The organism is Pontibacter mangrovi, from assembly GCF_006385705.1.
GTDB classification, from domain to species: domain Bacteria; phylum Bacteroidota; class Bacteroidia; order Cytophagales; family Hymenobacteraceae; genus Pontibacter; species Pontibacter mangrovi.
Genome location: NZ_VFRQ01000001.1, coordinates 230686 through 346028, shown reverse-complemented (window position 1 = coordinate 346028; position 115343 = coordinate 230686). Strand labels below are relative to the sequence as shown.

Here is a 115343-nt window from a genome sequence, read left to right as displayed (position 1 = left end):
AAAGTGCGATCTTCTTGCGCACATCTGTTGGGATAGGGTACTCGGAGCGGCAAACAAGTATGTCTGGCTGCACGCCGGCCTCCGACAGGTCGCGCACGGAGTGTTGTGTTGGTTTGGTCTTCAGCTCACCGGCCGCCTTAAGGTATGGCACCAGTGTCAGGTGGATCACGCAGGTCTCGTGTACGCCCAGGTCCCAGCGCAGCTGGCGCACCGCCTCAATAAAGGGCAGCGACTCGATATCGCCCACACAGCCGCCGATTTCAGTAATCACAATATCAAACTCTCCGCTCTGGCCCAGAAGTAGCATGCGGCGCTTAATCTCGTCGGTGATGTGAGGTACCACCTGCACGGTTTTGCCCAGGTAGGCGCCTTCGCGCTCTTGGGTGATGACGTGGTGGTAAATGCGGCCGGTGGTTACGTTATTAGCCTGCGAAGTAGGTACGTTCAGGAAGCGCTCGTAGTGTCCCAGGTCCAGGTCCGTCTCGGCGCCGTCTTCCGTTACATAGCACTCACCGTGCTCGTACGGGTTCAACGTGCCCGGATCGATGTTGATGTAAGGGTCAAATTTCTGGATGGTTACAGAGTAGCCCCTTGCCTGCAGCAGTTTGGCAAGAGAAGCAGAGATGATTCCTTTTCCTAAAGAAGACGTTACGCCACCTGTAACGAAGATATATTTCGTAGCCATAAGTTAGGTTAAACTTTATGGGCTACAAAGGTACTGGATTTATTTGATTAACCTGACAATTCCGGCATTGTTATAGCGCCTCCATAGGGATATATTTCTTAATATTCAAGTATGAATTATAGCAAATCCGGGGCGCAGCGCATGCTTTTGAACTATGCCTGTGGCGGCTCCGTACCTTCTACCACAAGCAAACAAAGCCTAAAGAATGAGCGAAAGGCAAAGCAACTATTTACCTATTGAAGACCACGGTGTGATCGGAGACCTGAACACGGTGGCGCTGGTGGGGCTTAACGGCACCATCGATTTTATGTGTTTCCCCAACTTTGATTCTCCTACCATTTTTGCGTCCATGCTGGATGCGGAAAAAGGCGGGTGCTTTACCATAGCTCCCACGCATAATGGCATTAAACACAGGCAGCTTTACCTGCCCGACACCAATGTGCTCCTAACAAGGTTTCTGTCGGATAAAGGCATTGGCGAGGTAACAGACTTTATGCCTGTAGAGGAGCATAACCAGGGCAGCATGCTGATTCGCCGGGTTTCGTGCGTGCATGGTGACATGGAGTTTGAGATGCGGTGCAGCCCCCGCTTTAACTATGCCCTTAACGGCAATGCAGTAGCACAGTCACATGAGAAAGAGATCGTGTTTTCGGATGAGCAGAAAGGAGGGCTGACGCTACGCCTTAAAAGTACGCAGCCCCTGAAGGCAGCGGGGCAGGACGCGACAGCCAAGTTTAGCCTCAGAACAGGAGAGGTGGTGGACTTTATACTTGAGAACGCCTCCTGCGAGTCGCCGGAGGCGGTGGACATGGAGAAGTACATCACGCGGAGCCTGTACGACACCATCAATTACTGGAAGGACTGGATTGCCAAGTGCAGTTACCGTGGCCGCTGGCTGGAAGTGGTGAACCGCGCCGCCCTGGTGCTAAAACTGATGACCTCTTATAAGTATGGCTCGATGGTAGCGTCTCCTACCTTTGGGCTGCCAGAGGAGATAGGCGGCGTCCGTAACTGGGATTACCGCTATACCTGGATCCGGGACGCCTCGTTTACCGTCTACGGCCTGCTGCGGCTGGGGTACAAGCAGGAGGCGCGCAATTTTGTCTCGTGGGTAAACCGCCAGTGCGATGACGTGGCCAGCGCCGGCCACCTGCGGCTGATGTACACGCTAAGCGGAAAACTGGAGTTGGAGGAGGTAAGCCTGGATCACCTGCAGGGCTACAAAGGCTCCCGGCCGGTGCGCATCGGCAATGGCGCCTACAACCAAGTGCAGCTCGATATCTACGGCGAGTTGCTAGACTCCATTTACCTATATGATAAGTATGTGTCGCCGATCTCGTGGGAGTTTTGGAACGACCTGCGGCAGCAGGTGGAGTGGGTGTGCGATAACTGGCAGCGCAAGGACGAGGGGATATGGGAAGTGCGCGGAGGACGCAAGCATTTTTTATACTCCCGGTTGATGTGCTGGGTGGCGATTGACCGCGCCATGAAGATAGCCACGAACCACTCGTACCCCATGCCGCACCGGTGGCAGGAGGAGCGGGACAAAATCTTCTTTTCCATCCACAACGAGTTCTGGAATGAGGAGCTGCAGAGCTTCGTGCAGTATAAAGGCGCTGAAACCGTAGACGCCGCTACCTTGCTGATGCCTTTGATCCGCTTTATCAGCCCCAAAGACCCGCGCTGGCTTTCTACGCTGAAGCTCATCGAGAAGCGGCTGGTATCGGATGCCCTGGTGTTTCGATACCGTTCCAACGAGGCTTTTGACGGACTGGAAGGCGGTGAGGGAACATTCTCCATGTGCACGTTCTGGTACGTGGAGTGCCTGGCAAGGTCGGGGCAGGTAGACAAGGCACGGCTCTTTTTCGAAAAAATGCTGGGCTATGCCAACCACCTGGGGCTTTATGCCGAAATGCTGGGCCTGAAGGGCGATCACCTGGGCAACTTCCCGCAGGCGTTTACGCATTTGGGCCTCATCAGCGCAGCCCTAAGCATAAATGACATGCTGGAAGGGCAGGAGAACAAACGCAGGCTATAAGTGTAAAGGCGCTGCTGAGTTTTCATCCTCGCAATTTTAATCTGGCACAGTCCGCCATTCTGGCACAAAGTATACTTTGGCTTTTGGTTTGCTCTTGCAGTGGCGAAAACAGCGGCAGATAAAGTATAAGTATAACTCTTTACGCCTGCCCATGTTCCATAACCATAAACGTATAAATTTTTCTGATGACAAAAATAAGATCAACCACAGTATGCGGCATCTATCATAACGGCGAGGTAGCGCTTGGAGCCGACGGGCAGGCCACGATGGACAAGCACATCGCCAAAAGCAACGTGAAGAAAATCCGTAAACTGCTGGATGGCAAGATCGTAACGGGCTTTGCCGGTTCTACCGCTGATGCCTTTACACTACTAGAGCGCTTCGAGGAAAAGCTGAATGCCTACCAGCACAACATGAAACGCGCTGCCATTGAACTAGCTAAAGACTGGCGCAAAGATCAGTACCTACGCAAGCTGGAGGCTATGATGGTGGTGGCCAATAAAGACGAGCTGCTGATTATTTCCGGCACCGGCGATGTGCTGGAGCCGGACAACCAGATCGCTGCCATCGGCTCGGGAAGTATGTATGCGCATGCTGCCGCTTTGGCACTTAAAAAGCACGCACCGCACCTTTCGGCAGAGGAGATGGTGCGCGAGGCATTAAACATCGCCGCCGATATCTGCATCTACACCAACCACAATATTATCATTGAGAAGCCTGCCAAGTAAAGGGTATGCGTTAAACGTTGCTCGTTAGCGGTAATAAGTCAGGATAAAGGCAACAGTGCTTGCTTTCAGGCGCATACTTAACCTTACAGTTGCTAAAAACGAATAACGATAAACAAATAACGAATTTATCTTAACTTGCCACCGCTTGGCAGCCCTGGGTTTGCCTGGCCTTACAAGACAAACTATGAACGTATCTGAATTTCTAAAGAAACACTACAAACACTTTAACGCGGCCTCTGTGATAGACGCTGCCGAAGCTTACAAGGCGCACCTCGATAACGGAGGTAAAATGCTGATCACCCTGGCTGGAGCCATGTCTACCGCCGAAATGGGTATTATCCTGGCCGAGATGATCCGCCAGGATAAGGTGCACGCCATTTCCTGCACCGGCGCAAACCTGGAGGAGGACATCTTTAACCTGGTGGCCCACGACTTTTACGAGCGCGTGCCGCACTACCGCGAGCTTTCTGCCGCCGACGAGGAGGCCCTGCTGAGCCGCCACCTGAACCGCGTAACCGATACGTGTATTCCGGAGGAGGAGGCGATGCGCCGCCTGGAGCATGTGGTGCTGAAATACTGGGAGAAGGCCGACAAAGCGGGTGAGGCATACTTTCCGCATGAGTTTTTCTACCAGATCCTGCTAAGCGGGGAGTTGGAGCAGTACTACCAGATCGACCCGAAAAACAGCTGGATGCTGGAGGCCGCTAAAAAGAACCTGCCCATCATCTGCCCGGGCTGGGAAGACTCCACGCTGGGTAATATCTATGCGGGCCACGTTATCAGCGGCGACATTCAGAACGTGCATACCATGAAAACCGGTATTCAGTACATGATTGAGCTGGCGGAGTGGTACACGCAAACGGCCAAAGAGGAGTCTACGATCGGCTTCTTCCAAATTGGCGGGGGCATTGCCGGCGACTTCCCGATCTGCGTGGTGCCGATGCTGCACCAGGACCTGCAGCGCGACGGTGTTCCGCTTTGGGGCTATTTCGCTCAGATCTCAGACTCTACTACCAGCTACGGCTCATACTCGGGAGCTGTGCCAAACGAGAAAATCACCTGGGGCAAACTGGGTAAAAACACGCCTAAGTTCGTGATCGAGTCGGATGCCACCATTGTGGCGCCACTGATCTTCGCGATGGTGCTGGATATGTAAGAATTAAATTGACAAGTATAAAAAAAGCGGGTGAAGGAATGCTTCACCCGCTTTTTTTATACTCTTTAGTAGATGATTTCGTAGGCAAAGCCGCAGTTCTAATAGATCAGCTCCCGCCTCCCAAACCGAAACTCTTCTTCTTTTAAAAAGTAATCGCCGCACTTTTGCAGGATGGTGAGGTTGTCCAGCGTGATCTCCCAGTTAAAGTTGTACTGGCACAGGAACGAAAGCACCGGGCCCAGCATTTGTGGGGTTGTGTCGCCGTGGGCCAGCGTGATGTGCGGCAGCCACAGGTTAGAACTGTAATATACGCCCATCTCCGTGCTCATCTCCGAAACATCGCGGTGCAGGCGGCCCTGGAACTGGTTTAAAGCCGGGGTCCGGAGCACAGGGATGTATATAACGGGGTTTTCACCTGGAAAAACACCGAGGCCGGTGGTGCGAATGGTAAACTGCTGCGCCTCCATGCACGTCTGCTCCAGGTACTGCTTCATCTCCTCCATATCCGGGATTTCTGCAGTGAGGAGCGTAAGATGCGGGTAAGGCGTGATTTTAACGCCACTCAAGCCGAATTTTGTTTCCAGGCGATGCGTCAGTTCTGACACACGCTCAGATGTTTTCTTATCTAAAAGCGAAGCAATCGCAATCATATAGTTAAGCTTTCAGTACCTGTAATTGCCGTGGCTACTGAGGCCCAGCATGCGCGTAAATTATCTAAACGAGGCTCGGGTATTAATGTTTGTCTTTGGCCGAATTCCACGCCTCGCCCGGGAAAACCCGCAATGCTGTGCCGTAATAAGCAAATGTAGGGGATGTTATGTTAGTTTTCAATTGCCAGCCCCTGTTTTTTTGCCCGCCAGTTACGATTTAGGCATATTGGAGCTAAATCAGCTTGTACGCACTATTTGTGCTTTGGCAATGTTTTCATCTCACATATAAAATTGAGTACCTTTGCCTTTTAAAGAATCCCGGATCGCATGATTTCCATTAACAACCTGAACTTTCACTTTGGCAGCCGCATCATGTATGAGGACGCCAGCCTGCACATAAAACCAAAAGACAAGATCGGCCTGATCGGTCTCAACGGCACGGGTAAATCTACGTTGCTGCGCCTGATTGTGGGCGAGTACACCCCGGACAGCGGCACCATCCAGATGAGCAAGGACACCACTATCGGTTTCCTGAACCAGGATTTGCTGAGCTACGAGACGCATGAAAGTATACTTTCGGTGGCGATGCAGGCGTTTGGCGAGGCGCTGCACCTGCAGGCGGAGATCGATAAGGTGCTGGTGGAGTTTGAGAACAACTTCCATGATGACCTGGTAGACAAACTGGCGACGCTGCAGGAGCGATTCGAGGCGCTGGGTGGCTATACAATGCAGGCTGAGGCCGAGGCCATACTGGAGGGCCTGGGTTTTACCACCGAGGAGTTGCAGCAGCCGCTGGCCTCATTTTCGGGTGGCTGGCGCATGCGCGTGATGCTGGCCAAGATCCTGTTGCAGAAGCCGTCGCTGCTCTTGCTCGACGAGCCTACCAACCACCTGGACTTGCCTTCCATCAAGTGGCTGGAGACTTACCTGGAGCGCTACGAGGGAGCCGTGGTGATCGTGTCGCACGACCGCGAGTTTCTGGACCGCACCACCAACACCACGGTGGAGGTATCAGGCGGAAAGCTGAATGTGTATGCGGGCAACTACAGCTTTTATGTTGAGGAGAAGGCGCTGCGCAACGAGATACAGAAAGGCGCCTACGAGAACCAGCAGGCACAGATACGGCAGGCGGAGAGGTTCATTGAGCGTTTTAAAGCCAAGGCCACCAAGGCCAAGCAGGCACAGAGCCGCCAAAAGATGCTGGACCGCATGGACCGCATTGACGATGTGGCACCGGAGGCAGCCAAAGTAAACTTCAGCTTTAAGTTTAATACCCAGCCCGGCCGCCATATCCTGCGCCTGGAGCACATGAGCAAGGCCTATGGCGATAAAGTGATTTTCCGGGACACCAACGTGCACATTGAGCGCGGCGACAAAATTGCCCTGATCGGTGCGAACGGAAAGGGTAAGTCTACGCTGCTGCGCATTATAGCCGGCACAGAGCCTATCAATGGTAAGCGGGAGCTGGGCCACAACGTTATACTTTCGTTTTACGCGCAGCACCAGCTAGAGTCGCTGCACGTGGAGAACGACATGCTGACGGAGCTGCAGCAGGCCGGCTCGGGTAAATCCGAAGTAGAGTTGCGCTCCCTGCTCGGGTCTTTCCTGTTCACCGGCGACGAGGTTTTTAAGAAGATCAAAGTACTGTCGGGAGGGGAGAAGAGCCGCGTGGCGCTGGCTAAAACGCTGATCTCGGAGGCTAACTTCCTGATGCTCGACGAGCCTACGAACCACCTGGATATGCAGTCGGTGAACATCCTGATCCAGGCGCTGGAGCAGTACGAGGGTACGTTTGTGGTGATCTCGCACGACCGTTACTTTGTAGAGAACGTGGCAACTAAAATCTGGTACATTGAGGACTATCAGCTGAAGGAGTACCCAGGCACTTACCACGAGTATGAGGCCTGGCAGGAGAAGCGGGAGAAGGAGGCCAAAAAAGAGGCTGCGTCCAATGCACCGGCAGCTCCGGCAAAAACCGAAAAACCTGTACGCGAGAAAAGCGATTTCTCGCAGCTGACAAACCAACTCAAGCAGGTGAACAAGCAGGTGAGCGAGGTGGAGAAGGAAGTGCATCAGCTGGAGCAGAAGCTTTCGGCACAGGAAAAACACCTGGCTGACCCACAGGTATACGGGGATGTAGAAAAGCTACAAAAAGCCACGCTGGACTTTGAGTCTCTCAAAGCCAAGCTGGATAAAAAGCAGGAGGAGTGGGAGAAGCTAATGCTGGAAGCGGAGGAGTTGGAATCGAAGATTGCAGATTAACCTTACTTACAAATTAATGGCTGACATGGCTTCAGGGGGTATTCTCTCTGGAGCCATTGTTTTTCGTTGCTAAAATTGTAACATTTTTTGGTGCAATTGCAACCTTTATGTTTAATCCTTATATAAGCATACTAGTATGTGTTTAACCAAGGATTATATGAAAGAAACTTTACCCACTACACCTGTTCTAAAAGGCGACTTTCTCTTCAAAAATAAAACAGGGGTTCTGCATCTAAAATTTAACGGCAAAAAATACCTCTCCTGGCTTTATAGGGCAGCTGCGCTGCTGGTGCTTTTAAATATCGTAGCCATCGTAAGCAAGCACTTTACCAGTCATCCCAACGCGTGGGGTTTAATCCCGCAGTTCGAGCTTGACCGGGAAAGGAACATCCCCACCTACTTTTCATCCTTTATTTTACTGCTCTCCTCCCTTTTGCTTTTTATCGTATCAGTGCTTAAAAAGAGGCGCCAAGGCAAGTATACCTGGCACTGGCGTTTGCTCGCCTTCATATTTTTATACATGTCTGTGGATGAATCAGCGGGTGTGCATGAGATGTTCATTTACCCGCTCCGGGACACCTTTGCCCTAGGCGGCGTGCTGTACTTCTCGTGGGTGATAGTGGGGGGCATGCTGGTCTTGGGGCTAGGGTTATACTACCTGCGCTTCTTATTTTCGCTGGCGCCGAAGTTAAGGCTTAAATTGATGTTAGCAGGCGTTGTATATGTAAGTGGCGCTTTAGGTGTGGAGCTGTTAGGCGGTTATTATGCAGATACTTATGGGTTGGATAATTTTACCTATGCCTTCATCACAACCATTGAGGAAACCCTTGAAATAACGGGCATTATGATCTTTATTACGGCACTTTATATCTATCTGGAACAGGAGCTTTCTTCACTTCGCTTTAACATCGGTAGTGGAGAAGCCGGTGCAGGAACAGGAGGTTCTTCCTACTTAAAAGTTGTGCGGCAGTGGAGGGGCTAGCTTCGCCCACATTTTTAATTACCTACAGGAACCATTAATATAAGGTATTTAATTTTGCTTCTTCCGCTTCTCAGAAATTAAATGTAAATGCACCGGCAGCATGAGTTACCGGTGCATTTATACGTTATCAGCTTTCTGCCAAAGCAGGCGCCACTTGTACTATACTGTTAAGCATTAACTGCAAGTATGGACAGTTATTCTAGCTGAACCAGAATGCCCTCATCGCCATACATACGTATGTTCCCCTGTACTTCCGTGCCTTCCAGCTCCGGCGTCGTGGCCAGTACAATTGTGCCTTTCATACTTTGTTCCGGTTTAAAGATACAGGGCTTGTGGCTCAGGTTCAGCACAATCAAAAAGCGCTTGCTTTTCCCTTCTCTGATATAAGCCAGTATGGGGCCTTGGGCTAGCACAGGAACGTAGTCTCCCACGTTTAGGGCGTCCTCCAGCTTTCGTATTTCTAAAAGTTGTTTGTAAAGCGACAACATGGAGCGGTTGTCTTTCTCCTGAGCCTCTGTGTTTAAGCGCTTGTAGTCCTCGGCTATCGGTAGCCAGGGAGTGCCTTTTGTAAAACCAGCATTCTTACTGGCGTTCCACTGCATAGGCGTGCGGGCCGGGTCGCGGCTTAGGTCTTTGTCTGGCATGTTCAGCCCCTGAGGGTCTTTGATCTGCTCTGGGGGAATGGGTACATCGCGCATGCCCAGCTCGTCGCCATAATAGAGGGTGGGAGTGCCGCGTAGGGTAAGCAGGAGCATGGCCGCCACCCGCGCCTGCGATTTGCCCACCCTGCTCGTGATGCGGGGCTGATCATGGTTGCCGATTACCCAGTTTGGCCATCCTCCTTCCGGCAAAGCTCCTTCGTACTCACTGATATGGGAGCTGATGATGCGCGCTTCCCAAGGCAGGGTGATGAGCTGGAAATTAAAAGGCAGGTGGGCGCCGTTGTTGTCAGGGCCATAGTAGGTGACAAGGCGATGCACAGGCAGGTAGATTTCACCGATCAGCACGCGGTTTTCATACTTATCTGTTAACTCTCGCATCATCCGCACAATGTCGTGCACCTCTGGCTGGTCAGTGGAATAGGCAGGGATAAGCTGGTTATAGGTTGACTCGTGCTGCTGGTAATCCGGGTTGGGCGGGTTGTCGCGCAGCTGCTTGTCTTTGATCATGTGCCACATTACATCCACCCTAAAGCCGTCCACGCCCTTATTCAGCCAGAAGCGCATGACGTCAAGCATCGCCTGCTGCACCTCGGGGTTGCGCCAGTTCAGGTCGGGCTGCTCTTTGAGGAAGGCGTGGTAGTAGTACTGCTGCGATTTTTCGTCCCATTCCCAGCCACTGCCGCCGAATACGCTGAGCCAGTTATTCGGGGGGCCGCCGCCCTCCGCCGGGTCTTCCCAAATGTACCAGTCGCGTTTTGGATTGTCGCGGGAGGACCGGGACTCCAGAAACCAGGGGTGCTCGTTGGAAGTATGGTTGGGCACAAGATCCAGGATCAGCTTCATGTCGCGTCTGTGCACCTCCTGCAGCAGTTGGTCAAAATCGTCCATGGTGCCGAAGAGCGGGTGAATGCCGCAGTAGTCGGAGATATCGTACCCGAAATCAGCCATAGGAGAGGGATAGATCGGGGAGACCCATACGGCGGCTATCCCTAGCCATTTCAGGTAATCCAGCCTGCTGATGATGCCGCGCAGATCTCCCACACCGTCACCATCAGAGTCCTGAAAAGAGCGGGGGTATACTTGATAAATGACGCCTGACTGCCACCATAATGCTTCTTGTCCTTCCTTCATAGTACTGTTCCTGAGATTTTCTACAAGTCTACGATGCTAGCGAATTAGGGATATGCTAAAGAGGAATATGCTAAAGCCTTCGGCACTAGGATATGGGTCAGCGTAGAAAATGTTGCATCTCCTGACCCGCAGTTGGAACAGCTTGAAGCATTTTGAATACTATCGGGTGAGGTTTAGGTTTTTATTTGAATCTTTTATGTATAAAATTTTTATAGTACAAAAATAAGCTGATTAAGCACTTATTAGCTGCATTTCAGAGACATTTTGCACTTTGGATTATATTGATTCAAAATTAGCATTTATATATTTTAATATAATGTTATTTATCTATATTTGTACGATATATGCCACGCAGGAATCAATTTTGCACCTGTAAAAATTTTACTTACAGCGCTTATAGCTTATTAAACACACAAATAAACAACCGCATGAAAACACTTTTACCAAAGCTGCTCCTTTTTGTATTTGTCCTCGCTGTCTTTGCCTCTTGCCAGCGCCAGACTTCATGCCCTGCTTATGCTAGCAGAAATGAGAAACCGTTGCACAAGCAAACGTTCTTAAAGGACAACACGCGCCGCTAAGTTAAGCCGGTGGAGTTGCGACAGGTTCTAACGCTTTTAGCCATGCCTTTGGGTGTGGCTATTTTTTTTATGGTTAGCGCTGGCATTGGCGCGTATGATAGTATAGGGGAGAAAGGCAAGTATAAAAAGGAACGGGCTGAAGGTATAAACCAACAGCCCGTTTCGAGAAGTAGCGGGGAGCAGAATCGAACTGCCGACCTCAGGGTTATGAATCCTGCGCTCTAACCATCTGAGCTACCCCGCCGAATTGTGCTGCAAATATAGCGGATTGAATCTTTAATAAGCAAGCATCTTTCCTGAAAAAAAATATTTTGTTTTTAAGATATACATCTTTGAAGAATTAATACTATACTTACTCAGACACTTACATTACCCTTATGACGAAAGAGACGAAGCTGAAGTTTGTACGCGAGTACCCGATCAATGCCTCCGCAAAGCTGCTATACCCATACTTGAGCACTCCCAGTGGCTTGTCTCAATGGTTTTGCGATGACGCCAGGGTGGATGAGGATAACATTTTTAACTTTATATGGGACGGGCGCAACCACTATGCCGAGATGACCAGCCACCGCACCAACCGGTCTGTGCGGTTCCTGTTCCTCAGCGAGACGAAAAAGCACCGGGCGGATGCGCCCTATATTGATTTCCTGATCGAGAGCAGCGAACTGACCCAGGAGCAGTTCCTGAAGGTGGTAGACTACTCCGGCGAGGAGGACGAGGAGGAGTTGGAGGAGCTGTGGGATAATTTGCTGCAAAATCTGCGCGAAATAGTAGGAGGGTAGCAGGTTTGCACGAGTAAAGCTTATCTTTGCATGGTAATTGCTGGTTGTTGCCGGTAAATAGCGTTAGCGCAGCCCGCTTCGCAACCATTGTTTTTGCGCATGAAGAAACTTGATAAGCTTATACTCCGGGCTTTTTTCGGCCCTTTTCTGTTGACCTTTGCTGTGGTAGAGTTTATACTCCTCACGCAGTATATGCTAAAGTACCTGGATGAGCTGGTAGGCAAGGACCTTGGTGCCAGTGTTTTCGGGGAGCTGCTCTTTTACTTTAGCGTTAACATGGCGCCGGTGGCCCTGCCGTTGGCCGTGCTGCTGTCCTCCCTCATGACATTTGGCTCGCTGGGGGAGCATCATGAGCTGACGGCCATTAAAACGTCCGGCATTGCTCTCACGCGCATTCTGCGGCCGGTTCTGATCGTGGTGGGCTTGATCACCGTGGGCGCCTTTTTCTTTAACAACAACATCGTTCCGAAGGCAAACCTCAAAGCCTATAGCCTGCTGTGGGACATCCGCCAGAAAAAGCCGGCCATGAACTTTAAGGAAGGGGCCTTTTACAACGGCATCCCCGGGTACAGCATCAAGGTAAACGAGAAGCTGAACGACGGCAAAACGCTGCGCGATGTGATGATCTACGACCACACCAAGGGCGGCACGAACACTACGGTTATACTTGCCGATTCAGGTGAGATGTACATGGACTACGACGATGCGTACCTGGTGCTGGAGCTTTTCAGGGGGAACACCTATGTAGACCAGAGCAACCCTTCCTTCCGCAACTCCAACGAGCAGTTTGTCCGGCAGCAGTTCGACAAGAGTAAACTCATGCTAAGCATGGCCTCCTTCAACTTCGACAGGACCAAGGAAGAGTATTTCTCTGATAACAAGATGATGAAAAACATCCAGGAGCTGAATGTGGTGACAGACTCACTGCGCCGCCATAGCGATCGGGAAAAGGTTTTGTATGCTCCTAACGTCGATCCGTTTTACAATTACTTTAAAGCCGACACGGCTAAGGTGAAGAGCGGCATAAAGCTGGTTGGCAAGAAACTGGAGCGCGAGCTGCCGGAGCCTAGTGCGGATGTGCTGGTGCTGGCCACCAACAAGGCCCGCAATATCAAGAGCTTTACGGATAGTTACGAAGAGCGGGTGCGCACAACGCTGCGGGAGGCCAATAATTACGAGGTGGAGATCTGGCGTAAGTATACGCAGTCGGCCTCCATCATTATCATGTTCCTGATCGGGGCCCCGCTCGGTGCTATCATCAAAAAAGGTGGCTTGGGTGTGCCGGTGGTTATCTCTATCGTCTTCTTTATCATTATGTATGTGATGACCATACTTGGTGAGAAGTGGGGGAGAGAGGGGCTTGTGCCGGTAGGAACGGGTATGTGGGCCGCTAATTTCATCCTGCTTCCTGTGGGGCTTTTCTTTCTGTATCAGGCCCGAAGCGACTCAAGCCTGCTGGAGCTGGACTTCTGGCGTAAGCTGATGGCCCGCCTGCGGCGCAATAAACTTTAAAAACACTATATAAAGATTCGGTAAAAGTTTTTTTTGTAAAAGTAAATTCTATACCTTTGTGGCTTGTATAGCAAGCTTTGCACGATAAAAACAGATTGATATTTTACGATGAGATTAACCACTGAAGCGAAACAAGAGATTTTCGAAAAGCACGGTTTCAACAAGTCAAAATCTGATACAGGTTCTCCTGAGGCTCAGATAGCGCTGTTCACGACACGTATCGCGGACCTGACCGAGCACCTGAAAACCCACAAGAAGGACTTTAGCACTCGCCTGGGTCTTTTGAAACTAGTAGGTAAAAGAAGAAGACTTCTGAACTACCTGCAGAAGAATGATATTGAAAGATACAGAGCTATTATTAGCGAGCTGGGTATCCGTAAATAAGCTTATTGTGTTAGGGAATTCATACAAGGATTCCCTAAACTTTTTATAAGCAATCCCCCTTCCTTCCTCTGAATTGCCAGTACCGACAGTGTCGCAAAGGGTGGCGCTGTCTTTTTTGATGATAACGATAATTGAAGATGTCCTACAACGCGATTAGTAAAACTATTCTTCTTCCGGATGGCCGGGAGATAACAATTGAAACTGGTAAGCTGGCCAAGCAGGCTGATGGCTCTGTGGTAGTGAAAATGGGTAACACCATGTTGCTGGCAGCCGTTGTTTCAAACAAAGAAGCCCGTGAAGGGGTTGACTTCCTGCCACTCTCTGTGGACTACCAGGAGAAATTTGCCTCTTCTGGCAAGATACCTGGAGGCTTCCTGAGAAGAGAAGCCAGACTTTCTGACTATGAAGTATTGGTTTCGCGCCTGGTTGACCGCGTGCTGCGTCCGCTGTTTCCTGGTGATTACCACGCCGAAACACAAATGACTATACACCTGATCTCTGCCGACACGGAGATCATGCCGGATGCCCTGGCCGCCCTGGCTGCCTCCGCTGCCCTGGCTGTGTCTGATATTCCTTTCAACGGCCCTATCTCTGAGGTGCGCGTAGCCCGCATTGACGGTCAGCTAGTAATTAACCCAAGCGTAAGCGACCTGACACGCGCTGACATCGACCTGATGGTAGGTGCTTCTATCGACAGCGTAGTGATGGTGGAAGGTGAGATGAATGAGGTTTCTGAGGCAGAGATGCTGGAGGCCATTCAATTTGCCCATGACGCTATCAAGACGCACTGCCAGGCACAGATAGAACTTGCCGAAATGGTAGGCAAAACGATGAAGCGCGAGTACGTGCACGAAACGCACGACGAGGACCTTCGCAAGAAAGTATGGGATGCCACTTATGAGAAAGCTTATGCGGTTGCCAAGCGCGGCAGCGCCAACAAGCAGGAGCGTTCCGAAGGCTTCAAGGCTGTTCGTGATGAGTTTATCGCCTCTCTTGGCGAGGAGCACGGATACGATGAGAACCTGATCAAAGTATACTACCACGACGTAGAGAAAGAGGCGGTTCGCAACATGATTCTGGATGAGCGCGTGCGCCTGGACGGACGTCAGCTGGATGAGATCCGCCCGATCTGGTCAGAAGTGAACTATCTGCCGGCTACGCACGGTTCGGCGATCTTTACCCGCGGCGAGACCCAGTCTCTTACCACTGTAACACTTGGTACCAAACTGGACGAGCAGATGATCGACAGCGCCATGGTGTCGGGAACAAATAAATTCCTGCTCCACTACAACTTCCCGGCTTTCTCTACCGGTGAGGTACGACCAAACAGAGGTCCTGGCCGTCGTGAGATCGGTCATGGTAACCTGGCCCTGCGTGCCCTGAAGAAGGTGCTTCCGGCAGAAGCTGAGAACCCATATACCATCCGTATCGTTTCCGATATCCTGGAGTCTAACGGTTCTTCGTCCATGGCAACGGTTTGTGCCGGTAGCCTGGCCTTAATGGATGCCGGTGTGCCTGTAAAAGGAGGCGTTTCCGGTATCGCGATGGGTCTGATCACAGACAAGGAAACCGGTAAGTTCGCCGTGCTGTCTGACATCCTGGGTGATGAAGACCACCTGGGTGACATGGACTTTAAAGTGGCCGGTACGAAAAACGGTATCACGGCCTGCCAGATGGACATTAAGATCCAGGGCTTGTCTCACGAGGTGATGACACAGGCGCTGCAGCAGGCTAACGCCGGACGTCTGCACATCCTGAACGAAATGTCTAAGACGCTTTCTGCCCCTAACCCAGATTATAAGCCGCACACGCCGCGTTCATTCAACATGGTGATCGATAAAGAATTTATCGGTGCCGTGATCGGACCAGGTGGTAAGGTAATCCAGCAGATCCAGAAAGACACTGGCGCAACTATCATCATTGAGGAGAAAAATGAAAAAGGGCATGTAAATATCTTCGCCAGCAATCAGGATGCTATGAATTCTGCTATTGCGAAGATTCGTGCCATTGCAGCCCAGCCGGAAATTGGCGAAGAATACATCGGTAAAGTGAAGTCTATCCAACCTTACGGAGCCTTTGTAGAGTTTATGCCAGGTAAAGACGGTTTGCTGCACATTTCTGAGATCAAGCACGAACGCCTGGAGAACATGGAAGGTGTGCTGGAGATCGGTGAAGAGGTGAAAGTGAAGCTGATTGATGTCGACAAGAAAACAGGTAAGTTTAAGCTGTCGCGCAAGGCTATATTGCCAAAGCCCGGCGCAGAGAATAACAATTAATACCTGATACAGTATAACTCCTGGTGCCTGTTGGCTGAACAGTCGCAGTGCCAGGAGTTATATTTTTCTTGCTGCAGGGTGGTGGCTTGATTTTATTCTGAAGATGTCAGAACTTTGCACGATTTTCTGATGTTAAGTCACCGAGCCCAAACCTTAGTTTTCACAATTTTTTCGAATAACATATACTCTGATGAGACAACTCAAGATAAGCAAACAGATTACGAACCGCGAGAGCCAGTCGCTTGATAAATACCTGCAAGAGATTGGTAAAGTTGACTTGCTTACCCCCGATGAGGAGGTATCGTTGGCTCAGAGGATTAAAGAGGGAGATCAGTTTGCGCTTGAGAAATTAACAAAAGCTAACCTTCGATTTGTGGTATCGGTGGCCAAGCAGTATCAGAACCAGGGCCTATCTTTAGGAGACCTGATAAACGAGGGCAACCTCGGCCTGATCAAAGCTGCCAAGCGATTTGACGAAACAAGAGGCTTTAAGTTCATCTCTTACGCTGTATGGTGGATTCGTCAGTCTATCCTTCAAGCGCTGGCAGAGCAGTCGCGCATTGTGCGCCTGCCGCTGAACCGCGTTGGCTCTCTCAATAAAATCTCTAAGTCATTCTCTGAGCTTGAGCAGAAGTTCGAGCGTGAGCCATCTCCGGAAGAAATCGCCGAAGTGCTGGAACTGACAACAGCCGAAGTAGTAGATACCCTGAAGATTTCCGGACGCCACGTATCTGTGGATGCACCTTTTGTACAGGGGGAGGAAAACCGATTGCTGGATGTGCTGGAGAATGAAGACGAAGAGTCGCCGGATATGGGGCTGATGAACGATTCACTCCGCAAAGAAGTACAGCGTGCGCTCTCTACACTTACCAAGCGGGAAGCCGACGTGATTACGTTATACTTTGGCTTGAACGGCGAGCACTCCTTAACACTTGAGGAAATAGGGGAGAAATTTAATCTGACCCGTGAGCGTGTGCGCCAGATCAAAGAGAAAGCCATCCGCAGGCTGCGACACACTTCCAGAAGCAAAGCGCTAAAACCGTATTTAGGATAATACCTGCCTATAAAGCAAAAGCCCTGGCCCTAAAGCCAGGGCTTTTGCTTTATAGGCAGGTGGGTTTTTACAGCTCAAATGAAGGCATCCGCCAATAATTTTGTATACTTGCACCAATTTCTTTTAGACCAAACACAGCAATGGAAATAGAAAAAGTAAAATGTTTGATTATCGGTTCGGGACCTGCAGGATATACTGCTGCAATCTATGCCTCAAGGGCCGGGCTTAATCCTGTACTTTATCAAGGCTTACAACCAGGTGGGCAGCTTACCATCACCAATGACGTAGAGAACTACCCGGGTTACCCACAGGGAGTTATGGGCCCCGAGATGATGGAAGACTTTAAAAAGCAGGCAGAGCGATTTGGCACCGACGTGCGCTACGGAATCGCTACGGCCGTTGACTTTTCTTCGCAGCCGCACAAAGTAGTTATCGACGATCAGAAAACAATCGAAGCGGATTCTGTAATTATCTCCACTGGAGCCTCTGCCAAATGGCTCGGTATGGAATCCGAGTCCCGCTTGAACGGCAACGGCGTTTCGGCATGCGCAGTGTGCGATGGCTTCTTTTACCGTGGACAGGATGTAGCCATTGTGGGAGCAGGTGATACCGCAGCAGAAGAGGCCACTTATCTGGCTAACCTGTGCAGCAAAGTATACATGCTTGTGCGCCGTGATGAAATGCGCGCGTCTACGATTATGCAGGAGCGGGTAAAGAACACTAAAAACATTGAAGTGCTCTGGAATACCGTGACCGATGAAATCCTGGGAAAAGATACAGTAGAAGCAGTAAGAGTGAAAAACGCTGTGACAGGTGAACTGCGCGAGATTCCGGTGAAAGGCTTCTTTGTGGCCATCGGACACCAGCCAAACTCTGAGATTTTCAAGGATTACCTCAACCTGGATGAGAACGGCTATATCCGCACCATACCAGGCACATCTAAAACGAACATCGACGGTGTTTTTGCATGTGGTGATGTGCAGGACTTTACCTATCGCCAGGCTGTGACGGCAGCAGGCACTGGATGTATGGCGGCACTAGACGCAGAGCGGTACCTGGCTGCCAAGGGTTTGCACTAATTTATACATTACGCAGGGTTGCCGCAGAAAATTCTAGTTAAAAAGAGCCTGCGGTTGCCCTACAATAAAATGGCCAAGCTGCAGTTTATTTTAGCGAAAACCAGTTATTGCATAGCAGTCAGCCTACTTCACGATGCAAATGCCTAATTTAAAATCTTCTGTATACTTTGTTCTGACAGCTCTTTGTCTGCTGTGGGGCACAGATACAGCCTTTGCTCAAGGTAAAGTAAAGGACTTTTTTAAGGTAAAGACGCCAAAGATCGACTATGTGCGTCCAGATACAACTATCCTCATCAAGTATGAGGACTTTCCGGATGAAGACTCTGAGGCTGAGCAGTCCATTTACTTTAACCCCAAAAAGGAGCTGTCGATCGTGAGTGAGGACACCTCTGAGCTGGACCTGGGAGAGCAGCACATAGTAGAGATGTCCGAGGAAGTATTAATAGACTCTACCTGGATAAAAATAGCCGGATACTATGCCATCTGGGATACGCGTAACATCAACCCTTACCGGATGGACTCCCGACAGTTGAAAGACACTGTTGATATCAAACTGTATGACCCGGCCAATAACCGCGAGTATAAAATGCCTCTGGAGAAAACGCCAATAACGAGCCATTTCGGGGCGCGTGGCGGGCGTTGGCACTATGGCACTGACATTGACCTGGTAACCGGGGATTCAGTTTATGCGGCGTTTGATGGGGTAGTGCGTATAAATAAATGGGACGGCGGTGGCTACGGAAACTACATCGTGGTACGCCACTACAATGGGTTAGAAACGCTCTACGGCCACATGAGCAAAGCCATTTCAAAGCCTGGTGATTACGTGAAGGCGGGCGAGGTGATCGGCATAGGGGGCAACACCGGAAGAAGTTCCGGCTCGCACCTGCACTATGAAGTTCGTTACCAGGGCAATCCCATGGACCCTGAGAACCTGTACGACTTTCCGGACTATCTCCTAAAAGGTGACAGTTATCAGATTACGGCAGCCGTATTTAACTACGCAAACAGATCTGGGGGCAGCAGCAGCGGAGGGCGCAGAACCGCTTATCATAAGATAAGAAGCGGAGACACCCTTTCCGGCATCGCGAAGCGCTACGGCGTGTCTGTTAGCCAGCTAACCCGACTGAACGGAATAAGCACCCGGACCACGTTGCGCGTAGGAAAATCTTTACGGATAAGATAAAAATCAGAATAATGAAATTAGATATACTTGCTTTTGCCTCTCACCCGGATGATATTGAGCTAGGTTGTGCAGGCACTTTAATTGCACATGTTGCTGCCGGTAAAAAGGTGGGCATCATAGACCTGACGCAAGGCGAACTAGGAACCCGCGGCACGCCGGAAACAAGGCTGCAGGAGGGCAAAGACGCTGGCAAGGTAATGGGAGTGGAAGTTAGGGAAAACCTGGGTTTTGCGGATGGCTTTTTTCAAAACGACCGGGAGCACCAGCTAAAGATTGTGGAAGTGCTGCGCAGGTATAAACCAGAGATCGTGATTGCCAATGCCGTGCACGATCGCCATCCGGACCATGGCAGGGGAGGTGAACTGGTATCGGAGGCATGCTTTAAAGCTGGCCTGAAGATGATCAAAACCCAGGATCAGGATTGGCGGGAGCAGGAAGCATGGAGGCCTAAGGCTGTGTATCATTATATACAGGACCGTTTGATTACGCCTGACTTTATAGTGGACGTTACGCCACATTGGGAGAAAAAAATGGAAGCAGTTAGAGCATTTAAGTCGCAGTTCTATAACCCCGATGACAGCTCGCCGAACACGTACATATCCTCGCCCGAGTTTTTAGATTTTATAGAGGCCAGAGCGAAAGAACTAGGACATGCCATTGGCGTGAAGTATGGCGAAGGCTTTACAAAGGAGCGCCACATCGGCATTCAAAACCTGTTTGATCTTATCTAGCATAGATTGCTTATACTTCTTAAAAAGGTTGTTGCGGGTTAACTCGAACAGCCTTTTTTATTTGTGGTCAGCATACCTGAAAGGCATATGGCTAAAAAAGCCCCTGATGTAGAGCAAAAGCATAGCGGCAAATAGCGAGCTAAGGGAATATCTAAACAAAATGGCGCCGGTGCCGGTTGTGGAGTATTAATAATGAATCAAGCACACAATCAGCATGGATAATAAAACTATACTTTTGGCAAGCCGACCTACGGGCACGCCAACGCTGGATAATTTTAAATTTGAGAACCGTGAGCTTCCTGCTTTGCAGGAGGGGGAAGTGCTGCTTAAAGCCCTTTATGTATCCGTCGACCCATACATGCGTGGGCGGATGAGCGACGCGGAGTCCTATGTGGCACCCTATGCTGTCGGAGAACCTATTTCGGGAGGCGTAGTGGCAGAAGTAGTGGACTCCAAAAGCGAAAGTCTTCCGACAGGTGCCATTGTGCTGGGGCGGCTCCCCTGGCAGCAGTACATCGTGCATAATGGCAACGGTCTCAGTAAAATAGATCCGGGCATTGCACCGCTCAGCTACCATCTTGGCATCCTGGGAATGCCGGGGCTTACCGCCTACTTTGGGCTACTGCACATTGGCAACCCCAAGGAAGGTGAAACAGTGGTTGTTTCTGGCGCAGCTGGGGCAGTGGGGACTGTGGTTGGCCAGATCGCGAAGCTGAAAGGCTGCCGGGTGGTTGGCGTGGCCGGCACTGATGACAAGGTAGCTTATCTGAAAAACGATCTCGGCTTTGACGAGGCCATTAACTACAAAACTGCGGGTAGTATGAAAGAGGCCATAGCTGAAGCGTGTCCAGATGGTGTGGACGTCTACTTTGACAACGTGGGTGGAGAGATCTCAGATGCCGTATACTTAAGGCTGAACAAGTTCGCACGTATAGCGGTGTGCGGCCAGATAGCCTATTATAACAGCACCTCAGCACCAGTAGGCATGCGAGTAGAGCCTATTTTGCTAAAAAAGAGTGCCCTGATGAAAGGCTTCATCGTAGGAGACTATGCCGATGAGTTTTCTGTTGCTGCAAAAGAACTGGCCACTTGGGTGCAGAGCAGCAAGCTGCAATACCAGGAAACGATCACAGAGGGCTTTGAAAACATCCCGCAGGCTTTTCTGGGGCTCTTCAAAGGCACTAATACAGGCAAGCAACTGGTAAAAGTGGCCGACCCTGAAGTATAAAAAGAGTATACCTAACCAAAACATTAAAAAGAATAAGCATAGTATGAATAATTTCACATTTTATAATCCGGTTAAGATCTTGTTCGGGAAAGGACAAATCAGTGCTATTGCGCAGGAGATTCCTGCAGGAAGCCGGGTAATGATGACCTATGGCGGGGGAAGCATCAAAAAGAACGGCGTTTATGAGCAGGTGATGGAAGCCTTAAAGGGCTTTGAGGTGCTGGAGTTTAGTGGCATAGAGCCGAACCCACACTACGAAACGTTAATGCAGGCAGTAGACATAGCCAAGCGGCAAAACATCGATTTCTTTCTGGCCGTAGGAGGCGGCTCTGTGATTGACGGCACTAAATTTATAGTAGCTGCCATGGAGTATGAAGGGGAGGAGCCGTGGGATATACTAGCAAAGCACGAGCGGATAACCAAGGCGGCTCCTTTTGGGGCGGTGCTTACACTTCCGGCTACCGGATCAGAAATGAATTCTGGCGCTGTAATCAACCGCGTTGCTACTAAAGAGAAGTTTTCCTTCGGTAGCCCGGTTACTTTTCCAAAGTTCTCGGTACTTGACCCAGAAACTACCTTCACCTTACCAGTAAGGCAGATCAGCAACGGCGTGGTAGACGCGTTCTCGCATGTGCTGGAGCAGTACCTGACCTATCCGGTAAACGCCCCGCTGCAGGATCGCATGGCCGAGGCAGTGCTCCTGACGCTTAAGGAGGAGGGCCCTAAAGCCGTGAAAAATCCAGATGACTATGACACGATGGCAAACTTTATGTGGGCGGCTACCATGGCCTTGAACGGCGTTATCCGGGTGGGAGTGCCTACTGACTGGGCGACGCATTACATCGGGCATGAACTGACAGCCCTGCACGGTATCGACCACGCCCGTACCCTGGCTATTGTGTTCCCATCGCTGATGCGCTACAAGATCGGTGCAAAGAAAGAGAAACTGCTACAGTATGGCGAGCGTGTTTGGGGCGTTGACAGCGGCACAGAAGATGAGCGCCTGGAGGCAACCATTCAGGCTACTATTGCCTTCTTCGAGTCATTAGGCGTAAAGACAAAGCTTTCAGATTACGAGGTAGGGGAGGACACCATCGAAACTATTGTGCAGCGCTTTGAGGAACGAGGCGTAAAAGATCTTGGCGAGCGCTCGGATATACAGATACAGGATGTGGAGCAGATTTTGAAGCTAAGCCTGTAAGTATGGACTGCTAATGGAAGAGGTGCCGCAGAGTTAACTGCAGCACCTCTTTTGTTTTATGCCAGTTATACTAATTCTTCTCTTTAAGAATCCCGTTGAATATGATCTTCACCAAGCCATCGAACACTGCGCCGGGGGCGCGGGGAAGGTCCTGCATCAGGTTGTGAGGCACCTGCTCCGTAAAGTCAGGGTTCAGGATGGTTTCCAGGGCACTGGCGTAAAGCAGAACCGCTAAGGTGCGGTGGGCATCATCCCGAATGTATCCTTTGCGATAGCCTTCGTCCAGCAACGTGTTGAACCGAAGGAAGGCCGCCTCCGTTTTATGGCGCTGCAAAAGCTGCCAAGCAGCTGGTGCGTTCTTTTTGATATCTAGCACAAAGGCCGGATTAACATCATGCAGCTTGGTGCCCACGTAGCTGAAGATTTGCCTAGACTTGTCCGGGAAGTCCAACTGCTTGTCTGACATCAGCTGCTCTACTGTGCGCTGTATGTCCGAACCGTACTGCCTAATCACCACGCTTAGTAACTCCTCCTTGCCTGAGAAGTACTGGTAGATAGTTTTTTTGCTCATCCCCAGCCGTTTTGCCAGGTCAGACATCAGTACATTGCTATAGCCACGGGTGAAGAACATATTCTTCGCCTCGGCGATTATTCTGTCTCTGGGGTTATCTTGTGGCTCCATAGGTACGGGGGATGAGTTAACATATCTTCTTGCCGGCAACAGCTAAAGCAGGCGCTCCTACAAATATATAGATAAACTTATAACCTACAGGAGAATCTTAAAATACGATATACATGAAGTGGCCGCTTTTTTTAATAAACATACTAGCCAGTTGTGGAGGGCGATTACAACAGTGCGTACCGAAGATCGTATTGTTTTGCGGCCCCAGAAAGAAACTTTCTTGTAGCATATTGCATTAATAGGCTATGCCTGAGGGTTCGTTTTTGCACAGAAATTGTAAGAGAATTTAAAACTAAGTTGTTGCTATATAGTTACCTTTATATATTTGAAAGGGTAATTGTGCGTTAAAATTTATTTCCGCTATACTTGTATTTTTAAAAGTAGTATTCTAAATTGCATCAAGCAGTTCCGGTAAAGGCAAACCGGAAAATACAATAACAAAGACGACAGTTAGTAAAGAAATTTAAAGGAATGCTGAAAGAAGGAGTAAAAGTTATACTACCCTCAGCATGACAAGAAACCTAACTTTTAGCCAATGCTAGACATCATCAACTTAATTGCTTTTTCTGGTATTTTTAATGTCCTGTTCTTTTGGTATGCTTCAACCAAAATGAGTTCCAAGCCAGATCCCGTTAAAACGCTGATTGTTTCCTTTGTTTTCTCTATTCCTCTAAGCTTCCTGCTGATTGGCGTGTATACAACCATGCTGATCTATGCTGCTAAAAGTGGCGCCACCGAAGATGCTATGTGGGAGTACATGGAGCAGGAGGAACTGCAATAATTGAAATCTGTTTTTATTTAGTAATTCTGAAACAGGAAAAGCCACTCAATTGAGTGGCTTTTCCTGTTTCAGAGGTTTTTCGAAGTATTTTAATGACTGCCGGCACTGCTGCCTGTGTCGGTTCCGCCGTCTTGTATGTCGGCGCTGCCGCGGCTGCCACTTTTCTGCGATGGCGCACCACCAAACTTACCCTTCATTGCCTCTTCATTGTCTACTTTCTTGCTTTGCCCGGTAGGGTTAATATTAGGCACTTTATTTCCTTTGTTTAGCGTCTTGTTCAGGTCCTCGTTTTTAAGCCTGTCTTTGTTCTTATCGTTTGTGTTCATCTTGCTTCTTTTTAAGTTTATTAATATACTTTATCTGTTTCGGTTACCACTGTCGTAGCGGTTGCGCTGGTTAAGCCTGCTTTCCGGATGCCGGCTGGTATAGTGGCCGTGGTAGCTTTCTCGCTCGCCGCTGAGCGGGTCATAATGGCGGTTCCAGTCGGGATCATAGTTCGAAGTACCGTCGTAGCCGTAACTTAACGACCCCGCCTCATTTCCGTAGTTCTCGCCGCCGCCTTGGCCATAAGGGTCAGGCCCGTAATTCGCGTTGAAGTTGCCTAAGCCGTACGGATCGTCCTGCTGGATACGGTCGTGTACGCTGCGGTGGGGATGAGCATGATGGTGCTGATGCTGATGCCACTGTTGCTCACGCTCCCGATCATTCCAGTTCGCAGCGTTACCAGAGCGGTAATGTTTATCGTGCCCGTGCTCACGGTAGCGGCTATCCATGTTATAGTTGTCATGGTCGTAGCCATGGTAGCGGCTGTCTTCGTTATAGTTGCGGTTATAGTCCTTGTTGTAGTTTCTGTTATAATCGCGGTTATAGTCCGGGTGCCGCTGGCCATGCCTATGCTCGGTGCTTCCGTACCCGTCCCAGGTAGTTTCGTTTCTATGATCGCTGGAGGTGTCAATTCTATAGGCACCTCTGTACTGGTCCTGGTCAATTCGTTGGTCATGAGGCCTTTCGGGCCCTTTGCTGCTGAAGTTATCTCTATTCCAATTATCTCTTTCCATAGTTATCAGGTTTGTTTTTGTACTCTTTTTAACGGATAGCATTCCACGAGGTTTACCCATACCCTAACCTAAGCGGCCTCGGGCACCGTAGAACAGAAAGAATAAATTGATCATTTTAACAAAACCAACAAGCTATGAGAGACGAAAGAAGATATGACACATCGGATAGAAACAGGTACCGTGAGGAGGATGACGCCAGATGGCTGCACGGGCACCATCATGGGCAGAACTCAGACCGCGGCAACTATACGGTAGACTCGCAGTTTAACCGCGGCTATGGCAACAATGCGGATAGTCAGTATGGCGACACCCGCAGCTTCAACAGCAATGCAGACCAGCAGCAGATGTCACCGCAGGGCCGCTTTGAGGCAGGTGGTGCCCACTACGCCGGTCCTGACTATACGCAGGGGCGCAGTGGCAGCGGCAACCCATACGGCATGACCTACGTGCCGCAGGAGGAGCACAACTCCGGCCGCCATTATGATGCCCGTGCCGATTATGCTGACAGAGATTATGATGAACTGCGCCAGCGCGGCCGCTCCGATTATCGTTATGGTATGGCCGATGAGCGCTATGGGCATGATGTAAGGCGAGGGGATAACAGCGGAAACTGGTCACGCAGCGCACGCGGCGACGCAGAGTCTTTCCGACGTAGCGAGTACCGCAACCCTAACTATGACAACGACTATAGCACCGGCTTTGCCGGCCGCAACTATGCGCGCGGGGAGAAGCACTACGGTGAGGGACAGCATTACAGCGAAATGGATAACTGGAACCAACGCGAGAACAGGCGCCATGATGACTATATGCGCGACCGAGATCGGCGATAAGGCAATAAATTGTAAAACCAAGGCAGCCCTGCATGTGTAGCGGCTGCCCATACTTTTATACTATGAGAAACGAAAGAGACAGGCACTACGGCGATTTTAGCCGCAGCTATAGACAGGAAGGCCATGACAACCATCGGCACTGGCCGCACCATGGGCGGGAGCACGCGCATTTAGGCGACACCCGCCATGAACCGGATGAGTATTATCGCCTACAGCAAAGCCGTGAATATGGTCGAGCTGGGGGCAGGGCAGGAACACGAGAGGATCGCTACATGGAGATGTATGACACCTCCAACTACACAGACCAGCCCCGCTCTGCAGACTACGGATTGCCACGCAGCGCTGAAAACGATCTGTATGATGTAGAGCGCTTTCCGTATGCAGAAGGGCCCTACGCCCGCCGCGGGCACCACTACCGTTACCAAACAGGGTACAACCCTAACTATGATAACCCAGAAGAAGGAGACATGTACAGGAACTTCGATAGCCGCGGCAACCACGGGTACAGGCATGACATGTCCTACGGTAGCGGTGACCAGTTCCGGGATTTCGGGAACGACCATTACGGCCGCCGCGAGGAAACCCGCGGAAACTACTATGGCCACTTTGGCGGCTATAACAGGTAACGCAAATACTTTTTTGCAACCATTGCGTATAAAGCGCTGTACATTGTATTAAATTTCCATCTGAGAAAAGGCCGCGGCGTAAGCTGCGGCTTTTTTTATGCTCAAGTCAAATGAATTTATACTTCAGGCTTCGCTCACTCTAGGTATACTTGTAAGCTGTTTCTCTGCCGGCTCCAGTGCTGCTTTGGATGATGCGACGGGAGAAAAAACGGCTTTCCCCAAGTATGAATAATTTTACCAGCAAGCTGACGCTTACGCGCAGCTATAAAAATGCTGTTATCATAATTTGTGCCTTCTGCTCAGAATTCCTTCAGACTTCTTCCGTAATTTACCGTTTCAGAACGAGCCTATGAAAGTACTTGTAGTTGAAGACGAGGAAGCACTGAAAGAGTCTATTGTGGCTTACCTGAGGCAGGAGGGCTATGCATGCGAGGCGGCCATCGATTACAGGAGCGCGATGCTCAAGACTGCCTCCTATACCTACGCCTGCCTTGTGGTAGACCTGACACTGCCCGGCGGTAACGGCCTGGATATTGTGCGGTCGGTAAAAGAGAACCAGCCGGATACAGGCATTATCATAATTTCCGCTAAAAATGCGCTGGATGACAAAATAATGGGCTTAGAGGTTGGGGCCGATGATTACATGACCAAGCCTTTCCACCTGTCGGAACTGAATGCCAGACTAAAGTCGGTGCTGCGGCGGCGTAACTTTAACGGCCAGAAAGTGCTGCGCGTCGGAGAGGTAGAGGTGCACCCGGAAGCCGCAGAGGCCTCGGTGGCGGGCAAAAAGCTGGCACTCACGCGTAAGGAGTATGAGCTGCTGCTGTACTTTGCATCTAACCGCAACCGCGTTCTCACAAAAGAATCCATAGCCGAGCACTTGTGGGGAGACCATATCGAAATGCTGGACTCCCTTGACTTCGTGTACACGCACATCAAAAACCTGCGCCGCAAGATTATGGAAACCGGCGTTGAGGATTATATCCAAACAGTGTATGGGCTGGGCTATAAATTTATGAGCCCATGAGAGTACTGACCAAAACCAGTTTATATTACCTGTTGGTGTCGCTGGTGGTGTTTGCGGTGGGGGGTACCGTGTTTTACCTGTCGTTGCGCGAGGAAATCTACGACGAGGTGGACGACCAGCTGTTTACGGATAAGGAGAATATTATTGCCTACATACAGCAGCACGACCGCTTGCCCAACGTTACCTCGGGCATTTCGGAGGCCATACTTGTCAGGGATGCTGACCCAGCCGACCTGGTGATGGAGCACCTGAAGGACACGCTTATCTACAGCAACTACGACGAAGAGTACATCCCGTTCCGGCAGCTTACCTTTACTGCCTACCGCCAGGGCAAACCCTATGAGTATACCATCCTGAAGTCTCTGATGGACTTTGATGACCTGACCGAAAGCACGGTGCTGGCCATGGTCTGGATTTTTATGCTGCTGCTGGTGGGGCTGGTATTCGTAAACTACTACACCAACAAGTATACCTGGCGCCATTTTTACGACACCCTCAGCCGCTTAAAGCGTTACAGGCTGAGCCAGCATCAGCCGCTGGCCCTGAAACCAAGCAGCACCACCGAGTTTGAAGAGCTGAACCAGGTGCTGCAAAGTATGACGGAAAAGATACATGGTGACTTTCTGAACCTGAAGGAGTTTACTGAAAACGTGTCGCATGAGATTCAGACGCCGTTGGCGATCGTGAGCAGTAAAGTGGAGCTGTTCATGCAGTCGGAAAACCTGAACGAGGAGCAGGCGCTGCTGCTCTCGGACATGTATGGGGCCTTAAACAGGCTGGCGCGCCTGAACAAGTCGCTTATCCTGCTCACCCGCATCGAGAACCGGGAATTTGCCGCCGAAGGGCAGGTGCCGCTGCATCAACTGCTGCAGGAGCAGCTGGCGCACTTACAGGAGGTGATCAGCATGCGCAGCCTGAATGTGCAAACAGTAGAGATGCAGGAAGTATACGTGCAGATGAACAGCGGCCTGGCCGATGTACTGCTTCAAAACCTGCTCAGCAACGCCATCAAGCACAACCATCCAGGCGGAAGTATAAAAGTGCTGCTAAGCCCTCAAAAGCTATGCATCAGCAATACGGGCGCCGCGCCGCAGGACCAGCCAGAGCTACTGTTCAGCCGCTTCCGGACCGGCCACGAGTCGGTGGGCTCTTTGGGCATAGGGCTGGCGCTTGTCAAAAAGATCTGCAACCTGTATGGCCTCCTTCCAAAGTATAACTACAACAATGGCGAGCACAGCCTTTGCATTTATTTTACCGGTTAAAGGTATCACACTGCCAATCTTCAGATTCTCTTCAAATTCAGACAGTATACTTGTGCATAGACCTGAATTTAAACATGAAAAATATGAAGATGAACAAATTAGCCAGCGTTTTGCTGGGAGGATCGATACTTTTTGGCGCCGCGTCCTGTGGCGAGATGGCGGATGAGCTGAGCGGTATATGGCAGCAGGTAGAGTTGCCGGAGGCCGTCGAAACGCAGTTTGCCTCACTTTACCCGGATGTTAAAAACCCTGAGTGGGACGAAGAAGCAGATGGGTTCGAGGCAGAGTTTGAGATGGGTGGGCGAGAAAGAAGCGTGCTGTTCAGCAAGGCCGGCCAGTTGCTGCAGGTAGAGGAGGAGATGGAGGCAAACAACCTCCCGCCACAGGTACTGGACTATGTGCAAGAGCACTTCAGCCGGTATGATCTGGCAGAGTCTACTTTTCTGAAAAAGGGGGAGCAGACTTTTTATGTGGTGGAGTTGGAGAACCGAAATGAGGAAGCAGAGCTTATATTTAACCAGTCCGGCGAGTTGGTGCAGCAGAAAGGCGATGCGGGAAGCGGCGCAGCCACGGTACAGCAGGCTTCGCTGGCTGGCCCATTGGTCTTAGGAAATGCTAAAGTCAATGCCTTTGCACGCCCAGAGGCCTCCTGGGTGCTTCCGGCGGAATTGCGCGAGGTATCGGGCATAGCCTTGCTGGATGACGAGCGCATGGCCTGTGTGCAGGATGAAAAGGGCAGCATCTTTATTTATAATCTCAAAGACCAAGAACTTGAAAAAGAATACCCATTTGGAGCAGCCGGCGACTACGAGGGTTTGGCAGTGGATGGCAGCACCGCCTATGTGCTGCGCAGCGACGGCACGGTTTTCCAGGTGAAGGAATTTGAGAGCAGTAAGCCGCAGGTAAAGAAGTACAAATCGGCCCTGGCTGCAAGTCAAAATACAGAGGGCCTGGCACTGGATAAGGCAGACAACCGCCTGCTGATTGCCTGCAAAGGCCATGACAAAACGCTAGGCAAAAACAAAGGCATCTATGAACTGAGCCTGGAATCGGGCAAGATGCGACCGGAGCCCGTCATAACTATTCCGCTGGAGCAGGAGCTTCTGCAAGCTACTACCGACAAGAAGAAAAAAGACCTTTACGACGTGCTACAGCCTTCGTCGCTGGAAATACACCCGCTAACCGGTGAGCATTACCTACTGGATGCCGTTAATGGGCGCATCATGCTGGTGAGTGAGGATGGCAAACTCAGCAGTGTGACTACACTGGACAAAAAGATGCTCCGCCAGGCGGAAGGCCTAAGCTTTGGCAGCAATGGCGAAGTATACATCGCCAGCGAAGGAAGCAAAAAAGGAAGGGGAGTGATTCATAAGTATAAATCCGGGCTGTAAGTATACATTATAAATTGGAATGTGAAGGGGCAGCAGGTATAACTTGTTGCCCCTTCACATTTATTTGGCTACAGGCTGTTGCTCCTGATCTTCATTCATTACAAACAGGGTTCTGGTTGGGTAGGCAAACTCAATTCCTTTCCGCTGAAACTCGTGGAAAATGCGCATGTTGATCGATTGTTGGATATCCATGTACTTGTTGTAATCCGGCGAAAGGACATAGTATACTATCTCAAAGTCTAAGCTGGAGTCTCCGTAAGACTGGAAATGGGCACGGTCGAAACGGGTTTCCGGCTGCTCTTCCACAATGCGGCGCAGTATGCCCGGTATGGCCTGCAACTGTTCGTAAGAAACCTGGTATACGACGCCAACCTTAAATACCACCCGCCGTTCCCGCAGCTGTTTGTAATTGTGTATCCGGGAGTTAGTCAGGTCGGAGTTGGCAAATACCAACTGCTCGCCCGAAAGGCTTTTCAAACGGGTTGTTTTCACGCCGATTTTGTCTACGGTGCCGGATTTTTGGTCAATTACCAGAAAGTCCCCAATTTCGAAGGGTCTGTCAAAAAAGATCACGAAGTAGTTGAAAAGGTCGCCCAGGATGTTTTGAGCCGCCAACGCAACTGCTATACCGCCAATGCCCAGGCCGGCAATTACGGTGGTAACGTCGTAGCCTAAATTGTCCAACAGCGTAAGCAGGCCCAGCCCCCAGATCAGGAGATTGATCACCAGGATGACGCCGGCCATCTGCTTTACTTTCTCGGTGCCGTGCTCCTGCTTGCTGATATATGAGCGCAGCAGAAGTATGATAGTAGTGGAAATGAGCCTGATGGCCAGTATAGTAAGCGCCACGGTGGTGGCTAGCTCTATGATTCTGTTTGCCCTGACAGGTAGCGCCAGGTAATCCAGGCCGGCAAACAGCACAAGCAAGTATAAAGCAGGTATGCCAAAGCGGTCAATGCTTTCTACCAGGTGGTTGTCGAAATTAGTGCTGGTTTTTTGGGTGAGCTTAGCTATTCGTGTAAGCACAGATCTTTTAAAGAACCTGATCAGCAGGAAGCCAAGTAGCACAAAGCCCAGCGTGATGAGGTAAGTCTGTACCGTGTTATGGTAGTAAACGTTATCAAGAAGATCGTCCATGAAAAAGAAGTGGGGTTTGTTAAGAAATCGCAGCTTTAAAGCAGAATTAAGTATAGCATACGCTTCTATAGCTCAAAAGATAGGGAAAAGAAAATGCTCCGGCTTTTGACCGGAGCATGTAAGATTTTGCGGCAGGCGCTGCCATACCTTATACCTGTTACTGCAGTTCCAGAACAAGCGGGGCTTTGGGAGGCAAGGCCAGGGCTTTCTTATCTAATTGATAAGTCTTGCCTGTTATGGCATCCACGCCTTTCGTTTTACCGTTCAGTTGCGCAGCAAATTTATCCAGCGCTAAGTCGTAGGGCTTCTCATTCTTGTTCAGGATTACCATTACTTTCTGATCTCCCTGCACCCGGAAATAAGCATAAACGCCTTTGTAGGGAGCATAGTGGGTAAGTTTGCCGGTTTGTACCGCCTCGGTATTTTTGCGCCAGTTCAGCAGCTTTTTGGTGAATTCCTGCATCTGCCGCTGTTCCTCCGTCAGCCTTTGGCCGGTAAATGCGTTTATCTTATCACCTTCCCAGCCGCCCGGAAAATCCGTGCGAATAATTCCGTGGTCTCCGGGTGCATCGTTGTGCATCAGGATCTCCGTGCCATAGTATAGTTGCGGAATACCGCGCGTTGTCAGGATGTAGGTAAGGGCCAGCTTGGTCAGTGCGGCATCCTGGTTGAGTTGCGTATAGATGCGGTCCATGTCATGGTTATCGGGGAATACCACCAGGTTTCCGGGATCGGCATATTGAAAGTCGTTGGCCAGCATGGCGTACAAGTGCAGCCATCCGGTGTCCCACCCTGTTTCATCATCACGCAACGCGGCCACCAAAGCATTCTGAACCGGAAAATCCATCAGGCTCGGCAGGTAGGAAGTATAGCCGTTCGGGTTTTTCTTTCCGCGCTGCCAGTATGCCACAATAGCCGGGTTCAGCGACCACTCTTCGCCCACAATATTAAAATTGGGGTACTCCTCCATAATGCGGCGGGTCCACTCGGTCATGAAAGGGGGGTAGGAGTAGGAGTATGTGTCTACCCGGATGCCGCCCAGATTCGCATACTCTATCCACCAGATGGCGTTCTGGATCAGGTACTGCGCCAGCAGCTCGTTCTCCTGGTTCAGGTCCGGCATCGACTCAACAAACCAGCCCTGCGTGTGCAGGTTGCGGTCGTAGGCAGCTGCGTGCGGATCTTGTATAGCCTCCCGCCGATGGTTCGTCTGCTTGTAGTTGTCCTGGTAGTTCAGCCAGTCTTCTGTCGGCAAATCGTCCATCCACCAGTGCTCCGATCCGATGTGGTTCGGGATCATGTCCATGATCAGCTTGATGCCACGCTCGTCAGCTTTTTCGGAAAGCGCCACATACTGTGCGTTGTCGCCAAAGCGGGGATCAACTTTATAGTAGTCGGTGGTAGAGTAACCGTGGTAGGAGGTATTTTGCTGATTATTCTCCAGCACCGGGTTAACCCATAGCGCGGTAAACCCCATGTCCTTTAGGTAGTCCAGGTGCTGAATGATGCCTTCCAGGTCGCCCCCGTGGCGTCCGCTTTTGTCGGAGCGGTTCGCTTTCTCGGCCATACTTTTCACATTGTCGTTCTTTGGGTTGCCGTTCGCAAAGCGGTCCGGCGTAATCAAGTAAATCACATCCGAATTATCGAAGCCCTGGCGTTGGCTGGAGCCAGCCTTTCGCTCCTTCAACTCATAGGTATACTTATGCACAACCCTGTTGCCGTCTTTCAGTTGCAGCCGGAACTTGCCGGCACTCGCTTTAGAGATATCTATATTGAGGAACAGGTAGTTAGGGTTTGATACTTTTATAACATCTTTAACAACTATGCCCTCGTGCTGCAGCTCCGGTTTTAAGTTGCCGATGTCCGGGCCGTGCAGCATCAGCTGGAGGTCTGGCGACGCCATTCCGGCCCACCAGAAAGCCGGTTCTACACGTAGCGCCTCCGGCTTAGCCATAGCCACCAGCTGCAACGTGAAAAGTAAAAGTATGAGTGCGAATAATTTCTTCAGGTGCATACGCAATGGTTTATACTTGTTTGTGGTGTTTAACTTTAACAACTAGAAAGCATGTATTATAGAGTAGCCGGAAAAGACAGAAATTATCCCTTCAAGAGAAATGATTTTGAATACCAGAAGGCAAGCGGCATCAGAAGATGTAGCGCTGGGGGCTGTAGCGGGCGATTTAACGAAGGTTCAGGTTTACCACACGGGCGCGGTCGATGGTAATGCGGAGGCGGCCTGACAGGAGTTGGGCATAGGCCACCGGCAGCGTTGCCTGAAAGTTGTCGAGCATTAAATCGAAGGTGGAGGTGAAAAACAGGACGTCTTTTTCGGAAGTAAAGCCGACAGGTATGACCGTTTCGTTTAGAACGCCCTGCAGGTTAACCGCTACTGTACGCGGCATGGTGATCGGCGCGAAGCCTCCGGCGTTTATCAGTTGCTCCGGGGCCTTCATGGTGAGGAGGAGCTGCGGGTATTTTGCTCCGTAAAGCACCTCGTAGGCCATAGAAGCAGGAATGGTGTCCTGGAGCGGCACAAGGGTGGACACTGGCAGCAGGCACTCAAGCTGCTGCGTCTGCTTGTTGTACCGCACCAGCATTTGCTCCGAACTAAACTGGTAAAGCCCCGTTTCGCCCTCCAGCGTTACCAGTACCCGGTTGTTGCCGGTGTAGGGCGTCTTGTTTTGCTGGGCAAAGCCGGGTGTGGAGGCAGAAAGGGTTGTCAGCAATAACATCAGACAAAGCACGTGGAGCGGCATTTTCATGGGGCAGCGGTTTAATTCTTACATTATCCCTATTAACGCAAACCAGAACGTTATGGTGGCCCTTGTTACGGCACTTTGCAGGGGATAGTTTGTGCAACAAAAAGTTTCGGGGACTGTTTATAGAAAGGAGCCGGTTATGGCGCAAATTAACCGCCTGTTTGTAAAACTATAACATCGTTGCAAAAGTATAAATTACTACAAAACAGGGTGCGGTGCGTTTATTCACAGAAATAGCCGCGCAGCGCAGGACAACGGAGCAGAGGATGAACCAGGATAAGAAGAATCAAGTAAACCCCAAGCAGAGATCGGCATTTAAGCGGATAGAGAAGATGCACCCTATCCGAATGCTGCTGTACCTGAGCATGGTAGGCATCGGGGTGCTGTTCTTTATACTTGTGATAGCCTTTGTACGCACAGGCGGTTTTCCGGAGGGCCTTTCGGAATTGCCCAAATTCTTCAGCGTCAGCACGGTTTTGCTCCTTTTCAGCAGCTACACCATTTCCAGGGTGCCACGCCTGTACAAGAAAGAGAAGCTCCGTAAAATGGCCCGCTATTTATCCGCTACTTTGTTTCTAGGGCTTCTGTTTATCGGGGCGCAGCTGCTGGGCTGGAACGAACTGGCCCGAACAGGCATCTATTTTACCGGTAAAACATCCGGCACCTACCTGTACCTGATCTCCGCGCTGCACATCCTGCACTTAACGGGTGGCATCATTTTCCTTTCCTTTATGGTATTCAAAACCATCTACGTCAACAGCGACAGCGTCCGCAGCCTGGTTTTTATACGCGACCCTTTCAGGCGGCTGCAGCTTTCCATGCTGAACAGCTATTGGCATTTCATGGATTTCCTGTGGCTGGGTTTATATTTTGTGCTGATGTTTAGTGTTTGATAATTAGCTTGGTACTGTTCTGTAGTGCCATCAAAACTTAAACACTAGGTTTGAAGTTTTACACATCTTTTCCTGTACTCTTTATCGCACCAATGTCACGCTGCCTTTGTAGGTGGTCGTGTTAAAATCGATCATGTAGAAGTATACGCCGTCGTTCAGGTTGGCACCGTCCCACTTAAAGGCGCTGTCTGTGCTCCGGTATACTTCACGGCCCCAGCGGTTGTAAATACGGATGTTTTGGAAGGTGGCCGAGCAGAACTCCTGTGGCAGGCCGGGTATTTCAAAGAAGTCGTTCTTGCCATCGCCGTTAGGCGTAAAGATGTTGGGCGGCACATAACTGCCCACCTTAGGCACCTCCACCCGAAACTCTACGGTCAGCTGTTGCGGCTTAGGGGCACAGTTTTCTTCCTGAAGTATGAAATTGACGCGCAGTACCTCGTCTTCCGTTTTAGGACAGGCTGGCAGCCAGGTAAACTTTCCGTTGGCAGCTCCGGCCGTACCTGATCCTGTAAACTGCATTCCGTACTCCTCCAGGTTAAATCCCTCTCCGGCAGCCTCCATCCGCAGGTTGTCCTGGTCTATATCGAGGCCTGACAAGTTCAGTTCAAAGGCTTCATTAAGCTTAAGAGTGTAGGTCAGCGCGGGATTATCCGCAGAAAGTATAGGGGCCTGGTTGTCTGAGACAGGTACAACCTCAATGGTTTCTTTCCGGACGGTTTCCTGGCCGCAGACGGTGGTGCGCAGCATAAAATCAACAGTATACAGCTGCTGTTTCATTGTCTCGCAGGTGATGTCCCATACAAATGGTGAGCTGGTTTCGCCTGCGCCGTTTCCGCTCTCAAAGCGTATGTTCTGGCTGCTCATGTCAAAGTCCCTGCCGGTTGCCGATAAGTATACCATGTCATCATCGGGATCCAGCCCAAGCACCTCAAAGTTGATCTGATCGCCTTGCCTTACTTCAAATCTACGGGTGGTGGTGGAGAGTGAAAGGGTAGGAGGTGAGTCGGGAGGTGGGGCGATGGAAAAGCTGAGCCGCACGGTGTCCTGTTTTGGGAGGCTGCAGCCATCGTCCTTCACGATCAAGTCCAGTTGGTAGACCTTTCCTTTCGTATCGAAGCACTCTTCAAAGCAAAGGGTTGCCCGGAGGGTATCTGTGGCTGCGCCTTGGTTGATTATTCCACTGGATGGACCCGAGACCGTGAAACCAGCCTCTGAAAAGTTAACCGGCTTCGCCCGTAACTCCACGTACTCACTCAGGTTAGGGTCCGTAAAAAGTATCTCCATGCACCTAGTGGCTTCTCTGGAGTTGATGCGCAAAACCTGTCCCTCTTGGTAAAGCGCTTTAGAATCGGGCTCTCTTAGCATGACCTGCGGGGCTTGGTTATTCGGGCACTCCAGCACCAGCACCTGAAATTCGCGGCGCACCTCACCCAGCTTCGTGCCGTCGCGGTACTCTTCTATCTTGACGCCGAATACAAAAAGCCCTTTCTGTGCCGGGCGCATTGTGAGCAAGCCAGTTTTGGCATCAATATTTATTGCCGGCGAGCCGTGGATCTGGTCAACTGTGCTGTAGCCGGGGCGCCAGGGCACTGTGGGGTATGGCGCTGGCTGCGGCGTTACATAATACACCGGCGGAAAAGTATTCAAATCATAGTAGGCGGGCAGATCTGCAGAGGTATAGCCATTCAGCGGCGTGACCATGCTGTACACCAGGGAGTCGCCATCCGGGTCGGTGCCGTTAAACTCGTAATAAAACAGCTGATCCACGCAGGCATAGTCGCTAAGCGGTGGGAAAAGGATGGGAGAGGAGTTCTGGAAAAACTGCCCCTTCTTTACAACTGGTGGAAACTCCATATAGAAAACCTGTGCCGCGGCATCAGGGTCTATAATATTGTTAATGGTATGGTTGCGGCAGCACCGCTCCCAGGTAATGTAATAGCCTTCGGGCAGGTTGTAGAGGTTTGGGTCGAGGTAAATGTTAGAAGTATAAACCCTTTTATCGGTCACCAGCTCTCCCACCGTGCAGTCTATATTGGTATAAGGCACCCTTGTTACACTGCTTAGGCTGAGGTTGAACCGACCTACAAAGGCATTGGAGGCTTTGCTGAATACATTGATGGACACATAGCTGTCTTTGGCGCCCGAGCTGCCGTGCACAGCGTCAAAGTATAGGTTCAGGCTGAGTTTGTAGTTATAACCGCTCAGGTGCTGCATCTCAAACTCGCCACCGACAATATGCGTGGCCCTTGCCGTAACGGTAACGCTTAAAAAGAAGAGGAAGAGCAGGAGTATACGTTTCGGCATAGGATTACCTTTCGATTAAAGGAGTTGACTGCCTTAAATATACTTTTTATTGGAAATATTTACATGTTAAAAAGGGAATAATTTAGGCGTTGCTATGCGGCTGTTAGGGTATTTACCTCAGCACATGCTCCAGCAATTCCTCAAAAGGGAGTGGCCTGGAAAAAAAGGCATCCTGGTAGCTGTTAGCCGCCAACCGGATATAGCCGGGCTTTTTATTTACCTCCACATAATCTAGCAGCACGTTGCCGTACAGCTGGTTGCAGAGGCTGCTGCCGGGCACATCGGAGGCCGGAGGGGTAAGCACCACTTTCCATATTTGCTCCAGGTAGCGTTCGTGGCGCACTTTTAAGGTATTGGAAGTATGGACGGTATATCCAAGGGCTTTTACCCGCTCTTTCAAAAAATCAAACAAGAAACTGAACTCAGAGGCTTTGATGCGCGGGTCGTAGAATAAAAGAGTCCCCCTTAGGTTTTCCCCCTCCACCAACTGCACCCGGAACGCTGCCGGCATACCAGCCTTTTTGTAATGGTAAGCTTTAAAAAATCCTTTGGCATAGGGCAGGTATTTTTGGCCGTTCACCCACGCCTGATAATCACTCAGATAGCTGGGCGCACGCTTTATGGCCTTGCACGTTGGTAAAGAATCTTTTAGGCCGAACAATCGGGAGAAAAAATCGTTAAATGGCATCTGATAATTTACCTTGTAACACACATTCGCCGAAATAGTTTATTCCAGATGAAAAAGCCGGCAAGGTATACGCCGGTTATGATTAGCTTACGCTGTATCTTTAATTATTCATTTACTAGCTGCTTGCAATAGTTGCCGGATCTCTCCTGCAGTTGTGGCAAAAGCCGCTGCCAACGCAGATCAAAATGGAAGTACTGACACAAGAATTAGAAACCAAAAAGCGCCTGCTGCAAGAGTGCATCAAGCTGCTGAACGAGCAGATCAAAGCTGCCAAAGACGCCATGAACGAGGCTCAGGAAAGTGCTAACGACCATGACGGGGCCATGGAGGACAAGTTTGAGTCTTTCCGGGAGAACTGCCAGATACAGCGCGACCTGTACGCCCGGCAGTTAGACGAGCTAATGACCACACAAAGTGTGCTGCGCCGCATTAACGCCACCAAGTTAAACCATGATGTGTCACTGGGGGCCGTGGTGCACACCGACCTGCAAAAGTACTTTATTGGGGTAAGTCTGGGAGAGATCAAAATAGACGGCGAGTCATACTTTGCCATTTCGGGCATGTCGCCGCTGTTTAAAGCCATGATGGGTAAAACAGCCGGAGAAACCTTTGTATTTAGAGACAAAAGCTATAAGGTTTTGCAGGTTTTCTAGAAAATGACGCTGCTGCTCCTATATATAAAACCCCAAGCCGCTGTTTGTAGTTAATAGGCTTGTAAAGGGTTAATAAAAAAGGGGATAGCTGCCTGGCTACCCCCTTTTCCTTTTCTATAGCACGAGCTTTAGTCTACCCGCGTCCAGGTTTGTGCCCGGCCTATCAGCGAGATGCCGATATAGCCTTTCACTTCCATTTTATCTTTGCCCAGCATCTTCATGTAACAAGAGTAAGTTTTGCCACTCTCCGGGTCATAGATTGTGCCGTCGTCCCACTTGTTGCCTTCGTCATACTCAAAGCCTTCCATAAAGCGCAGGCCAATAAGCGGTCTGTAACGCATCTTCTTATCAGGATTGTTATCGTCCACTTTAGGCTTGCCGTTTCGCATTGGCTCTTTCAGCGATACAATCTTGCCACACAGCTTATCCCCGCATTTATAGATCTCAAATCGCGCTTTGCCTTCTTCGTTTGTCCAGGTGCCCAACGGAGAAAGTTTCTGGGCCCATGCCCCGGAGGCCATTAGCATGAGCACAACAAGTGTTAAAAGGTGCTTTTTCATTATAGGTTGATTAGTTGATTTGATCAATTGAATATAAGGTATAAATAGATAACAACCGCTTTGAATTCCAAAATTCCAAAAAAGATTATTTTCAAAGATTATAAATTTTGCCTGATGCTCCCCGTCTTTAAAGCTGAGGCACAGGTGCTTGTGGTGCAGCCGGTGCAGGCGGTTAGAAAGTGACCTGTACAAAGACGAAAACATTGTGAACTTTTACCCGTTTTTTTATCTTTATACACAAGTGAGTGGCGAGTGCCACGGCCTTTATACTTCAGGCTTTTAAATGAAAGCTGCAAAGTATAAGGTTTATGTCGGACTAAAGAGAAAGGAGGTGCTATGTCTAATCCATCGGTCGTCTTAGTAAGCCAAGGTAATAATGTTCACGTAAAAGGTGAGCTGGCTTAGTAAGCAGTACTGGCTACTGCTTACGCAGATAGCGATTTACCTTTGGTCTTCTTGAAAAGATGGTAAACTGAAAAACAGGGCGCCGCTTACTAAGAAATTGAAGGATTTTTTTGGAACACCTGGTGTACTTTGACGGGCTACACCAGGTGTTTCTTTTTTATCTACATTCCAAGGCTGAGGTTTATACCTCACGGGCTATAGGTCGTCTTTATAGATGCTGTTGTTGCGGGTTCTCCTTTCCTGCACAAAAGTGCCCACATAAAACGCAACGGCGACAAAGCAGCTCAGCGCCATGAGTAGAAGTACAGTATGGCGAAAGCTCATCGACACTATTTCTGAGCCGGCTTGCCAGGCTATGACGAGCCCCAGCAATAAAGTAAGCGCCGTAACGGTATGGAACACGAACCTGTTGTGCTTGCGCAGGTGGTAGGTGCAGGCAAGCAACAGCACCGCTACAGAAGGCGCCACCAGTGCCTCTGGAGGCCTGGCCGGATTTTCAAAATAAAGTATAAGCCCGGCCACAAGTAGCACCAGTGCATTAACCGTATTTACGACATAGGGATGTACCATAGCGCAGATAATTAGCTGTCTATAGCCGTTTTGCGGCTATGGTTGTATGTACGAAAAATATGAGAAGGGTTATACTTACAGCACGCGGCGTGCCTCCAGAAAGCGTATTTCGTAGCGGGTTCCTTCTACCTGGCTTACCTTAACGCCACCGTTAGAGGAAGCATGCACAAAGGAAACGGTGTCTTCTTCAGGCGCTGTGATCACAATGCCCACGTGGCCCGGCTCTCTTACATCCGGGTTTGTACCCGTAAAGATCAGCAGGTCGCCAGGACGGGCCTCTTCTAAGGGCACGTTAATGCCTTCTTCTGCCTGCATACGCGAAGAGTGCGGTAGCGCCACATCATACTTTCCGTACACATGCGTGATGAAGCCAGAGCAGTCAAAACCGTCGGGAGTCTCGCCGGCCCAGACATAGGGCGTGCCGCGCAACGACATGGCGTAGTCAATCAATGAGGCATACACTTCCGTGTTCGCTTCTGGCAACGTGGCCACATCTTTCAAGGGTTTTACTTTAGGTGCAAAGGCGGCCTCTGAGGTAGTATGTGCGGTAGAGGAGGCAAAATGCTGCGGCACAAATACAAACAACAGTACTAGCAGCAAAACTGGGGAAACGATTAATAACAAAGTCTTTTTCATAGCGTGTGGTTTTTATACTTAAATAAGAAAAGACCATGCCATTTTATAGTTGCACGCAATTTCTTACAGAAGCATCTGGCTTATAACATAGATTATCGCCTCTAAAGTTCTACCCCCGCCTTGGCCTTATTGAACCTGTAAAAACATACATTCACAAAGATGCACGGCTAGATTATAATTTATACAGTATATTTGTAAATAAAGCTATAAATTATATTGCATTTATAATAATGCTGAAGGAGATCCTTTATGGAAGTGTTTAAGGCAGCCTCTTTGGAAGTACGCGCTGAAAACGAGAACAGTCGCTTGAGGCTGCGTTGCTTTAACAAACATAACCCAGACGAGTTTAAGACCGGGCTAATGGAAGCACTGGCTTATGCCGAAAAGCATCGCATCAAGCATTGGCTCCTGGACCTGCGGGAGATAGGGGAGTTGGAGGATGAGGAAGAGGCCTGGCTGCAGCGGTACCTGTTCCCGTGCATGATCCAGAAGATGAAAGACGGCAACTACATTGCCATGGTCTTGTCTAAACTGTGCTATTACCGGCTTCTGGAACGGGCGGGTAAGTTAGGGCTTGAAAGCTATAACGAGATGATTGTATTAAAGGTGTTTTTTGAGCTGCACAAAGCGCAAAAATGGTTAAACAGCAAATCAGAAACTGTGTAGCCAAGCAAATAACAACGGTTGCACGGCTTAATCGATTTTGAAAAGCTCGTTAATTGTTGTAACATAGCCAGCGCTAAAACTAACATTCCTTTAAACACACATGTACAATCCTAAACAATTTAAACTCTCACTCTTACTCGTTCTTTTCCTTTGCCTTGGCCGCAGTGCCTCGGCCCTTGCCGCCGAGCTGCGCTATACATTGTCCATGCCTGAGCCGCATACCCATTATTTTGAGGTGGAGGCCGAGCTTAGCGGTGCAAAGAAAAAATATGTTGACTTTACCATGCCTGTCTGGGCGCCCGGCTCATATCTGGTGCGGGAGTTTGCCAAGAACGTGGAAGGCTTTGAGGCCACTGACGGCAACGGCAAGGCGCTGCGCAGCGAGAAGATCGACAAGAACACCTGGCGGGTATACAGCAACAGGGCAAGCGTAGTTCGCGCCTCTTATGATGTGTATGCCTATGAAATGAGCGTGCGGACCAGCTTCCTGGACGCCTCGCACGGCTATGTGAACGGCACCAGCATGTTTATGTATCCAGAAGGCTACGAAAAGCAACAGGGCACGCTGGAGGTAAAACCCTACAAGGGCTGGGATAAAGTATCCACCGGCTTAAAGAGCACCGGTACGTTTACCTATACCTTCCCTAATTACGACATCCTGGCCGATTCCCCGTTGGAAATCGGAACGCACAAAGTATACGAGTTTACGGCGGCGGGCGTGCCCCACGAAGTAGCCATGTATGGCGAGGGCAACTTTGACCCCGAGCAGCTGATGGCCGACATGAAGAAAATAGTGGAGGAAGCCATTAACGTGATCGGAGAACTGCCTGTAGACCGCTATGTGTTTATCGTGCACAACCTGGAGCGCGGCGGCGGCGGCCTGGAGCACCTTAACTCCACCACCCTACAGACATCCCGCTGGAACTATGGCTCCGAAAATGGTTACAAGGGCTTCCTGGGCCTTGTGGCGCACGAGTATTTCCACCTCTGGAACGTGAAGCGCCTTCGTCCGGTTGCTTTGGGGCCGTTTAACTATAACGAGGAAAACTATACCCGTATGCTGTGGGTGTCGGAGGGCATTACCAGCTATTATGATGACCTGATCGTGCGCCGTGCCGGGTTCTATACCCCGGAGCGTTACCTCGACATTGTGGCGGGCAGCATCAATTCTGTTGAGAACACGCCAGGCAACAAGATACAACCGGTAGCAGAAGCCAGCTTTGACGCCTGGATTAAATACTACCGCCGCACCGAGAACTCAAACAATGCGGAGGTTTCCTACTACACCAAAGGCGGCGTGCTGGGCCACTTGCTCAACATGGAGATCATGGAGGCCACCAAAGGCGAGAAAAGCCTGGACGATGTGCTGCGTTATATGTATGAGCGCTACTATAAAAAGATGGGCCGGGGCTATACAGATGATGAGTTTAAAGCAGCCGTAGAGAAAGTAGCCGGCAAGAATATGGATGCCTTCTTCCGCAACTATGTGAATGGCACCGCATCGCCGGACTATAATGAGTACTTTGACGCAGCCGGCCTGCAGCTGGTAAACACCAACGAAGGCAGCGAAGAGGTAAATTGGGGAGCTTCTACGTATTCTTCCGGTAATAACGTGATCGTACGCAGCGTAAGCCGGGGAAGCAGCGCCTGGGATGGTGGCATTAACGTAAACGATGAGATCATTGCCGTAAACGGGTACCGTGCCGGGGATAATGTTGCAGAGCGCATCGAATCTATGAAAGTAGGGGATACGGTTGAGGTGCTTGTAGCCCGTGACGGTAAGCTTGTAACGCTCAACGTTAAGCTGCAGAAAGACGAAAGCGTGCGCTATCAGCTTATACCGGTAGAAGACCCTTCTGCCACGCAGAAAAAGGTCTTCAACACCTGGTTGAAAACCAGCAACAGTTAAGAAGATATACCACTTAAAAACAGGAAAGGCCGAGGTTTATACTTCGGCCTTTTTTATTGCTCAGTCCAGACGGAAGGAGGCGCTGACTACGGCGGTGATCTCTTTGTCTATGGAAGTGGCATCGTTTATACCATAGTCGGAGATCATGTTCGAGTTTACCGGCGTGATCTGTATTACCCCCATTCGGGCGTTTGTGATGGGGCCAAGATCGCGACCGGTGGCTTCGGTTATCTTCTGGGCCCGTTGCAGCGCGTCTTTGGCCGCATCCGCCTGCACCTCTACCTTCAGTTCGGCCAGCTTAGTATAGTAGTACTCCGGCGGCATCACCATGATGTCTATACCCTGTTCCACCAGCGAGGTCATGTCCAGCGACACCGCTTTTATTTTCTGCACGTCCGGCGATGTTACCTGCACCACCTGGCTGGCGTTATACTGCACAATGCGGCTGGTGCTGTAGCCCTGCGGGGTCACTTCGTATACCGGATTCAGGTTAATGGTGTTCAGCTCGATGGCTTCTTCCGGAAAGCCTTTTTGGCGGAGATACTCCAGCACAGAGGGGCGCTGCTGCAAAAGGCTCGCATAAGCCTGCTTGGCAGTAGGGGAGGAAGCCTGAATCGTGCTGCGCAAAATTCCCATATCTGACACGATCTCGCGCTTGGCGGAGCCGGTAACGTTAATGGTTTGGTTAGCCTGATCTCTTGATCTCAGGAACAACGTTAGCAGGAGTGCGCAAAGCACCAGGCTAACACCAAGTATGAGCGATGGGACCACAAGGCTGTTCCTGTTCATGTAGTAGGCTTTTAAGGTTAGTTTAGTAATAAATCATGCCATACGCTACTTAAACGCATATTCCCCCATAAAAGGTGTGTAAACACCTGATACTCTTGCAAAGTATGAATTTGTAAATTCGTTAGAAGCTACGTAATTTAGGATTTGAATATGCATATATAATGCTCATATGATGATATTCGACTCGCCTTACGTTCACATCTCTTTCCGGGAGGAGAGGGGCCTGTTACTCATCCAGTGGCTCCGGAAGCCAGACCACGCAAAACTGGTGGAAGCATACCTCTGCGCACTGGATTTTGTAAGCAGCTCGCTGAGCACCCTGTTCTTCTACACCGATCTCACTTCCATTGGTCCCTTAAGCCGGGAGCAGGAAAACTGGCTTACGCAGGAATTTTACCCTAAAGTATACCAGTGCTTGCAAACAGATATTTTCGCTGCTGTCGTTTTTTCTGAAGATCATTTTAAGGCGATCGTGACGAATTACCAGCTACCTTCTGCAGCCCTGCAGCATCACTTTATTCAATTTAACTACTTCACGAGCCAGGAAGAAGCGCTGCAGTGGCTTTTGGACGTAAAAAAGGGCCAGGATGTGGCAAATTTGCCTCGCATCAGCTGACCCTCTATACTTAGGTATACCTTTCGGCAGGGGCATCACGGGAAGATACCTAGCAGCTCGTAACTTACCCCTATCTTTTCTATGGCTGTCAGGAAGGCGGCCGTGCGCAGTCCCGGCGTTTTTTTCTCCATCATCACATCCCGTATCTCATGGTAGGCATGGATCATAGTGTCCTCCAGTCCTGAGCGTACAAGGCTGATCTCATCGGCTCCCTGCGTCAGAAAGGCGCGTTCGTTTGCTGTCATGGTTTTGCCGGAAGTACTTTCTATGGCGTTCACCAGGCGGCGGTAACTGGCCTCTTCTGCCCGTTTTCCCATCCGCCCAAAACGCACATTCGATAGGTTTTTCAACCACTCAAAGTATGATACGGTTACGCCCCCTGCATTCAGGAAGAGATCCGGAAGTATAAGGATATTGTTCTGCAGCAGGATGTCTTCTGCCTCGCGCGTGACAGGTCCGTTGGCGCCCTCAGCCACAATCTTTGCTTTTATTCTGCCTGCATTGCCGCTATGGATTACGTTTTCCAGGGCTGCCGGTAGCAGAATGTCACATGCTAGCTCCAGCATCTCCTCCGAGTTCTCGTAGTTTTTGCAGTCCTTAAAGTTTAAGATAGAGCCGTTTTCGCTGCGGTGCTTAAAGGCCTCCTTCACGTCAATGCCGTTCTCGTTGTAGATGCCGCCCTCGCGCTCAGCTATACCGGTAATAATGGCTCCGTCCTGTTGGCAGAAATAGGCGGCATGGTAGCCCACGTTCCCCAGCCCCTGCACAATTATCCGCTTACCTTCCATGGTGCCGCCGTCCAGGCCTCTGCCTTTCAGCATCTCTGTATCAGCCAGCAGCTCACGCAGGCCAAAGTATATGCCCAGGCCGGTAGCCTCTGCACGTCCTCTAATGCCTCCCTGCCCCACGGGTTTTCCCGTCACACAGCCCAGCGCATTGGTCTCGCCATACTTCAGGGCCTGATACGTATCGGCAATCCAGGCCATTTCGCGGCTGCCTGTTCCGTAGTCTGGTGCCGGAACGTCCATGCCTGGCCCAATCAGGTTCTTTTTGATGAGCTCAGCTGCGTACCTGCGGGTCACTTTTTCCAGCGTTTTAACAGAGCTCGTGCGCGGGTTAATCTTCACACCTCCCTTTGCCCCTCCAAAGGGCACATCCACTACCGCACACTTAAAGGTCATCAGCGTAGCCAGTGCCTTCACCTCGTCTTCGTCTACCTGCATACTAAAGCGGATACCGCCTTTCGAGGGCAGCTTGTGGTGGCTGTGCTGCACGCGTATGCCTTCAAACACCTCCACTTTCCCGTCTATCTCTACCGGGAAAGATACTTTATACACGCTGTTGGTGGTCTTAATCTGAGCCAGTATACCCGGTGATAGTCTGGAAAAACTGGCCGCATGATCGAAGTACTGATGAACACTATCTAAGAATTTTTTTCCTTCGTTAGGTGTGTGTGCCATACATTTGTTCTTTTTAGGATGGATGGTATGATGCCTTATGAACGGCTATACGCTTTAATTGTTCTGTTCCGATATTATATGGTATGGCTTTAAACACAGTGTAGATAGTAGAACTAGGTTTAAACGAAGGGATTACATATTTTTATACTTGTACTATTGGATTAAATTATAAAACATATTGTTTATATGGATTAATAATGTGATCTTTACAATAAATATAATGCAGTTAGTGCCAACTTAGTGCAGATTGGCGCAAATAGGCCTTTATAAAATTTACCCATATTTTATTGTGCTATGACTGAGAATAAACTAGTTGCCACAGATGTCTCTGCAGAAGGCCAAACCGTTGAGCTGCATCAATCCGGCTTTTTCTCTTTGAGCTATAGTGAGGAGGATGAAACGCTGATTGTGCGGTGGCGTGGCGAAGTGAGTTCTGAGGAATTACGCAACGGGTATGTGCTGGTGATGGACCATGTGCGTCAGCTTAGGGTGCGTAAATGGCAACTGGATCTGCAGAACCGAGACACCATTAGGGGAGAAGACCAGCGGTGGATTTTCGAGCACGTATTTCAGGAGGCGCTGCGGGTGCTGAACTGCGATATTTTTGTTGCCGTGGTCTTGCCCGTGTTTTTGTTAGACGGCCTGGTGAGTGAACTGAGCGGCGATGAATTGATGCACGACGGAAATTTTCTTATCATGCAGCATTTTATGTACCGCGAAGAAGCGCAACGCTGGCTAAACGAAATGCACCAGCCCAAACCAAGCAACCTTAGCCCATCCGGATATTAAATCTTAAGTATAAAAAAAGCCCGGCTAGCTAGACCGGGCTCCTAAAGTATAGTATGTGCTGCAGCTTATTTTACCTGCAGCAGCTCTACGTCAAACACAAGCGTAGCATTTGGCCCGATCACATCGCCGGCGCCCTGCGCTCCGTAAGCAAGCTCTGAAGGTATAAACAGTCTCCACTTAGCGCCTTCCTTCATTTGCTGCAGCGCCTCTGTCCAGCCGGCAATAACACCGTTAACCGGGAAGGTAGCAGGCTGTCCACGCTCGTAAGACGAGTCAAATGTAGTTCCGTCGATCAAGGTGCCGTGGTAGTGCGTTGTAACTGTGTCTGAGGCAGACGGCGACTTACCAGTTCCTTCTTTCAGCACCATGTACTGCAGGCCGCTCGGCAAAGTATGAACGCCTTCTTTATTTTTATTCTCAGCCAAAAAAGCCTCACCTTCCTGCTTGTTAGCAGACCCTGCCGCATTCTGCTTCTGCGCCATTTCCTGCTGTAAAGCCATCATTGCTTCCTGCACCTCCTGCTGCGAAAGGGAAGAAGGCGTGCCAGCCTGTATATCTTTCAGTCCTTGCATAAACGCCTCAGACTCCACCTCAATGCCTTGCTTTTTCAGGTTGGTGGCCATGTCGCGGCCAATAATGTAGCTGATCTTTTCTTTTAAATTCATAGTGTAAGGCACCCTTCGATGCGGTTTAGTTTATAGTGTATTATACTGATAGTATACTCACAAAGCTACCAATATTTTAGCCCGCACCCAAGTTTGGGCCTGATTCACCTCCACAGCTGGCGTTACAAGCCCTGGCAAGCATCGTTTGCTGATACGGCAGAGCCTGGCTTCCCGCCGCCTTACATACACGATAGAGCAAAAATTTGCAGCTTTTGGATTTATGTTACCATTTGATTTGTTAATTAATTAATCGATTGATTAACTTTGCAGCCTCAAAATTTAAAATGGTTACTAAAAAAGAAGATAAGAAAGAGCATATTATTGACACTGCCGAGCGCGTGTTTGGCGAGTTTGGCTACGAAGGCGCCTCCACGCGCCTCCTGGCCAGCGAGGCGGGCGTCAATATGGCGATGCTGAACTATTACTTTGGCTCTAAAGATGGGCTCTTGCGCGCCGTGCTGGAACGAAGGATATCGAGTATGCGCGCCGTGCTGGAGGACATTTACCAGCAGCCGATCACGAACTGGCAGAAGCTGGAGCGGATGATCGAAGCGTACCTCAACCGTGTGCTCACCAACAACTGCTTTCACCGCCTGGTGCAGCGCGAACTCTCGCTGGCGCAGCGCCACGACACGGCAGACCTGATCTCAGAACACGTCTTCCTTAACCTCAAGGTTATGCGGCAGGTGATAGTAGACGGCATGGCAGACGGTACTTTCAGAGAAGTGGACGCTGAAATGACCATCGCCTCAGTGATTGGAACCAAATATTACCTCCTCAACTCAACCGATATACTTTCGCGGCTCCTGAATGCCGATATGCAGGACAAAGTGCAGCTGGAGGAGGTGATTAAGCCCCGTGTTAAGAAACATTTACTATCCCTATTAAAATCATACTTACTAAAACAGAATGAAGAAAAATAGTATCTACTCGCGCTGGCTGCCACAGCATTTCTTTTCGGTAGCCAAAAAGCGTGCACTCATACCTCTTTTGGTCCTGGGGCTATCGGGGGCGGCAGCGGCACAGGAGGTAAGACCGCTTTCGCTGCAGGAGGCCATCACAATGGGAATTGAAAACAGCAAGCAGCTGCAGCTGTCGCAGGCCAAAGTGGAGGAAGCGATTGCCCGGTATAACCAAACCAAAGACAAAGCCTTACCCACCGGAAATGTAAGCTATACTTATAACCACGCCGAGATACCTACCACCACGTTCAGGATGTCGGAGCAGGGGGAGCCTTTTTATTTGCCGCGCCGCGCCGATGCCTTTATTGGAACGGCCTCGCTGCAGGAAGTGCTTTTTAGCGGCAACCGCCTGAAGTATGCGCAGGAGACGACGGGCCTGCTTACCCAAATTGCCCGCCTGGATGTAGAAAAAGATGAAGAGGAGGTAGCCTACCATATCACCGAAGCTTACCTGAGCCTGTATAAACTGCAGCAGAGCCAAAAGGTGGTGAACCAGAACCTGGAGGACGTAGACCGTCAGATAAACCGCGCCCAGCGTTTTTTTGAGCAGGGTTTGGTTACTAAAAACGATGTGCTGAGGTTTCAGCTGCAGCGAAGCAACATAGAGCTTTCTCAGGTTGATCTGGAAACCAACCGTAAGATTGTGGTTTATAACCTGGCTTTGCTCCTGGGCTTGCCAGAGGATGCTGACTTTGTGGCACAGGAAGTGGCGTCGCCGGAGCAGTTGGCGGCTAACCTGAGCACCTACCTGGACTCAGCGATGGTAAACCGACAGGAACTGCGAAGCCTGGGGCTGCAGCAGCGGGTGGCCGAAAACAACCTCAAATCAGTTCGGGCTGAGAAGCTGCCATCGGTTATACTTGGTGCTGATGCTTATTTTATCAACCCCAGCGGGGCTTTTGTTCCATCCAAAAACAGCTTTATCGCACCATTTACTGCCGGCGCTACCGTGGCCTGGAACTTTGATGAGCTGTGGCTGAACAAGAACAAGGCGCAGGAAGCTATCGTGAAGCGAACAGAGGCAGACTTAGGGCGACTGACAGCCATCGACATGGTGAAGACGGAAGTGAACAAAAGCTACCAGCAGTACCAGCAGGCCAAAGAGCGCGTGCATATCCTGGAGGCAGCGATAGCGCAGGCGCGTGAAAACGACCGAATCCTGGAATCGCAGTACCAGAACAAGGTTGCCACCGCCACCGACCGCATCGATGCCGAAACGCAGCTTTTTCAGCAGTTGGTGAATCTGGAACTGGCCAAGGCCGATGCCGCCCTCGCGTATTATACTTTATTAAAATCAACAGGAAACATCATCCAATAACACTTTTACCTTTCATGGAAACCGAAAAGAAGAAAACGAATAAGGTCTTTATTTTTATACTTGCCGCCATTCTGCTTATTGGCGGGGGCTATGGCATTAAAGAGTACCTGTACCTGAGCAAGCACGAAGACACGGACGATGCCCAGATAGACGCTGACATCAGCCCGGTAGTGGCGCGCGTGAGCGGCTACGTGGACACCATCCTGTTTGAGGAGAACCAGCATGTGCAGCAGGGTAAACTACTGGTGAAGCTTGACGACCGTGACTATAAAATTAAAGTGGAGCAGGCTATGGCCGCGCAGCAGGGCGCCTCGGCTAGCACAAACGTGACACAGGCCCAGGTAAGCACCACGCAGGCAAACGCCTCTACTGCAAAAGCCAACGTAGAGGCAGCTAAAGTAAAAGTATGGCAGACAGAGCAGGACTTTAAGCGCTATGAGAACCTGGTAAAAGACGGCTCTATAACCCAGCAGCAGTTCGACCAGGCAAAGGCGCAGCGCGATGCGGCCCGTGCCGCTTACCAGGCGGCGCAGGACCAGTACAGAGCCGCTGTAGAGCAGATCAACACAACTAAATCGCAGTTAGTAGTTAACAATATCGGTGTGGACCAGCGCCAGGCAGATGTTGACTTTGCTAACCTGCAGCTGTCTTACACCAGCATCGAGGCACCAGCTTCGGGCATCGTGTCGAAGAAAAACATACAGAAAGGGCAGCTGGTGCAGGCAGGACAGACGCTGTTTTCAATTGTTAACGACAACAGCCTATACGTAACGGCTAACTTTAAGGAGACGCAGTTGGAGAACCTGCACCAAGGGCAGCATGTGGACATCAAGGTAGATGCTTTCCCGGAAGAGAAAATCGAGGGCGAGATCTATAATTTCTCTCCGGCCACGGGCGCCAAGTTCTCGCTGCTGCCTCCGGACAATGCAACCGGTAACTTTGTGAAAGTGGTACAGCGCGTGCCTGTTAAAATTAAGCTCCATGCCAGCCAGGAGGTGCTGCAAAAACTGCGTGCCGGAATGAGCGTGCATGTGTCGGTGCTGACGAAGGAGGGATAATCGAATGCCTGAAACCGGATTAAAAAAGTGGCTCATCACGCTGACGGTGATCACTGCTTCGCTGCTGGAGCTGATCGACACCACGATCGTGAACGTGGCCATGCCCCAGATACAAGGTAACCTGGGAGCAACGCTGGAGGATATTGCGTGGGTGGTGACAGGCTATGCGGTTGCCAACGTGATCATTCTCCCGATGTCGGGCTGGCTGGGAGGCCGCTTTGGCAGGAAGAATTACTTTATGGCGTCCATCATCATCTTTACGGTTACTTCTTTTTTGTGCGGTAACGCATCGAACTTCGATGAACTGGTGATCTTCAGGATCATACAGGGCCTTGCCGGGGGCGGCCTGCTTTCTACGGCGCAGTCCATTCTGCTGGAAACATGGCCGCGCGAGCAGGTGGGCACGGCCACGGCACTGTTTGGATTGGGAGCAGTAGTGGGGCCAACGCTTGGCCCTACTATCGGCGGGTACATCACCGACAACTACTCCTGGCCCTGGATATTTTACGTGAACATTCCTGTGGGTATACTGGCGGCCTTTGCTACCTATACCTTTGTCAAGGCCACGCCAAAAGAATCCAAAGGCTCCCCGATTGACTGGTGGGGAATCGGATTACTGGCCTTGGCGGTGGGTAGCCTGCAGACGCTGCTCGAAAAGGGTGAGAGCGAGGACTGGTTTGAGACAGGATACATTATTGTGTTGGCTGTGTTGGCTGTCCTTGGTGCGATCCTGTTTATCTGGCGCGAGCTCAGCACCGATCATCCTATCGTAAACCTCAAGATTTTAAGGCACAGGAGTTTTGCCATTGGTATGTTTACCTCGTTTGTGCTTGGTTTTGGCCTGTATGGGTCGATGTTCGTGTTTCCGATCTTCTGCCAGAACCTGCTGGGCTTTACTGCGCAGCAAACAGGGCAGCTGCTTTTGCCGGGCGGCTTGTGCACCATAATTATGATGCCGTTTGTCGGTAAGATGCTGCAGCGCGGCGTGCCGGCGCAGTTTATGGCTACTGTCGGGATGCTGCTGTTCTTCGTCTTTTCCTGGATGCTGAGCAATTCATCGCTAGCCTCTGGCACCGGCGATTTCTTCTGGCCACTGGTGATTCGCGGTGTAGGCATGTCGCTGCTGTTTGTGCCGCTGACAACCCTGGCCGTGCAAGACCTGCACGGGAAGGAGATAGGGCAGGGCACAGGCCTGAACAACATGAGCCGGCAGTTAGGGGGCTCCTTTGGTATTGCCGCCCTCACCACGCTTATACACGTGCGGCAGGGGGTGCACCGCAACAACCTGCTGGTAAACATCAACGAGTATAACACGGCCTTTGTGCAGCGTTTTAATGGGCTGGTGCAAAGTTTCGTATCGAAAGGCTATACTTTTTTAGATGCCAAAACGGCGGCTTACAAAGCGCTGGAAGGCATGGTGACAAAGCAGACATACCTGCTAACCTATACAGATGCGTACTGGGTGGCGGGCCTGATCATGCTCTTCTCTATTCCGCTGCTTTATCTGCAGAAGTTTAAAAAGAACGCCAACGTGCCTACTGATGTGCACTAGGCTTGCCACAGAAACAGAAAGGGGCCGCTCTAAACAAGAGCGGCCCCTTTCTGTTTTATAGTTACAGGTATAAATAATACTCTTCTTCGGAGAGGTCTATTTCGATTTTGCCTGGTGAAAGGTATTTATTGATGAAGACACTCACGCTGGCGCCAAGCAGCAGCACGGATGATACAGCAGCGATTCTTTTCATAATTATCGGAAAGTAAAGGGTTAGTTGAGGGTGTTAACGCTTTCGCTACGCAAAGGTTTTCATACCTATGCCCTAGTTCATGCTATATTGTGGCAAGCTTAATGCGCCTAGGCTGTGGCGTATAAAATCTGTGCAGATATAGCTGGCTTTTATCAAAAAGATTCGCATAACTTTGCGTCAGAAGAACAGTTCATGCAACCGCGGCAATCACATAGCAACCCTGCGTTTGCCAGTATACTTTATACTGGTATGGTCGCGGCGTCGCATCATGTGTCGCTGTGCGATGCCTTGAACGGTTACTGCCTTCCCTTTTATACTACACCCAAAGACTTTAGCTGATCTGCCCAGGGTTGCCGGCTGTTACTGTTGGTTTGGCTACTCTGGAGAACTTACCCCCGCGATTTCTAAAGTATAAACGTCAGCATTTCAAATTTTTGGTTTTATGGCAACTACTGTGAGCGTCAGGCGCGTGCTTTCATACGCCTTTGCAAGTGCTTATCTTGTTACGCTTTTCTTATCTATTTTCGACAGGCAGGCGCTCTGGCTCTTCCTGCTGCTCGTGCCCCTGCACCTCGTGTACCAGCACAACGTCCGGCAGGCAAAGCACACGCTGCTGCGCAACTTCCCGCTGGTAGGCTACCTGCGCTATTTTTTTGAAAGTATCCGTCCGGAGTTTCGGCAGTATTTCTTTGAGTCTGACACCGATGGCAAGCCTTTTAGCCGCCGGCAGCGCTCCATTGTATACCAGCGCGCGAAGAACGTGCGCCAGACGGTGCCGTTTGGTATGCACAGCAACAGCCTGGAGATTGGCTATGAGTGGATAGCCCACACCATGTTTCCGGTGCACGTGAAAGAGGAAAATCTGCGCGTACTGGTGGGCAGCAGCCAATGTAAGCAGCCCTACAGCGCCAGCATCTATAATATTTCGGCCATGAGCTATGGCTCGCTGAGCAAGACCGCCGTTACGGCCCTGAGCGCGGGTGCCAAATTAGGCGGCTTTGCCCACAACACAGGCGAGGGCGGGGTGAGCCCCTTCCACATACAAGGCGGCGGAGATTTGATCTGGCAGATCGGTACGGGCTATTTCGGCTGCCGCGACAAGAACGGAAGCTTCTCTGAGGTGCTGTTCCGGGAGCAAGTGGCGCACCCGCACATCAAAATGGTGGAGATAAAGCTCTCGCAGGGAGCAAAGCCGGGGCATGGCGGTATACTGCCGGCGGCCAAGAACACGCCTGAGATCGCAGCGATACGGAAAGTAGAGCCTTATACGACCGTGGCATCGCCTCCGGCGCACGCAGCTTTCAAAGATCCGTTCACGATGCTGCTGTTTGTGGAGAAGCTGCGCGTTTTGTCGGAGGGCAAGCCGATAGGTATAAAGCTTTGTATCGGTAGCAAGCAGGAGTTTGAGCGATTGTGCCAGGAGATGATGCACAACCGCATTTACCCGGACTTCATTACGATTGACGGGGCGGAGGGCGGCACAGGTGCGGCACCGCTGGAGTTTACTGACAGCCTGGGTATGCCGCTGTACGATGCGCTGGCCTTTGCCCAAAGCACGCTGCGGAAGTATGGCTTGCGCGATGAAATAAAAATTATTGCTGCCGGAAAGATCATTACCGGCGTGGATATCATCAAGGCAGCCTCTTTGGGGGCTGATATTTGCTACAGTGCGAGGGGCATGATGTTCGCGTTGGGCTGCATTCAGGCGCTGCAGTGCGACTCCGGCCGCTGCCCTGTAGGCATTGCTACCCAGGACAAGAACCTTTACCAGGGGCTGGATGTGGCCGATAAGCGGGTGCGCGTGGCAAACTTCCATGGCAACACCATCAAATCCACTGTAGAGGTGATGGAGGCCTGCGGCTTCGACAGTTTAGAGAGTATAAAGCCGGACAAGATTTTCAGGCGCGTGGAGCAGGGTCGCAACATGAGCTTCAAGGAGTTATACTTCCCGAAGAGCCAAACGCCCAGCACTATCAACAGGAACTATGTATTAAATTGATATGGACAACAACGTGATTTATTTAACCGAGCAAGACTACAAGCGTCTTGTAGACCTGATTCAGGTGCAGCGGCAGGGCAACGGAACCGCCGCTAACATTGGCCAGTTAGGCGAGGAATTGAAACGCGCCAAGCTTGTAGCTTCTGACGAGATTCCCGCGAATGTCATTACTATGAACTCCAAGGTATTGCTGCGAGATCTGCAGAAAGGCACAGAGATGGAAATCACACTGGTTTATCCGAAAGATGCAGATATCAGTTCCCGTAAAATATCGATACTTGCGCCAGTGGGCACGGCCATCATAGGCTGCAAAGAAGGGGATGTGGTGGAGTGGCCGGTGCCGTCCGGCACGATCAACTATAAAATAGATAAAATACTTTTTCAGCCGGAGGCGACCGGAAACTATACTTTATAGCCTTGGCTATAAGCAAAAGAGCCCGCTGCACACCAAGTGCAGCGGGCTCTTTTTATGTTTAGGCCGTTCTACAAATAATCTTCCTCGTGCTCATCATAAGTGTCAAACACAAAATCTTTTTCCTGGAACCTACAGGCATAAAGAATGTAGGTAGCTGCCCCAAGCATTATAGCTGTGCCTAGCAGAAGCAGTAACTGGGATTTATCCTGTTTGTTCATACGTTATATCTTGTACCTCAGGCTTATACTTACGTGCACGGACTGTTTCAGGTATAAAGTTGCTGTAATTTATTACAGCCTTATACTTAAAAAGAAAAGCCGGACCACTTGGCCCGGCATTATACTTAAGCTATACCATAAAACATAGCGATTACATGTTCCGGCGATACTGTCCGCCAACCTCAAATAAAGCATTGGTGATCTGGCCCAGTGAGCAGAACTTCACGGTCTCCATCATCTCGGCAAAGATGTTGCCATTGGCAATGGCTACCTGCTGCAGTCGCTTCAGCATTTCCTCTGATTTGTCGGCATTGCGCTCCTGCAGGGCGCGCACCATGTTGATCTGGTACTTTTTCTCTTCTTCCGTGGCACGAATAACCTCTGTCGGGATGACCGTTGGAGAGCCTTTGGAAGAAAGGAACGTGTTCACGCCGATGATCGGGTACTCACCGGTATGCTTCAGGGTCTCATAGTATAAACTCTCCTCCTGGATCTTACCGCGCTGGTACATCGTCTCCATAGCGCCCAATACGCCGCCACGCTCCGTGATGCGGTCGAACTCGGTCAATACCGCCTCTTCCACCAGGTCCGTCAGTTCTTCGATGATGAAGGAGCCCTGCAGCGGGTTCTCGTTCTTCGCCAGACCCAGCTCCCGGTTGATGATCAATTGAATGGCCATGGCACGACGTACCGATGCCTCGGTTGGTGTGGTAATGGCCTCGTCGTAAGCGTTCGTGTGCAGTGAGTTACAGTTGTCGTAAATCGCGTACAGCGCCTGCAGGGTGGTGCGGATATCGTTGAAGTCGATTTCCTGCGCGTGCAGCGAGCGGCCGGATGTCTGGATGTGGTACTTCAGCATCTGCGAGCGGGCATCGGCGCCATACTTGTGCTTCATCGCCTTGGCCCATATTCTGCGTGCCACACGGCCAATTACCGCATACTCCGGATCAATGCCGTTGGAGAAGAAGAAGCTCAGGTTCGGCGCAAACTTGTTGATGTCCATGCCACGGCTCACGTAGTACTCCACAAACGTAAAGCCGTTAGCCAGCGTAAAGGCCAACTGGGAGATCGGGTTGGCGCCGGCCTCAGCAATGTGGTAACCTGAGATGGACACCGAATAGAAGTTTCGCACGTTCTTGTCGATGAAGTACTGTTGCACGTCGCCCATCAAACGCAGCGAGAACTCGGTGGAGAAGATGCAAGTGTTCTGCGCCTGGTCTTCTTTTAGAATATCGGCCTGTACCGTACCACGCACCGCTGCCAGCGTATGCGCTTTGATCGGCTCGTATACTTCGGCAGGCAATACCTGGTCACCTGTTACGCCCAAGAGCATCAGGCCCAAGCCATCATTACCTTCCGGCAGATTGCCCTGGTAGCGCGGACGCTCAGCGCCTTTCTCTTTATACATAGCCTCGATCTTCTGCTCAACCTCTTCCTCCAAGCCATTCTCCTTAATGTAAAGCTCGCATTGCTGATCGATGGCGGCATTCATAAAGAAACCGGTCAGGATAGCGGCAGGACCATTGATGGTCATGGATACGGAAGTCTTCGGATCGGCCAGGTTAAAGCCGGAGTATAGTTTCTTGGCATCATCGAGGCAGCAGATGCTTACGCCGGAGTTACCGATCTTACCATAGATATCCGGTCTATAATCCGGGTCCTCGCCGTAAAGCGTTACCGAGTCAAAAGCTGTAGACAAACGCTTGGCTGGCATGCCTAAGCTCACATAGTGGAAGCGGCGATTCGTACGCTCCGGGCCGCCTTCGCCGGCAAACATTCGAGTCGGATCTTCGCCTTCGCGCTTGAACGGGAACACGCCTGCGGTGTATGGGAACTCACCCGGCACGTTCTCCTGCAGGTTCCACTTCAACAAATCACCCCAAGCCTCATACTTTGGCGTAGCCACTTTCGGTATCTGTAAATGAGATAGAGACTCTGTGTGCGTCTTTATCTTGATCTCTTTGTCGCGCACTTTGAAGACGTAGAACTCATTCTTGTAAGCCTGTACTTTCTCTTTCCAGTTCTCCAGAATCTTCTTGTTCTGGCCGTCCAGGTTTAGCTCTACTTCGGCATAGGCTGCTTCGAGCTGCTTCACCAGGCGGTCTTTGTCTTCCACCTCTATACTTTGCACCGCCTCAATAGACTTCTTGATGCCGTATAGTTTCTGCGCCACCTCGGCTTGGTCAATTGTCCACTTGTCGTAGTTGCGAATGGTTTCGGAGATCTCCGAAAGGTAGCGGGTGCGGCTAGGAGGAATGATGAATACCTTCTCCGACATCTCCTTGGAAGTATGCAGGTTCGAGTTAAATTCCACACCTGTCTTCTTAGAAATAGTCGCCATGATGGCGCGGTAGAGCTGGTTCATGCCCGGGTCGTTGAACTGCGAAGCAATGGTGCCGAATACCGGAATCTCTTCGTCCTTCACGTCCCACAGCTGGTGGTTGCGCTTGTATTGCTTCTTCACATCACGCAGTGCGTCCAGGGCACCGCGCTTGTCGAACTTGTTCAGCGCGATCACATCGGCAAAGTCGAGCATGTCGATCTTCTCGAGCTGTGTGGCGGCACCATACTCCGGCGTCATCACATACAGGCTCATGTCCGAGTGCTCGATGATCTCGGTGTCAGACTGACCTATACCCGATGTCTCAAGAATAATTAAGTCGAAGTCGGCGGCTTTCACAATGTCCACGGCGTCCTGCACATACTTGCTCAGGGCCAGGTTGCTTTGGCGGGTGGCCAGCGAGCGCATGTATACTCTTTCGTTGGAGATGGAGTTCATGCGGATTCTATCGCCTAGAAGGGCACCGCCGGTTTTGCGCTTGGAAGGGTCTACCGAAATGATGGCAATACGCTTCTCCGGGAAATCCATCAGGAAACGGCGCACCAGTTCATCCACTAAAGATGATTTACCGGCACCACCTGTACCGGTTATACCTAACACAGGCGTTTTAATTTCTTTGGCCTGCTCTTTTACTTCGTTAAGTATACCACGGGCTTCCTCCGGAAAGTTCTCGGCAGCTGAAATAAGTCTAGCAATAGCCTTCGGATCTTTGTCGCGCAGGTGCCTGGCCTCGCCGTTCAGGTCTTTTCCTGTCGGGAAGTCGCATTTTTCGAGCATATCGTTGATCATGCCCTGCAGGCCCATGGCACGTCCGTCGTCAGGGGAGTAGATGCGGGCGATGCCATACGCATGCAGTTCCTCTATCTCGGTTGGAAGTATAACACCCCCGCCGCCGCCGAAGATGCGGATGTGGCCGCTGCCACGCTCCTGCAGGAGGTCATACATATACTTAAAGTACTCCAGGTGCCCGCCCTGGTAAGAGGTAATGGCAATGGCCTGCGCATCTTCCTGTATCGCGCAGTCCACGATCTCCTGTACCGAACGGTTATGGCCCAGGTGGATTACCTCGGCGCCAGAGGCCTGGATGATGCGGCGCATAATGTTGATCGAGGCGTCGTGGCCGTCGAACAAAGAAGCTGCCGTAACGATACGGATATGATGGATGGGTTTATAAGGCTCTACTTTAGTAGTTTGCATGCTTATTTTCAGTTTTTTCCAGATTTGTTGCGAATATAGTCATTTTATAGCACATAGTCTTTCCGACAGCTGCCGCCAGACTAAGAGCGGCGCGTAAGAATAATGCTTCTACTGGGTGTTTTTTGGCTTCAGGGCAGCATAAAGCACCGGGCTGAAGTACATCAGGTTTTCCATGATACAGGCCATACTATAAAACTTCTCCAGGTCAACCTCAGGCGTTTCGGCCATGGCAAGCAGAAGCTCGTCCAGGGTATCGTTGAACGCGCTGTTAAACTCTTCTTGTGTCATACTTTTAATTGGGTGCTTCTTTTTAATATAACCATTTCAGCAGCGAATTAATTAAACCGGAGCCTTATTTATCATCCGCAGGAGTATACATTTTACTAAAATCAGCCCTAGCGGAACCTTAACCGCATTTATTTGTTTGCCAAGGTCCTTAAAATCTTCTGACATGAGTATAAGTTTTCTTAACTTTGCTTTTCGTATAGATATTTATGAAGAACATTCGCAATTTCTGCATCATCGCCCACATCGACCATGGCAAGAGTACCCTGGCTGACCGTTTGCTGGAGTTTACCTCTACCGTGGCGGAGCGTGAGATGCAAAACCAGCTGCTTGATAACATGGACCTGGAGCGTGAGCGCGGCATCACCATCAAGAGCCACGCCATCCAGATGAACTACCATTACAAGGGAGAGGAGTACGTGCTGAACCTGATCGACACCCCAGGCCACGTAGACTTTTCCTATGAGGTTTCCCGTTCCATCGCCGCCTGCGAGGGCGCGCTCCTGATCGTGGACTCCTCCCAGGGGATCGAGGCGCAGACCATTTCCAACTTATACCTGGCGATCGGAAACGACCTGGAGATCATACCGGTGCTGAACAAGATCGACCTACCGCACTCCATGCCGGAAGAGGTGTCTGATCAAATCATCGACCTGATTGGTTGCGACAGAGAAGATATCATTCATGCGTCCGGAAAGGCGGGCATCGGTGTCGAAGAGATTCTGAACGCCATCTGTGACCGTATCCCGGCCCCGAAAGGCGATCCGAAGGCACCGCTGCAGGCGCTTATCTTCGACTCGGTGTTCAACTCCTATAGAGGCATCGAAGTATATTTCCGCATTTTCAACGGCACCCTGAAGAAAGGGGAGAAGGTGAAGTTCATCAACACGGGCAAAACTTACGAAGCTGACGAAATCGGTGTGCTGAAGCTGAACCAGGAGTCGCGCCAGGAGATGTCGGCCGGTAATGTGGGCTACCTGATCTCAGGTATCAAAAACGCCAAGGAGGTAAAAGTAGGGGACACTATCACGCATGTGGACCGTCCGGCGAAGGGTATACAGGGGTTTGAGGATGTGAAGCCGATGGTGTTTGCCGGCATTTACCCGGTGGAGACGAGCGAGTACGAGGAACTGCGCACCTCCATGGAGAAGCTGCAGCTGAACGACGCCTCGCTGGTGTGGGAGCCGGAGACCTCTGCCGCCCTTGGTTTCGGTTTCCGTTGCGGTTTCCTGGGGATGCTGCACATGGAGATTGTGCAGGAGCGCCTGGAACGGGAGTTCGACATGACGGTGATCACTACCGTGCCGTCAGTGCAGTTCCATGCCTATACTACAAAAGAGAAGATGGTGAAGGTAAATGCTCCGTCGGAGATGCCGGACCCGAACTATATTGACCACATTGAGGAGCCGTTCATCAAGGCGCAAATCATTTCCAAGTCTGACTTTGTAGGGCCGATCATTACGCTGTGTATGGACAAGCGCGGTATCCTGAAGAACCAGACGTACCTGACCAGCGACCGCGTGGAGATGACGTTTGAGATGCCGCTGGCCGAGATTGTGTTCGACTTCTTTGATAAACTAAAGACCATTTCGCGCGGCTATGCCTCCCTGGACTATGAGCTGATCGGCTTCCGCCCATCCAACATGGTGAAGCTGGACATTATGCTGAACGGCGAGAAGGTGGACGCCCTGAGCGCCATTGTGCACCGCGACAAGGCCTACGACTGGGGCAAGCGCCTTTGCGAAAAACTGCGTGAGCTGCTGCCGCGCCAGATGTTCGAGATCGCAATTCAGGCGGCTATCGGCCAAAAAATCATCGCCCGCGAAACCGTGAAAGCCATGCGCAAGAACGTGTTAGCCAAATGCTACGGCGGTGACATTTCGCGTAAGCGTAAGCTTCTCGAGAAACAGAAGAAAGGTAAGAAACGCATGCGCCAGGTAGGCAACGTGGAGATCCCGCAAGAAGCCTTCTTAGCGGTGCTTAAACTCGACTAACCTCTAAACAAGCCCCGACGTGCCCCTGCGCGCCGGGGCTTGTCGCTTTAAGAATTCCATGTACGCCGATATCACCATTAAAGCTCATTGTCACGATCCTGCCGCAGTACAGACAATCCTGCTGGAGCAACAAGCTGCCTACAAAGGAATGGATGTACAGACTGATACTTTTTATCAGGTAGCCGATGGAATGCTCAAGCTGCGGGAGGGGAACCTGGAGCATGTGCTGATTCACTATAAGAGGGAGCACATGCATGAGGTAAAGCGTACAGAAGTGCTGCTCTATCTTAAGAATCCATCTCCGGAAACGGTGCAGCTCCTTTATGGTGAAGTGCAGGTGTTAGGGCAGGTTAAAAAGCGCAGGAAGATCTTCTTTATCGACAACGTTAAATTTCACCTGGACCAGGTAGATGGTCTAGGTACTTTTGTAGAGATAGAAGCCATAGACCTGAACGGTTCCATCGGGGTGGAGCGGCTGCTGGAGCAGTGTTCGTTTTACCGGGAATTACTTCAGCTAGAGGAGGAAGACCTGGTGGACGATTCTTATTTTAATATGAAGTCCCATATATAATCAAATCACATCATTCATAATCAACTTAACATGACCCTGCTCGACGGTAAAAAAACTTCCGAAGCCATCCAGAATGAAATAGCTGCTGAGGTAGCTGAAATCAGAGCTAACGGTGGCAAGGTGCCGCACCTGGCTGCCATACTTGTTGGCAATGATGGCGGCTCTGTGACTTACGTGAACAACAAAGTACTGGCCTGCGAGCGTATCGGCTTCGGCTCCTCGCTTATCCGCTACGAGGACACCGTGACCGAAGAAGAGCTGCTGAACAAGATAAAAGAGTTGAATGAGGATGAGGAGATAGACGGTTTTATCGTGCAGCTGCCCCTGCCCAAGCACATTGATACCGAAAAGGTAATTGAGGCGGTAGACCCAAGAAAAGATGTGGACGGCTTCCACCCAACGAATGTGGGCCGCATGGTGGCCGGTTTGCCAGCCTACCTGCCAGCCACGCCAGCCGGCATTCTGCAGTTGCTGCAGCGCTACGAGATCGAGACTAAAGGCAAGCACTGCGTGGTGATTGGTCGCAGCAACATCGTGGGCACTCCTATGAGCATTCTCATGTCTAAGGCCGGTTACCCGGGCGATGCCACCGTAACGCTTTGCCACCGTAATACAGTTAACCTGCCATACTTCACCCAGCAGGCGGACATCATCATCGTAGCTGTGGGCAAGCCAGGGCTTATCACGGCAGACATGGTGAAAGAAGGCGCTGTCGTGATTGACGTAGGAACCACCCGCGTTCCGGATGCAAGCCGCAAATCCGGTTTCAGGCTGCGTGGCGACGTGGACTTTGAGAGTGTGGCCGAAAAGTGCAGCTACATCACGCCGGTTCCGGGTGGCGTTGGCCCGCTCACTATCGCCATGCTGATGATGAACACGCTGAAAGCCGCCAAGAAAGAAGTATACGAGTAATCCCAACAAAGCCCTCTCCTAATCAAAGGTGAGGGCTTTGTTTGAACCAGGATTTACCAGATTTAAAAGGATGGCCACGTTGAAAGTCGCACAGCATCTTCATATTTATAAAGAGAAAATCCTGTGAATCTTTTAATCCTGTAAATCCTGATCCTTTTTCGTAACTTTGTGAGTTCTGCAGGAAGTATACTTTATACTTCCTGAAAAGCGGAAACATAAGTATAAATGGCTGTGCTACAAGTACAAAGCACGGCCTGAGGAGAGAAAGCATTGGAAGAAGTTAAAGCAATCAAGACGGCCTCCATACACCAGGTGCCGAAAGACGGCAGTCAATTACCACTAATGGAGGCTTTTTATACTATACAGGGTGAGGGAGGCAACACCGGCACGGCTGCCTATTTTATCCGGCTGGGCGGCTGCGACGTGGGCTGCCACTGGTGCGATGTAAAAGAGAGTTGGGATGCCGAGGCGCACCCACTAACGCCTATTGAAGACATCGTAGAGACAGCCGCGGCCTATCTGGGTAAGGCGGTGGTGATTACAGGAGGGGAGCCGTTGCTCTACAACCTCGGCCCTCTGACGGAACAGCTGCAGGCGCGTGGCATTAAAACCTACATCGAAACCTCCGGTGCCTACCCCGTGAGCGGCAGCTGGGACTGGATCTGTTTATCGCCTAAAAAGTTTAAACAGCCTGATCCTTCGGTGTACCCTTTTGCGCATGAGCTAAAAGTCGTTATATTTAACAAGAGTGACTTTAAGTGGGCAGAGGAGCATGCCGCCAAAGTAGGGGAGCACTGCAGGTTATACCTGCAGCCGGAGTGGGGCAAGGCCAATGAAATGACGCCGCTTATCGTTGAGTACGTGAAAAACAACCCGAAATGGCGTGTGTCGCTGCAGACGCACAAGTACATGGACATCCCATAACACCCTATGAAGTATAAACAGCTGCTAATCGCCTCCCTGATGGTGCTGGGCTCTGCCTCCACCACGCTGGCGCAAAACCATAAACTGAGCACCACCTCGGCCAAGGCAGAGCGTTTATACGAAAAAGCGGATAGCTACGTCCGGGCACGAGATTTTGACCGCGCCCTGCACGCCCTGGACCAGGCCATAGAGAAAGATCCCCAGTTTGCTGATGCCTATCTCCGTGCGGCCAATCTGCACAAAATGATGGGTAACAAAGCTGCTGCCTTTGACTACATGGAAAAAGGCCTGAAACTGTTGCCGTTTACCAAAGGGCAAGCCAATAATTATTTCGAACTGGCCGAGCTATACTTTGACAAGGGCGATTACAAGTCGGCCACCGAATGGTACGAGACTTTCCTGAAGACTGGCTCCAACAATACCAAACTGGTGGAGTGGGCAAAGCGGCAGCTCAAAACCGCTGCCTTTGCGCATGAGGCCATGCAAAAGCCTGTGCAGTTTAACCCGGAGCAGCTGCCCAGCACCCTTAACCGCTTTGGCCTGCAGTACTTCCCATACACCACCGCCGACCAGCGCTATTTTATCTATACTGCCCGCGAGAGCGGCCGCCCGGACCACGACGAGAATATTTATGTAAGCCAGTACAAGGACGGGCAGTGGTTGGCGCCGGTTTCTGTCTCAGAAAATATCAACTCACCGGCCAATGAGGGGGCAGCTACTATCTCCGGCGACGGCAAAACGCTGGTGTTCACCTCCTGTAACCGCCCGGATTCGCAGGGCGACTGTGATCTGTACATCTCCTTTAGAACGGGCAGCGAGTGGAGCAAGCCGCAGAACATGGGCAGCACTGTCAATTCCAAAGCCTGGGACTCGCAGCCGAGCCTTTCCGCCGATGGGCGTACTTTATACTTTACCTCCACGCGTGGGGGCGGCGTAGGCAAGGAGGATATATGGATGACAACCCGCAACGACGATGGCAGCTGGGTAAAGCCCGCTAATTTGGGTAAAGAGATCAACTCCACCGGCCGCGATATGGCACCATCCATACACATGAGCGGTAGCACCTTATACTTTGTGAGCGATGGCCACATTGGCATGGGTGGGCTGGATGTATTTAAGTCAGACAAGAATGAAAATGGGAAGTGGGCGGAGCCGCAGAACCTGGGCTACCCACTGAATACTTTTGCTGATGAGGGCTCGCTCTTCATCACACCCGACAGCGAAATTGGCTATTATTCCCGACAGGTAAACAATGAGGCAGGGATGCCTGGAATCCAACTTTATAGGTTTGATGTTCCCGCCGAATGGCGTAGCCGCGTCACCAGCACCTATGCGCAGGGCCGTGTGTTCGATGCCGCTTCCAAGAAGCCGCTGGCGGCGCAGGTGCAGCTCTACGACCTGGAGGCCGACTCGCTGGTGCAACAGGTAAGCTCAGACAAAGTTTCCGGCGAGTATACGGTGGTGCTGACGCAGGGTAAGCAGTATGCGTTGTACGTTTCTGCGCCAAAATACATGATGAACAGCCGCAGCTTTGACTATACTTCTTCCAAGGCACTGTCGCCGGTGGCGCTGGATGTGTACCTGGACCCAGTAAAATCTGGGGCGGCCATGGTGCTGAACAACCTGTTTTTTGACACGGGCAAGTATAACCTGGAGGCAAAATCAAAAACGGAGCTGGATAAACTGATTTTCTTTATGCAGCAGAATCCGCAGGTAAAGATCGAGATCTCAGGACATACCGATGATGTGGGATCGGACAAAGCCAACCAGCTGCTTTCAGAGCGCCGCGCCAAATCAGTAGTGGACTACCTGGCCAGCCATGGCATCAGCAAAGACCGCATCCGTTACAAAGGCTACGGCGAAACCAAGCCCGTGCAGCCCAACACCTCTGAGAAAAACCGCCAGTTAAACCGCCGCATAGAGATGCGCGTGCTGTAAAGTATAAAGGGAGGCAACGTATAAACGTCGCCTCCCTTTTGCAATTCCTAAATTTTTCTGACTATACGCCCCAGGTCTGCGGCGATTGGCGCCACTCGGCCAACGTGTCCATAGCAGTTTCCTGAATGTAGCCCTGCTTGGCGGCTGCCTCTACCAGCGCGTTATAGTTGCTCAGGCAATAAAGCGGGATGCCTGCCTTTAGGAAATTCTCATCTGCAGTGGCAAAGCCATAGGTAAAAATGGCCGCCATTCCTACCACCTCAGCACCGGCTGCCTTCACAGCCTCAGCGGCTTTCAGCGAGCTTCCGCCCGTCGAGATCAGGTCTTCGATCATCACCACTTTCTGGCCCTCCAGCAGGCGGCCTTCAATCTGATTACCCATGCCGTGCTTCTTTGGCTCTGGGCGTACGTATAAGAAAGGCATCTCCAGCAGGTCGGCTACCAGGGCGCCTTGGGCTATACCTGCCGTGGCTACGCCCGCAATGGCTTCTGCCTCGGGGTACTGCTGCTTTACCAGCTCAGCCAGCTGCTGCTTAATATAACTGCGGATGTGCGGGAAGGAAAGCGTTAAGCGGTTATCGCAGTAGATGGGAGAGTTCCAGCCGCTGCTCCACTTAAATGGCTGCTCCGGTCTTAACTTCACGGCCTCTGTCTCGAGCAGGAACGAGGCCACCTGATGTGCTGTTGTCATAGAATCCATGACCCGAATTTACAGAAATAATCTTCCTTTTTAAGGCTGCGTATTTTGATTGCGACGATTTATTTTTTGTTTTGTATAAATTACGCTTCCACTGGAGCACAAAAACCGCATGAACGTTTTTATCAACGACATTCCGCTTATCCTGAAAAAAGCCACCGACCGTGTTTATAAACATGAGTATGACCTCCTTCTGAAAGCTTCAGATCACTTCACTTCGAAAGACTTGGTGGGCGATGTGCTGATAAAAGAGGCGGATCCGCAGCTGATCGACCGCCTGGTGCGCCTGATGGAGGTGAAAAAGCTAAAAAAGCTGAACTCGCTGACGCTGGTAGCCGACAAGAAAAAGAAGCTGATCGAGCACCTGAAGGATCAGTTCAAAATTGTGAAGGCTGCCGGAGGCTTGGTGCTAAAAGATGGCAAGATCCTGATGATTTACCGCCTTGGCGTGTGGGACCTGCCGAAAGGAAAGCTGGAGAAGAAGGAGAAAGTGCGCGAAGGCGCCGTGCGTGAGGTAGAGGAGGAGTGCAACATCAAAGTAGAGGTGGCGGAGAAGCTGCCGAAGACCTGGCACTCGTATGCGTTTAAAGGCAAGAAGATCCTGAAGAAGACCAGCTGGTACCTGATGGACTGCAGCGATGACAGCCTGATGAAGCCGCAGGCAGAAGAGTTTATCGAGGAGGTGCGCTGGATGACGCCAGAGGAGGTGCAGGAGGTGCTACCTAAGGCTTATACCTCCATCGCCTTCATTATCCGACACTATCTGCAATCTCAGAAAACCGGAAAGGTATAAACTCATCCACGTCGCCGCCAAACCGGTGAATCTCCCGGATAATAGAGGAACTGATGGCGGCCAGGTGCGGTGACGTGATCAGGAACACGCTCTCCAGGTCGTGGTTAACGTGCCGGTTGGCCTGGGCAATGGTGTTCTCGTACTCGAAGTCGGTGGTGTTGCGCAGGCCGCGCAGCAGAAACTGGGCGCCGACCTCGCGCGCAAACTCGGCTGTTAGGCCGGTAAAAACCTGCACCTTTATGTTCGGCTGGTCTTTAAAGAGCTGCGTCATCACCTCAAACATTCTTTTAACCGGAATGTAGCGCTGCTTGCTGCTATTATTGCCAATCCCGACAATCACCTCGTCAAACAACTTTGCCCCGCGCATCACCACATCGTAATGGCCGTTGGTAAAAGGGTCAAAAGATCCGGGGAAAAGGGCGATGCGTTTCATGAGTTTGATTGTTGGATAGCTTAAAGGCTAAAATGTTGATGTTTGCTTTTGGCCGCTCTGATTATTTAGAGAAGGTTAATTGGATTCATTAAAGTATAAACTTGGTAAAATTAGCATGTATAGGTACAACTGCTATTCAACAATTTAACAATCCAACAACAGGCAATTAAATCATTCACACAGGTGCAAGCTGTAAAGCTCGAAGTAGCGGTGCTCGAAAAGATCATGGAACTTGTAACTGTATTCCGCGTCCGAAGGTTTTTTGCCAAGCTTGATATGCCGGATATACTTCTGCAAGATGTGGAATAGGGCAGAGTCGTGGGTGATGTCGCCCCATACGGTGAGCGTTTCCTGCTCGGGGTTCATCTTCTGCTCTTGCATAATAAAGATGATGTAGTAAATAAAGTCTTCCGGGCTGACATATTGGAAGATGTTGCAGAACTCCAGCCCCGTTGGGCCTACAACCAGCAGGGTAACAAAATTGCGCTCTACAAAGGCAAACATGCTGCGCAGCGGCATGCGCGGCGATTGGTGCAGCACGCTCCGGATGAAGGAACTGGTGAGGTGCACCACCTGCAAGTTATCTTCTGTAAAGACCTCGCGCAACGCTTCGTGCAATCCATTATCCAGGGCAAAAATGTTTATAGCCTCCAGTCCGCCGTGGCGGAAGCACATCACATCGTCGAGCTGCGGGTTAAGGTCGGAGTGCAGCCGCAGGTAGTCCAGCTGGTGGGCGGGATCGTAGAGGGTTTCGGGCACCAGCGTAAAGTGCGGGTTGCTAACAGACACGCGGACGTTTTTCCAGTTCTGCTGGTCAAATAGCGGGTTCTCTTGCGCTATCAGCCGAAGCTGCTCGCCCACTTGTAGGGGTGAGAAGACTGTGATCAGCTCATAATCCTCCAGCACTACAAACTTGTTTCGCTCCAGGTTAACGACAGCCAACCGTATGGCCTTTTGGCTGAGGGCGATGTATAAATTGCACTGGCTCGCCTGCGTCAGGGAGAAAGCCTCGTCCTCGATTCGGTGCGAAAGCCTGTAGTGTGTGTGGATGGTGTTCAAAGTATAAAGCGACTGTATATGCTTAGTGGCCGGAAAGCCTTCCTGCAAGTATAAAAAAATTATGGCAAAAGGCAGCGGGCGCTGCTCTATGGGATAAAATAATCCGATAGCCCGTAAAGGTCGTCCAGCGAGAAAAGCAACTGCAGGGAGCGGTGCTTGTCGGCAAACGGGATCTGCTGTATCTGTTTCACCGTCAGCCACTCCAGGTGTTCGATCAATTGCCTGTCTGGGCCGGCCTCGGGGTCTGTGCCGGTCCTCAAGCTTCCTCCTACAGCGTTCACCTCAAAAAAGAATTCAACGGCGTGGAGCGGCTCCTGCAGAAACTCATTGGCAAACAGAAAACGCTTTACTTCTACCTGGAGGCCTGTTTCCTCTTCAAATTCCCGCTTCAGGCACTCTTTTATACTTTCGCCGTACGCTAAGCCACCGCCAGGAGGCGCCCAAAAAGCATTGTTGCCAATGGTGCTGCCGTGGCGCACCAGCAGCAGTTTATGGTCTTGCACACAGATGCCGCAAACACGCACCCGAAGTTTTTCGGCGTAGGCAGCGGCGGCAGGGTTTAAGTCAGGCATGGTTGGTTTAAGGCTGAAATGGTCGTAAATTTACAGAATGATCAAAACGTATAATCCAGATTTTGAGTCTGACATACGCGTAAAGCTGGAGCGACAGGAGTTCATGAAACTCATTGGCTTTACGGTTACAAAGATAGAAGAAGGCAGGATAGAAGGAGAAATAAAACTGGAGCAAAAGCACAGGCAGCACAAAGGGTTTGCCCACGGCGGCGTTATTGCCACGCTGGCCGACATAGTGGCTGGTTTTGCAGCTGTCAGCCTTGTCCCGAAAGACCACCACGTAGTTACCGCCGAGATCAAGGTGTCCTACTTTCACCCGGGGGTGGGCGATAAGCTGATTGCCAAGGGCTATGTGCTGAAGCAGGGTCGCCGGATAAGTTTTTGCGAAGCGGAAGTATATGCCGCAGAAGGAGAGCACCCGCCACAGCTTATTGCCAAAGCCAGCGCCAGCATGGCCACCATCAAGCCGGAAAGCATTACTAAACAAATAGGCGATATTTCTAAAGTATAAGTTGACGGCAGAATTCATACTTATCCTGATCTTTTTGCGCCCTTTTACTGTTCTTGTCTGAGAAGATTTTACCACTTTACTTTTTCACCTTCCTAACTCTTTAACTTACACCATGCGCCCGGTAGAAGCCTTACGAAACAGTTTCCCCTTTGAACCGACAGAGGACCAGGCGAAGCTCTTTGCCAGCCTGGATGAGTTTATACTTAATAAGACCGATGAGCGGCAGGTATTCCTGCTGAAAGGATATGCCGGTACGGGTAAAACCACGGTCGTCACATCTTTGGTGAAGATCCTGAACAAGTTTGGCTATAAGTATGTGCTGCTGGCCCCAACCGGTCGGGCAGCGAAGGTAATGAGCAGTTACAGTGGCCGGCCCGCCTTTACTATTCATAAAAAAATCTACCGCCAAACCGCTAACCCCTTCTCAGAGGGACTAGCTTTTACGCGCATGCCCAACAAAACCGATAATACGGTGTACATTGTGGATGAAGCCTCGATGATCTCAGACGAGAGCGGCTTTGGGGAGAATGGCCTGCTGCAGGACCTTTTGCAGTACGTGTTTGCCAAAAAGAATAACAAGCTGCTGCTGATCGGCGACACGGCCCAGCTGCCGCCGGTAGGGCAGGCCCTCAGCCCCTCGTTGGATGCGGAGTACATGCAGCAGAACTTTGGCTGCAAGGTGCAGCAGCTGGAGCTGCGCCAGGTGATGCGACAGGCAGAGGCCTCGGGCATCCTGATGAACGCCACCCAGCTGCGCGACCGCATGAAACAGAAGAAGCTGGACATCAAGCTGTTTACGAAAGGCTGGCGCGATATTTACCGTATGACCGGCGAGAAGCTGGAGGACGGCCTGCGCTACGCCTATGACAAGTTTGGCGTTGAAAACACCATTGTTATCTGCCGCTCCAACAAAAACGCCAACCTGTATAACCAGCACATCCGGCGGCGCATATTTTTTGCCGAGGATGAGCTGGGCGTGGGCGATTACCTGATGATCGTGCGCAACAACTATTTCTGGCTGCCCAAAGACTCCGACATCGGCTTTATGGCCAACGGCGATTTTGTGGAGGTCACCAAGATCATCCGCTACGAGGACATGTATGGTTTTCGCTTTGCCGATATCAGAATCCGATTTGTGGACTACCCCGATGCGCAGGAAGAGGAAGTAAAGATCATGCTGGACACGCTATACACAGACGCCCCGGCGCTGCCCTCGGACCAGAACAAGAAGCTGTACGAGGAGGTTCTGCAGGATTACATGGACATTGGCAACAAGAGAGAGCGCTACAAAGAGCTGAAAAAGAACCCCTACCTGAATGCGCTGCAAGTGAAATTTGCCTACGCGCTAACCTGCCACAAGGCGCAGGGTGGCCAGTGGCAGGCCGTATTCGTGGACCAGGGCTTTCTGAAGGAGGACATGGTGAACGAGGAATTTGCCCGCTGGCTATACACAGCCCTTACCCGCTCTTCAGAAGAGCTTTACCTGCTGAACTTTAACGAGCAACTTTTAGTTAACTGACAAAAGAAATCCTTAATTTGTATCGTTTTACATACTAGGGCAGTATATTATATTTTCGTATAAAATAACCCTCTACAAACAAATCTCAATATGAAAAAATTAGTCCTTTCTTTTGCTTTTGCCGCGCTTGTTGCCGGTGGCGCTATGGCGCAAGAAAAACCAAAAGCTACTGCCCCGCAGGAGCAGGCAGTTAACGGCCCATCGCTTACCTTCGAAGAAAAGGAGTTTAACTTTGGCGATATCGCACAAGGCGATGTGGTAGAGCATACGTTTAAATTCACGAACACAGGCACGCAGCCCCTGGTAATTGAGCGCGTTGACGTAACCTGCGGCTGCACAACCCCAGCCTGGTCTAAAGAGCCGGTGATGCCCGGTAAAACCGGTTTTGTGACGGCTAAGTTTAACAGCGCGGGCAAAATGGGCCAACAAAAGAAAGCCATTACTGTACACTCTAACGCCGCTGACGGCGCCAAGTATGTGTACATCGTTACGAACATCAAAGACAAAGCAGCTGCCAGCGCATCAAAGCAATAAAGTACGCAGCTCACCAAAAGCAAGAGGCCAATCCTGTTTAAGGGATTGGCCTCTTGCTTTATAAAATCATAACTATAACTTATTACCCATTTCTACATTCCCGCTGTAGGATTTCAGTATCAACAGGGGGAGGGTAATTGAGGGGACTCTATGGGCTACAAAGCTTTCAGTATCGCGTAGAAAAGTGCTCCCCAGCCAACTATAAAGAAGGTGCCGCCAATAGGGGTAATGGCGCCAAGCCAGGTAATGCCGGTGGCGCAAAGTATGTAAAGGGAGCCCGAGAAAACCAGTATCCCCAAAAAGAAGCACCAGGCCGCTACCTGTAGCGCCGGCTGCTGCACCTGAAAAAGTAACAAGCCTACTGCCAATAAGGCCAGGGTATGGTACATCTGGTACTTTACAGCGGTCTCAAAAGTGTCTACCCGGCCGGAGGCCTGCAGCATGGGAGCCAGGGCATGGGCACCAAAGGCGCCGATGGCTACAGAGAGCGCACCAAGGGCACTGGCAATTAAAAGAATGGCTTTCTGGGTCACGATAAGGGATTTAGTTGCGGCTATTCGTTTGATGCTTCAAAGGTATGGCAACAGGACGAAAAAAGCACGTAATGCACTTTTTTACTCTGCCTCCAGCGCCTCGATCAGCTGGTCCTCAAACTCTTGCTGGCTCTCGTACTGCGTAAAGTCAAGGTTCTTGTTATCTGCCTTTAACTGTGTAACAACATCCAGGGCTACTACCAGCGGCTCCGCTTCTTTCCCTACCAGGTCCGGGCTCCAGTTGGTGCCAACCAAAAGCTCATCGCCATACATGCCCACACACCAGTTCTCCAGAAACTCCACCAGGCTGATAGACTCCGGCGTATAACTTGCCCACTCGTCTTCGGCACAGGCAGCAGCTCCCGCCTGACTATCCCAGAACAGGATCACTTCGGTGTCTTCATACTCAGAGGAGCTGGAGGTGGCCCAGGTTTCATCTTTCGTCAGGCCCCAGACTTTCTCCGATTGCACAACATGCTTGATAAAGTCGTGGTACTTGTGCTCGATGGTGTTGGCCTGCTGTGTCATAAAATGTGCTTTTTTGGTTTATCAGACAAATTACAAAAAATCTCTTTACTACAAATAGCCAGGGCTACGCTACCTACAAACTAGGGTATAAATTGGGGTAGTCTGAAATAAGGCCATCTACCCCCAAGCTCTTTAAACGCCGCATCTCTTTTAACCGATTCACCGTCCAGGGGATAACTTTAATACCCTGTGCATGTGCGGCCTCTACAAGTGCCGGCGTTACCACTTTATAGTAGGGGCTGTAGATGGTAGGCGTAAAGCCAAGCTCCGTAAGATTTCTTTTTAAGCCTTTCAGGTTCTCTACCAGTAAGGATGTTTTCACGTCCGGATATTTTTGATGGAGCACCTGCAGCGTACGCACGTCAAAAGACTGAATGATCACATAAGGCCGAATCTGCTTCGTATCAATCACAGCCATCAGCTTATCTACAAAGGCTTCGGGTGCAGGGTGGTACTTGCCGTCGCCTTCAGGGGTAGACTTAGTTTCGATGTTATAGAAAACCTGCGGCACGGCATGTTCCCGTATATAAGCTTGCACGGTATCGATCACCTCCGAGAGAAGCGGTTTAGAGGCTTTCATGCGCTGCTGCTCCGGAAACTTCTTGTAAAACTTAGAGCCCACATCAAAGGTGCGAATCTGGCTGTAAGGCATCTGGTAGAGCACGTACTTGCCTGCATCAGATTTTTTTAGCTCAGCGCCTTCGGGCAAAAGCTCGTGCGCGGGGTTGATATAGGGGTCGTGGGAGAGGAGCACCTGCCCGTCCTGGCTAATGTGTGCATCCATTTCCAGGGTGGTAACGCCCAGTTCCAGCGCCAGCAGCATCGCTGGCACTGTATTCTCCGGCATCAGTCCGCGCGCTCCCCGGTGCCCCTCCAAATCAAAGTCCGGGAGAGGTGCAGTTTGTCTGTTTGGCATCAGGCTAACGGCAAAGCATGCGATAACAAGTATAAAACGGATGGTTAGCAATGTTCATCAATGATGCATCCTATTAAAGTACAGCTTTCAGATAAGCTACTTTTTACTATAATCCCGGGCACCGAAAATACCGCTGCCCACCCGGATCATCGTACTTCCTTCCTCTACGGCAATTTTCCAGTCAGAGGTCATACCCATGGATATTTCCCTGAAGTCATCATTCCCAACAAAGAATTTCTCTTTCAGGTACATAAAGCAGGAGCGCAGCTGGCGGAACTCCTGGCGCAGCTTTCCTTCATGGGGTGTATTGGTGGCAATTCCCATCACACCGGTTATGCGCACATACTCCATGCTACGGTACTCCACCGACTGCAGGAGGGCGTCAGCCTCTTCGCAACTCATGCCATACTTTGTCTCCTCATCAGCTATGGAAATTTGGAGCATGCAGTTGATGGGCAGGGTGCGGCCATACATTTCGGCCCGCTTATTTATCTCCACGAGCAGCTTCAGGCTATCCACCGACTCAATGGTATCTATAAATTCGGCGATATACTTTACTTTGTTTGTTTGCAGGTGCCCGATCAGGTGCCAGGCGATGTCGTGCGGCAGCAGGGCATACTTCTCCACTAGCTCCTGCACTTTGTTCTCTCCAAACAGGCGGTGCCCGGCATCGTACGCTTCTTTTATTACCTCTACAGGGTGTGTTTTAGAAACGGCCACCAACCGGCAGGGGGACTGCCGTAGCTGCTCATCAAAGTATAAAATGTTGTCCTTAATGCTCATAGTTTATAGTAAAAATCCGAAAGTGCGATTGAGTCTATCACCCTCAACCTTCTAATTATCTAATATTTTAACGCTCTAACCTTTCTTAGTCTTCCAAAACGTTGGAGATGAACGTGTTTTTCAAAAGCATCCATACCACCAGAGCGAGCAGCGCCCACTTCAGGTACACCTGGTAATAATCCTTGGTATCGCGGAAGCGCTTCTCTTTTACCTCTGTCTTTTCTAAGCGGTTGATATCCTGGAACACCTGCTGCAGCGCGTCTTTGCTGCCTGCCCTGTAAAACTGCCCTTCCCCAGTCTGGGCGATCTGGCGCAGGCTTGTCTCGTCCATTTGCGTCTCTATATACAGCACCCTACCAGCGGCGTCTACATCATAAGGCACTCTACCGTCTTTACCAATGCCGATCGTATAAAGTTTTATTCCGTAGCCAAAGGCCAGTTGGGCCGCCAGTTTAGGGTCGAGGCTTCCGGCAGTGTTCTCTCCGTCACTGATCAGGATGATGACTTTGCTTTTGGCGTTGGAGTCGCGCATGCGGTTAATGGCTACGGCCAGGGCACTGCCAATAGCCGTTCCGTCGTTTGGGATCATCTTAAAAGCCATGGAGTTTATACTTTCGCGGAGCAGGTCATAGTCAGTGGTGAGCGGCGCCAACGAATACGCGTCGCCGGCAAAAACCACCAGCCCAATCCGGTCCTGCACACGGCCATCTATAAAATCTATCGCCACGTCTTTGGCAGCCTCCAGGCGACTCGGCTCAAAATCCCTGAGCTCCATCGATCCTGACACATCCATGACCAGCACGATGTCGATGCCTTCTGAGGTTAGCTCTACCTGCTCATTAATAAGCTGCGGCCTTGCCAGCGCAACCACTACCAGCATGGTAAACAGCATGAACACCAGCCGTGGTATAAATCTCAGCAGGCTGCTCCATTGCCAACCCGTTGCGCCCTGAAAGGTAGCCATATCAATTTTTACACGGGTGTTGCGCCGAAGGACGGACTTCAGAATAAAAAGTATGGGCACAAGGGGCAGCGCGTACAGCACCAGCGGATACATCCAGTCAAAAGACCGGAACGTATCAAAACTAAACCACTCCAGGCTTAGCCAACCCCATAGATCGCCGCTAATTTCTTGCATTTCTGATTTGTTCGCGGTGTGTCTGGTAGCGTTCCTTCGAAAAACGGCGCAGCATGCTCAACGCCAGGTTTGTCTCACCTTCCGCCTCCGATTGCAGGTGTCCGTAAATGGCTTTGTCGCAGATGCGCAAGGCTGTGTTCACTTCTTCGTCGTTGTTATAGAACTCCACGATCTCTTTGGTGGTAAAGGAGTTGATAGCGCTGCGCTCCAGCTTGGTCAGGTAATTTTTCCAAAGCGAAACGGCCTTTTCGAGACTGGCCGGAACACCGGATTTCTGGAAACGGTCTTTGTGCGAGTTAAAGCGGGAGGCAAAGTTTACATGGTCCTTCCGGAGCCGGTAGAGCTTGTACCGTCGTTTGATAGACTGCCCGAAAACAAGCCACACCAAGGCGATAAAAGCAACGATGGTAACGACCCACAGCAGCATAAGAGGCCAGTTAAAGCGTTCCGCCACGGGGGCTAACTTTGTGTCTTTTTTCACCTGCAGCGGTTCTTCCACCTGCTCTACCATCTGCTGCAAGTATAAAGTCTTTGCTTCTGTAAATACCTGCAGCGTGTCCTTTGCGCTCAACACAAACACCGGCAAAGCCAGTTGCTGCAGCGAGTCAGTCTCAAACGTGCGCAAAGTATAAACGGCGCTGTCGGTGCTGATACCGGCTTTGGTACGTGTCGGGAAGTAATTATACTGCACCAGCTCGAACGGGCTGAAATCGTAGCTCTCTGCAGGCATCACCACCTCCAGCGAGTCAGCATGCCGGTGCACCAGGGTATACTTTACCAGTTCGCCCAGCCGAAGCGTATCCCGGCCAAACGAGCCCTGGGGTTGCAGGTATTCTTGCGCGTTCGCCGTCATCAGCCCCAGGGGCAGCAGCAATAGAAGTATCCAGTTACGCACTTTTCTTGGTGATCTTGTTTCGGAGCCTGAACAGGTTGACCAGCTGCGGCACATAGTCTTCGTTGGTGTTGATGGCCAAGTAATTTGCCTGAAACTTATGGCAAAGGCGCACCAGCTGCTCCTGGTTCTGCCGGTACTGCTGCAGGTATAGCTCCTGAAACTCTTTACCGGATGTGTTCAGCCAGCGTGTGCGGCCAGTTTCTTTGTCTTGTATAGGCACAATGCCCATTGCCGGCAGCGTTTGCTCACGCACATCCTGCAGGTGCAGCACAATCAGGTCGTGGCGGCGGGCCAGCATGCTCAGCTCTTTCTCATAGTTTACATCCACAAAATCAGACAGCAGTAGTATGATGCTGCGGCGCTTGATGATGTCGAGGGTAAGGCGGATGCCGGCAGCCAGATCTGTTTTTGAGGATTTCGGCTCGAGCTCACTCAGCGCTTTAATGATCGTGTAAGCCTGCTCAATGCCTTTGGCAGGCTTCAGGTACTTCTCTTTTCTGTCGGAGAGGCAGATGACGCCGATCTGGCTTTGCTGCCGGGCGGCAGAGAGGGCCAGCACCCCGCAGATCTCTTTGCCAATGTCCAGCTTCTGCAGCGGGCCCGTGCCGATGCGCTGCGAGGCACTCACATCCAGCATCAAGAAAACCGACTGCTCTTTCTCTTCCCGGTAGGTTTTGACGAAGGTGCCGTGCCCTTTGGCAGATACGTTCCAGTCTATAGACCGCACATCATCGCCATACTGGTAGGCGCGCACGTCGTCAAACTCCAGCCCGGTGCCTTTAAACACCGAGTGAAAATCGCCCTGCATTTGCGTGGTGATGGCCTTGCGGATTCGTATTTCGTACTTTCGTAGCTTCTTTACAAGCTCTCTCATGAGAAGGTAAGCTGCAGTCTGATTTTAAAATTAAGCGATAAACTCGTAATATGCATCCGTGAAAAAACTTTTCAACCTACTTTTTTGCCTGGGCCTGTTTAGCTGCAACAAACCCGAGGAGAGCCGCAAGCCAGAAAACATGATCCCGAAGGGGGAGATGGTGCGCATTTTAGCGGATATCCATACCACGGAGGCCCTGATCGAGGCCAATATTATACATCCGGATACCGCCATCATGGTGTTTAACACAGAGCAGGAGCGTATTCTAAAGAACCACGACGTAACGGAGGAGCAGTTTAAGAGCACCTACAACTACTACCTGACCCACCTGAGCGAAATGGACGCCTTGTATGAAGAGATAGTGGACACGCTTAGCGTGCGGGAGTCTAAGGCCAAGCTTAAAAAGGAGCAGAAGCCTTAGAGGCAATAGCTACTTTAACTTGCTTCCGTTGGGCACGCGGCTGGCCGGTTGCGCCAGCACAATGTCCCCGTTCTCGTCGGCAAATCCTGTAACCAGTATCTCTGACATAAACTTTCCGATCTGTTTTTTGCCCAGGTTAGTAACACAAAGCACCTGTTTGCCTACCAATTCTTCAGGAGTATAAAGCTTGGTTATCTGCGCACTCGTTTTTTTAATTCCAAGCGGGCCAAGGTCCACCTGCAGCTTGTAAGCAGGCCGCCGTGCCTCCGGAAAATCCTCTGCGGCAGTAATAGTGCCTACGCGGATGTCAGTTCGCTCAAAATCCTGCCAGCTTATTTCTTCTGCCGCCTGTTTCGGTATGTCCATTGTTTTTGTCTTGTTGTTGGGAGGCCACTAAGATAAAAAGAAGCTGTAAAGGTCCCAAGCCGCGGCCTCTCTAACACCAGTTGAAAGCTCATAAACTTATCCTCTGGCCTGGATTGGGCCTTGCAGCAACATAAGGGCGGGTGCTTCGTAATTCTATGCATCCGGGTGCTCTGGCGCGGCCAGCGGTCCGGTTTTCTGCCACAAGTACAAAGTATAAACTATGAAAAAAGAATCCGGAGCCACCTTCCCCGTATGGATCAACCATGTACAGTTGCCTGACACCAAGCCGCTGAAGAACAATGTTAGCTGTGATGTATGTGTTGTAGGCGGTGGCATCGCCGGCCTCACAACAGCCTACCTCCTGGCCAAGGAAGGGAAAAAGGTCGTGCTGTTGGAGTCTAAAGAAATCGGCGGCGGCGAAAGCAGCCGTACAACCGCCCATTTATCGAATGCGCTGGACGAGCAGTTCTACAACCTTACCAAGCTGTTTGGAAAGGACGGCGCGCGCCTTGCCTGCCAAAGCCATGCCCAGGCTATTGACAAAATTGAGGCTATCGCTAAGGACGAGTCCATCGACTGTGATTTTAAACGGGTAGATGGCTACCTGGTAGCTACCAACCCGGAAGAGGAGGAAAAACTGACGCAGGAACTGGAGGCCCTGCAGCAGATAGGCTGGACCGACGTGGTACTGCGGAAGCATTGCCCTGTGGAGACACTAAGCTCATTGCCTTGCCTGCACTACCCGAACCAAGGGCGTTTCCATGTGATGAAGTATTTAACTGGTCTCGCCACGGCATTCATCAAGCACGGCGGTAGCATCTATACCGGCACCCATGTCAGAAAATTTGATACAGGCACCGTTAATACCGCTATAACCACTGACGGACACACTGTCACAGCTAATGAGCTGGTGGTAGCTACCAACACCCCGGTCAACGATCTTTTTGCCATTCATACCAAGCAGGCGCCGTATCGCACCTATGCCATTGGCGTGCAGGTGCCAAAAGATTCTGTGCCTGATGCCTTGTACTGGGATTTAAAAGATCCTTATCATTATGTAAGGTTACAGAAGAACACGACCGGCGATGAGCGCTTCGACTTGTTGATAGTAGGGGGGGAGGATCACAAAACGGGGCAGCATGAGCACCCTATACTTTGCCTGCAGGAACTGGAGAAGTGGACGCGCATTAAATTTCCGATGGCCGAAGAAGTACTTTACCGCTGGTCTGGCCAGGTGTATGAGCCTGTGGATGGCCTGGCCTATATTGGCCGTAACCCTGGTGATACGGAGAATGTCTACATTGCCACCGGCGACTCAGGCCATGGCATGACGCACGGAACGATTGCCGGCATATTGATCACAGACCTGATCATGGACCGCCCGAACCCATGGGCGAAGCTGTATGACCCGGGCCGCGTAAACCTGAAATCAGCTGGTGAGTTTTTGAAGGAGAACCTGAACGTGGCAGCCCAGATGAAGGACTACCTGACTTCAGGAGAAGTAGACGATCCGCAGCAGGTCATGCCTGGCACCGGCAGGATCATGCGCAAAGGGGCTACCAAAGTGGCTGTGTACTGCGACCAGGATGGTGTGAGGCACCAGTGCTCCGCCGTTTGCCCGCACATGGGCTGCGTAGTAAGCTGGAACAGCGTGGAAAGCTCCTGGGATTGCCCTTGCCACGGCTCCCGCTTCGATCCTTTTGGCAAAGTAGTTACCGGACCGGCACATACTAACCTGGGACCAGCCAAAAGCTAAGACAACTACTTTTCTATACGGTAAGCTTGGAGCTGTATTAAGCGTTTGGAAATGGCGGCCGACCACTCCTGCTGCTTTTCCTTGTCCAATCCGTGCTGACAATCCTCGTCAAACTTGCGCTGTTCCGCTTTCCAGTCTTGGAAAGCCCTTGATACCAGCGGCTTCAAATCTGCTTTTACCCCGGAGCAGTCAAGTTGTTTGAGGTCTTTACGAAGCATACGGGCATGTACCTCGGTCAGGTCAAAATGAAGCTGCTCGTGCGCCAGAAGAATATCGGAAGCATTATTTTTCGTCCAGGATGCATGCGGCAGGAAAACGCACTTGACATCATAGCTGAACTGGTTGTTTTTGCAACTGGCATCTACGGCCAGGTTAGCGGCAGTGAGGGCATGGTGCGGGTTGGCATCGTCGGGCTGGCCTTTGAAGTCGGCCCAGGCCAAAGGTCGTTTCTCTGACCATGTAACCTGCTCAAGTATAGCACTTTCCGTAGTGGCAGAAGAAGAAGGAGTAGAGGTGGCATGCACTGACCCATTGCCAAACAGGTGTAGCAAGGGCATCAGTATTCTTGCCCATAACGACAGGAATAAAGTAAAGGTAAGCATGTATAACTTTGGCTAAAAGTTGAAACAGTTGTGCTAGGGCAACAGAGGCAACCGTTAAAAAGTGCCAGAATTTGTACTTTACCGAAGCATAATCTTTCTGCTCAAGGTTTTAAACCTCAGTGTGAGCAAGATAGCAGCAATCGTCAAGCCCGTTAAAAGACCCATCCAGATGCCAAGCGCACCGTATCCGGCTTTAAAACAGAGAAGGTAACCTACCGGCAGCCCCACCACCCAGTATGCCAGTAACGAAATAAGGCTAGGGATTCGTACATCTTCCAGGCCCCGTAACGCGCCAAGACCTACTACCTGCACTCCATCCGAGATCTGAAAAAGCGCCGCGATCACCAACAGCCCGGCAGCAAGTTCTATCACCGCCTGGTCATCAATGTATAGCATCGGGATCTGTTGGTTTAAGGCAACCATTAACAAACCGGTTGTCGTCATAAAAACGATTCCCATGAGCAGGTTGCTGTAGCCCGCCATACGCATCGCCTTGTAGTTTCCGAGCCCTTTTTGGTTGCTAACCCGGATGGTGGCAGCAGCGGCAATGCCGCTGGCCATCATGTACGTAACAGAGGCTACGTTGATGGCTATCTGGTGTGCTGCCAGTTCTTTTGCCCCGAGCCAGCCAATCATCACTGCTGAAAAGCTAAATGCGCCCATCTCAAAGATCATCTGGCCGGATATAGGCAGGCCAAGCTTAAAAATGCGGTACATGTGGATGAACGAAAGGTGGCGCAGTCGCAGGAATCGACGGAAAATGATAAACCTTTTGGCATAGAGCACCCAAAGTGCCATGGCTAGTGCCATCACCACCCGCGATACGAAAGTCGCCCAACCTGCCCCCAGAAGTCCCATCGGCTCAAAGCCCAGTTTTCCAAAGATCAGGATGTAGTTGAGGAGCACGTTCAGGCCATTGGCAAGTATGGAAATGTACATGGCCTGCTTGGTCAGGGATAAACCTTCAGCAAACTGCCGAAATGCCTGGAACGCCATGAGCGGCACCATGGACAGGAACAGCACGTTGATGTATGGTATGGCCAACTCCACCACCTGCGGCGGCTGGTCAAGCACGGTGATGTAGGGCGAGAGAAAATAACCGGCTATAAAGAGCAGTACGCCTAACAGCACGTTGGATACCAGGCCGTTGAGCAGCAAGAGGGAAATGCGCGTGTAGTTTCGGCGGCCGTCTGCACTGGCGATCAAGGGGGTCAGGCTCAGCGAAACGCCCAGGCCAAAGACAAGGGTGATGGTAAAGATACTGTTGCCCAGCGAGGCTGCTGCAAGCGGCACGGTACCGGTCTGCCCCACCATCAAACTATCGAAAACGCTTACCAGAATATGCCCCAACTGGCTAAGCACCACCGGGTAGGCAAGCGTAAAATTCTTAGAGAAATGTTCTTTGTAAGTTAAGGTATCCATGCAGCACAGCGTCTCGGGTAAGCGGCCGCAAAATTAGTGGAAATAACCGTAAACCAGTGATTAATTATGATTTCACTGATGGATATGAATGTTTCATGCACGGAATGGTGACTTAGCTTGTGGCAGTTGCTGCGCCTGCATCTGATAAAGTAATAGTTGCTGACTGGAATAAAACGTACCCCTGATTTATGCTTTTAAGCAGTAATCAGCAGCATAAGCCCCTGCCGGAGCCGCTGCATGGCATCCTGCAGACGGTGTTTTTCCACGGCAAACGACATGCGCACATGTCCCGGTGAGCCAAAGCTGTCGCCGGGGGCAAGTTCCAGGTTGTAGCAAGTGCGCAGGTACCGGCAAAGGTCAGCCGTTGTCTTTAGCTGCTCGCCGGTAATACTAGTGCGGTTCAGGTAATAGCTCAGGTCAGGGAAGAAGTAGTAAGCCCCATCCGGCAGATAATAGTGCACGTGCGGTATGGCATCCAGTCCTTTCTGCATGATGCGGCGGTTCTCTGTCAGCGCCTCCAGCATGGCGGGCAGCTCCTGCTCCCGCTTCTCCATAGCTGCCCGGGCGCCTGCCTGTGTAAATACATTGACGCCCGATAAAGTAGCTGCCTGAAAGTCGGTGCACTTTCGGATCAGGTCGCTTGAGCCGATAATGTAGCCTATTCGCCAGGCAGACATGGCAAAAGACTTGGAAAAGCCGTTTAGGATGACTGTTCTTGCCGCTTTTGCCCCTTCGCAGCAAAGGGCAGGAGTAACAGGCTGGCCGTAAGTAACAAAGTCATATATTTCATCTGATACAAAGTATAAGTCGGGGTACTCGTTTACCACGTGCAACAACGCTTCCAGTTCTTCCCTGGTATATGTACGGCCCGTGGGGTTGCCAGGATTAGTGAGCAGCAGGATGCGCGTTTTAGGCCTAATGCTCCGCCGTAGCATTTCCGGCGTCAGCTTATACCCATCAATGGCCTGGGTGGGCAGCTCCATCAGTTTGCCGCGACTGTAGCGAAGCAGTTCATGAAAGCCAAACCAGGCAGGCGTCGGGATTAGCACTTCGTCCTCGTCGCGCAGCAGCACTGAGAAAAGGTTGAAAAGCGCTTGCTTAACGCCCGGCGTTACCAGCACCCGCTCCGCTGGCAGCGCCAGGCCATAAGTTTCATACCTGCGGCAGATGCTGCGGCGCAACTCCAGAGACCCTTCGGTGGGGCCATACTCATTTTTAGCGTTATGAAGAGCAGCAACAGCGGCAGAAACGGCCGGCTCCGGGCTGGTAAAGTAACTGCTGCCGCCAGCAAGCGAAATCACCTCCATAAGATGGATTTAAAAAGTGCAGCCGTGAAGTTATACTTTTCTAACGAACACTGAAAAGTATGTCTGCAAATCCTTGCCGGCTGTCGTAAAACACTGTTTCAGCCGCAAAGCCGCATTTTTGCCCCAGTTCCGCTACCTGCGGCAGGCTATACTTGTAGGAGTTCTCTGTGTGGATGGCCTCCCAGGCATCAAAATGCACCCGAACATTTGCCTTTCGGATATGCACGTCCTGGGCAACTTTGCTGATGATGAAGCTGCGCATCACGCCTTCCAGTGGGTTATAGATGGCATGGTGGCAGAACTGGTCTACGTTGAAGTCCGCGTCCAGTTCACGGTTGATGCGGTGCAGCAGGTTGAGGTTAAAGGCGGCCGTCACACCTGCTGCGTCATCATAGGCTTTTAAAATCGTATCCGGATTTTTGCGCAGGTCTACGCCCATCAGCAACCGGTCGCCGGGTTTTAAATAGCTGCGGATGCTTTGCAGAAAATCTATACTTTCCTCTGTTTCAAAATTGCCGATATTTGAGCCCAGGAACAGCAGCACCTTACGCCCGGATTTGTTCTCTTGCAGCCACTCCAGCGCCTGAAAATACTCACCTACCACGGCCTCTACCGCTACCTGCGGCAGCTCCTGCTGCAAACTCTCCGACAGCTGCTTCATGGCCTCCCCGGAAATATCAACCGGTACATAATCGAAATTGCTTTGCTGACTGGATAGCTCTTTCAGGAGGATCTTTGTCTTCAGCGCATCACCTGCTCCCAGATCAATCAAATGGAAGAAGCCGCCCCCTGAAAACTGCCGCGCCATTTCATACTTGTTCTGCTCAAATACCTCTATCTCGCTGCGGGTAAGGTAATACTCGGGCAATTCCATAATCTTCTGGAAGAGCCTGCTGCCAGTGCCGTCGTAGAAATAGCGGGAGGGGAGGGTTTTCTGTTTTTGACCTAAGCCTTGCGCCACATCACGGGCAAAAGCGCTGCTGTCTGTGGAGCCATCGTTTTGGCGGCCTAGTTCTATCATGGGAGCTAAGGGTGTTATTAAATCCATAAGGTTATTTTTTTGCGGCCAGCCGGATACCTGTGTACTGCCAGCGCTTGTCAGGGTGAAAGAAGTTACGATAGGTAGTGCGGATATGGTTGGACGGTGTGGCGCAGGAGCCTCCGCGAAGCACCATCTGGTTGATCATAAACTTGCCGTTATACTCGCCCACCGGGCCAGGCGCCTTGGAAAAACCAGGGTATGGGTGATAGGCGCTGTACGTCCATTCCCACAAATCGCCGAACAGTTGCTGTACGCCCTCTGCCTGCGGGTTAGCCGCTAGAGGCTCCAGCTGCTCGCTCTCTACAAAATTGCCTTTCTGCGGCGGGTAGACCTGCGTGGCCGCCTCCCACTCAAACTCGGTCAGTAACCGCTTACCCGACCAATTGGCAAACGCATCTGCTTCGTAAAAGCTGATGTGGCAGACCGGCTCATTCAGGTCCACTTTCTCTAATCCGTGCAAGGTGAAGCGGTGCCACTCGCCGTCCTGCTGCACCCAATACAAAGGCGCCTGCAGCTGCTGTTCTTTTACCATGGCAAAGCCCTCATCCAGCCAATGCCTGAAGTCGGTGTAGCCGCCATCCTGCATAAAAGCCAGGTACTCGCCGTTGGTCACCAGCCGGTTCATGGTCTCAAAATCCTCCAGGTATACTTCGTGCACGCCCAGCTCGTTATCGAAACAGAAGCCACTGCCCTGGTAGCCGATTTTATACTTGCCGCCCGGCACTTCCATAAATTGCGCCGGAGTAGCGGCGCTTTGCCGCTGTTGCGCTGGCCGCGGAAGGTAGGCAGGTAAGGTAGGGTTAGTGCCCAGAATATACTTGATATCGGTGATGAGCAGCTCCTGGTGCTGTTGCTCGTGCTGCAACCCGAGTTCAAAGATTGGCAGCAGCTCGGCCACTTTCTCTTCCGGGAGCTCCTGTAGCAGCCGGTTCATGTGCTCATTTACATGTTGGCGGTACGCCAGCACCTCGCGCAGCGGAGGCCGTGTAATGGTGCTACGCTGGTGGCGCAACACGCGGCTGCCGAGGCTGTTGTAGTAGGAATTAAACAGGTAGGCGAACTGCGGATGAAAAATTTTATACGATGGCAGGTATGGCTGAAGTATAAGCGTTTCGAAAAACCAACTGGTATGCGCCATGTGCCATTTGGGAGGACTAACATCCACGATAGGCTGCACCACGGTGTCCTCGGGCTCCAGCGGCGCGCAGATGGTTTCGGTGCGTTGCCGAATCTGGTTAAAGCGCTCCAGAAGCTCTTGTGTGGCAGGGGCAGTAAGTAGGCTCATGTATGTGTTGTTTAGTAGAATGTGGCTAGTCTACAGATCGGATCAAAAGGGAAAAAATACGCGCTCATTATTGAACTGAAGCGGCTTATAAATCCAGTGCAAAAGGCACTTTTATATCCCTCTACGGCATTTCTTGGAATTATGATTTATCTTGCCTTTTAAAAGCCTGAACGTATGAGCCTGCAGCTAAGCTATACCTCCCATGTTTTGCAGTTTAAGTTTGATGCCCGCACCAGCCGCGGCGCCATCAAAGAGCACAAAGTATACTTGTTGAAAGTATGGGATGATGCGGTGCCGGAGGTGTTTGGGTTGGGCGAGTGCGCCCCACTGGCAGGCTTAAGCATTGATTACCGTCCTGACCTGGAAGAGAAGCTGCAACAGGTGGTAAAACAGGTTAACAGCGGTAAGCTGGAGCTTGTGGCAGGAGGGGAGCTGCCGCAGGGACTGCAGCTACAGGAGTGGCCCGCTATACGCTTTGCACTTGAGACCGCGCTGCTGGACCTGCAGCACGGCGGCCGTGGACTGCTCTACGAAAACGCCTTTAGCCGGGGCGAGGCGGGCATTCCCATCAATGGCTTGGTATGGATGGGTAACCGCGATTTTATGCAGGAGCAGATACAGCAGAAGCTGGAAGCGGGCTATACTTGCCTGAAGCTGAAGATCGGCAGCCTGGACTTTACGACAGAACTGGAGCTGTTGCAACGCATAAGAGAGGTGGCCGGCGCAGACCAGCTGACGGTTCGGGTGGATGCCAACGGCGCTTTCTCCCCACAGGAGGCTTTTAAGAAGCTAGAGCGCCTGGCAAAGTATGAACTCCACTCGATAGAGCAGCCCATAAAGCAGGGGCAAGTGCAGGAAATGGCCCAGCTCTGCGCCTACACGCCGGTGCCCATCGCCCTGGATGAGGAACTGATCGGTGTGCAGGAGCCGCTTGCGAAAGCCGACTTGCTCGAAAGTATAAACCCGCAGTACATCATCCTGAAGCCAACATTAGTGGGCGGTATGGCTTCCAGCGCAGCATGGGTTCAGATGGCCGAAGAGAGAAACATCGGTTGGTGGATGACCTCGGCCCTGGAGTCGAACATCGGCCTAAACGCTATTGCCCAATTCACGGCGCAGTATGGCCTCACCATGCCACAAGGCCTTGGCACCGGACAGCTCTACCGCAACAACATCCCTTCGCCTCTAAAGATCAAAAAAGGAGAGTTGTGGAGGGAGGAATAGATTTGGAGATGTGAAGATGTGGAAATTATACTTAAGCAAGTATAAAAAGGCGCTTCAGCAACTGGTAAAGTATAAGTAGGCTTACGAATGGATGATAAGCCACATCCCGCACTAAGGAAAGACAGTTACTCTGTTTTGCTCCAGAACTTATAGGTTTAATCCAGCCAAGTAAATAATCTGCACATCCTCAAATCTCTCAATCCAAAAAGATTAGGTTACGTTGGTGGTCTTGATGAGCAGCTTGCGGTATTTGGTGAAGATGCTGGATTTGGAGACAAAGCCGAGGTATTTTTCGTCGCGCAGCACGGGCAGGTTCCAGGCACCGGACTCGTCAAACTTTTTCATCACGTCCGCCATGCTGTCGTCATACTGCACAATGGATGGGGGCTTGATCATCAGCTCCTTTACCTTCACAATATCATACTTCTCCGTTTTAAACATGATCTCGCGGATATTCTCCAGGAGTATGACACCGGCCAGCTCGCCGTTGGCGGTAACCACCGGAAACAGGTTTCGGCGCGAATGGGCGATCACCTCGACCAGCTCCCCCAGCGTGGCTTCCGGCGAAATCGGTTGAAAATCTGTCTCTATAAGGTGCTGGATCTTCATGATGCGCAGGATCGTACGGTCCTTGTTATGGGTAAGCAGCTGCCCTTTTTGCGCCAGGCTTTTAGCCTCCAGGGAGTAAGGCTCAAAATATTTTACCACCGCGTAAGAAGTCGCCGACACGACCATCAACGGAATCATCAACGTATAGCCCCCGGTGATCTCGGCAATAAGGAATATACCCATGAGCGGGGCGTGCATCACACCACTAAGTATGCCTGCCATCCCCACCATCGTAAAGCTGCTGATAGGCACATTCCCGATCTGCACCAGGTTGACCAGTTTCGAGAAGAAGTAGCCGGTATAGGCGCCTACAAACATAGAAGGACCAAAATTTCCGCCTTTACCGCCAGACTCAATCGTGAGCGTTGAGGCTATAACTTTTACCAGGGCAAGCGCACCGGTAAAACAAAGCACCAGCCACTCGTTTGTGCCGAAGAAGGAAAGCCAGCTGTCCCGCAGCAGCATATCGGCATTATCCAGCTCCAGCATTTTAATAGACTCGTAGCCCTGCCCAAACAGCGGCGGGAAAAGCATGATGAGCAGGCCCAGGCATAAGCCACCCACTATGGCGCGCTGGTATACTTTGCCGGCCAGCGGCTCTAAGGCTTTTTCTATTCTATGCACGGTGCGGGTATAGTATACCGACACTAAACCTGTGAGAGCGCCCAGCATCACGTAAAATGGCACGTTAGCGGCAGAAAAAGGAACTGATTCCCCCACAAAGAACAGCAGGTCTTCTTCCAGGATAAGCTTGGAGCAGAGCGTTCCGACCACGGCAGACACAATCAGCGGAATGAAGGCCGAAATGCTGATATCGGTCAGGAGGATTTCGATGGCGAAAAGAACGCCGGCAATAGGCGCGTTAAACACGGCGGCAATGCCGGCAGCCGCACCACTTGCCAGTAGCAAGGTGCGCTCGCGGTAGTTCAGGTGATAAGAGCGGCCATAGTTAGAGCCAATAGCAGAGCCTGTCACAACAATCGGGGACTCCAGACCAGCCGAGCCGCCAAAGCCGGCGGTGATGCCGCTGGTGATAACGTAAGAGTACATCTTGCTGCGGCGAACGATGCTCGATTTCTGCGCGATGCTGTAAAGTATACCGGCGGTGCCGCCCTCAACCTTCCCCTTGAAAAAAGTCTGCACCACTACCACTGTAATAAGGATGCCGATTAATGGCAACACGACCAGCCAGACGGGCCTTTCCAGCAATCCTCCTCCGTAAGTAAGCGCTATAAACAGGTAATGGACAATCGTTTTGAGTATAACGGCTGCCATGCCTGCCGTAAGCCCCACCAAAGCACTCGAAATAAGCATAAACTCTCGGCTGGAGGTATGTCGGCGCAGCCAGAGGAGCGGAATTTTGATTCTTCTATAGGAGGAGGGCATTATAGCTTTTTAATATTCTTTCACCAGAACTTATTCTTGCAAAATTAGCAAGACCATACCCGAAGGCCAACTATTTTTGCACTCTTTTAAACGCAGATTTAAAAAATATAGGCGGCTGCCTAACCTATCGCTGCCTTAGGCTGTTTAATTAATGGCCCTGAGAGTTGCTTAGCACATGCTGGCGGTTCTGCGGGCCTGAGTAGGAGAAAGATATTTATGACGCAAAATTTAGAACATCCTTTTTTTAATCTGGAGCTACCCGAGGAAAGCGGCCCTTTTCATATTATAGGTGACGTGCACGGGTGCCTGCAGGAGCTGCTGGAGCTGCTGCAGCGCCTGGGCTATGACATCTCGTTCGATAAAGAACTGGCAAAGTATGAGGTAAAGGTTCCGGATGGCGCCAAAGCTTTGTTCGTGGGAGACTTAGTGGACCGTGGCCCAAACTCGCCGGAGGTGTTGCGCCTGGTCATGGACATGGTGGAAGCGGGCATAGCGTACTGCGTGAGCGGTAACCACGACGATAAACTGCTGCGCATGCTCCTGGGCCGCAATGTGCAGGTAAGGCATGGGCTGGAGCTCACGAAGGCGCAGCTGGAAAGTTACGATGCCGTTTTCCGGGAACGGGTTAAGCATTTTCTGTCCGGTTTGCCGCACCACATCATTCTGGATGAAGGGAGGCTGGTGATAGCGCATGCCGGCCTGGAGGAGCGGCTGCACGGGCGCAGCTCCAAGGTAGTGCGCGAGCTTTGCCTTTATGGCCCCACCACAGGGGAAACCGATGACAAAGGCCTTCCCATACGGCTGGACTGGGCTGCGGATTATTGCGGAAACGCCATCGTAGTATACGGGCATACGCCGGTGCACGAGCCGCGCTGGCGCAACAACACAATCAATATTGACACGGGCTGTGTGTTTGGGGGGAGCTTAACTGCATTGACTTATCCCGACCACGTGCTTACCACAGTTAAAGCACGCCACGAGTATGCCGAGTCTGTCAGGCCTTTCCTGCGGTATCAGCAACTTCACTCTCATCACTCTGCTTCTTAGCGAGCTCTTCTTCCCGGTACTTGTCTTGGTTTACAAGCTGCTCCAGGTGCCATTTAGCCAAATACTCCCTGAATTCTGATAAGTCGGTGCGGTTCCAGAACGGGATCTTGTTCTGCACCGCGGTCCGACCGATAACGTGGGCCGCTACCGGTGCAGTAGCAGAGGTAAAAAGTATGATAAGCAGTACTTTCAGGAGCACGTCCGCCTGATTAAAGTAAATGCCCATGCCTAGCAGAATAAAGCCCAGCCCCAGTGTAGAGCCTTTTGTAATGGCTGACATCCGGATGTAAAAATCTGGAAAGCGAAGCAGGCCGATGGAGGCAATCAGCATAAATGACACGCCTATCAGTATAAACGCACAGCTGATAATTTCGCGGAGAAGAAGCCAGTTGATTTCCATGTTATTTGGTGGTTCTCATAAGGTAATAAGCAAACGAAATGGAGCCCAAAAAGCCAAAGAGCGACAGGATCATGGCCACGTCAATAAAGTCCTGGTTATCAGTAAGCTCCGTGTAGATCAAAATAATGCCAATCACGTTAGCCACAAAAAGGTCGAAAGAAGTCACCCGGTCAGGCAGAGTGGGCCCCAGGTAAAAGCGAATAGCCGTCAGCATCAGCGAAACGCTTAGCATCACCATCGCCACCACCAACGTTATCTGGAAAATACTCATGTCGTTAGCTCTAAGATTTTACGTTCCAACCCGTTTTTAATGTGCTGCTTCATTTGCTCGGCATCGTCGTTGAACAGGTACAGCGTGTGCACGTACAGTATGCGTCTGTCCGGGCTTACGTCGATGCTCAGCGTACCGGGCGTCAAGCCTATTAAATTTGCCAGTACCGCTATTTCAAAATCTGAGCTGGCTTCCAGCGGCAGGGCCAGCACGGTGGGGCGCATGCGGTAGTGAGGCGTGAGAATGTCGTAGGCTATTTTCAGGTTAGCCACTAACAGCTCTTTGAAAAAGAAAAAAAGGAACGAAAACAGTTTGGGAAGTTTAATGAAATATGTCCGCCTGTACAGGTAAGAAGTCAGCCATAACAGAAACAGCACCACCAAAAACAGCAACACCGCGGTGGCGGCATTGTAAGGCAACAGGCCTAGTTTCTGCTTAAAGGAAACGTAGACCAGTGCTCCCGCTAGGGCACTATGGATGAAGAGCAGTTTCATGTATCTGCTTACTTTCTTCTACCTGTTCTGGTTTACTCTTAGCCAAAACAGTATCGGTGTAAGGCTGTACCTGCAAAAGCCCATCCGCAGCGCGTTCTGAAAAGCGGACAATAGGAGAGGCAAAAATACCCATGCCCAGTATGCACGCCAACAGGAACACAACAGGAAGGTAAGCCATGCGGCGCCTCAACTTGCTCACTGGCGGCAGTATGGTGTCGGGTCTGTCTGTCCGTGGCCGTGGCTTCCAGAATACCTCATTCCAGATCTTTGTCATAGAGAAAAGCGTGATAAGGCTTACGCCAAGCGACACCGTTACCAGTATATAGTTTCCGGCTTCAAGGCCACCTTTGGCCAGCATCAGCTTTCCCCAAAAACCAGAGAGCGGAGGCGTGCCTGCCAAGCTCAGCGCCGTGAGCAGAAACAGGAGTGCCAGCACAGGCTGCAGCAAGTATACACCCCCTAACTTTTTGAGCGAAAAAGTACGGTAACGCTGCGCCACCAATCCGCTAACCAGGAAAAGGTTGGTTTTTACAAGAATGTTATGCAGGATAAAGAAAATGCTGCCCGCCAGCGCCAATGGCGTAAAAATAGCCAGGCCCATGAGCATGTAGCCAATCTGGCTGATGATATGAAAGGAGAGGATCTTTTTAAAATCGGTTTGCGCGGCAGCGCCAATAACCCCAACCAGCATTGTCAGAGCAGACAGCCCTGCCAGTAAGGGCAGCGTTATTCCCGAATCAGACACGAAAACAAGCGTAAACAACCGGATAAAGGCATAGATGCCTACTTTGGTTACCAGGCCCGCTATAAGGGCGGAAATGGCAATGGGGGGAGCGTGATACGAGGCAGGCAACCAGAAAAACAACGGAAAAATTGCTGATTTTATCCCAAAGCCCACCAAAAAGAAAACACTGGCCATACTTAACAGCGGCAGGTTTGGGTGGTGAGGCTCCCGCACGAGCACTGCCAGTTCAGCCAGGTTCAACGACCCGTACAGGCTATACACCACTCCTATACCCGAGAGCAGCAAGCCTGAGGCCAGGAAATTGATGGTCACATACTTGAGCGTGCCCTCCAATTGCGATTTGCTTCCGCCGAGGCTTAATAGCGCAAAGCAGCAGATCAGGAGCACTTCGAACCACACGAACATATTAAACAAATCGCCGGTAAGGCAAACGCCGCTTATGCCCATTTGCAGCAGCAACAGGAGCGGGAAATACCCGAACCGCTGCCTGGTTAAATCCAGGCCCTGCAGTGCGTATAAATAAACAGCCAAGCTCGCCACGGCCGCAGCCACCAGCATCAGCACGCTAAACATATCGGCCACCAGGGTAATGCCAAAGGGAGCCGGCCAGTTTCCAATTTGGGTGGAGACAACATGGGCAGACAGCACCTCCCGCAGCAGTAAAAGCACAGAACCCAACCATAAGAGCTGCACCACGCCTGTCATGATTGATTGCCATACTTCCCGTTGCCACAGAAAAAGGCACAGCAGCGTTCCGTAGAGCGGGATCAGCAAGGGCAGCACGAGCAGTAGATCTGGATGCATACAGAGGCAGGTTTCAAATAAAGGTGATAAGGCTTGGTAAAAGCATAGGCAACAGCACCAGTCAGGGCCATCAGCGGGTGTCGTTTTCCTTTCGAATGTCATCCAGGTTATTTGACTTAAACGCCTGGTACACCCGACGAATGAGCACGATGGCAAAGGACTGTATCCCAAAACCAATCACCACGGCCGTTAAAAGGAGGGCTTGCGGCACGGGATCGGCAAAGGGTTCTGCGGCTACTTCATGATGTTGGCGAATAATGGCGCTGCTACCGCGGGTGATGCCGCCCACTAAGAACAGGAACAGGTTAGTGGCCAGCCCAAAGAGGATGAGCCCCAGTATGACCTTGAACAAATGCCGGTGCAGGATAAAGTATAACCCGACAGCGAACAGGGTGCCAATCATGAAAGGGAGCAGCGTTTCCATAGTTTTATTCTTTAGACATCGTGAAGACCATTTTAAGTATCATGCCCAGCACCAGTAGGTATACGCCGGTATCGAACAGAAGCGGCGTGCCCAGGCCACCAACCAACGGGAGTTTAAAGGGTAGCCAGAAACCAGTCATGTAAGGAAGCCCCGCCAGCAGGCCTGCAAAACCACTGGTTGCCGCCACCAGTAGCCCGGTTGCCATCATATAGGCAGGCCGTACGCGCAGCATGTAATACCGCCACGGCGAAGGGCTGCCCTGTTTTACGCGGTTCCAGGTGTTTGCCTGCAGCAGCTGCCACATGTGGCGCGGCAAGCTGTAGTGCTCCTGCCTGCTTTGGTGGTAAAAGGTAAGCTGAAAATATGTGCCGGCAGTACGCTCCGGGCCATGTGCCAGAACATGAAAAACGAAGGCAATGGAACCGATAAGCCCGCCAATAAAGCCTCCGCCAGGGTGGTTGTGGCCCCTGAACAGGATGTATACTGAGAAAATAAGGAACAGCGGCGTCAGGTAACGGATCGTAGTGGCAAAAATCAGTGTTCTCATGGCTTGTCTCCTTTCTCGGGGTTAAGGCGCAGCAGCGAAAAAATACCCAGCGCCGCCACGGCCAGCACTGTTATCTCGCCAAGCGTATCCAACCCCCTAAAATCTACCAGAATTACGTTCACGATGTTGCGGCCATGCGCCAGGACGTAGCTGCTGTCTCCGTAGTATTCTTTTAGCGTACTTGGCTGCGCCTGTTGCTGCACGAGTAGCATAACATAGGTCATGATGGCGCCGAAAAGTATAGACACAGCAATAAACTTATACTTCTTAAACTGGTGCGATACATACGTGAACGCCGGCAGTTTATGCAGCAGCAGCACAAAGATCAGCACGGTCAGGGTCTCGATGAGGAGTTGGGTGGCCGCCACGTCGGGGGCGCCAAACAGTATGTAAAACAGCGCCCCTGCGTACCCCACCAGGCCCATCACCACAATAGACGTCAGGCGCGAGCGGGTGCCAAGCAGGAAAACGAGCGCAGCTATGACCAGGAACATTACCACCAATTCATACATGCGCATCTCCTGCAACTGGTAAACACGCTTGCTCAGGTCAATGCCAGGTGAATCGCGCCAAAGCATAAACAGCATCAGGCCACAAAAAAAGAGCATGGTAACCATGACGTAGCTGCGCAAGTAGCCATTTTGAAGCTTAAGTATAAATGCCTTCGCCCCATGCAGAAACAACTCAAACAGCCGATGGTAAAGCGCGTTCGGGCCATACTTGTAAACAGGAGCAAGAACAGTGGAGATCTCCCGCACGCGGTTCAGTCCATTGTACAGCAATAGGCCTAGCAACAGCGTCAGCAGGCTTAAGCCAAATACTCGCGTAAAGCCATGCCAGAGCCCTACTTTCATTTCTGCGCCAGGGCTGTTACCTAAAACCTGGTATGCTTGCTGGAGCAGGGGTGCCGGAACAATACCGACTGTAGCCCCTAATGCCAGCCCCAGCAAAGCTAAGATAAGTGGCGGCAGATTTAAGAAGAGAGCGGGAGCATGTTGCAATGGTGTTTTGTCAGGGCCTCTTCGCCAAAAGACATGGTAACTCATCAGCAGCGCGACAGCCACAAACGCCACACCGGCCATCATGTTCACGAGTAGCAATCCTATGTTCTCCAGTGAGGCCTCATACAGCAGCTCCTTCCCTACAAAACCCAGGAAGGGGATAACTCCAGCCATGGATAAGGCAGCCAGCGTAGCCGCCAGCCCGGCAAGCTTCATGGGCCCTCCCAGCCGTTGCAGTTTAAACAACTCGCGGGTGCCTGTGCTGTGGTCCACGCTGCCAGCCACCAAAAAGAGCGTGCCTTTATAAAGGGCGTGCGCCAGCAGGAAAAACAGCAAGGCCTTACCGGCATAGGCTGATCCTATCCCCAGCATCGTTACCATCAGCCCCAGTGCGCTGATGGTGGTGTAGGCAAGTATGGCTTTAAGGTCGGTATGTTGCAGGGCCAGTAGTGCTCCTATGACCACGGTAGTGCCTCCTACAATGGTAAGTATATCGTGCCATGCCTGCGTGCCAGCCAAAACAGGAGAAAGCCTTGCCAGTAGATAAACGCCCGCTTTAACCATAGTGGCCGAGTGGAGATAAGCGCTTACCGGCGTGGGTGCAGCCATGGCATTGGGCAGCCAGAAATGAAAAGGAAACTGGGCCGATTTGGTAAAGCATCCCAGCAGGATCAGCAGCAGGGCAGGGAGATAAAATACATGGTTCAGCACCTGGTCTCTCACACCAACCAAGCCACTGAAAGTATAGGAACCGGCAGCTATACTTAATATGATGAGTCCGGCCATCAAAGCCAAACCGCCAAGACCAGTTACCAAAAGCGCCTGCCATGCCGCTACCCGGGCTTCCTTCTCCGCCTGTTTATACCCGATGAGCAGGTAAGAACTGATGCTGGTGATCTCCCAAAAAAGGAACAGGCAGAAGATGTTATCCGAAAGCACCAGCCCCAGCATAGCCGTCATGAACAGCGTGAGGTACAGGTAGAACCGGCCCAGCAGCGGGTCATCTGCCAGGTAGGAACTGCTGTAAAGTATAACCAGCAAACCGAAAAAGGTGATGAGCAAGGCAAAAAGAAGGCTTAGCCCGTCCAGCCGGAACTGCAGGTTGATCCCTAAAGCTGGCACCCAGTCGTATTGTTGTGTCGCCACCTGCCCTTGCAGCACGGGCGGCAAAAAGGCACAAAAGTACAGGAAAAGCAGCAAGGGCGTTAGCGCGACCGGAACGACCACCCACTTGCCCAGCCACCTGTACAGAAGAGGGGCAGCGGCGGCTGTAACAAGGCCAAGTAGGATTGCTGCCAACATAACTGTAATTTCTATATATTTTTTTGCCTGATAGCGTATGTAAAGTAAAATCGCCTGTGTACCTTCCTCTGCATACGGCTGCATAGTATACGCAGGTTTTCAATTGCTTAGCTACATGATCAATCCTAAATAACTTATACCCATGGACACAATCAACCGACTGATGGTGGGGCTGGACCTCACGGCAATGGACGATACATTGATAACTTACGCAGCTTTTCTGAGCCAGGAGCTGCAGGTAGAGAAAGTATACTTTATACATGTGGAGAAAAGTCTGGAAGTGCCGGGCGAGCTGCTGCATGGCATAGAGCCTAAGAAGGTGCCAGCTGATGAGGGAATTCGTGGGGTAATGATGACAAAGGTGGGGCCTGCCTTTGCCGGTCTGCCACAGACAGAAGCTGAGGTGCTGGTAGAAGAAGGAACCCCGGTTAAAGAGCTGCTTCACTGGGCGAACGTAAAGAACATAGACATGATCCTGATGGGGCGAAAGCTGCGGATGCGCGGCTCTGGCGTACTGCCCCAGAAACTGCTGCGAACCAGCCGCGTTAGCGTGCTGTTTGTGCCGGAGAATATGGTGCCCAAACTACAACGGGTGGTGGTGAGCGTCGATTTTTCTGCCTACAGTGAAATGGCCTTGGAGCGTGTGCTGAAAGTGGCGGCCGTTCTGCCGCACCTCCATGTGGTATGCCTGCATGCCTACCAGGTGCCCACGGGTTACCGCACGCTGGGTATGACTTACGAGGCGTTTGATGAGCGCATGCGCGGGTTTGCCCAGGAAAAGTATGACAAGTTGCTGCACCACTTTCCGGAGCTAAGCGAGCGGGCGGAGCTCGTGCTGGTGCGGCAAGAGGACGAAGATGATATTGGGGAACTCGTGGTGCTGGAGGCAAAGCGCGCCCGCGCCGACCTGTTGGTAATGGGGGCGAAGGGCATGTCGGCGGCGGCCTTGTTTGTGCTGGGGAGCGTTACCGAGAAAGTGCTTCGCCACGATATGGACATTCCGCTGCTGGTGGTGAAGAAAAGAGATGAAGACATGGGCTTTCTGGATGCCTTGCTGTCTCCTTGACAGGTCATAAAAAGAGCCGCAGCCTGATATGCAGGCTGCGGCTGTTATGATTTTATACTTTCCCGTCCGTTACTTTACAACTTCTTTGGCAATGTAACGGGAGTTCAACACACTTAAAGCACCCATGTAGCGCAGGTTAAACCGCAGCACATCGCCCACTTTATAGTTTTGCTCGTTCTGGCCAAGTTCTACGATCAACATGTCAGAGCTGGCGCCAATCACACTGATGCTTTCGTCCTTTGGCAATAAAAACTTGGGGTTGATGTCGAGCAGACCTACATCAAGTATGGCGCGGTGGGAGGTTTTGCCGTACAGGCTCTCGTCAATCTCAAAGCTCTCGCCACTGGGGTTCTCCGCCAGTATACCGCTCGGTATCATCGGTTTTTCGGTCAGCTCAATGATCTCGGCAACCAGTTCAAACACATCATCGTGCATGTTCTCAAACGTCTCGTTCGTGAACAGGTTCAGGCCGAAGAAGAGCGCCTCGCCCACCCGGAAGTGGTTCACGCCTTTGGGCAGCAGGTGGTTAAACAGCAGCGGAATGGTTACCGAAGTGCCTCCCGATACCCACGGGATTTTATGGTTGAACTTGGCTTCGATGATCTGCTTGTACAGGCACAGCTGGATGAGCTTGTCCTGCGTGGGCATCACCCCGTGCAGGCAGTTAAAATTAGCACCTAAACCAATCACTGAAATGCCCGGCAACTCAAACACCTGCTCATAAAAATCTATGAGCTCCTCGCCCATAACGCCCTCGCGCAGGTCGCCCATCTCAATCATGATGATGATTTTGTGCAGCCTCTGTTGCCGCACCGCCTCCTCAGACAGCAGCCGGATAATCTCCAGCTCCGTCTGAAAGCTTACATCCGCATACGTGATGATGTCGGGAATACTCTTTTTAGGAGCAGGCTTGATGTACACGGTCTGCACATCCGGGGCCATTTTTTTGACCGTTTTAAGGTTAGACACCCGGGAGTCATGTATCTCTTTCACGCCCAGGGCCAGCACCTCTTTAAGGAACGCCTCGTGGCCGCACAGCAGCTTGGTGACAACGCCCCAGTCAATGCCATGCTCCCGGAACACCGCATCCAGGTGGTTGTAATTGTGTTTCAGTTTATCGTGGTACAGCTTTAGAACTGCCATGTTATCTCATTAGTCTATACTCTAAATATTTATTCGAGAAGCCAAGCTTCTCGTACAGGTGCCGTGCAGGGTTCTGGGGCTCTACGTGCAGCGCGATGCTGCCCTGGGTATGGTCAATGGCCATTTGCACCAGGTTTTTTCCCACGCCTTTTCCGCGGGTGCGCCCATGCACGGCCACATACACCAAAATGTTCTCTGGTATATACCCGTTCATGCCAGTATTGTTCAGGATGAGCGCGCCAACTACTTCATTCTTCTCACGGGCTACCAGCACGGACCCGCCTTTGCCCTCGGCTGATGACAGCGCGTAGTCCATGCATTTGGCGATGTCCTCGCGCTTATCGCCGTACTCGTCCAGGTGCTTAAAAAGGAAGTCCAGTACTTCGTCCCGGTTCAGACCTGCGTGGTCTTGTGGTGTATAGCGGTTGTAGCTGATGCCGTTGATTTCTGCCATGTTTCTTTCTTTGTTTTATCAGGATATAATAGGGTAAGCGATACGTAAAGTATAAGCGAGGCCGTTAAGCCAAACAGGTTCGGGTCCAGGTTAAAGGGCAGGGCAAAAGTGATACCCAGCCAGGAAATATGTACGATGCTGTGCGCAGAAAGTGTACTTTGCACCAATTCGCGCAGCTCAAACTCGCTTAAACTGAGCCAGGTTTGTTTTGCATCGGCCGGAAAGTAGGACACTAAGGTATGCGCTATGCCGGTTATGTCAGCATCCGGGGCAGGGGCAGCCACCATGTTAATCTGAAGTATAACAGTCACCAATCCGCCGACCAGCATGGCCCAAAAAGCAGCCACGCTGCTGCGTTTTTTCCAGAACAGCGCGCCCAGCACCGGCACAAACAGCCCAGACACCATAAAGGCATAGGAGTAGAGCATCAAATCGAGCACATTGGTCATCATGGTGGCCAGCCACAGTGCAAAAGCACCCACCAGCAGCGTTACCAGCTGCGATAGCTTTAAGGTTTTGGGTGCGTCAGGGTCGATCTTGAAAAAATGGCTCAGCACATCCGAAACAATGTTGCCCGAAGAAGCCATCAGGCAACTGTCAGCCGTGGAAAGTATAGCCGAAAAGTAGGAGGAGAGCATCAAGCCCATCAAGCCTACCGGCAATACCGTGCGCAGCAGCATCGGGAGGCCAGTTTCAGGGTCTACCATCGTGCCGGCACCCAAAGCCTCGAACATTCCCTGCTCTGCCGCCACTCTGGACAGGATGCCCAGCCCAACGCCCATAAACGCCATCAGGGGCCACTCAAACAGTGCCGCAATGTACCAGGCTCGCTTGGCGGTCTTCACGTCGCGGCTGGCGTAAATGCGCTGGTACAGCGTCATGCCCACAAACCAGATCGGGATAATGGTAATGCCCCAGTTCACCATTTGTTGCCAGGTAATGTTGGTGAGGCTTAGGAATTCCGGGGGAAGGGTGGTTTGTATGGCCGTTATACTTTTGCCGCCCTGCTCTGCCAGGTAATCCGGGTTAAAGATCTGCGAAAAGTTAAGTGTATCCAGGCCACCCACTGCCAGAAAAGACACCGGAATGCCTATAAAGATGAGCCCGCCCATAAGGATGATCCACTGAATCGTATCAGTGTAAATCACTGCTTTCATGCCGCCCATCACTGTATAAACCACTGCTATAATGCCCATCACGAGCAAGGCAGTGTTCAGGTCGAGGTTGATAAAAGTACCGCTGGCCAACTTGGCACCTGCTAAAATCTGTGAGCTGGTAAAGCCAGTATAGCCGATGGCTGAAATAATGCCGGCCAGCAGCGCCACCCGGGCGTTAAAGTAGTGGCCAAAGATCTGCGGAAACGTCAGGAAGCTTGCAAAAGCCGGATTCCCCTTCACCTTCGGGATAAGGAAAACCGCTGCCAGCCAGGCGCCGAGCAAGCCTGTGAACAGCATCCAGGAACCCGATAGCCCCATGGCATACCCCAGTCCTCCGAGTCCGATGGAGAAGCCGCCGCCTACATCGGTAGCTACCACCGAAAGCCCGATGTGCCCGCTGCTCATGCTGCGTCCGCCTACGTAATAATCCTCAGCGCCCTCGTTCTTTTTCAGAAAATAGAAGCCAACGCCCAGCATGGCCAGCATGTAGAGTACAAATATGGTAAGGTCAATCAGGTGCATTTCTTAGTAAAGTATAAATATGGAATTCGGATTTCAGAAGAGTTATACCTTAAGGTAACTCTTTTTTCACGCAAATTCACGTGTTTTATGAATAAAATGATCTATCAGCTAAGATTTAGCAGCTTCATAGCATCGATTAAATACAAATCGTACTTACTGTTTAACCTTTAACACCAGCTGTAGGTACAGCCGGTAAAGGGTGATTTTATTAGAGGAGTTCAATAGAAGCCACAGCTGAATGCCGGCTAGCAAACGTTTGAGCACAAACTGCAGAACAGGATGCAAGTTTCATACATCCGGGCTAATGTATGGGAGACAATAATTGTGTTGTAACAAGCTAATTTTCAGTAGAAAAGCTATACTTGTTGACCTGGCAATGCGTATATAAATGTACGGTGGAACAATAGGAGTCCATAAGATGATGCGCCCATGAGATTAGCCGCTTACACAGCCATACTCTGCGCCTGCCTCTGTCTCTTTTTCAGCGATGTAAAGGCACAGCCTGCCCAGGCCCGTGATACGGTTTATTTTACCTCAAACCGTAAGAAAATGACAATGCCTTTTAAGCTGGTTCACAACCTGATTGTCATTCCCGTTCAAATCAACAATTCCCCGCCGCTCAACTTTATACTCGACTCAGGGGTTCAAAACACGCTCATCACCAGGCTTAATTTCTCCGATTCGCTGGAGCTGGTGGAGGCAAACCGCATCAAGCTCAGGGGGCTGGGAGAGGGGTATACGATTGAGGCGATCCATAGCACCGGCAACATGATGAGCATGCGCGGTATCCAGGGCGATCATCACACCGTGTTCGTGCTGATGGAAGACATCTTTGACCTGTCGCTGAGGATGGGGATGCCGGTACACGGGATCATCGGCTATGACATTTTTAAAAATTTCATAGTAAAAATTAACTATAGCAACAAGACCATAACGCTTTATAGGCCAGATGTTAAGCTAAAGAGAAAAAAGCGCGCTGAAGAGTATCCCCTTTACATAGAAGACGCCAAGCCATACCTATACGGCAGCATCCGGCAGCATAACGGCGATTCGCTGCAGGTAAAGCTAGTGGTTGACACGGGAGCCAGCAACAGCCTCTCCTTATACCTGCCCTCCGACGAGCGTCTTACACTGCCGCCCAAAGTAATGCATGCCTATTTGGGGCGTGGGCTTAGCGGAGACATTAACGGAAAGATTGGGAGGCTGAGCAGTTTTAGGCTTGGCCGTTACCAGCTGGACAATCCCACTGCAGCTTATCCCGATACCGGGGCCGTGAAACTGGCCATGAACCTGGGCGGGCGAAATGGCAACCTTGGCTCTGACATCCTCAAGCGCTTCACTGTGATTTTCGACTACCCGCACAAGCGCATGTCCCTCATCCCGAACCACAAATTTAAAGAGCCTTTCAACTATAACATGGCAGGCTTTGAGGTGAGCACGCCATTGCCCGGTGCCAATTTTTACATTATCTCGAATGTAGTGGAAGACTCACCGGCCAAAATGGTGGGCGTGCAGCCTGGCGATCAGCTTATTCATATCAACGGGAAAAACTGCAATGAGCTGCAGCTGCAGGAGCTCTTGAACTTGCTCGATAGCAAGCCTGGCAGCAAATTGCGGTTGCGGCTAAAGCGGGAGCAGGAGATTATTGACGTAAATTTTGTTTTGCAGAGCCGGATATGATCTTCCGAAAGCTTAGCGGTTCATATCCATAAAGATCTGGAAGGCCAGCAACAGCACAGCCAACACAATCAGGAACAGTGCCGTAAAGGTCCGCGCCTTCGGGATAGGCTTCTCGTATGTTCTCCCAGCCTCGTCCACACCCGTAAATCGTAAGTCAGACAATACCAATCCATTGCCAAAGCTAAGCCAGATGGCCGCCATCAGGGCATCGCGCGTAAACAACAGCGATACCAGACCGATAACTGAAAAAAACAAGCCAATAATAACTCTGATAGAAAGCTTCTTCATGGAAAACAAAAGTATGGCAGCGGGAATAAAGTTGCGGCTGCAATTTAGCGATTTGCCAACTAATTTAGCCAATCAGTGCTTTTGAAATGGAACGATTGCTCTGAGTGAAGCCTTTAATGATATAAAACAACCCTTAAGTATAAACTTTTAAATAAATTAGATAAAACACTTGCAATTAATGTTACAATTGCGAAACATTTGCACTGCTAATAAGGGTATAAGTAAACCCACTATTCTAAGTCAAGAAATGAAAAAAAAGGCGCTTTTATCATCTGACATGATAAAACACACTCCGGCCACGGAGGGTGCGACTTTTTCTGCCTTCTCTTCGAGGGTAGTTTTGAGGACAACTACACCAGCAGTCCGCTACAGGCGGTAGCCTGCGTTAATACAGACTGCCTATGCGGTAGTCATCATTCCCCATACATTTTTTGCATCACGATCTATAGCTGTCCGGCCTTTGCCTGAGCTGCTGTTTCGCTGCATTCATACTTTATCCGGTTAATTTTTTACAAGCTGAATTTAGCTGTGCCCAAACAGCATGGCTATACTTTTTATAACAATGGATCAACCTGCATTCATCGTAGCGGTTGCCCAAGGGCAACATATTATCCATGCGCTGCAAATCTGCAACGAGATGGAGTCTTCGGCTAAGGCGCGCGGCACCGGTATTGCCAAACGCTCACCGGATTATATTGCCCAGAAAATGCTGGAGGGCAAGGCTGTAATTGCCTTGCACCCGGACGGAACCTGGGCTGGTTTCTGCTACATCGAGACCTGGGGTCACGGCAAGTATGTGGCCAACTCGGGCCTGATTGTGTCGCCGGAGCTGCGCAAAAGCGGACTGGCGCGCCAGATCAAAAAAAAGATATTCGAGCTCTCGCGCACCAAGTACCCGGAGGCCAAGATCTTCGGCCTGACCACCGCGCTGGCCGTGATGCGCATCAACTCTGGTTTAGGCTATTCGCCCGTTACGTACTCCGAACTGACCGACGACGAGGAGTTCTGGAAGGGCTGCCGCAGCTGCGTGAACTTTGAGATCCTGCAGAGCAAGAACCGCACAAACTGCCTCTGCACCGCCATGCTTTATGATCCGGCCAAAGAGAAGGATTTTATCGCCCTGCCGGTGGTGGAGAAAAAGCCGGCCCCAAAACAGAACAGCGTGAACGAGCGCTGGCTGCGTCACCGCCAGAAGCCGGGACAGGCGGGTTATAACGCACCGGAAATGAGCACTGTACAAGTATAAATTGCATCAGCAAGTATAAAATTAAAAAATGAAGAAAGTAGTTTTAGCCTTTAGCGGCGGCCTCGATACCTCTTACTGCGCCATTTACCTGGCCCAGGAGCTTGGCCTGGAAGTATACTCAGCCATTGTGGACACGGGCGGTTTTTCAGAAGAAGAACTGAAGGAGATTGAGCGTAGGGCTTATGCGATGGGCGTAAAACAACACACCCACCTGAACGAGACGGAGCACTTCTATAACAGTTGCATTCGTTACCTGGTATTCGGCAACATTCTCAAAAACAACACCTACCCGCTAAGCGTGAGTGCCGAGCGCGTAACGCAGGCCATTGCCATTGCCAACCATGCTAAAAGTATAGGCGCCGATTACGTAGCGCACGGCAGCACCGGAGCTGGCAACGACCAGGTGCGTTTCGATATGGTGTTTCAGGCGCTGATTCCGGAAGTGGAAATCATCACCCCGATCCGTGACAAAAAGCTGTCGCGCGAGGAGGAGATTACCTACCTGAAGGAGCAAGGCGTGGAGATGGACTTCCAGAAGGCGCAGTACTCTATTAACAAAGGCATCTGGGGCACATCCGTGGGTGGCAAGGAGACGCTGACCTCGCACCTGCCGCTGCCAGAGGAGGCGTACCCAACGCAGCTGAGCAAAACCGAGCCGGAGCGCGTGACTTTATACTTTGAGCAAGGCGAGTTGAAAGGCGTGAACGGGCAAACGTTTGAGCATCCGGTACAGGCGATCCAACACCTGCAGGAACTGGCCGCACCCTTTGCTATCGGCCGCGACATCCACGTGGGCGATACCATCATCGGCATCAAAGGACGCGTTGGTTTTGAGGCGGCTGCCCCGATGGTAATTATAAAAGCGCACCACCTGCTGGAGAAGCACGTGCTGACGAAGTGGCAACTCTACTGGAAAGACCAGCTTTCGGCCTGGTACGGCAACTGGCTACACGAGGGGCAACTGCTGGACCCAACCATGCGCGACATTGAGGCTTTCCTGGAGAGCACGCAGCAAAACGTGACGGGCAAGGTGTTTGTGCAGCTGGCGCCTTACCATTTCCAGGTGCAGGGTATTGAGAGTGCGCACGATTTGATGAGCGATAAGTTTGGCAGCTACGGCGAGATGAACCGCGCCTGGACCTCCGACGACGTGAAGGGCTTTGCCAAGATCTTCGGCAACCAGACCAAGTTATACCACACGATAAACAACACATCAGAATGGGCGGACTAAGCATAAAGGCAGGCATTGTAGGCGGCGCGGGCTATACCGGCGGCGAACTGCTGCGCCTGCTCCTGAACCACCCAAACGTAGAGATAACCTTTGTGCACAGTAACAGCCAGGCAGGCAAACCGGTGCACGATACACATACCGATTTGCTCGGTGATACCGATTTATACTTTACCGATGCGCTGCAGGAGGAGGTGGACGTGCTGTTTCTGTGCGTGGGCCATGGGGCAGCCAGGAAGTTTCTGGAGTCTGAACAGCTGCCGGCAAGTATAAAGATCATCGACTTGAGCCAGGATTTCCGCTGGAATGAAAGCTTGAAAGAGGCGGTGGTAAAAGGCTGTGATAGAGAGTTTGTATACGGCTTACCGGAACTGCAGCGCGAAAGTATAAAACAGGCACAAAACATCGCCAACCCAGGCTGTTTTGCTACGGCCATACAACTGGCGCTGCTGCCGCTGGCGCAGCAAAACCTGCTGACGGAGGAGGTGCACGTAAGCGGCATCACGGGCAGCACCGGCGCTGGACAAAGTTTGAGCGCAACCTCGCACTACAGCTGGCGTAGCGGCAATATCTCCAACTATAAAGTGCTAAATCACCAGCACTTGCACGAGATCCGCCGTACCCTGCAAGGGATGCAAAATAGCGAGCTGCCAAGTATAAACTTCGTGCCGTACCGCGGGCCGTTTACCCGTGGTATCCTGTGCACCAGCTATACCCGCTGCAGCCTGAGCCAGGAGGAGGCCGAAGAACTGTACAACAGCTATTACAATAGCCATCCGTTTGTGAGCATCAGCAAAAGCACACCCGACCTGAAGCAAGTGGTGAACACGAATAAATGCCTGTTGCACCTGCAGAAGGAAGGCGACTACCTGGTGGTCTCCAGTATGATCGATAACTTATTAAAAGGCGCGTCCGGTCAGGCAGTGCAGAACATGAACCTCTTGTTCGGGCTGGAGGAACAGGCGGGGCTCAGGCTGAAGGCTTCGGCTTTTTAGGTATTCGTTGTTATTTACTCATTATTAGAATTACCTAAAGAGAAAAACAACAATCCAACAATCAACAATTAACTATATGTACGTCAAGTATTTCATTTATTGTTTAACTTCTTACATCTAATCATACCCCATAGATCATGAACGTTTTTGATGTTTACCCGCTCTTCGATATCACGCCTGCCCGGGCACAGGGCGCCTATGTTTGGGACGAAAAAGGCACCCGCTACCTCGACCTGTACGGCGGCCACGCCGTTATCTCCATCGGCCACAGCCATCCCCACTATACAAAGCGCATCGCGCGCCAGCTCTACGACATCGGCTTTTATTCTAATTCGGTGCAGATGCCGATGCAGCAGGAACTGGCTGAGAAGCTGGGCCAGCTGAGCGGCTACGAAGACTATAGCCTTTTCCTGTGCAACTCCGGTGCCGAGGCCAACGAGAATGCCCTGAAGCTGGCTTCCTTCCATACCGGCCGCAAGAAAGTCATCGCCTTTAAAGGCGCTTTCCATGGCCGTACCTCAGCTGCCGTGGCGGCCACTGATAACCCTAAAATTCAGGCGCCCATCAACGAAACGGATAACATCATTTTCCTTCCCCTGAACGACATTGCTGCCTACAGCCAGGCCTTGCAGGAATATGGCACCGAGCTGGCCGCCGTGATCGTGGAAGGCATACAAGGGGTAGGCGGCGTGCAGGTGCCGGAGCCGGCTTTTTTAAAGGCATTGGCGGCAGGCTGTGAGAAAACCGGGGCATTACTGATCCTGGATGAGGTGCAGTCGGGTTACGGCCGCTCCGGAAAGTTCTTCTCACACCAACATGCCGATATCAAGCCGCACCTGATCACAACCGCAAAAGGTATGGGAAACGGTTTTCCGGTGGCGGGTGTGCTGATAAGCCCTGAGATTGAGGCGGAGCACGGCATGCTGGGCACCACGTTTGGCGGAAATTACCTGGCTTGTGCGGCGGCGCTTGCGGTGCTGGAAGTGATGCAGGAGGAAAACCTGATGCAAAACGCGCAGCAGATTGGCCAGTATTTAATGAAGGCGCTGCGCCAGCTTCCGGGCGTGAAGGAGGTACGCGGCCAAGGGCTTATGATAGGCGTGGAGCTGGACAAGCCGTGCGCCGGTATTCGCAAGCAGCTACTCAGCGAGCACCGGATTTTTACCGGCTCTTCGTCCGATAAAAACACGCTGCGCCTGTTGCCACCGCTGTGCATCGGCATGCGCGAAGCTGAGAAATTCCTGGAGGCCTTTGAAGCCATACTTTATCAAACCGAACCGCAGACGATCTAATGAAAAAGTATACCTCAGTACACGATGTAGCCGACCTGAACCAACTGGTAGCGGAGGCACAGCATCTGAAAGAAAATCCGTTCAAGTATAAAAACCTCGGCGAGAATAAAACACTGGGCCTGATTTTCCTAAACCCGAGCCTGCGCACGCGCCTGAGCACGCAGAAAGCCGGGCAAAACCTGGGCATGAACGTGATTGTGATGAACCTGGACAAGGAAGGATGGGCGCTGGAGACGCAGGAGGGAGCCATCATGAACGGCACTACCGTAGAGCATATCAAAGAAGCGGCCGCCGTGATGGGCGAGTACTGCGACATCATCGGCATCCGCTCATTTCCGAAACTGCAGAACCGCGAAGAAGATTACAACGAGGAGTTGCTGCAGCAATTCATCAAATATAGCCAAAAGCCGATCGTGAGCCTGGAGTCGGCTACGCGCCACCCGCTGCAAAGCCTGGCTGATTTGCTGACGATCAAGGAAAACGCAGCAGCCGGCAAACGGCCGAAAGTGGTACTAAGCTGGGCACCGCACATCAAACCAATACCACAGTGCGTGGCCAACTCCTTTGCCGAGTGGGTGGGGCAGGCTGATGTGGAGCTGGTGATCACACACCCGGAAGGGTACGAGCTGGCGCCAGAGTTCACTAAAAATGCCACTGTTACCACCAACCAGCAGGAGGCGCTGCAGGATGCAGATTTTGTGTACGTAAAGAATTGGTCGAGCTACACCGAGTATGGCAAAGTGCTAACGGATGGTGAAGGCTGGATGCTGACAAACGAAAAACTGCAGGCAACCAACAATGCTAAGGTGATGCACTGCCTGCCGGTGCGCCGCAACGTGGAGCTGAGCGACGAGATCCTGGACGGGCCGAACTCGCTGGTGCTGGAGCAGGCCAACAACCGCACCTATGCCGCCCAGGCCGTGCTCAAGCGTATGCTGGAAGCTTTGTAGTTATTCGTTGCTGGTTATTAGTTGTTAGATATGCATCTATGCTGGCGCCGGTCTCCAAACTGGTGACTTAGTATATAAGTGGAGTCTCCGACTACACTGGCGCCACAGGCGACAAATAGAAGTATAGCCGAGAAAATAATCAAAATGGTAAAGTATAAGTTTATAGAAGTATCATTTTATCCTTATCAGTCAGCATTTTACAAGAAATGATTATTGTAAAAATAGGAGGTAATATTCTTGACAGTCCAGAACGGCTGCAGGCGTTTTTGGCTGATTTCGCGCAGCTGCCGGGGCCTAAGTTGTTGGTGCACGGCGGGGGCAAAATAGCCTCTGCCTTTGGCCAGCGGCTGGGGATAGAGCCAAAGATGGTAGAAGGTCGCCGCATTACCGATGCTGAGACGCTGGAACTGGTAACCATGGTGTACGGCGGGCTGGTGAACAAGCAGGTAGTGGCCAGACTACAAGCGCTTTACTGCAACGCCATTGGTTTGACAGGTGCCGACGCCAACATCATACCGGCGCATAAAAGACCTGTGAGAACTATAGATTATGGTTTTGCAGGTGATGTAGCCGGTCCAGATAGTATAAACGTGGCAGCACTGGAAACAATCATAGAAGCCGGACTTACACCTGTTTTTGCACCGCTCACCCACGACACCCAGGGCAGCATGCTCAATACCAACGCCGATACCATCGCCTCCGTGCTGGCCACGGCGCTGGCTCCTAAGTATAAAGTGCAGCTCGTGTATTGTTTTGAAAAGAAAGGCGTGCTGCAAGATTCCGAGAATGATGCTTCTGTCATTCCGCACATCAACGCAAGTAAGTATAAAACCTTGAAAGCAGAAGGCGTAGTGCATGCCGGCATGGTGCCGAAACTGGACAATGCCTTTGCCGCCATGCAGCAGGGCGTAGCGCAGGTACTGATCTGTGAGGCAGAAGCGTTGACAAGTATAAACACCGGCCACTACAGCGGCACTACCCTCAGTATGAATTAATGGAGCAAAACAAACGATACCAGCAGGCAATGCAGTTGTTGCAGCAGCTTGTCCAGACACCATCTTTCAGCAGGGAAGAGGACAAGACAGCGGCTATACTTGTGGATTTTCTGAAGGATTCAGGTGTAAAAGAAGTTAAGCAACAGCAAAATAACGTATGGGCTTTCAATAAACACTATAAGCCCGAACGGCCAACACTGTTGCTCAACTCACACCACGACACTGTAAAACCTAACCCAGGTTATACCCGCAATCCTTTTGAGGCAAGTATTAAGGACGGTAAACTGTTTGGCTTGGGAAGCAACGATGCCGGTGGGTGCCTGGTGTCGTTGATCGCGACTTTTTTATACTTTTATGAGCGGGAGGACCTGAAGTATAACCTGGTGTTAGCGGCAACAGCAGAAGAGGAGATCAGCGGGCGCAACGGCATTGAAAGTATACTTCCGCAGCTAGGAAGTATAGAGGCCGCCATTGTAGGGGAGCCAACCCAGATGCACCTGGCCGTAGCTGAAAAAGGCTTGCTGGTGCTGGACTGCACCGCCAAAGGCAAAGCCGGACACGCCGCCCGTGAAGAAGGTATCAATGCCATTTATGAGGCGATGCCGGATATACAGTGGTTCCAGAACTATACTTTCCCGAAGGTATCGGAGCACCTGGGGCCGGTGAAAATGAGCGTTACCATGGTGCAGGCAGGCACGCAGCATAACGTAGTGCCGGACACCTGTACTTTCACGGTGGATGTGCGCCTGACAGATACTTATACCATGAAGGAGGTGCTGGAGACAATACAGCAACATGTAAAAGCGGAGGTTAAACCGCGCTCTATGCGCCTCAAACCTTCCAGTATCCCGATGGAGCACCCGCTGGTGCAGGCTGGTTTAAGTATGGGCCGCCAGACCTATGGTTCACCCACTACCTCCGACCAGGCGCTGTTGCCTGTGCCGTCGCTAAAAATGGGCCCCGGCTTCTCCGGTCGCTCCCACATGGCCGACGAATACATTCACCTCCACGAAATTGAGGAAGGAATTAAGTTATACATTGAGCTGCTGGAGAGGGTAATTGTTAATTGTCATACTTGAAGTATATACTTTACCTATAAGTAACAATGTAAAGCACAGCTTGCCCATGAGCACCTTAAATATTCACTCAAGCACTCATTCAAAATTAATTACATGAAACTTTGGCAGAAGAACACGGCTGTAGCCGCTGAGATAGAGAAATTCACTGTTGGCCGAGATGCGGAGCTGGATATGGAGCTGGCGCGTTTCGATGTGCTGGGCTCGCTGGCGCATACGCAGATGCTGCAAAGTATAGGCTTGCTCACGGCAGAGGAGCTGCAGGTGCTGCAGGCGGAGCTGAAGAACATCTACAAAAGTATAGAAGCCGGTGATTTTGCCATTGAACCCGGGGTGGAGGACATTCACTCGCAGGTGGAGCTGGAGCTGACGCGAAGAGTGGGAGAGGCAGGCAAGAAGATCCACAGCGGCCGCTCGCGCAACGACCAGGTGTTGGTAGACCTGAAACTATACTTCCGCCACCAGCTGCAGGAGGTGGTACAGGAGGTGCAGTCGCTGTTTGAGGTGCTGCAGGCCCAGAGCGAGAAGTATAAGCACGTGCTTTTGCCGGGCTATACGCACCTGCAGGTGGCCATGCCCTCCTCATTTGGCCTGTGGTTTGGCGCCTATGCCGAGAGCCTGGTGGATGATATGCAGCTGTTGCTGTCTGCCTATAAAATAACGGACAAGAACCCACTGGGCTCTGCCGCCGGCTATGGCTCCTCGTTTCCGCTCAACCGCCAGATGACCACCGACCTGCTAGGCTTCGAAAGTATGAACTATAACGTGGTATACGCGCAGATGGGTCGCGGCAAAACAGAGCGCACCGTGGCCGTGGCTTTGGCTGCCGTAGCTGCCACCTTAGCCCGCATGAGCATGGATTTGTGCCTGTACATGAGCCAGAACTTCCGCTTCGTCACGCTGCCCGACCACCTAACCACCGGCTCCAGCATCATGCCCCACAAAAAGAACCCCGACGTGTTCGAACTGCTGCGCGGTAAGTGCAACAAGCTGCAGGCCCTGCCCACCGATATTAGCATGCTGCTCATCAACCTGCCCTCCGGCTACCACCGCGAGATGCAACTGCTCAAAGAAAGCCTGTTTCCGGCTTTCCAGGAGCTTAAGATCTGCCTGCAGATGATGGGGTACATGGCCGAGCAGCTACAGGTGCGCGAAGACATTTTAAAGGATGACAAGTATAAATATCTCTTCAGCGTGGATGCCGTGAACGAACTGGTGCTGCAGGGGATGCCGTTCCGGGATGCCTACAAAGCCGTTGGAGAGAAGATTGAGGCAGGTTCTTTCCAGGCGCCGGCAGAGGCCACCCACACTCACGAAGGCAGCATCGGTAACCTCTGCAACGATAAAGTGGCCGAGCAGATGCAACAGCTGATCAACTCCTTCCACTTTGGGCGGGTGCAGCAGGCATATAATAATCTTACCAGTGAATAAGGGGATTTAAAAGATCATGAAGATTCTGTTCGGGATAATCAACATGTTATCTCTATAATCATTCTAAGCTCCTTAATCACGGGTCTTAGTTCAGGTGATACTTCTGCGGCTTGATATTTTTAAGCTTGCGCGAGGATTGTAGCAAAGTGCCCACCAGCAGGGCAAGTATAACAGCCAGCGCAATAACAAGGTAAGAGAGCACCTTCAGCGACTTCATCTGCCTGTCAGCCTCTTCGTAAAGCTCGTGGCCTACCTGCTCTTGTAGTTGGCTCAGGGCGTGCAGGGGGCGCAGCAGCTCCTGAAATGCCTGCGTGCCTTCCTGTTTATATTTGGCAGTGGCCGCCGCTTTGCGGCCTTGCTGGCTCATAGCCAGAATATTTTGCTGCACTTTAGCGTACGTTTCTGCCGCCTCCTGGTACCCGCGAAGGTCCTGGCTTTCTTTGGCTGTAAGGTACGTAGCCTCAAATTTCTGCAACAAAGAATCCAGTTCCACCTCGTTCTGATTTATCATCCTAATAATCCGCTGCTGCTCCGGCTGGCTCCCCGAAAGCAGGTGCTCCTCCAACAGCAGGCGGTTTTGGTAATAGCGCTCCTGCATGGCAGAAATATCCAGGGCCGGCACCAGCCTGTCCGCATACACCGACTGGAACTTGTCATTTATCCTGGTCATGGTGTAGCCTACAAACCAATTGGCCAGCATAATAATCAAAAAGACAGCCCCTAGTGCCAGCGCAATCCTTCTTCGGTTTCCTATTTTAAAGCTCCAGCTCATCCTATCAGCAAGTTATGTAGGTTAATTTAAGTATTTTGATTTTGATTTGCCAGCTTTTCTATACATTCCCCTCTATCCGTTCCTTTTTATCACCCTTTTTTATCTTTATAATGTTAAAAAACTTATAGCTGCTGCAGCGTATAAAAGGCAACTTGATGTGCCATTTTACAATGTACTATAGGTGATTCCGATAAAGATCCATACGCAGCCCGACGACTCTACCTGCGGGCCCACCAGCCTGCACGCCGTGTACCGCTACTTCAAAGACCCGATCTCGCTGAGTGATGTGATCAAAGAAGTTCCTTCGCTGGATGAAGGTGGCACGCTGGAAGTTCTGCTGGCCTGCCACGCCCTCAAAAGAGGCTACCGCGCCCGTATCTATACCTATAACATGTTCATCTTCGACCCCACTTGGATTGGACTGGATAACGAGGAAATCATACTTAAACTGGAGGAGCAGCTCAAGTATAAAAAGGGAGCCAAGCTGCAGCGAGCTACGCACGCTTACATAGAGTTTCTGCGGCTGGGCGGCGAACTGCGCAGCAGGGACCTGACCAAGCAGCTGCTGCGTGGCTTTTTTGAGCAGGGCATCCCGCTACTTACAGGCCTGAGCGCCACTTACCTGTACCAAAGTGCGCGCGAGGTCGGCGATGAGCATGACAATTCTATTTACGATGATGTAAGGGGCTTTCCGATGGGGCACTTTGTAGTACTGTGCGGCTTCGGAGAGGACCAGAAAAGCATTGTTGTGGCAGACCCTTACCGCGAGAACCCCTACTTCAACGACAACTATTACGAAGTAAAGGCCACGCACCTTATCAATTCAATTATGCTGGGAATGGCCACCTATGATGCAAATCTGCTGGCAATCCTTCCTGCAAACCATGAACCCCTGGACGACTAAACCATGCGAAAAATAATTATTGTGGACTACCCCAAGGACTGGGAGGAAGCAATTGAAGACACGGAGGTAGTGGATGCCCAAACCTATCTTACCAGCCCCACCTACACCGATATCCGCAGTGCCCGCATTTTTAACCTGTGCCGCTCGCACCGCTACCAAAGCGCGGGCTATTATGTGTCGCTGCTGGCGGAGGCCCGGGGCCACAAGCCCATTCCGAGCGTGACCACCATGCAGGACCTGAAAAGCCCGACCATTGTGCGCGCCATAACCGTGGAGATGGAGGACCTGATACAAAAGAGCCTGGCGGGCCTGAAGTCGAAAAACTTTACCCTGAGCATATACTTCGGGCAAAACGTGGCGGCCAAGTATGAAAAGCTGTGCAAGGCCCTGCACGATCACTTTCAGGCGCCGCTGCTGCGCGCGCAGTTCGTCTACAAGGATAACTGGGTGTTGCAGAGCATCTCGCAAGTACCCATCAACGAAGTGCCCGAAGACCACCGCAAGTACCTGAAAAGCTTCGCAAAGGCTTATTTTGCCCGCCACCGCTTCTCGGGCGCTCGCATCAACCGCAAGGCCTATGATCTGGCTATTTTAGTGGACCCACAGGAAAAAGCCCCGCCATCCAACGAAAAGGCCATACAGTATTTTGTAGATGCCGCTGAAAACCTGGGCTTTTATACCGAGTTGATCACCAAGGACGATTACCGCCGCCTGCCGGAATTTGACGCGCTGCTCATCCGCGAAACCACCGCCGTGAACCACCATACCTACCGCTTTGCCCGCAAGGCCTTTGCCGATGGGCTGGCGGTGATCGATGACCCGGTTTCCATACTTCGGTGCACCAACAAAGTATACCTGGCCGAGTTGCTGGCAAAGGCGAAAGTGCCCATCCCCAAAACCATGATCATCCACAAGGACAACCGCGATGAGGTGGTGAAAGAGCTGGGGCTGCCCTGTGTGCTCAAGCTGCCGGACAGCTCTTTCTCACAAGGGGTGGTGAAGGCCAAATGCGAAAAGGAGCTGAAAGAGGAGCTGGACAAAATGCTGGAGACCTCGGAGCTCATCATCGGGCAGGAGTACACCCCTACGGATTTTGACTGGCGCATAGGTGTGCTCGACAAGCAGCCGCTCTATGCCTGCAAATACTATATGGCCAAAGGCCACTGGCAGATCTATAACTGGAACGGCAAAAAGAAACAGGACGAGGAAGGGGACGATGAGATCGTGCCGTTTGAGGAGGTGCCTTTCCATGTGCTGCACACAGCCCTGAAAGCGGCCAACCTGATCGGCGACGGCCTGTACGGCGTGGACCTGAAGGAGATAGACGGGAGGGCCTACGTGATTGAAGTAAACGACAATCCAAGTATAGACGCCGGGGTAGAAGACAAAATCCTGAAAAAGGAGCTTTACGCCGCTGTGATCAAATCAATAAAAAGACGCATTGACAACCATAAAAACGGAAATGGCAGAAGCGATGGATAATCCGAAAAAGACGCTGCACCTGTTCGAGGGTTTCGGGGTGGAGATGGAGTACATGATCGTGGAGCGTAACACGCTGCAGGTGCTGCCCATTACCGACAAGCTTATATACGATGAGGTGGGGGAGTACCTGTCGGATGTGGAGTTTGGCGACATAGCCTGGAGCAATGAGCTGGTGCTGCACGTGGTGGAGCTGAAGACGCAAGGGCCGGTGAAGACGCTGGCGCAGCTGCATCAGAAGTTTCAGGAGCACGTGCAGAAGATAAACCGGATGCTGGAGAAGTATAACGGTATGCTGCTGCCCACCGGGGCGCACCCGCTCATGGACCCATACGCTGAAACAAAGCTGTGGCCCCACGAGCACAATGCCGTTTACGAGGCTTACAACCGCATTTTCGACTGCCGGGGCCATGGCTGGTCTAACCTGCAGAGCACGCACCTGAACCTGCCGTTTTACGATGACGCCGAGTTTGAGAAACTGCACGCCGCCATCCGGGTGCTGTTGCCCATTATGCCGGCGCTCAGCGCCTCAACGCCCCTACTGGATGGCCAGCTGACCGGCATGGCAGACTCGCGGATAGAGGTATACCGCCAAAACCAGCAGAAGCTGCCAAGTATAACCGGCAAAGTGGTGCCCGAGGCGGTGTTTTCCGCGAAAGACTATAAGCAGCAGATCCTGCATAAGATGTACCAGGAAATAGCCCCGCACGACCCGGAAGAAACGCTGCAGGAGGAATTTCTGAACTCCCGCGGCGCCATTGCCCGCTTCGAGCGCAACACCATCGAAATCCGGCTGCTGGACATACAGGAGTGCCCTCTGGCTGATTTGGCCGTGGTGCAGGCCATTGTGCAGGTGCTACAAGCCTTGATTGACGAGCGGTGGACAAGCCTGCAAAACCTGAAAGTATGGCACGAAGACGAGCTCTCCTCGCTGTTGCTGGAGGTAGTGCAGAAAGGGCAGGAGGCAGTTATCACGAACCAAGCCTACCTGCGGCTTTACGGATATAACCGCAGCGGCAGCTGCACGGTGGGCGAGCTCTGGAAGTACCTGATTCAGGAGGCGGTCAACCTGCAGGGGCAGCCT

Annotated in this window: 109 protein-coding genes and 1 tRNA gene (2 of these 110 only partly in view); 59 read left to right on the top strand and 51 right to left on the bottom strand. The window is 51.3% G+C overall.

Annotation, left to right across the window (positions count from 1 at the left end; genetic code table 11):
- A protein-coding gene (locus FJM65_RS01550) for a CTP synthase (protein WP_140618692.1) crosses the window boundary here: on the bottom strand, window positions 1-685 show its 5' portion. Its footprint begins 929 nt before the window's first position; the window shows 685 of its 1614 coding nt (coding positions 1-685); its start codon is at window positions 683-685; the stop codon falls past the left edge of the window.
- A gap of 205 nt (window positions 686-890) precedes the next feature.
- Between FJM65_RS01550 and FJM65_RS01545 the strand changes: the two genes are divergently transcribed.
- From FJM65_RS01545 to FJM65_RS01535, 3 genes are all read left to right on the top strand, one after another.
- Window positions 891-2723, top strand: a complete 1833-nt coding sequence (locus FJM65_RS01545; protein ID WP_140618690.1) for a glycoside hydrolase family 15 protein — start codon at window positions 891-893, stop codon at window positions 2721-2723.
- 185 nt (window positions 2724-2908) lie between these two features.
- On the top strand, window positions 2909-3451 hold the full coding sequence (gene hslV, locus FJM65_RS01540; protein WP_140618688.1) for an ATP-dependent protease subunit HslV: 543 nt from the start codon (window positions 2909-2911) through the stop codon (window positions 3449-3451).
- A gap of 184 nt (window positions 3452-3635) precedes the next feature.
- Window positions 3636-4607, top strand: a complete 972-nt coding sequence (locus tag FJM65_RS01535) for a deoxyhypusine synthase family protein (protein WP_140618686.1) — start codon at window positions 3636-3638, stop codon at window positions 4605-4607.
- Between the two features lie 98 nt (window positions 4608-4705).
- Here the strand turns inward: FJM65_RS01535 and FJM65_RS01530 are convergent, their stop codons facing one another.
- A complete protein-coding gene (locus tag FJM65_RS01530) occupies window positions 4706-5257 on the bottom strand; it encodes a 2'-5' RNA ligase family protein (protein ID WP_140618684.1) in 552 nt (183 codons plus the stop codon).
- A gap of 327 nt (window positions 5258-5584) precedes the next feature.
- On the opposite strand from FJM65_RS01530, the gene FJM65_RS01525 reads away from it, so the two are divergent.
- Window positions 5585-7519, top strand: a complete 1935-nt coding sequence (locus FJM65_RS01525) for an ABC-F family ATP-binding cassette domain-containing protein (protein ID WP_140618682.1) — start codon at window positions 5585-5587, stop codon at window positions 7517-7519.
- 157 nt (window positions 7520-7676) lie between these two features.
- Window positions 7677-8501, top strand: a complete 825-nt coding sequence (locus FJM65_RS01520; RefSeq protein WP_140618680.1) for a hypothetical protein — start codon at window positions 7677-7679, stop codon at window positions 8499-8501.
- Window positions 8502-8695: 194 nt separating this feature from the next.
- Here FJM65_RS01520 and FJM65_RS01515 read toward each other — a convergent pair whose 3' ends face one another.
- Window positions 8696-10294 (bottom strand): alpha-amylase family glycosyl hydrolase, encoded by a 1599-nt coding sequence (locus FJM65_RS01515; RefSeq protein ID WP_140618678.1) that lies wholly within the window; start codon window positions 10292-10294, stop codon window positions 8696-8698.
- Between the two features lie 751 nt (window positions 10295-11045).
- A tRNA-Met gene (locus FJM65_RS01510) sits at window positions 11046-11119 on the bottom strand.
- Window positions 11120-11252: 133 nt separating this feature from the next.
- Here FJM65_RS01510 and FJM65_RS01505 point away from each other — a divergent pair.
- The 10 genes from FJM65_RS01505 to FJM65_RS01460 all read left to right on the top strand — a co-directional run bounded on the left by FJM65_RS01505 (window position 11253) and on the right by FJM65_RS01460 (window position 22308).
- Window positions 11253-11657: an START-like domain-containing protein gene (locus FJM65_RS01505; RefSeq protein ID WP_140618676.1), complete on the top strand. Its 405-nt coding sequence runs from the start codon at window positions 11253-11255 to the stop codon at window positions 11655-11657.
- Window positions 11658-11756: 99 nt separating this feature from the next.
- Window positions 11757-13169, top strand: a complete 1413-nt coding sequence (locus tag FJM65_RS01500; protein WP_140618674.1) for an LptF/LptG family permease — start codon at window positions 11757-11759, stop codon at window positions 13167-13169.
- 108 nt (window positions 13170-13277) lie between these two features.
- Window positions 13278-13553, top strand: coding sequence for a 30S ribosomal protein S15 (gene rpsO, locus FJM65_RS01495; protein WP_073851111.1), 276 nt, complete (start codon window positions 13278-13280; stop codon window positions 13551-13553).
- A gap of 137 nt (window positions 13554-13690) precedes the next feature.
- On the top strand, window positions 13691-15829 hold the full coding sequence (gene pnp, locus FJM65_RS01490; RefSeq protein ID WP_140618672.1) for a polyribonucleotide nucleotidyltransferase: 2139 nt from the start codon (window positions 13691-13693) through the stop codon (window positions 15827-15829).
- 190 nt (window positions 15830-16019) lie between these two features.
- Window positions 16020-16883: a sigma-70 family RNA polymerase sigma factor gene (locus FJM65_RS01485; RefSeq protein ID WP_025605096.1), complete on the top strand. Its 864-nt coding sequence runs from the start codon at window positions 16020-16022 to the stop codon at window positions 16881-16883.
- A 140-nt stretch (window positions 16884-17023) separates the two neighbouring features.
- The gene (trxB, locus tag FJM65_RS01480) at window positions 17024-17962 is read left to right on the top strand and encodes a thioredoxin-disulfide reductase (RefSeq protein WP_140618670.1); all 939 of its coding nucleotides are present in this window, start codon (window positions 17024-17026) and stop codon (window positions 17960-17962) included.
- 139 nt (window positions 17963-18101) lie between these two features.
- Window positions 18102-19148, top strand: coding sequence for a M23 family metallopeptidase (locus FJM65_RS01475; protein ID WP_140618668.1), 1047 nt, complete (start codon window positions 18102-18104; stop codon window positions 19146-19148).
- 11 nt (window positions 19149-19159) lie between these two features.
- Window positions 19160-19879 carry a bacillithiol biosynthesis deacetylase BshB1 gene (gene bshB1 / locus FJM65_RS01470; RefSeq protein ID WP_140618665.1) on the top strand — a complete coding sequence of 240 codons (720 nt, stop codon included), beginning with the start codon at window positions 19160-19162 and terminating at the stop codon, window positions 19877-19879.
- A gap of 214 nt (window positions 19880-20093) precedes the next feature.
- Entirely contained in the window at window positions 20094-21107 is a 1014-nt protein-coding gene (locus tag FJM65_RS01465) for an NADP-dependent oxidoreductase (protein WP_140618663.1), read from the top strand.
- Window positions 21108-21150: 43 nt separating this feature from the next.
- Window positions 21151-22308, top strand: a complete 1158-nt coding sequence (locus tag FJM65_RS01460; protein WP_140618661.1) for an iron-containing alcohol dehydrogenase — start codon at window positions 21151-21153, stop codon at window positions 22306-22308.
- Window positions 22309-22378: 70 nt separating this feature from the next.
- Here FJM65_RS01460 and FJM65_RS01455 read toward each other — a convergent pair whose 3' ends face one another.
- On the bottom strand, window positions 22379-22990 hold the full coding sequence (locus FJM65_RS01455; protein WP_140618659.1) for a TetR/AcrR family transcriptional regulator: 612 nt from the start codon (window positions 22988-22990) through the stop codon (window positions 22379-22381).
- Between the two features lie 535 nt (window positions 22991-23525).
- On the opposite strand from FJM65_RS01455, the gene FJM65_RS01450 reads away from it, so the two are divergent.
- A complete protein-coding gene (locus FJM65_RS01450) occupies window positions 23526-23771 on the top strand; it encodes a hypothetical protein (protein WP_140618656.1) in 246 nt (81 codons plus the stop codon).
- Between the two features lie 89 nt (window positions 23772-23860).
- Here the strand turns inward: FJM65_RS01450 and FJM65_RS01445 are convergent, their stop codons facing one another.
- Window positions 23861-24097 (bottom strand): hypothetical protein, encoded by a 237-nt coding sequence (locus FJM65_RS01445; protein ID WP_140618654.1) that lies wholly within the window; start codon window positions 24095-24097, stop codon window positions 23861-23863.
- A gap of 30 nt (window positions 24098-24127) precedes the next feature.
- Entirely contained in the window at window positions 24128-24829 is a 702-nt protein-coding gene (locus FJM65_RS01440; RefSeq protein WP_140618652.1) for a hypothetical protein, read from the bottom strand.
- A gap of 134 nt (window positions 24830-24963) precedes the next feature.
- Here FJM65_RS01440 and FJM65_RS01435 point away from each other — a divergent pair, with 134 nt between their 5' ends.
- The 5 genes from FJM65_RS01435 to FJM65_RS01415 all read left to right on the top strand — a co-directional run bounded on the left by FJM65_RS01435 (window position 24964) and on the right by FJM65_RS01415 (window position 29965).
- Window positions 24964-25659 (top strand): hypothetical protein, encoded by a 696-nt coding sequence (locus tag FJM65_RS01435; RefSeq protein WP_140618650.1) that lies wholly within the window; start codon window positions 24964-24966, stop codon window positions 25657-25659.
- Between the two features lie 62 nt (window positions 25660-25721).
- Window positions 25722-26285: a hypothetical protein gene (locus tag FJM65_RS01430; RefSeq protein ID WP_140618648.1), complete on the top strand. Its 564-nt coding sequence runs from the start codon at window positions 25722-25724 to the stop codon at window positions 26283-26285.
- A 349-nt stretch (window positions 26286-26634) separates the two neighbouring features.
- Window positions 26635-27312 (top strand): response regulator transcription factor, encoded by a 678-nt coding sequence (locus FJM65_RS01425; RefSeq protein WP_140618646.1) that lies wholly within the window; start codon window positions 26635-26637, stop codon window positions 27310-27312.
- Window positions 27309-28574, top strand: coding sequence for a sensor histidine kinase (locus FJM65_RS01420; protein WP_140618644.1), 1266 nt, complete (start codon window positions 27309-27311; stop codon window positions 28572-28574). Before FJM65_RS01425 ends, FJM65_RS01420 begins: the two co-directional genes overlap by 4 nt.
- 83 nt (window positions 28575-28657) lie before the next feature.
- The gene (locus FJM65_RS01415) at window positions 28658-29965 is read left to right on the top strand and encodes an SdiA-regulated domain-containing protein (RefSeq protein WP_181163605.1); all 1308 of its coding nucleotides are present in this window, start codon (window positions 28658-28660) and stop codon (window positions 29963-29965) included.
- A 60-nt stretch (window positions 29966-30025) separates the two neighbouring features.
- Here the strand turns inward: FJM65_RS01415 and FJM65_RS01410 are convergent, their stop codons facing one another.
- From FJM65_RS01410 to FJM65_RS01400, 3 genes are all read right to left on the bottom strand, one after another.
- Complete coding sequence (locus tag FJM65_RS01410; protein ID WP_140618640.1) at window positions 30026-31102, bottom strand: mechanosensitive ion channel family protein; 1077 nt, start codon at window positions 31100-31102, stop codon at window positions 30026-30028.
- Window positions 31103-31259: 157 nt separating this feature from the next.
- Window positions 31260-33116 (bottom strand): glycoside hydrolase family 13 protein, encoded by a 1857-nt coding sequence (locus FJM65_RS01405; RefSeq protein WP_140618638.1) that lies wholly within the window; start codon window positions 33114-33116, stop codon window positions 31260-31262.
- Between the two features lie 166 nt (window positions 33117-33282).
- The gene (locus FJM65_RS01400; protein WP_140618635.1) at window positions 33283-33864 is read right to left on the bottom strand and encodes a hypothetical protein; all 582 of its coding nucleotides are present in this window, start codon (window positions 33862-33864) and stop codon (window positions 33283-33285) included.
- A 212-nt stretch (window positions 33865-34076) separates the two neighbouring features.
- On the opposite strand from FJM65_RS01400, the gene FJM65_RS01395 reads away from it, so the two are divergent.
- Window positions 34077-34754 carry a cytochrome c oxidase subunit 3 gene (locus FJM65_RS01395; RefSeq protein WP_239022787.1) on the top strand — a complete coding sequence of 226 codons (678 nt, stop codon included), beginning with the start codon at window positions 34077-34079 and terminating at the stop codon, window positions 34752-34754.
- Window positions 34755-34835: 81 nt separating this feature from the next.
- Here the strand turns inward: FJM65_RS01395 and FJM65_RS01390 are convergent, their stop codons facing one another.
- Both FJM65_RS01390 and FJM65_RS01385 read right to left on the bottom strand, forming a co-directional pair.
- Window positions 34836-37058, bottom strand: a complete 2223-nt coding sequence (locus FJM65_RS01390; protein ID WP_140618633.1) for a gliding motility-associated C-terminal domain-containing protein — start codon at window positions 37056-37058, stop codon at window positions 34836-34838.
- A gap of 112 nt (window positions 37059-37170) precedes the next feature.
- Window positions 37171-37569 (bottom strand): hypothetical protein, encoded by a 399-nt coding sequence (locus tag FJM65_RS01385; protein ID WP_140618631.1) that lies wholly within the window; start codon window positions 37567-37569, stop codon window positions 37171-37173.
- Between the two features lie 362 nt (window positions 37570-37931).
- On the opposite strand from FJM65_RS01385, the gene FJM65_RS01380 reads away from it, so the two are divergent.
- Complete coding sequence (locus FJM65_RS01380) at window positions 37932-38399, top strand: hypothetical protein (protein ID WP_140618629.1); 468 nt, start codon at window positions 37932-37934, stop codon at window positions 38397-38399.
- Window positions 38400-38527: 128 nt separating this feature from the next.
- On the opposite strand, the gene FJM65_RS01375 is transcribed toward FJM65_RS01380, so the two are convergent.
- The 3 genes from FJM65_RS01375 to FJM65_RS01365 all read right to left on the bottom strand — a co-directional run bounded on the left by FJM65_RS01375 (window position 38528) and on the right by FJM65_RS01365 (window position 40570).
- Window positions 38528-38959, bottom strand: coding sequence for a DUF2147 domain-containing protein (locus FJM65_RS01375; RefSeq protein ID WP_239022786.1), 432 nt, complete (start codon window positions 38957-38959; stop codon window positions 38528-38530).
- 600 nt (window positions 38960-39559) lie between these two features.
- On the bottom strand, window positions 39560-39934 hold the full coding sequence (locus tag FJM65_RS01370; protein ID WP_140618626.1) for a hypothetical protein: 375 nt from the start codon (window positions 39932-39934) through the stop codon (window positions 39560-39562).
- 75 nt (window positions 39935-40009) lie between these two features.
- On the bottom strand, window positions 40010-40570 hold the full coding sequence (locus tag FJM65_RS01365) for a C40 family peptidase (RefSeq protein WP_140618624.1): 561 nt from the start codon (window positions 40568-40570) through the stop codon (window positions 40010-40012).
- Window positions 40571-40819: 249 nt separating this feature from the next.
- On the opposite strand from FJM65_RS01365, the gene FJM65_RS01360 reads away from it, so the two are divergent.
- Window positions 40820-41236 carry a hypothetical protein gene (locus tag FJM65_RS01360; RefSeq protein WP_140618622.1) on the top strand — a complete coding sequence of 139 codons (417 nt, stop codon included), beginning with the start codon at window positions 40820-40822 and terminating at the stop codon, window positions 41234-41236.
- 100 nt (window positions 41237-41336) lie between these two features.
- Window positions 41337-43145, top strand: coding sequence for a M61 family metallopeptidase (locus FJM65_RS01355; protein ID WP_140618620.1), 1809 nt, complete (start codon window positions 41337-41339; stop codon window positions 43143-43145).
- A gap of 60 nt (window positions 43146-43205) precedes the next feature.
- Here the strand turns inward: FJM65_RS01355 and FJM65_RS01350 are convergent, their stop codons facing one another.
- Window positions 43206-43934: an SIMPL domain-containing protein gene (locus FJM65_RS01350; protein WP_140618617.1), complete on the bottom strand. Its 729-nt coding sequence runs from the start codon at window positions 43932-43934 to the stop codon at window positions 43206-43208.
- Between the two features lie 169 nt (window positions 43935-44103).
- Between FJM65_RS01350 and FJM65_RS01345 the strand changes: the two genes are divergently transcribed.
- On the top strand, window positions 44104-44550 hold the full coding sequence (locus tag FJM65_RS01345; protein ID WP_140618615.1) for a hypothetical protein: 447 nt from the start codon (window positions 44104-44106) through the stop codon (window positions 44548-44550).
- Between the two features lie 35 nt (window positions 44551-44585).
- Here FJM65_RS01345 and FJM65_RS01340 read toward each other — a convergent pair whose 3' ends face one another.
- Window positions 44586-46010, bottom strand: a complete 1425-nt coding sequence (locus FJM65_RS01340; protein WP_140618612.1) for a Glu/Leu/Phe/Val family dehydrogenase — start codon at window positions 46008-46010, stop codon at window positions 44586-44588.
- A gap of 294 nt (window positions 46011-46304) precedes the next feature.
- On the opposite strand from FJM65_RS01340, the gene FJM65_RS01335 reads away from it, so the two are divergent.
- Entirely contained in the window at window positions 46305-46799 is a 495-nt protein-coding gene (locus FJM65_RS01335; protein WP_140618610.1) for a hypothetical protein, read from the top strand.
- A 65-nt stretch (window positions 46800-46864) separates the two neighbouring features.
- Here the strand turns inward: FJM65_RS01335 and FJM65_RS01330 are convergent, their stop codons facing one another.
- Window positions 46865-47464, bottom strand: a complete 600-nt coding sequence (locus FJM65_RS01330; RefSeq protein ID WP_140618608.1) for an FKBP-type peptidyl-prolyl cis-trans isomerase — start codon at window positions 47462-47464, stop codon at window positions 46865-46867.
- Between the two features lie 284 nt (window positions 47465-47748).
- On the opposite strand from FJM65_RS01330, the gene FJM65_RS01325 reads away from it, so the two are divergent.
- From FJM65_RS01325 to FJM65_RS01310, 4 genes are read left to right on the top strand one after another with little or no spacing between them, the layout of a single operon-like run.
- Window positions 47749-48387, top strand: a complete 639-nt coding sequence (locus FJM65_RS01325) for a TetR/AcrR family transcriptional regulator (RefSeq protein WP_140618606.1) — start codon at window positions 47749-47751, stop codon at window positions 48385-48387.
- A complete protein-coding gene (locus FJM65_RS01320; protein WP_140618603.1) occupies window positions 48374-49744 on the top strand; it encodes a TolC family protein in 1371 nt (456 codons plus the stop codon). The genes FJM65_RS01325 and FJM65_RS01320 overlap by 14 nt, the downstream gene beginning before the upstream one ends.
- Before the next feature lie 14 nt (window positions 49745-49758).
- Entirely contained in the window at window positions 49759-50802 is a 1044-nt protein-coding gene (locus tag FJM65_RS01315; protein ID WP_140618601.1) for an HlyD family secretion protein, read from the top strand.
- A gap of 4 nt (window positions 50803-50806) precedes the next feature.
- Window positions 50807-52354, top strand: a complete 1548-nt coding sequence (locus FJM65_RS01310; protein WP_140618598.1) for a DHA2 family efflux MFS transporter permease subunit — start codon at window positions 50807-50809, stop codon at window positions 52352-52354.
- 61 nt (window positions 52355-52415) lie between these two features.
- Here the strand turns inward: FJM65_RS01310 and FJM65_RS21610 are convergent, their stop codons facing one another.
- Entirely contained in the window at window positions 52416-52547 is a 132-nt protein-coding gene (locus FJM65_RS21610; RefSeq protein ID WP_262710922.1) for a hypothetical protein, read from the bottom strand.
- A gap of 442 nt (window positions 52548-52989) precedes the next feature.
- On the opposite strand from FJM65_RS21610, the gene FJM65_RS01305 reads away from it, so the two are divergent.
- Window positions 52990-54546: an FMN-binding glutamate synthase family protein gene (locus FJM65_RS01305; protein WP_140618596.1), complete on the top strand. Its 1557-nt coding sequence runs from the start codon at window positions 52990-52992 to the stop codon at window positions 54544-54546.
- 1 nt (window position 54547) lies between these two features.
- Window positions 54548-54961, top strand: coding sequence for a nucleoside diphosphate kinase regulator (rnk, locus tag FJM65_RS01300; protein ID WP_140618594.1), 414 nt, complete (start codon window positions 54548-54550; stop codon window positions 54959-54961).
- Window positions 54962-55330: 369 nt separating this feature from the next.
- On the opposite strand, the gene FJM65_RS01295 is transcribed toward rnk, so the two are convergent.
- Window positions 55331-58717, bottom strand: a complete 3387-nt coding sequence (locus FJM65_RS01295) for a methylmalonyl-CoA mutase family protein (RefSeq protein ID WP_140618592.1) — start codon at window positions 58715-58717, stop codon at window positions 55331-55333.
- Between the two features lie 108 nt (window positions 58718-58825).
- Window positions 58826-59005 (bottom strand): hypothetical protein, encoded by a 180-nt coding sequence (locus FJM65_RS01290; protein WP_140618590.1) that lies wholly within the window; start codon window positions 59003-59005, stop codon window positions 58826-58828.
- Between the two features lie 206 nt (window positions 59006-59211).
- On the opposite strand from FJM65_RS01290, the gene lepA reads away from it, so the two are divergent.
- From lepA to FJM65_RS01265, 5 genes are all read left to right on the top strand, one after another.
- A complete protein-coding gene (lepA, locus tag FJM65_RS01285) occupies window positions 59212-60996 on the top strand; it encodes a translation elongation factor 4 (protein WP_140618588.1) in 1785 nt (594 codons plus the stop codon).
- A gap of 19 nt (window positions 60997-61015) precedes the next feature.
- On the top strand, window positions 61016-61567 hold the full coding sequence (locus FJM65_RS01280) for a class IV adenylate cyclase (protein WP_219855930.1): 552 nt from the start codon (window positions 61016-61018) through the stop codon (window positions 61565-61567).
- Window positions 61568-61597: 30 nt separating this feature from the next.
- Complete coding sequence (locus FJM65_RS01275) at window positions 61598-62479, top strand: bifunctional 5,10-methylenetetrahydrofolate dehydrogenase/5,10-methenyltetrahydrofolate cyclohydrolase (RefSeq protein WP_140618586.1); 882 nt, start codon at window positions 61598-61600, stop codon at window positions 62477-62479.
- 270 nt (window positions 62480-62749) lie between these two features.
- Complete coding sequence (locus FJM65_RS01270) at window positions 62750-63403, top strand: 7-carboxy-7-deazaguanine synthase QueE (protein WP_140618584.1); 654 nt, start codon at window positions 62750-62752, stop codon at window positions 63401-63403.
- A 6-nt stretch (window positions 63404-63409) separates the two neighbouring features.
- A complete protein-coding gene (locus FJM65_RS01265) occupies window positions 63410-65341 on the top strand; it encodes an OmpA family protein (RefSeq protein WP_140618582.1) in 1932 nt (643 codons plus the stop codon).
- 61 nt (window positions 65342-65402) lie between these two features.
- Here the strand turns inward: FJM65_RS01265 and pyrE are convergent, their stop codons facing one another.
- The gene (gene pyrE, locus FJM65_RS01260; RefSeq protein ID WP_140618580.1) at window positions 65403-66041 is read right to left on the bottom strand and encodes an orotate phosphoribosyltransferase; all 639 of its coding nucleotides are present in this window, start codon (window positions 66039-66041) and stop codon (window positions 65403-65405) included.
- A gap of 109 nt (window positions 66042-66150) precedes the next feature.
- On the opposite strand from pyrE, the gene FJM65_RS01255 reads away from it, so the two are divergent.
- Complete coding sequence (locus FJM65_RS01255) at window positions 66151-66831, top strand: NUDIX hydrolase (protein WP_140618578.1); 681 nt, start codon at window positions 66151-66153, stop codon at window positions 66829-66831.
- Here FJM65_RS01255 and coaD read toward each other — a convergent pair.
- The 3 genes from coaD to FJM65_RS01240 form a co-directional block, all read right to left on the bottom strand.
- The gene (gene coaD, locus FJM65_RS01250) at window positions 66788-67264 is read right to left on the bottom strand and encodes a pantetheine-phosphate adenylyltransferase (protein WP_140618576.1); all 477 of its coding nucleotides are present in this window, start codon (window positions 67262-67264) and stop codon (window positions 66788-66790) included. The two genes, FJM65_RS01255 and coaD, sit on opposite strands and share 44 nt — an antisense overlap.
- Window positions 67265-67435: 171 nt before the next feature.
- On the bottom strand, window positions 67436-68323 hold the full coding sequence (locus tag FJM65_RS01245) for a DUF3822 family protein (RefSeq protein WP_140618574.1): 888 nt from the start codon (window positions 68321-68323) through the stop codon (window positions 67436-67438).
- An 86-nt stretch (window positions 68324-68409) separates the two neighbouring features.
- Complete coding sequence (locus tag FJM65_RS01240; protein ID WP_140618572.1) at window positions 68410-68895, bottom strand: NUDIX domain-containing protein; 486 nt, start codon at window positions 68893-68895, stop codon at window positions 68410-68412.
- A gap of 37 nt (window positions 68896-68932) precedes the next feature.
- Between FJM65_RS01240 and FJM65_RS01235 the strand changes: the two genes are divergently transcribed.
- The 3 genes from FJM65_RS01235 to FJM65_RS01225 all read left to right on the top strand — a co-directional run bounded on the left by FJM65_RS01235 (window position 68933) and on the right by FJM65_RS01225 (window position 71459).
- On the top strand, window positions 68933-69406 hold the full coding sequence (locus FJM65_RS01235; protein ID WP_140618570.1) for a PaaI family thioesterase: 474 nt from the start codon (window positions 68933-68935) through the stop codon (window positions 69404-69406).
- 112 nt (window positions 69407-69518) lie between these two features.
- Window positions 69519-70925, top strand: a complete 1407-nt coding sequence (locus tag FJM65_RS01230) for an ATP-dependent DNA helicase (RefSeq protein ID WP_140618568.1) — start codon at window positions 69519-69521, stop codon at window positions 70923-70925.
- A 90-nt stretch (window positions 70926-71015) separates the two neighbouring features.
- Complete coding sequence (locus FJM65_RS01225) at window positions 71016-71459, top strand: DUF1573 domain-containing protein (protein WP_140618566.1); 444 nt, start codon at window positions 71016-71018, stop codon at window positions 71457-71459.
- 155 nt (window positions 71460-71614) lie between these two features.
- Here FJM65_RS01225 and FJM65_RS01220 read toward each other — a convergent pair whose 3' ends face one another.
- From FJM65_RS01220 to FJM65_RS01190, 7 genes are all read right to left on the bottom strand, one after another.
- The gene (locus tag FJM65_RS01220; protein ID WP_140618564.1) at window positions 71615-71992 is read right to left on the bottom strand and encodes a DUF423 domain-containing protein; all 378 of its coding nucleotides are present in this window, start codon (window positions 71990-71992) and stop codon (window positions 71615-71617) included.
- Between the two features lie 81 nt (window positions 71993-72073).
- The gene (locus FJM65_RS01215) at window positions 72074-72520 is read right to left on the bottom strand and encodes a DUF2750 domain-containing protein (RefSeq protein ID WP_140618561.1); all 447 of its coding nucleotides are present in this window, start codon (window positions 72518-72520) and stop codon (window positions 72074-72076) included.
- A gap of 73 nt (window positions 72521-72593) precedes the next feature.
- On the bottom strand, window positions 72594-73436 hold the full coding sequence (locus tag FJM65_RS01210) for a glycerophosphodiester phosphodiesterase (RefSeq protein WP_140619472.1): 843 nt from the start codon (window positions 73434-73436) through the stop codon (window positions 72594-72596).
- 96 nt (window positions 73437-73532) lie between these two features.
- Window positions 73533-74219, bottom strand: coding sequence for a YggS family pyridoxal phosphate-dependent enzyme (locus tag FJM65_RS01205; protein WP_140618558.1), 687 nt, complete (start codon window positions 74217-74219; stop codon window positions 73533-73535).
- An 85-nt stretch (window positions 74220-74304) separates the two neighbouring features.
- Entirely contained in the window at window positions 74305-75357 is a 1053-nt protein-coding gene (locus tag FJM65_RS01200) for a vWA domain-containing protein (protein ID WP_140618555.1), read from the bottom strand.
- Window positions 75344-76252 carry a hypothetical protein gene (locus FJM65_RS01195; RefSeq protein ID WP_140618551.1) on the bottom strand — a complete coding sequence of 303 codons (909 nt, stop codon included), beginning with the start codon at window positions 76250-76252 and terminating at the stop codon, window positions 75344-75346. The genes FJM65_RS01200 and FJM65_RS01195 overlap by 14 nt, the downstream gene beginning before the upstream one ends.
- A complete protein-coding gene (locus FJM65_RS01190) occupies window positions 76245-77126 on the bottom strand; it encodes a DUF58 domain-containing protein (protein WP_140618549.1) in 882 nt (293 codons plus the stop codon). The genes FJM65_RS01195 and FJM65_RS01190 overlap by 8 nt, the downstream gene beginning before the upstream one ends.
- Window positions 77127-77184: 58 nt before the next feature.
- Between FJM65_RS01190 and FJM65_RS01185 the strand changes: the two genes are divergently transcribed.
- A complete protein-coding gene (locus tag FJM65_RS01185; protein WP_140618547.1) occupies window positions 77185-77547 on the top strand; it encodes a DUF4296 domain-containing protein in 363 nt (120 codons plus the stop codon).
- A 9-nt stretch (window positions 77548-77556) separates the two neighbouring features.
- Here FJM65_RS01185 and FJM65_RS01180 read toward each other — a convergent pair whose 3' ends face one another.
- Complete coding sequence (locus tag FJM65_RS01180; protein ID WP_140618545.1) at window positions 77557-77913, bottom strand: tRNA-binding protein; 357 nt, start codon at window positions 77911-77913, stop codon at window positions 77557-77559.
- Window positions 77914-78133: 220 nt separating this feature from the next.
- On the opposite strand from FJM65_RS01180, the gene FJM65_RS01175 reads away from it, so the two are divergent.
- A complete protein-coding gene (locus tag FJM65_RS01175; RefSeq protein ID WP_140618543.1) occupies window positions 78134-79669 on the top strand; it encodes an FAD-dependent oxidoreductase in 1536 nt (511 codons plus the stop codon).
- A gap of 5 nt (window positions 79670-79674) precedes the next feature.
- On the opposite strand, the gene FJM65_RS01170 is transcribed toward FJM65_RS01175, so the two are convergent.
- The 5 genes from FJM65_RS01170 to egtB all read right to left on the bottom strand — a co-directional run bounded on the left by FJM65_RS01170 (window position 79675) and on the right by egtB (window position 85327).
- A complete protein-coding gene (locus FJM65_RS01170) occupies window positions 79675-80226 on the bottom strand; it encodes a DUF922 domain-containing protein (protein WP_239022785.1) in 552 nt (183 codons plus the stop codon).
- 123 nt (window positions 80227-80349) lie between these two features.
- On the bottom strand, window positions 80350-81693 hold the full coding sequence (locus FJM65_RS01165) for an MATE family efflux transporter (protein ID WP_140618539.1): 1344 nt from the start codon (window positions 81691-81693) through the stop codon (window positions 80350-80352).
- Window positions 81694-81887: 194 nt separating this feature from the next.
- The gene (locus FJM65_RS01160; RefSeq protein WP_140618537.1) at window positions 81888-83000 is read right to left on the bottom strand and encodes a pyridoxal phosphate-dependent aminotransferase; all 1113 of its coding nucleotides are present in this window, start codon (window positions 82998-83000) and stop codon (window positions 81888-81890) included.
- A gap of 40 nt (window positions 83001-83040) precedes the next feature.
- Window positions 83041-84021, bottom strand: a complete 981-nt coding sequence (gene egtD, locus FJM65_RS01155; protein WP_239022784.1) for an L-histidine N(alpha)-methyltransferase — start codon at window positions 84019-84021, stop codon at window positions 83041-83043.
- A 31-nt stretch (window positions 84022-84052) separates the two neighbouring features.
- Window positions 84053-85327, bottom strand: coding sequence for an ergothioneine biosynthesis protein EgtB (egtB, locus tag FJM65_RS01150; protein ID WP_140618533.1), 1275 nt, complete (start codon window positions 85325-85327; stop codon window positions 84053-84055).
- A 174-nt stretch (window positions 85328-85501) separates the two neighbouring features.
- On the opposite strand from egtB, the gene FJM65_RS01145 reads away from it, so the two are divergent.
- Complete coding sequence (locus FJM65_RS01145; RefSeq protein ID WP_140618531.1) at window positions 85502-86551, top strand: o-succinylbenzoate synthase; 1050 nt, start codon at window positions 85502-85504, stop codon at window positions 86549-86551.
- A 210-nt stretch (window positions 86552-86761) separates the two neighbouring features.
- Here FJM65_RS01145 and FJM65_RS01140 read toward each other — a convergent pair whose 3' ends face one another.
- Entirely contained in the window at window positions 86762-88546 is a 1785-nt protein-coding gene (locus tag FJM65_RS01140) for a chloride channel protein (protein ID WP_140618529.1), read from the bottom strand.
- A gap of 216 nt (window positions 88547-88762) precedes the next feature.
- On the opposite strand from FJM65_RS01140, the gene FJM65_RS01135 reads away from it, so the two are divergent.
- On the top strand, window positions 88763-89593 hold the full coding sequence (locus FJM65_RS01135) for a metallophosphoesterase (protein WP_140618526.1): 831 nt from the start codon (window positions 88763-88765) through the stop codon (window positions 89591-89593).
- Here the strand turns inward: FJM65_RS01135 and mnhG are convergent.
- The 7 genes from mnhG to mbhE all read right to left on the bottom strand — a co-directional run bounded on the left by mnhG (window position 89541) and on the right by mbhE (window position 95581).
- Window positions 89541-89993 carry a monovalent cation/H(+) antiporter subunit G gene (gene mnhG, locus FJM65_RS01130; RefSeq protein ID WP_140618523.1) on the bottom strand — a complete coding sequence of 151 codons (453 nt, stop codon included), beginning with the start codon at window positions 89991-89993 and terminating at the stop codon, window positions 89541-89543. The two genes, FJM65_RS01135 and mnhG, sit on opposite strands and share 53 nt — an antisense overlap.
- Window position 89994: 1 nt before the next feature.
- Entirely contained in the window at window positions 89995-90264 is a 270-nt protein-coding gene (locus FJM65_RS01125) for a monovalent cation/H+ antiporter complex subunit F (RefSeq protein ID WP_140618521.1), read from the bottom strand.
- Window positions 90261-90758, bottom strand: a complete 498-nt coding sequence (locus FJM65_RS01120; protein WP_140618519.1) for a Na+/H+ antiporter subunit E — start codon at window positions 90756-90758, stop codon at window positions 90261-90263. Before FJM65_RS01120 ends, FJM65_RS01125 begins: the two co-directional genes overlap by 4 nt.
- Window positions 90736-92307, bottom strand: a complete 1572-nt coding sequence (locus tag FJM65_RS01115) for a proton-conducting transporter transmembrane domain-containing protein (protein WP_140618517.1) — start codon at window positions 92305-92307, stop codon at window positions 90736-90738. Before FJM65_RS01115 ends, FJM65_RS01120 begins: the two co-directional genes overlap by 23 nt.
- 70 nt (window positions 92308-92377) lie before the next feature.
- The gene (locus FJM65_RS01110) at window positions 92378-92731 is read right to left on the bottom strand and encodes an NADH-quinone oxidoreductase subunit K (protein ID WP_140618515.1); all 354 of its coding nucleotides are present in this window, start codon (window positions 92729-92731) and stop codon (window positions 92378-92380) included.
- A 4-nt stretch (window positions 92732-92735) separates the two neighbouring features.
- A complete protein-coding gene (locus FJM65_RS01105; protein ID WP_140618513.1) occupies window positions 92736-93278 on the bottom strand; it encodes an MnhB domain-containing protein in 543 nt (180 codons plus the stop codon).
- Complete coding sequence (gene mbhE, locus FJM65_RS01100) at window positions 93275-95581, bottom strand: hydrogen gas-evolving membrane-bound hydrogenase subunit E (RefSeq protein WP_140618510.1); 2307 nt, start codon at window positions 95579-95581, stop codon at window positions 93275-93277. The genes FJM65_RS01105 and mbhE overlap by 4 nt, the downstream gene beginning before the upstream one ends.
- 142 nt (window positions 95582-95723) lie before the next feature.
- Here mbhE and FJM65_RS01095 point away from each other — a divergent pair, with 142 nt between their 5' ends.
- Window positions 95724-96647, top strand: a complete 924-nt coding sequence (locus FJM65_RS01095; RefSeq protein WP_140618508.1) for a universal stress protein — start codon at window positions 95724-95726, stop codon at window positions 96645-96647.
- A 69-nt stretch (window positions 96648-96716) separates the two neighbouring features.
- Here FJM65_RS01095 and FJM65_RS01090 read toward each other — a convergent pair whose 3' ends face one another.
- From FJM65_RS01090 to FJM65_RS01080, 3 genes are read right to left on the bottom strand one after another with little or no spacing between them, the layout of a single operon-like run.
- Entirely contained in the window at window positions 96717-97790 is a 1074-nt protein-coding gene (locus FJM65_RS01090) for an alanine racemase (protein WP_140618506.1), read from the bottom strand.
- 1 nt (window position 97791) lies between these two features.
- Window positions 97792-98244: a GNAT family N-acetyltransferase gene (locus FJM65_RS01085; RefSeq protein WP_140618504.1), complete on the bottom strand. Its 453-nt coding sequence runs from the start codon at window positions 98242-98244 to the stop codon at window positions 97792-97794.
- On the bottom strand, window positions 98184-99923 hold the full coding sequence (locus FJM65_RS01080; protein ID WP_140618502.1) for a sodium:solute symporter family protein: 1740 nt from the start codon (window positions 99921-99923) through the stop codon (window positions 98184-98186). Before FJM65_RS01080 ends, FJM65_RS01085 begins: the two co-directional genes overlap by 61 nt.
- A gap of 549 nt (window positions 99924-100472) precedes the next feature.
- On the opposite strand from FJM65_RS01080, the gene FJM65_RS01075 reads away from it, so the two are divergent.
- Window positions 100473-101603, top strand: a complete 1131-nt coding sequence (locus FJM65_RS01075; protein ID WP_239022783.1) for an aspartyl protease family protein — start codon at window positions 100473-100475, stop codon at window positions 101601-101603.
- 12 nt (window positions 101604-101615) lie between these two features.
- On the opposite strand, the gene FJM65_RS01070 is transcribed toward FJM65_RS01075, so the two are convergent.
- Window positions 101616-101891, bottom strand: a complete 276-nt coding sequence (locus tag FJM65_RS01070) for a hypothetical protein (protein ID WP_140618497.1) — start codon at window positions 101889-101891, stop codon at window positions 101616-101618.
- Between the two features lie 562 nt (window positions 101892-102453).
- Between FJM65_RS01070 and FJM65_RS01065 the strand changes: the two genes are divergently transcribed.
- The 8 genes from FJM65_RS01065 to argH all read left to right on the top strand — a co-directional run bounded on the left by FJM65_RS01065 (window position 102454) and on the right by argH (window position 111104).
- On the top strand, window positions 102454-103137 hold the full coding sequence (locus FJM65_RS01065; RefSeq protein WP_219855929.1) for a GNAT family N-acetyltransferase: 684 nt from the start codon (window positions 102454-102456) through the stop codon (window positions 103135-103137).
- A gap of 28 nt (window positions 103138-103165) precedes the next feature.
- Entirely contained in the window at window positions 103166-104368 is a 1203-nt protein-coding gene (locus FJM65_RS01060) for an argininosuccinate synthase (RefSeq protein ID WP_140618495.1), read from the top strand.
- Window positions 104356-105360: an N-acetyl-gamma-glutamyl-phosphate reductase gene (gene argC, locus FJM65_RS01055; RefSeq protein ID WP_140618493.1), complete on the top strand. Its 1005-nt coding sequence runs from the start codon at window positions 104356-104358 to the stop codon at window positions 105358-105360. Before FJM65_RS01060 ends, argC begins: the two co-directional genes overlap by 13 nt.
- Window positions 105361-105497: 137 nt before the next feature.
- Window positions 105498-106652, top strand: coding sequence for an aspartate aminotransferase family protein (locus tag FJM65_RS01050; RefSeq protein ID WP_140618491.1), 1155 nt, complete (start codon window positions 105498-105500; stop codon window positions 106650-106652).
- Window positions 106652-107602: an N-acetylornithine carbamoyltransferase gene (locus tag FJM65_RS01045; RefSeq protein WP_140618488.1), complete on the top strand. Its 951-nt coding sequence runs from the start codon at window positions 106652-106654 to the stop codon at window positions 107600-107602. The genes FJM65_RS01050 and FJM65_RS01045 overlap by 1 nt, the downstream gene beginning before the upstream one ends.
- Before the next feature lie 206 nt (window positions 107603-107808).
- Window positions 107809-108597, top strand: coding sequence for an acetylglutamate kinase (gene argB / locus FJM65_RS01040; RefSeq protein ID WP_140618486.1), 789 nt, complete (start codon window positions 107809-107811; stop codon window positions 108595-108597).
- Window positions 108597-109676 carry a M20 family metallo-hydrolase gene (locus tag FJM65_RS01035; RefSeq protein WP_140618483.1) on the top strand — a complete coding sequence of 360 codons (1080 nt, stop codon included), beginning with the start codon at window positions 108597-108599 and terminating at the stop codon, window positions 109674-109676. Before argB ends, FJM65_RS01035 begins: the two co-directional genes overlap by 1 nt.
- Before the next feature lie 93 nt (window positions 109677-109769).
- Window positions 109770-111104, top strand: coding sequence for an argininosuccinate lyase (gene argH, locus FJM65_RS01030; RefSeq protein ID WP_140618481.1), 1335 nt, complete (start codon window positions 109770-109772; stop codon window positions 111102-111104).
- 85 nt (window positions 111105-111189) lie between these two features.
- On the opposite strand, the gene FJM65_RS01025 is transcribed toward argH, so the two are convergent.
- Window positions 111190-111876 (bottom strand): MCP four helix bundle domain-containing protein, encoded by a 687-nt coding sequence (locus FJM65_RS01025; protein WP_140618478.1) that lies wholly within the window; start codon window positions 111874-111876, stop codon window positions 111190-111192.
- A 181-nt stretch (window positions 111877-112057) separates the two neighbouring features.
- Here FJM65_RS01025 and FJM65_RS01020 point away from each other — a divergent pair, with 181 nt between their 5' ends.
- The 3 genes in view from FJM65_RS01020 to FJM65_RS01010 are tightly spaced (at most 3 nt apart) and all read left to right on the top strand, a layout consistent with a single transcriptional unit that may run on beyond the window.
- Complete coding sequence (locus tag FJM65_RS01020; RefSeq protein WP_140618474.1) at window positions 112058-112780, top strand: peptidase-C39 like family protein; 723 nt, start codon at window positions 112058-112060, stop codon at window positions 112778-112780.
- A 3-nt stretch (window positions 112781-112783) separates the two neighbouring features.
- Window positions 112784-114262 (top strand): RimK family protein, encoded by a 1479-nt coding sequence (locus FJM65_RS01015; protein ID WP_140618470.1) that lies wholly within the window; start codon window positions 112784-112786, stop codon window positions 114260-114262.
- On the top strand, window positions 114243-115343 hold the 5' portion of the coding sequence (locus FJM65_RS01010; protein ID WP_239022782.1) for a carboxylate-amine ligase. Its footprint extends 168 nt past the window's final position; the window shows 1101 of its 1269 coding nt (coding positions 1-1101); its start codon is at window positions 114243-114245; the stop codon falls past the right edge of the window. The genes FJM65_RS01015 and FJM65_RS01010 overlap by 20 nt, the downstream gene beginning before the upstream one ends.

Coding starts and splice junctions, on each gene's coding strand:
- FJM65_RS01545 (WP_140618690.1), top strand. CDS start 891: ATGAGCGAAAGGCAAAGCAACTATTTACCTATTGAAGACCACGGTGTG.
- hslV (WP_140618688.1), top strand. CDS start 2,909: ATGACAAAAATAAGATCAACCACAGTATGCGGCATCTATCATAACGGC.
- FJM65_RS01535 (WP_140618686.1), top strand. CDS start 3,636: ATGAACGTATCTGAATTTCTAAAGAAACACTACAAACACTTTAACGCG.
- FJM65_RS01530 (WP_140618684.1), bottom strand. CDS start 5,257: ATGATTGCGATTGCTTCGCTTTTAGATAAGAAAACATCTGAGCGTGTG.
- FJM65_RS01525 (WP_140618682.1), top strand. CDS start 5,585: ATGATTTCCATTAACAACCTGAACTTTCACTTTGGCAGCCGCATCATG.
- FJM65_RS01520 (WP_140618680.1), top strand. CDS start 7,677: ATGAAAGAAACTTTACCCACTACACCTGTTCTAAAAGGCGACTTTCTC.
- FJM65_RS01515 (WP_140618678.1), bottom strand. CDS start 10,294: ATGAAGGAAGGACAAGAAGCATTATGGTGGCAGTCAGGCGTCATTTAT.
- FJM65_RS01505 (WP_140618676.1), top strand. CDS start 11,253: ATGACGAAAGAGACGAAGCTGAAGTTTGTACGCGAGTACCCGATCAAT.
- FJM65_RS01500 (WP_140618674.1), top strand. CDS start 11,757: ATGAAGAAACTTGATAAGCTTATACTCCGGGCTTTTTTCGGCCCTTTT.
- rpsO (WP_073851111.1), top strand. CDS start 13,278: ATGAGATTAACCACTGAAGCGAAACAAGAGATTTTCGAAAAGCACGGT.
- pnp (WP_140618672.1), top strand. CDS start 13,691: ATGTCCTACAACGCGATTAGTAAAACTATTCTTCTTCCGGATGGCCGG.
- FJM65_RS01485 (WP_025605096.1), top strand. CDS start 16,020: ATGAGACAACTCAAGATAAGCAAACAGATTACGAACCGCGAGAGCCAG.
- trxB (WP_140618670.1), top strand. CDS start 17,024: ATGGAAATAGAAAAAGTAAAATGTTTGATTATCGGTTCGGGACCTGCA.
- FJM65_RS01475 (WP_140618668.1), top strand. CDS start 18,102: ATGCCTAATTTAAAATCTTCTGTATACTTTGTTCTGACAGCTCTTTGT.
- bshB1 (WP_140618665.1), top strand. CDS start 19,160: ATGAAATTAGATATACTTGCTTTTGCCTCTCACCCGGATGATATTGAG.
- FJM65_RS01465 (WP_140618663.1), top strand. CDS start 20,094: ATGGATAATAAAACTATACTTTTGGCAAGCCGACCTACGGGCACGCCA.
- FJM65_RS01460 (WP_140618661.1), top strand. CDS start 21,151: ATGAATAATTTCACATTTTATAATCCGGTTAAGATCTTGTTCGGGAAA.
- FJM65_RS01455 (WP_140618659.1), bottom strand. CDS start 22,990: ATGGAGCCACAAGATAACCCCAGAGACAGAATAATCGCCGAGGCGAAG.
- FJM65_RS01450 (WP_140618656.1), top strand. CDS start 23,526: ATGCTAGACATCATCAACTTAATTGCTTTTTCTGGTATTTTTAATGTC.
- FJM65_RS01445 (WP_140618654.1), bottom strand. CDS start 24,097: ATGAACACAAACGATAAGAACAAAGACAGGCTTAAAAACGAGGACCTG.
- FJM65_RS01440 (WP_140618652.1), bottom strand. CDS start 24,829: ATGGAAAGAGATAATTGGAATAGAGATAACTTCAGCAGCAAAGGGCCC.
- FJM65_RS01435 (WP_140618650.1), top strand. CDS start 24,964: ATGAGAGACGAAAGAAGATATGACACATCGGATAGAAACAGGTACCGT.
- FJM65_RS01430 (WP_140618648.1), top strand. CDS start 25,722: ATGAGAAACGAAAGAGACAGGCACTACGGCGATTTTAGCCGCAGCTAT.
- FJM65_RS01425 (WP_140618646.1), top strand. CDS start 26,635: ATGAAAGTACTTGTAGTTGAAGACGAGGAAGCACTGAAAGAGTCTATT.
- FJM65_RS01420 (WP_140618644.1), top strand. CDS start 27,309: ATGAGAGTACTGACCAAAACCAGTTTATATTACCTGTTGGTGTCGCTG.
- FJM65_RS01415 (WP_181163605.1), top strand. CDS start 28,658: ATGAAGATGAACAAATTAGCCAGCGTTTTGCTGGGAGGATCGATACTT.
- FJM65_RS01410 (WP_140618640.1), bottom strand. CDS start 31,102: ATGGACGATCTTCTTGATAACGTTTACTACCATAACACGGTACAGACT.
- FJM65_RS01405 (WP_140618638.1), bottom strand. CDS start 33,116: ATGCACCTGAAGAAATTATTCGCACTCATACTTTTACTTTTCACGTTG.
- FJM65_RS01400 (WP_140618635.1), bottom strand. CDS start 33,864: ATGAAAATGCCGCTCCACGTGCTTTGTCTGATGTTATTGCTGACAACC.
- FJM65_RS01390 (WP_140618633.1), bottom strand. CDS start 37,058: ATGCCGAAACGTATACTCCTGCTCTTCCTCTTCTTTTTAAGCGTTACC.
- FJM65_RS01385 (WP_140618631.1), bottom strand. CDS start 37,569: ATGCCGGCAGCGTTCCGGGTGCAGTTGGTGGAGGGGGAAAACCTAAGG.
- FJM65_RS01380 (WP_140618629.1), top strand. CDS start 37,932: ATGGAAGTACTGACACAAGAATTAGAAACCAAAAAGCGCCTGCTGCAA.
- FJM65_RS01375 (WP_239022786.1), bottom strand. CDS start 38,959: ATGAAAAAGCACCTTTTAACACTTGTTGTGCTCATGCTAATGGCCTCC.
- FJM65_RS01370 (WP_140618626.1), bottom strand. CDS start 39,934: ATGGTACATCCCTATGTCGTAAATACGGTTAATGCACTGGTGCTACTT.
- FJM65_RS01365 (WP_140618624.1), bottom strand. CDS start 40,570: ATGAAAAAGACTTTGTTATTAATCGTTTCCCCAGTTTTGCTGCTAGTA.
- FJM65_RS01360 (WP_140618622.1), top strand. CDS start 40,820: ATGGAAGTGTTTAAGGCAGCCTCTTTGGAAGTACGCGCTGAAAACGAG.
- FJM65_RS01355 (WP_140618620.1), top strand. CDS start 41,337: ATGTACAATCCTAAACAATTTAAACTCTCACTCTTACTCGTTCTTTTC.
- FJM65_RS01350 (WP_140618617.1), bottom strand. CDS start 43,934: ATGAACAGGAACAGCCTTGTGGTCCCATCGCTCATACTTGGTGTTAGC.
- FJM65_RS01345 (WP_140618615.1), top strand. CDS start 44,104: ATGATGATATTCGACTCGCCTTACGTTCACATCTCTTTCCGGGAGGAG.
- FJM65_RS01340 (WP_140618612.1), bottom strand. CDS start 46,010: ATGGCACACACACCTAACGAAGGAAAAAAATTCTTAGATAGTGTTCAT.
- FJM65_RS01335 (WP_140618610.1), top strand. CDS start 46,305: ATGACTGAGAATAAACTAGTTGCCACAGATGTCTCTGCAGAAGGCCAA.
- FJM65_RS01330 (WP_140618608.1), bottom strand. CDS start 47,464: ATGAATTTAAAAGAAAAGATCAGCTACATTATTGGCCGCGACATGGCC.
- FJM65_RS01325 (WP_140618606.1), top strand. CDS start 47,749: ATGGTTACTAAAAAAGAAGATAAGAAAGAGCATATTATTGACACTGCC.
- FJM65_RS01320 (WP_140618603.1), top strand. CDS start 48,374: ATGAAGAAAAATAGTATCTACTCGCGCTGGCTGCCACAGCATTTCTTT.
- FJM65_RS01315 (WP_140618601.1), top strand. CDS start 49,759: ATGGAAACCGAAAAGAAGAAAACGAATAAGGTCTTTATTTTTATACTT.
- FJM65_RS01310 (WP_140618598.1), top strand. CDS start 50,807: ATGCCTGAAACCGGATTAAAAAAGTGGCTCATCACGCTGACGGTGATC.
- FJM65_RS21610 (WP_262710922.1), bottom strand. CDS start 52,547: ATGAAAAGAATCGCTGCTGTATCATCCGTGCTGCTGCTTGGCGCCAGC.
- FJM65_RS01305 (WP_140618596.1), top strand. CDS start 52,990: ATGGCAACTACTGTGAGCGTCAGGCGCGTGCTTTCATACGCCTTTGCA.
- rnk (WP_140618594.1), top strand. CDS start 54,548: ATGGACAACAACGTGATTTATTTAACCGAGCAAGACTACAAGCGTCTT.
- FJM65_RS01295 (WP_140618592.1), bottom strand. CDS start 58,717: ATGCAAACTACTAAAGTAGAGCCTTATAAACCCATCCATCATATCCGT.
- FJM65_RS01290 (WP_140618590.1), bottom strand. CDS start 59,005: ATGACACAAGAAGAGTTTAACAGCGCGTTCAACGATACCCTGGACGAG.
- lepA (WP_140618588.1), top strand. CDS start 59,212: ATGAAGAACATTCGCAATTTCTGCATCATCGCCCACATCGACCATGGC.
- FJM65_RS01275 (WP_140618586.1), top strand. CDS start 61,598: ATGACCCTGCTCGACGGTAAAAAAACTTCCGAAGCCATCCAGAATGAA.
- FJM65_RS01265 (WP_140618582.1), top strand. CDS start 63,410: ATGAAGTATAAACAGCTGCTAATCGCCTCCCTGATGGTGCTGGGCTCT.
- pyrE (WP_140618580.1), bottom strand. CDS start 66,041: ATGGATTCTATGACAACAGCACATCAGGTGGCCTCGTTCCTGCTCGAG.
- FJM65_RS01255 (WP_140618578.1), top strand. CDS start 66,151: ATGAACGTTTTTATCAACGACATTCCGCTTATCCTGAAAAAAGCCACC.
- coaD (WP_140618576.1), bottom strand. CDS start 67,264: ATGAAACGCATCGCCCTTTTCCCCGGATCTTTTGACCCTTTTACCAAC.
- FJM65_RS01240 (WP_140618572.1), bottom strand. CDS start 68,895: ATGCCTGACTTAAACCCTGCCGCCGCTGCCTACGCCGAAAAACTTCGG.
- FJM65_RS01235 (WP_140618570.1), top strand. CDS start 68,933: ATGATCAAAACGTATAATCCAGATTTTGAGTCTGACATACGCGTAAAG.
- FJM65_RS01230 (WP_140618568.1), top strand. CDS start 69,519: ATGCGCCCGGTAGAAGCCTTACGAAACAGTTTCCCCTTTGAACCGACA.
- FJM65_RS01225 (WP_140618566.1), top strand. CDS start 71,016: ATGAAAAAATTAGTCCTTTCTTTTGCTTTTGCCGCGCTTGTTGCCGGT.
- FJM65_RS01215 (WP_140618561.1), bottom strand. CDS start 72,520: ATGACACAGCAGGCCAACACCATCGAGCACAAGTACCACGACTTTATC.
- FJM65_RS01210 (WP_140619472.1), bottom strand. CDS start 73,436: ATGCCAAACAGACAAACTGCACCTCTCCCGGACTTTGATTTGGAGGGG.
- FJM65_RS01205 (WP_140618558.1), bottom strand. CDS start 74,219: ATGAGCATTAAGGACAACATTTTATACTTTGATGAGCAGCTACGGCAG.
- FJM65_RS01200 (WP_140618555.1), bottom strand. CDS start 75,357: ATGCAAGAAATTAGCGGCGATCTATGGGGTTGGCTAAGCCTGGAGTGG.
- FJM65_RS01190 (WP_140618549.1), bottom strand. CDS start 77,126: ATGAGAGAGCTTGTAAAGAAGCTACGAAAGTACGAAATACGAATCCGC.
- FJM65_RS01180 (WP_140618545.1), bottom strand. CDS start 77,913: ATGGACATACCGAAACAGGCGGCAGAAGAAATAAGCTGGCAGGATTTT.
- FJM65_RS01175 (WP_140618543.1), top strand. CDS start 78,134: ATGAAAAAAGAATCCGGAGCCACCTTCCCCGTATGGATCAACCATGTA.
- FJM65_RS01170 (WP_239022785.1), bottom strand. CDS start 80,226: ATGCCCTTGCTACACCTGTTTGGCAATGGGTCAGTGCATGCCACCTCT.
- FJM65_RS01165 (WP_140618539.1), bottom strand. CDS start 81,693: ATGGATACCTTAACTTACAAAGAACATTTCTCTAAGAATTTTACGCTT.
- FJM65_RS01160 (WP_140618537.1), bottom strand. CDS start 83,000: ATGGAGGTGATTTCGCTTGCTGGCGGCAGCAGTTACTTTACCAGCCCG.
- egtD (WP_239022784.1), bottom strand. CDS start 84,021: ATGATAGAACTAGGCCGCCAAAACGATGGCTCCACAGACAGCAGCGCT.
- egtB (WP_140618533.1), bottom strand. CDS start 85,327: ATGAGCCTACTTACTGCCCCTGCCACACAAGAGCTTCTGGAGCGCTTT.
- FJM65_RS01145 (WP_140618531.1), top strand. CDS start 85,502: ATGAGCCTGCAGCTAAGCTATACCTCCCATGTTTTGCAGTTTAAGTTT.
- FJM65_RS01140 (WP_140618529.1), bottom strand. CDS start 88,546: ATGCCCTCCTCCTATAGAAGAATCAAAATTCCGCTCCTCTGGCTGCGC.
- FJM65_RS01135 (WP_140618526.1), top strand. CDS start 88,763: ATGACGCAAAATTTAGAACATCCTTTTTTTAATCTGGAGCTACCCGAG.
- mnhG (WP_140618523.1), bottom strand. CDS start 89,993: ATGGAAATCAACTGGCTTCTTCTCCGCGAAATTATCAGCTGTGCGTTT.
- FJM65_RS01125 (WP_140618521.1), bottom strand. CDS start 90,264: ATGAGTATTTTCCAGATAACGTTGGTGGTGGCGATGGTGATGCTAAGC.
- FJM65_RS01120 (WP_140618519.1), bottom strand. CDS start 90,758: ATGAAACTGCTCTTCATCCATAGTGCCCTAGCGGGAGCACTGGTCTAC.
- FJM65_RS01115 (WP_140618517.1), bottom strand. CDS start 92,307: ATGCATCCAGATCTACTGCTCGTGCTGCCCTTGCTGATCCCGCTCTAC.
- FJM65_RS01110 (WP_140618515.1), bottom strand. CDS start 92,731: ATGGAAACGCTGCTCCCTTTCATGATTGGCACCCTGTTCGCTGTCGGG.
- FJM65_RS01105 (WP_140618513.1), bottom strand. CDS start 93,278: ATGAGAACACTGATTTTTGCCACTACGATCCGTTACCTGACGCCGCTG.
- mbhE (WP_140618510.1), bottom strand. CDS start 95,581: ATGTTGGCAGCAATCCTACTTGGCCTTGTTACAGCCGCCGCTGCCCCT.
- FJM65_RS01095 (WP_140618508.1), top strand. CDS start 95,724: ATGGACACAATCAACCGACTGATGGTGGGGCTGGACCTCACGGCAATG.
- FJM65_RS01090 (WP_140618506.1), bottom strand. CDS start 97,790: ATGGCAGTTCTAAAGCTGTACCACGATAAACTGAAACACAATTACAAC.
- FJM65_RS01085 (WP_140618504.1), bottom strand. CDS start 98,244: ATGGCAGAAATCAACGGCATCAGCTACAACCGCTATACACCACAAGAC.
- FJM65_RS01080 (WP_140618502.1), bottom strand. CDS start 99,923: ATGCACCTGATTGACCTTACCATATTTGTACTCTACATGCTGGCCATG.
- FJM65_RS01075 (WP_239022783.1), top strand. CDS start 100,473: ATGACAATGCCTTTTAAGCTGGTTCACAACCTGATTGTCATTCCCGTT.
- FJM65_RS01070 (WP_140618497.1), bottom strand. CDS start 101,891: ATGAAGAAGCTTTCTATCAGAGTTATTATTGGCTTGTTTTTTTCAGTT.
- FJM65_RS01065 (WP_219855929.1), top strand. CDS start 102,454: ATGGATCAACCTGCATTCATCGTAGCGGTTGCCCAAGGGCAACATATT.
- FJM65_RS01060 (WP_140618495.1), top strand. CDS start 103,166: ATGAAGAAAGTAGTTTTAGCCTTTAGCGGCGGCCTCGATACCTCTTAC.
- argC (WP_140618493.1), top strand. CDS start 104,356: ATGGGCGGACTAAGCATAAAGGCAGGCATTGTAGGCGGCGCGGGCTAT.
- FJM65_RS01050 (WP_140618491.1), top strand. CDS start 105,498: ATGAACGTTTTTGATGTTTACCCGCTCTTCGATATCACGCCTGCCCGG.
- FJM65_RS01045 (WP_140618488.1), top strand. CDS start 106,652: ATGAAAAAGTATACCTCAGTACACGATGTAGCCGACCTGAACCAACTG.
- argB (WP_140618486.1), top strand. CDS start 107,809: ATGATTATTGTAAAAATAGGAGGTAATATTCTTGACAGTCCAGAACGG.
- FJM65_RS01035 (WP_140618483.1), top strand. CDS start 108,597: ATGGAGCAAAACAAACGATACCAGCAGGCAATGCAGTTGTTGCAGCAG.
- argH (WP_140618481.1), top strand. CDS start 109,770: ATGAAACTTTGGCAGAAGAACACGGCTGTAGCCGCTGAGATAGAGAAA.
- FJM65_RS01025 (WP_140618478.1), bottom strand. CDS start 111,876: ATGAGCTGGAGCTTTAAAATAGGAAACCGAAGAAGGATTGCGCTGGCA.
- FJM65_RS01015 (WP_140618470.1), top strand. CDS start 112,784: ATGCGAAAAATAATTATTGTGGACTACCCCAAGGACTGGGAGGAAGCA.